The 115,343-nt window shown below is 34.9% G+C and carries 96 protein-coding genes and 2 tRNA genes (1 of these 98 running past the window's edge); 54 read left to right on the top strand and 44 right to left on the bottom strand.

Translation table 11 applies throughout. The annotated features are described in order from the left end of the window. From RTX21_RS07390 to RTX21_RS07345, 10 genes are all read right to left on the bottom strand, one after another. Nucleotides 1-445 carry the 5' portion of a GLPGLI family protein gene (locus tag RTX21_RS07390; RefSeq protein WP_312766504.1) on the bottom strand. The gene continues 344 nt to the left of window position 1, outside the view, so the window shows 445 of its 789 coding nt (coding positions 1-445); the start codon lies at nucleotides 443-445; the stop codon falls past the left edge of the window. Between the two features lie 281 nt (nucleotides 446-726). Continuing rightward, complete coding sequence (locus tag RTX21_RS07385; protein WP_312766503.1) at nucleotides 727-1,347, bottom strand: hypothetical protein; 621 nt, start codon at nucleotides 1,345-1,347, stop codon at nucleotides 727-729. 113 nt (nucleotides 1,348-1,460) lie between these two features. After that, on the bottom strand, nucleotides 1,461-2,678 hold the full coding sequence (locus tag RTX21_RS07380) for a hypothetical protein (protein WP_312766502.1): 1,218 nt from the start codon (nucleotides 2,676-2,678) through the stop codon (nucleotides 1,461-1,463). Beyond that, entirely contained in the window at nucleotides 2,662-5,220 is a 2,559-nt protein-coding gene (locus RTX21_RS07375) for a DUF2339 domain-containing protein (protein ID WP_312766501.1), read from the bottom strand. The genes RTX21_RS07380 and RTX21_RS07375 overlap by 17 nt, the downstream gene beginning before the upstream one ends. A gap of 140 nt (nucleotides 5,221-5,360) precedes the next feature. Then, the gene (locus RTX21_RS07370) at nucleotides 5,361-7,691 is read right to left on the bottom strand and encodes a VPS10 domain-containing protein (RefSeq protein ID WP_312766499.1); all 2,331 of its coding nucleotides are present in this window, start codon (nucleotides 7,689-7,691) and stop codon (nucleotides 5,361-5,363) included. Nucleotides 7,692-7,799: 108 nt separating this feature from the next. Next, nucleotides 7,800-9,428 (bottom strand): LuxR C-terminal-related transcriptional regulator, encoded by a 1,629-nt coding sequence (locus RTX21_RS07365; protein WP_312766497.1) that lies wholly within the window; start codon nucleotides 9,426-9,428, stop codon nucleotides 7,800-7,802. Between the two features lie 165 nt (nucleotides 9,429-9,593). Continuing rightward, nucleotides 9,594-11,078, bottom strand: a complete 1,485-nt coding sequence (locus RTX21_RS07360; RefSeq protein ID WP_312766495.1) for a T9SS type A sorting domain-containing protein — start codon at nucleotides 11,076-11,078, stop codon at nucleotides 9,594-9,596. Nucleotides 11,079-11,265: 187 nt separating this feature from the next. After that, the gene (locus RTX21_RS07355) at nucleotides 11,266-11,580 is read right to left on the bottom strand and encodes a nuclear transport factor 2 family protein (RefSeq protein ID WP_312766492.1); all 315 of its coding nucleotides are present in this window, start codon (nucleotides 11,578-11,580) and stop codon (nucleotides 11,266-11,268) included. 55 nt (nucleotides 11,581-11,635) lie between these two features. Further along, a complete protein-coding gene (locus tag RTX21_RS07350; RefSeq protein ID WP_312766489.1) occupies nucleotides 11,636-11,953 on the bottom strand; it encodes a nuclear transport factor 2 family protein in 318 nt (105 codons plus the stop codon). Between the two features lie 22 nt (nucleotides 11,954-11,975). Next, nucleotides 11,976-12,770, bottom strand: coding sequence for an SDR family oxidoreductase (locus RTX21_RS07345; RefSeq protein WP_312766486.1), 795 nt, complete (start codon nucleotides 12,768-12,770; stop codon nucleotides 11,976-11,978). A 127-nt stretch (nucleotides 12,771-12,897) separates the two neighbouring features. On the opposite strand from RTX21_RS07345, the gene RTX21_RS07340 reads away from it, so the two are divergent. Next, nucleotides 12,898-13,260, top strand: a complete 363-nt coding sequence (locus RTX21_RS07340; RefSeq protein WP_312766483.1) for a helix-turn-helix domain-containing protein — start codon at nucleotides 12,898-12,900, stop codon at nucleotides 13,258-13,260. Nucleotides 13,261-13,420: 160 nt separating this feature from the next. Here the strand turns inward: RTX21_RS07340 and namA are convergent, their stop codons facing one another. The 5 genes from namA to RTX21_RS07315 all read right to left on the bottom strand — a co-directional run bounded on the left by namA (nucleotide 13,421) and on the right by RTX21_RS07315 (nucleotide 18,391). Next, entirely contained in the window at nucleotides 13,421-14,482 is a 1,062-nt protein-coding gene (gene namA / locus RTX21_RS07335) for an NADPH dehydrogenase NamA (RefSeq protein WP_312766481.1), read from the bottom strand. 90 nt (nucleotides 14,483-14,572) lie between these two features. Beyond that, complete coding sequence (locus RTX21_RS07330) at nucleotides 14,573-15,019, bottom strand: hypothetical protein (RefSeq protein WP_312766479.1); 447 nt, start codon at nucleotides 15,017-15,019, stop codon at nucleotides 14,573-14,575. A 226-nt stretch (nucleotides 15,020-15,245) separates the two neighbouring features. Next, nucleotides 15,246-15,701, bottom strand: a complete 456-nt coding sequence (locus tag RTX21_RS07325; RefSeq protein WP_312766477.1) for a DUF1569 domain-containing protein — start codon at nucleotides 15,699-15,701, stop codon at nucleotides 15,246-15,248. Between the two features lie 3 nt (nucleotides 15,702-15,704). Next, nucleotides 15,705-16,826 carry a tetratricopeptide repeat protein gene (locus RTX21_RS07320; protein ID WP_312766476.1) on the bottom strand — a complete coding sequence of 374 codons (1,122 nt, stop codon included), beginning with the start codon at nucleotides 16,824-16,826 and terminating at the stop codon, nucleotides 15,705-15,707. Beyond that, nucleotides 16,823-18,391, bottom strand: a complete 1,569-nt coding sequence (locus RTX21_RS07315) for a helix-turn-helix domain-containing protein (protein ID WP_312766474.1) — start codon at nucleotides 18,389-18,391, stop codon at nucleotides 16,823-16,825. The genes RTX21_RS07320 and RTX21_RS07315 overlap by 4 nt, the downstream gene beginning before the upstream one ends. A gap of 250 nt (nucleotides 18,392-18,641) precedes the next feature. Between RTX21_RS07315 and RTX21_RS07310 the strand changes: the two genes are divergently transcribed. Beyond that, a complete protein-coding gene (locus RTX21_RS07310; RefSeq protein WP_312766473.1) occupies nucleotides 18,642-20,639 on the top strand; it encodes a GEVED domain-containing protein in 1,998 nt (665 codons plus the stop codon). A 90-nt stretch (nucleotides 20,640-20,729) separates the two neighbouring features. On the opposite strand, the gene RTX21_RS07305 is transcribed toward RTX21_RS07310, so the two are convergent. Further along, complete coding sequence (locus tag RTX21_RS07305) at nucleotides 20,730-21,455, bottom strand: polysaccharide deacetylase (protein ID WP_312766471.1); 726 nt, start codon at nucleotides 21,453-21,455, stop codon at nucleotides 20,730-20,732. 86 nt (nucleotides 21,456-21,541) lie between these two features. After that, a complete protein-coding gene (locus RTX21_RS07300; RefSeq protein WP_312766469.1) occupies nucleotides 21,542-22,507 on the bottom strand; it encodes an NAD-dependent epimerase/dehydratase family protein in 966 nt (321 codons plus the stop codon). An 87-nt stretch (nucleotides 22,508-22,594) separates the two neighbouring features. Between RTX21_RS07300 and RTX21_RS07295 the strand changes: the two genes are divergently transcribed. After that, nucleotides 22,595-23,425 carry a sulfurtransferase gene (locus tag RTX21_RS07295; protein WP_312766467.1) on the top strand — a complete coding sequence of 277 codons (831 nt, stop codon included), beginning with the start codon at nucleotides 22,595-22,597 and terminating at the stop codon, nucleotides 23,423-23,425. 94 nt (nucleotides 23,426-23,519) lie between these two features. On the opposite strand, the gene RTX21_RS07290 is transcribed toward RTX21_RS07295, so the two are convergent. Beyond that, a complete protein-coding gene (locus RTX21_RS07290; RefSeq protein ID WP_312767011.1) occupies nucleotides 23,520-26,714 on the bottom strand; it encodes a hypothetical protein in 3,195 nt (1,064 codons plus the stop codon). A gap of 206 nt (nucleotides 26,715-26,920) precedes the next feature. On the opposite strand from RTX21_RS07290, the gene RTX21_RS07285 reads away from it, so the two are divergent. The 3 genes from RTX21_RS07285 (at nucleotide 26,921) to RTX21_RS07275 (ending at nucleotide 29,778) form a co-directional block, all read left to right on the top strand. Further along, the gene (locus RTX21_RS07285) at nucleotides 26,921-27,712 is read left to right on the top strand and encodes a T9SS type A sorting domain-containing protein (RefSeq protein WP_312766465.1); all 792 of its coding nucleotides are present in this window, start codon (nucleotides 26,921-26,923) and stop codon (nucleotides 27,710-27,712) included. Nucleotides 27,713-27,904: 192 nt separating this feature from the next. Next, entirely contained in the window at nucleotides 27,905-28,681 is a 777-nt protein-coding gene (locus RTX21_RS07280) for a T9SS type A sorting domain-containing protein (RefSeq protein ID WP_312766463.1), read from the top strand. 305 nt (nucleotides 28,682-28,986) lie between these two features. After that, nucleotides 28,987-29,778 (top strand): T9SS type A sorting domain-containing protein, encoded by a 792-nt coding sequence (locus RTX21_RS07275; protein ID WP_312766462.1) that lies wholly within the window; start codon nucleotides 28,987-28,989, stop codon nucleotides 29,776-29,778. Nucleotides 29,779-30,160: 382 nt separating this feature from the next. On the opposite strand, the gene RTX21_RS07270 is transcribed toward RTX21_RS07275, so the two are convergent. Both RTX21_RS07270 and RTX21_RS07265 read right to left on the bottom strand, forming a co-directional pair. Continuing rightward, complete coding sequence (locus RTX21_RS07270) at nucleotides 30,161-30,763, bottom strand: response regulator transcription factor (protein WP_312766460.1); 603 nt, start codon at nucleotides 30,761-30,763, stop codon at nucleotides 30,161-30,163. Next, nucleotides 30,760-32,574 carry an ATP-binding protein gene (locus RTX21_RS07265; protein ID WP_312766457.1) on the bottom strand — a complete coding sequence of 605 codons (1,815 nt, stop codon included), beginning with the start codon at nucleotides 32,572-32,574 and terminating at the stop codon, nucleotides 30,760-30,762. The genes RTX21_RS07270 and RTX21_RS07265 overlap by 4 nt, the downstream gene beginning before the upstream one ends. 90 nt (nucleotides 32,575-32,664) lie before the next feature. Here RTX21_RS07265 and RTX21_RS07260 point away from each other — a divergent pair, with 90 nt between their 5' ends. From RTX21_RS07260 to RTX21_RS07250, 3 genes are read left to right on the top strand one after another with little or no spacing between them, the layout of a single operon-like run. After that, nucleotides 32,665-33,237, top strand: a complete 573-nt coding sequence (locus RTX21_RS07260; RefSeq protein ID WP_312766455.1) for a T9SS type A sorting domain-containing protein — start codon at nucleotides 32,665-32,667, stop codon at nucleotides 33,235-33,237. A 20-nt stretch (nucleotides 33,238-33,257) separates the two neighbouring features. Then, nucleotides 33,258-33,995, top strand: a complete 738-nt coding sequence (locus RTX21_RS07255; protein WP_312766453.1) for a hypothetical protein — start codon at nucleotides 33,258-33,260, stop codon at nucleotides 33,993-33,995. Nucleotides 33,996-33,999: 4 nt separating this feature from the next. Next, nucleotides 34,000-35,841, top strand: a complete 1,842-nt coding sequence (locus tag RTX21_RS07250; protein ID WP_312766449.1) for a S8 family serine peptidase — start codon at nucleotides 34,000-34,002, stop codon at nucleotides 35,839-35,841. A 54-nt stretch (nucleotides 35,842-35,895) separates the two neighbouring features. Here RTX21_RS07250 and RTX21_RS07245 read toward each other — a convergent pair whose 3' ends face one another. The 3 genes from RTX21_RS07245 to RTX21_RS07235 form a co-directional block, all read right to left on the bottom strand. Then, nucleotides 35,896-38,625 carry an aminopeptidase gene (locus tag RTX21_RS07245; RefSeq protein WP_312766447.1) on the bottom strand — a complete coding sequence of 910 codons (2,730 nt, stop codon included), beginning with the start codon at nucleotides 38,623-38,625 and terminating at the stop codon, nucleotides 35,896-35,898. Between the two features lie 301 nt (nucleotides 38,626-38,926). Next, nucleotides 38,927-40,285, bottom strand: coding sequence for an orotidine-5'-phosphate decarboxylase (pyrF, locus tag RTX21_RS07240; RefSeq protein ID WP_312766444.1), 1,359 nt, complete (start codon nucleotides 40,283-40,285; stop codon nucleotides 38,927-38,929). 154 nt (nucleotides 40,286-40,439) lie between these two features. Beyond that, on the bottom strand, nucleotides 40,440-40,994 hold the full coding sequence (locus RTX21_RS07235) for a DNA-3-methyladenine glycosylase I (protein ID WP_312766442.1): 555 nt from the start codon (nucleotides 40,992-40,994) through the stop codon (nucleotides 40,440-40,442). 431 nt (nucleotides 40,995-41,425) lie between these two features. Here RTX21_RS07235 and RTX21_RS07230 point away from each other — a divergent pair, with 431 nt between their 5' ends. Both RTX21_RS07230 and RTX21_RS07225 read left to right on the top strand, forming a co-directional pair. Continuing rightward, complete coding sequence (locus RTX21_RS07230) at nucleotides 41,426-42,961, top strand: serine hydrolase (protein ID WP_312766441.1); 1,536 nt, start codon at nucleotides 41,426-41,428, stop codon at nucleotides 42,959-42,961. A gap of 23 nt (nucleotides 42,962-42,984) precedes the next feature. Then, nucleotides 42,985-43,557, top strand: a complete 573-nt coding sequence (locus RTX21_RS07225; protein WP_312766440.1) for a hypothetical protein — start codon at nucleotides 42,985-42,987, stop codon at nucleotides 43,555-43,557. Between the two features lie 123 nt (nucleotides 43,558-43,680). On the opposite strand, the gene RTX21_RS07220 is transcribed toward RTX21_RS07225, so the two are convergent. Together RTX21_RS07220 and RTX21_RS07215 are read right to left on the bottom strand one after the other, a co-directional pair. After that, nucleotides 43,681-44,952 (bottom strand): pyridoxal phosphate-dependent aminotransferase family protein, encoded by a 1,272-nt coding sequence (locus RTX21_RS07220; RefSeq protein ID WP_312766438.1) that lies wholly within the window; start codon nucleotides 44,950-44,952, stop codon nucleotides 43,681-43,683. A 76-nt stretch (nucleotides 44,953-45,028) separates the two neighbouring features. Beyond that, entirely contained in the window at nucleotides 45,029-46,066 is a 1,038-nt protein-coding gene (locus tag RTX21_RS07215) for a cysteine synthase family protein (protein ID WP_312766437.1), read from the bottom strand. 216 nt (nucleotides 46,067-46,282) lie between these two features. On the opposite strand from RTX21_RS07215, the gene RTX21_RS07210 reads away from it, so the two are divergent. Both RTX21_RS07210 and RTX21_RS07205 read left to right on the top strand, forming a co-directional pair. Further along, entirely contained in the window at nucleotides 46,283-49,768 is a 3,486-nt protein-coding gene (locus RTX21_RS07210) for a protein O-mannosyl-transferase family (protein ID WP_312766436.1), read from the top strand. Between the two features lie 100 nt (nucleotides 49,769-49,868). Then, nucleotides 49,869-50,396 carry a DUF1697 domain-containing protein gene (locus RTX21_RS07205; RefSeq protein WP_312766435.1) on the top strand — a complete coding sequence of 176 codons (528 nt, stop codon included), beginning with the start codon at nucleotides 49,869-49,871 and terminating at the stop codon, nucleotides 50,394-50,396. 88 nt (nucleotides 50,397-50,484) lie between these two features. On the opposite strand, the gene RTX21_RS07200 is transcribed toward RTX21_RS07205, so the two are convergent. Next, nucleotides 50,485-50,847, bottom strand: coding sequence for a hypothetical protein (locus RTX21_RS07200; RefSeq protein ID WP_312766434.1), 363 nt, complete (start codon nucleotides 50,845-50,847; stop codon nucleotides 50,485-50,487). Nucleotides 50,848-51,308: 461 nt separating this feature from the next. On the opposite strand from RTX21_RS07200, the gene kdsA reads away from it, so the two are divergent. The 3 genes from kdsA (at nucleotide 51,309) to RTX21_RS07185 (ending at nucleotide 55,040) form a co-directional block, all read left to right on the top strand. Next, complete coding sequence (gene kdsA, locus RTX21_RS07195) at nucleotides 51,309-52,118, top strand: 3-deoxy-8-phosphooctulonate synthase (RefSeq protein WP_312766432.1); 810 nt, start codon at nucleotides 51,309-51,311, stop codon at nucleotides 52,116-52,118. Nucleotides 52,119-52,593: 475 nt separating this feature from the next. Further along, nucleotides 52,594-54,777 carry a TonB-dependent receptor plug domain-containing protein gene (locus RTX21_RS07190; RefSeq protein ID WP_312767010.1) on the top strand — a complete coding sequence of 728 codons (2,184 nt, stop codon included), beginning with the start codon at nucleotides 52,594-52,596 and terminating at the stop codon, nucleotides 54,775-54,777. 5 nt (nucleotides 54,778-54,782) lie between these two features. After that, nucleotides 54,783-55,040: a hypothetical protein gene (locus RTX21_RS07185; RefSeq protein WP_312766429.1), complete on the top strand. Its 258-nt coding sequence runs from the start codon at nucleotides 54,783-54,785 to the stop codon at nucleotides 55,038-55,040. A 54-nt stretch (nucleotides 55,041-55,094) separates the two neighbouring features. Here RTX21_RS07185 and RTX21_RS07180 read toward each other — a convergent pair whose 3' ends face one another. The 3 genes from RTX21_RS07180 to RTX21_RS07170 all read right to left on the bottom strand — a co-directional run bounded on the left by RTX21_RS07180 (nucleotide 55,095) and on the right by RTX21_RS07170 (nucleotide 57,584). Beyond that, nucleotides 55,095-55,811 carry a C40 family peptidase gene (locus RTX21_RS07180; protein ID WP_312766426.1) on the bottom strand — a complete coding sequence of 239 codons (717 nt, stop codon included), beginning with the start codon at nucleotides 55,809-55,811 and terminating at the stop codon, nucleotides 55,095-55,097. Between the two features lie 30 nt (nucleotides 55,812-55,841). Next, a complete protein-coding gene (locus RTX21_RS07175) occupies nucleotides 55,842-56,489 on the bottom strand; it encodes an O-methyltransferase (RefSeq protein ID WP_312766423.1) in 648 nt (215 codons plus the stop codon). Nucleotides 56,490-56,747: 258 nt separating this feature from the next. After that, nucleotides 56,748-57,584 carry an OmpA family protein gene (locus RTX21_RS07170; protein WP_072996221.1) on the bottom strand — a complete coding sequence of 279 codons (837 nt, stop codon included), beginning with the start codon at nucleotides 57,582-57,584 and terminating at the stop codon, nucleotides 56,748-56,750. 159 nt (nucleotides 57,585-57,743) lie between these two features. On the opposite strand from RTX21_RS07170, the gene tilS reads away from it, so the two are divergent. From tilS to RTX21_RS07135, 7 genes are all read left to right on the top strand, one after another. Continuing rightward, nucleotides 57,744-59,000 carry a tRNA lysidine(34) synthetase TilS gene (gene tilS, locus RTX21_RS07165; RefSeq protein WP_312766420.1) on the top strand — a complete coding sequence of 419 codons (1,257 nt, stop codon included), beginning with the start codon at nucleotides 57,744-57,746 and terminating at the stop codon, nucleotides 58,998-59,000. 107 nt (nucleotides 59,001-59,107) lie between these two features. Then, nucleotides 59,108-61,174 carry a cytochrome c biogenesis protein CcdA gene (locus RTX21_RS07160; RefSeq protein WP_312766418.1) on the top strand — a complete coding sequence of 689 codons (2,067 nt, stop codon included), beginning with the start codon at nucleotides 59,108-59,110 and terminating at the stop codon, nucleotides 61,172-61,174. A 40-nt stretch (nucleotides 61,175-61,214) separates the two neighbouring features. Then, a complete protein-coding gene (locus RTX21_RS07155) occupies nucleotides 61,215-61,358 on the top strand; it encodes a hypothetical protein (RefSeq protein WP_312766416.1) in 144 nt (47 codons plus the stop codon). Between the two features lie 126 nt (nucleotides 61,359-61,484). After that, on the top strand, nucleotides 61,485-62,003 hold the full coding sequence (locus RTX21_RS07150; protein ID WP_312766414.1) for a biopolymer transporter ExbD: 519 nt from the start codon (nucleotides 61,485-61,487) through the stop codon (nucleotides 62,001-62,003). Between the two features lie 151 nt (nucleotides 62,004-62,154). Continuing rightward, the gene (locus RTX21_RS07145; RefSeq protein WP_312766411.1) at nucleotides 62,155-62,652 is read left to right on the top strand and encodes a hypothetical protein; all 498 of its coding nucleotides are present in this window, start codon (nucleotides 62,155-62,157) and stop codon (nucleotides 62,650-62,652) included. A gap of 3 nt (nucleotides 62,653-62,655) precedes the next feature. After that, nucleotides 62,656-63,438 carry an alpha/beta fold hydrolase gene (locus tag RTX21_RS07140; RefSeq protein WP_312766409.1) on the top strand — a complete coding sequence of 261 codons (783 nt, stop codon included), beginning with the start codon at nucleotides 62,656-62,658 and terminating at the stop codon, nucleotides 63,436-63,438. After that, entirely contained in the window at nucleotides 63,438-63,803 is a 366-nt protein-coding gene (locus RTX21_RS07135) for a DUF1304 domain-containing protein (RefSeq protein WP_312766406.1), read from the top strand. The genes RTX21_RS07140 and RTX21_RS07135 overlap by 1 nt, the downstream gene beginning before the upstream one ends. A 281-nt stretch (nucleotides 63,804-64,084) precedes the next feature. Here the strand turns inward: RTX21_RS07135 and RTX21_RS07130 are convergent, their stop codons facing one another. Both RTX21_RS07130 and RTX21_RS07125 read right to left on the bottom strand, forming a co-directional pair. After that, nucleotides 64,085-65,089: a bifunctional oligoribonuclease/PAP phosphatase NrnA gene (locus RTX21_RS07130; RefSeq protein ID WP_312766403.1), complete on the bottom strand. Its 1,005-nt coding sequence runs from the start codon at nucleotides 65,087-65,089 to the stop codon at nucleotides 64,085-64,087. An 88-nt stretch (nucleotides 65,090-65,177) separates the two neighbouring features. Further along, on the bottom strand, nucleotides 65,178-66,248 hold the full coding sequence (locus tag RTX21_RS07125) for a T9SS type A sorting domain-containing protein (protein ID WP_312766401.1): 1,071 nt from the start codon (nucleotides 66,246-66,248) through the stop codon (nucleotides 65,178-65,180). 180 nt (nucleotides 66,249-66,428) lie between these two features. Here RTX21_RS07125 and era point away from each other — a divergent pair, with 180 nt between their 5' ends. Both era and RTX21_RS07115 read left to right on the top strand, forming a co-directional pair. Then, complete coding sequence (era, locus tag RTX21_RS07120) at nucleotides 66,429-67,304, top strand: GTPase Era (RefSeq protein WP_312766399.1); 876 nt, start codon at nucleotides 66,429-66,431, stop codon at nucleotides 67,302-67,304. Nucleotides 67,305-67,375: 71 nt separating this feature from the next. Then, nucleotides 67,376-67,801, top strand: coding sequence for a DoxX family protein (locus RTX21_RS07115; RefSeq protein ID WP_312766397.1), 426 nt, complete (start codon nucleotides 67,376-67,378; stop codon nucleotides 67,799-67,801). Here the strand turns inward: RTX21_RS07115 and RTX21_RS07110 are convergent. After that, complete coding sequence (locus RTX21_RS07110; protein WP_312766395.1) at nucleotides 67,798-67,986, bottom strand: hypothetical protein; 189 nt, start codon at nucleotides 67,984-67,986, stop codon at nucleotides 67,798-67,800. The two genes, RTX21_RS07115 and RTX21_RS07110, sit on opposite strands and share 4 nt — an antisense overlap. 255 nt (nucleotides 67,987-68,241) lie before the next feature. Here RTX21_RS07110 and RTX21_RS07105 point away from each other — a divergent pair, with 255 nt between their 5' ends. From RTX21_RS07105 to RTX21_RS07035, 15 genes are all read left to right on the top strand, one after another. Then, on the top strand, nucleotides 68,242-69,783 hold the full coding sequence (locus RTX21_RS07105) for an aldehyde dehydrogenase family protein (protein ID WP_312766392.1): 1,542 nt from the start codon (nucleotides 68,242-68,244) through the stop codon (nucleotides 69,781-69,783). 144 nt (nucleotides 69,784-69,927) lie between these two features. After that, nucleotides 69,928-71,250, top strand: coding sequence for an L-lysine 6-transaminase (gene lat, locus RTX21_RS07100; RefSeq protein ID WP_312766390.1), 1,323 nt, complete (start codon nucleotides 69,928-69,930; stop codon nucleotides 71,248-71,250). A gap of 66 nt (nucleotides 71,251-71,316) precedes the next feature. After that, nucleotides 71,317-71,544 (top strand): DUF2007 domain-containing protein, encoded by a 228-nt coding sequence (locus RTX21_RS07095; RefSeq protein WP_027385066.1) that lies wholly within the window; start codon nucleotides 71,317-71,319, stop codon nucleotides 71,542-71,544. 120 nt (nucleotides 71,545-71,664) lie between these two features. Next, nucleotides 71,665-71,738 (top strand) — tRNA-Ala (locus RTX21_RS07090). Between the two features lie 218 nt (nucleotides 71,739-71,956). After that, nucleotides 71,957-73,453, top strand: a complete 1,497-nt coding sequence (locus RTX21_RS07085) for a hypothetical protein (RefSeq protein ID WP_312766386.1) — start codon at nucleotides 71,957-71,959, stop codon at nucleotides 73,451-73,453. Between the two features lie 356 nt (nucleotides 73,454-73,809). Next, complete coding sequence (locus RTX21_RS07080; RefSeq protein ID WP_312766385.1) at nucleotides 73,810-75,135, top strand: hypothetical protein; 1,326 nt, start codon at nucleotides 73,810-73,812, stop codon at nucleotides 75,133-75,135. 706 nt (nucleotides 75,136-75,841) lie between these two features. Continuing rightward, a complete protein-coding gene (locus RTX21_RS07075; RefSeq protein ID WP_312766384.1) occupies nucleotides 75,842-77,782 on the top strand; it encodes a hypothetical protein in 1,941 nt (646 codons plus the stop codon). A gap of 273 nt (nucleotides 77,783-78,055) precedes the next feature. Next, a complete protein-coding gene (locus tag RTX21_RS07070; RefSeq protein WP_312766383.1) occupies nucleotides 78,056-78,733 on the top strand; it encodes a response regulator transcription factor in 678 nt (225 codons plus the stop codon). A 12-nt stretch (nucleotides 78,734-78,745) separates the two neighbouring features. Next, nucleotides 78,746-80,029: a HAMP domain-containing sensor histidine kinase gene (locus RTX21_RS07065; RefSeq protein WP_312766381.1), complete on the top strand. Its 1,284-nt coding sequence runs from the start codon at nucleotides 78,746-78,748 to the stop codon at nucleotides 80,027-80,029. A 221-nt stretch (nucleotides 80,030-80,250) separates the two neighbouring features. After that, complete coding sequence (locus RTX21_RS07060) at nucleotides 80,251-80,790, top strand: C40 family peptidase (RefSeq protein WP_312766379.1); 540 nt, start codon at nucleotides 80,251-80,253, stop codon at nucleotides 80,788-80,790. Nucleotides 80,791-81,019: 229 nt separating this feature from the next. Then, complete coding sequence (locus RTX21_RS07055; protein WP_312766377.1) at nucleotides 81,020-81,832, top strand: 2,3,4,5-tetrahydropyridine-2,6-dicarboxylate N-succinyltransferase; 813 nt, start codon at nucleotides 81,020-81,022, stop codon at nucleotides 81,830-81,832. Between the two features lie 67 nt (nucleotides 81,833-81,899). Then, nucleotides 81,900-83,069 (top strand): glycosyltransferase family 87 protein, encoded by a 1,170-nt coding sequence (locus RTX21_RS07050; RefSeq protein WP_312766375.1) that lies wholly within the window; start codon nucleotides 81,900-81,902, stop codon nucleotides 83,067-83,069. 10 nt (nucleotides 83,070-83,079) lie between these two features. Next, nucleotides 83,080-84,009 (top strand): glycosyltransferase family 2 protein, encoded by a 930-nt coding sequence (locus RTX21_RS07045; protein ID WP_312766374.1) that lies wholly within the window; start codon nucleotides 83,080-83,082, stop codon nucleotides 84,007-84,009. A gap of 1 nt (nucleotide 84,010) precedes the next feature. Further along, a complete protein-coding gene (locus tag RTX21_RS07040; protein WP_312766373.1) occupies nucleotides 84,011-84,799 on the top strand; it encodes a polysaccharide deacetylase family protein in 789 nt (262 codons plus the stop codon). Beyond that, nucleotides 84,799-85,893 (top strand): glycosyltransferase family 1 protein, encoded by a 1,095-nt coding sequence (locus RTX21_RS07035; protein WP_312766371.1) that lies wholly within the window; start codon nucleotides 84,799-84,801, stop codon nucleotides 85,891-85,893. Before RTX21_RS07040 ends, RTX21_RS07035 begins: the two co-directional genes overlap by 1 nt. Before the next feature lie 63 nt (nucleotides 85,894-85,956). Here RTX21_RS07035 and RTX21_RS07030 read toward each other — a convergent pair whose 3' ends face one another. Then, nucleotides 85,957-86,610, bottom strand: a complete 654-nt coding sequence (locus tag RTX21_RS07030) for a YggS family pyridoxal phosphate-dependent enzyme (RefSeq protein WP_312766369.1) — start codon at nucleotides 86,608-86,610, stop codon at nucleotides 85,957-85,959. 125 nt (nucleotides 86,611-86,735) lie between these two features. On the opposite strand from RTX21_RS07030, the gene lpdA reads away from it, so the two are divergent. The 5 genes from lpdA to RTX21_RS07005 all read left to right on the top strand — a co-directional run bounded on the left by lpdA (nucleotide 86,736) and on the right by RTX21_RS07005 (nucleotide 91,905). Then, on the top strand, nucleotides 86,736-88,139 hold the full coding sequence (gene lpdA / locus RTX21_RS07025; RefSeq protein ID WP_312766368.1) for a dihydrolipoyl dehydrogenase: 1,404 nt from the start codon (nucleotides 86,736-86,738) through the stop codon (nucleotides 88,137-88,139). 176 nt (nucleotides 88,140-88,315) lie between these two features. After that, on the top strand, nucleotides 88,316-89,248 hold the full coding sequence (locus RTX21_RS07020; RefSeq protein WP_312766366.1) for a DUF4476 domain-containing protein: 933 nt from the start codon (nucleotides 88,316-88,318) through the stop codon (nucleotides 89,246-89,248). A 106-nt stretch (nucleotides 89,249-89,354) separates the two neighbouring features. Then, entirely contained in the window at nucleotides 89,355-90,401 is a 1,047-nt protein-coding gene (gene aroB / locus RTX21_RS07015) for a 3-dehydroquinate synthase (RefSeq protein ID WP_312766363.1), read from the top strand. 146 nt (nucleotides 90,402-90,547) lie between these two features. After that, nucleotides 90,548-91,222, top strand: coding sequence for a porin family protein (locus RTX21_RS07010; protein WP_312766360.1), 675 nt, complete (start codon nucleotides 90,548-90,550; stop codon nucleotides 91,220-91,222). Nucleotides 91,223-91,314: 92 nt separating this feature from the next. Beyond that, entirely contained in the window at nucleotides 91,315-91,905 is a 591-nt protein-coding gene (locus tag RTX21_RS07005; RefSeq protein WP_312766358.1) for a porin family protein, read from the top strand. A gap of 73 nt (nucleotides 91,906-91,978) precedes the next feature. Here RTX21_RS07005 and RTX21_RS07000 read toward each other — a convergent pair whose 3' ends face one another. The 3 genes from RTX21_RS07000 to RTX21_RS06990 all read right to left on the bottom strand — a co-directional run bounded on the left by RTX21_RS07000 (nucleotide 91,979) and on the right by RTX21_RS06990 (nucleotide 100,621). Then, nucleotides 91,979-94,204 carry a reprolysin-like metallopeptidase gene (locus RTX21_RS07000; protein ID WP_312766357.1) on the bottom strand — a complete coding sequence of 742 codons (2,226 nt, stop codon included), beginning with the start codon at nucleotides 94,202-94,204 and terminating at the stop codon, nucleotides 91,979-91,981. A gap of 21 nt (nucleotides 94,205-94,225) precedes the next feature. Then, nucleotides 94,226-94,606 (bottom strand): hypothetical protein, encoded by a 381-nt coding sequence (locus tag RTX21_RS06995; protein ID WP_312766356.1) that lies wholly within the window; start codon nucleotides 94,604-94,606, stop codon nucleotides 94,226-94,228. Nucleotides 94,607-94,780: 174 nt separating this feature from the next. Then, nucleotides 94,781-100,621 carry an MG2 domain-containing protein gene (locus RTX21_RS06990; protein WP_312766354.1) on the bottom strand — a complete coding sequence of 1,947 codons (5,841 nt, stop codon included), beginning with the start codon at nucleotides 100,619-100,621 and terminating at the stop codon, nucleotides 94,781-94,783. Nucleotides 100,622-100,911: 290 nt separating this feature from the next. Here RTX21_RS06990 and RTX21_RS06985 point away from each other — a divergent pair, with 290 nt between their 5' ends. The 6 genes from RTX21_RS06985 to RTX21_RS06960 all read left to right on the top strand — a co-directional run bounded on the left by RTX21_RS06985 (nucleotide 100,912) and on the right by RTX21_RS06960 (nucleotide 107,006). Beyond that, nucleotides 100,912-101,682: a hypothetical protein gene (locus tag RTX21_RS06985; RefSeq protein ID WP_312766352.1), complete on the top strand. Its 771-nt coding sequence runs from the start codon at nucleotides 100,912-100,914 to the stop codon at nucleotides 101,680-101,682. Nucleotides 101,683-101,691: 9 nt separating this feature from the next. Further along, nucleotides 101,692-103,491 (top strand): hypothetical protein, encoded by a 1,800-nt coding sequence (locus tag RTX21_RS06980; RefSeq protein WP_312766350.1) that lies wholly within the window; start codon nucleotides 101,692-101,694, stop codon nucleotides 103,489-103,491. Nucleotides 103,492-103,534: 43 nt separating this feature from the next. After that, entirely contained in the window at nucleotides 103,535-103,777 is a 243-nt protein-coding gene (locus RTX21_RS06975) for a hypothetical protein (protein ID WP_312766349.1), read from the top strand. Next, the gene (locus tag RTX21_RS06970; protein WP_312766348.1) at nucleotides 103,765-104,073 is read left to right on the top strand and encodes a type II toxin-antitoxin system RelE/ParE family toxin; all 309 of its coding nucleotides are present in this window, start codon (nucleotides 103,765-103,767) and stop codon (nucleotides 104,071-104,073) included. The genes RTX21_RS06975 and RTX21_RS06970 overlap by 13 nt, the downstream gene beginning before the upstream one ends. Continuing rightward, a complete protein-coding gene (recF, locus tag RTX21_RS06965) occupies nucleotides 104,070-105,152 on the top strand; it encodes a DNA replication/repair protein RecF (RefSeq protein ID WP_312766347.1) in 1,083 nt (360 codons plus the stop codon). The genes RTX21_RS06970 and recF overlap by 4 nt, the downstream gene beginning before the upstream one ends. 126 nt (nucleotides 105,153-105,278) lie before the next feature. After that, entirely contained in the window at nucleotides 105,279-107,006 is a 1,728-nt protein-coding gene (locus RTX21_RS06960) for a T9SS type A sorting domain-containing protein (protein ID WP_312766346.1), read from the top strand. Between the two features lie 256 nt (nucleotides 107,007-107,262). Here the strand turns inward: RTX21_RS06960 and RTX21_RS06955 are convergent, their stop codons facing one another. Beyond that, nucleotides 107,263-107,742: a cytidine deaminase gene (locus tag RTX21_RS06955; RefSeq protein ID WP_312766344.1), complete on the bottom strand. Its 480-nt coding sequence runs from the start codon at nucleotides 107,740-107,742 to the stop codon at nucleotides 107,263-107,265. Between the two features lie 78 nt (nucleotides 107,743-107,820). Here RTX21_RS06955 and RTX21_RS06950 point away from each other — a divergent pair, with 78 nt between their 5' ends. Then, nucleotides 107,821-108,348 (top strand): hypothetical protein, encoded by a 528-nt coding sequence (locus RTX21_RS06950; protein WP_312766342.1) that lies wholly within the window; start codon nucleotides 107,821-107,823, stop codon nucleotides 108,346-108,348. Here the strand turns inward: RTX21_RS06950 and arfB are convergent. Beyond that, complete coding sequence (arfB, locus tag RTX21_RS06945) at nucleotides 108,338-108,730, bottom strand: alternative ribosome rescue aminoacyl-tRNA hydrolase ArfB (RefSeq protein WP_312766339.1); 393 nt, start codon at nucleotides 108,728-108,730, stop codon at nucleotides 108,338-108,340. The two genes, RTX21_RS06950 and arfB, sit on opposite strands and share 11 nt — an antisense overlap. Before the next feature lies 1 nt (nucleotide 108,731). Beyond that, entirely contained in the window at nucleotides 108,732-109,760 is a 1,029-nt protein-coding gene (locus tag RTX21_RS06940) for a long-chain fatty acid--CoA ligase (RefSeq protein WP_312766336.1), read from the bottom strand. Nucleotides 109,761-109,859: 99 nt separating this feature from the next. Here RTX21_RS06940 and RTX21_RS06935 point away from each other — a divergent pair. Next, nucleotides 109,860-109,930, top strand: a tRNA-Gln gene (locus RTX21_RS06935). 679 nt (nucleotides 109,931-110,609) lie between these two features. Here RTX21_RS06935 and RTX21_RS06930 read toward each other — a convergent pair. The 5 genes from RTX21_RS06930 to RTX21_RS06910 all read right to left on the bottom strand — a co-directional run bounded on the left by RTX21_RS06930 (nucleotide 110,610) and on the right by RTX21_RS06910 (nucleotide 115,094). Continuing rightward, nucleotides 110,610-111,158 carry a hypothetical protein gene (locus RTX21_RS06930; protein WP_312766334.1) on the bottom strand — a complete coding sequence of 183 codons (549 nt, stop codon included), beginning with the start codon at nucleotides 111,156-111,158 and terminating at the stop codon, nucleotides 110,610-110,612. A 225-nt stretch (nucleotides 111,159-111,383) separates the two neighbouring features. Next, on the bottom strand, nucleotides 111,384-112,124 hold the full coding sequence (locus RTX21_RS06925; protein WP_312766333.1) for a hypothetical protein: 741 nt from the start codon (nucleotides 112,122-112,124) through the stop codon (nucleotides 111,384-111,386). 343 nt (nucleotides 112,125-112,467) lie between these two features. Beyond that, nucleotides 112,468-113,856 carry a hypothetical protein gene (locus RTX21_RS06920; protein WP_312766331.1) on the bottom strand — a complete coding sequence of 463 codons (1,389 nt, stop codon included), beginning with the start codon at nucleotides 113,854-113,856 and terminating at the stop codon, nucleotides 112,468-112,470. A gap of 226 nt (nucleotides 113,857-114,082) precedes the next feature. Beyond that, nucleotides 114,083-114,481 carry a lipocalin family protein gene (locus RTX21_RS06915; protein WP_312766330.1) on the bottom strand — a complete coding sequence of 133 codons (399 nt, stop codon included), beginning with the start codon at nucleotides 114,479-114,481 and terminating at the stop codon, nucleotides 114,083-114,085. Between the two features lie 208 nt (nucleotides 114,482-114,689). After that, nucleotides 114,690-115,094 (bottom strand): surface-adhesin E family protein, encoded by a 405-nt coding sequence (locus RTX21_RS06910; RefSeq protein ID WP_312766329.1) that lies wholly within the window; start codon nucleotides 115,092-115,094, stop codon nucleotides 114,690-114,692. A gap of 48 nt (nucleotides 115,095-115,142) precedes the next feature. Between RTX21_RS06910 and RTX21_RS06905 the strand changes: the two genes are divergently transcribed. Continuing rightward, a complete protein-coding gene (locus tag RTX21_RS06905; protein ID WP_312766327.1) occupies nucleotides 115,143-115,289 on the top strand; it encodes a hypothetical protein in 147 nt (48 codons plus the stop codon). The last annotated feature ends 54 nt before the right edge of the window (nucleotides 115,290-115,343 follow it).

Below are 115,343 nucleotides of genomic sequence, written 5' to 3'. Positions count from 1 at the left end.
AAGGTAATTCTGTTGTAAACCAGGCAATCCAGTTTCTTCCTCCATACATAGTTTCTGCTTTTTGAGATTTATATTTTCCAATCATTTTTTGTTCGGGAGTTATTTTCCAATCTAATATTTCCTCAATTGGAAGAAGATAATCTTTTCCCAAATAAGTTATTACTTTTTCAATTCTTTTTTGAGCGAGATTCTTTTTGACATAGAATTGGTTTTCAACACCCATTTTAAATATTTCCTTTCCATTATTCAACTTTAATGAATCTGCTTCTTTTTCTACTGAATCTCTAAAAATTGAAACATTATTTTTTAAATCCAAAATCATATTCTCGGAATTAACATCATCTGGATTTTCTAAATTCAGTTTGTATTTTGTTTCGTAAATGAAACTAATTTTTTGTGAGGAGCAAAAGGTAGAGATTCCAAGAAAAAATATAATAAATTTCATTTGTGAAGGGTGTTTAAACTTTCTGATAATAACAACATAAACGAAGTTTTAATATTTATATTTTTAAAAAAATGATACAAAACCTACTGATGCGAGCATCTTGCACGTAATCATTTCTTAAAAAATGAGATACGCCCGAGAAAAGATTGATAAAACGCTGGAAGCTTTTAGGATTTTCAGTATTAAAGAAAACGTTTCCAATTTGGAAGGTTTTTTTGTTTAGCTAAATTTTCCATTTTGCTATTCATTAGGCATTTGAAAGCTTGACGATAAAAAATTTATTATGAATGTTGCCAACAATATCCTCCACCTTTAACTCTTCTTTTACAATACCCACCAGTTTTGTTTGCGTGTCCACAAAGTCCAGACGACGATTGGTAGGATTGTGAACTTCCACTTTTGAGCTGTTTTGATTTTTTTCGTTTAGTGACTTTATAAGTTGCTTTAGATTCGGTAGAATATCTTTTTTTCTTCTTTGCTTTTATGGTTGTTGGTTCAGTAATTTTCTTATTATTAGTTTGCATTGCAGCAATTGGCAAAATTCTACTCTTTTCACCAATTTTATTTGAACTTGGTAATTCTACAGAATCATTTGAACTTTGAATAGAATCACTTATCGATTGATTGTTTGTGGTATTACTATTTGCAATTTTATCAAAATCTATAAAGAAAAAAGGGGCAAAAAAACCTATGAATGGTAATGAATATTTAATAACTCTGCTAAATTTGAAATTTAATTTATGTTCGATTAAATTTCGTGTTGCAGGCATTATTAGCAAAGCTGAAATCGTAGAAATGAATGCACCAATTGCTGATTTGTCTCCAATTATTAGATAGCCTAAACTCATAAAAAGTAAATAGACTCCTAATAGATACTGGAAAATTTGTTTAATTATTGTCATTAGTTTAAAATTTCGGTTAGCACAAAGCTAAAGAAGTTTTTGACATTTAGATTTTAAATGACAAACAAAGACACATATTATATTTAAGCGTATAAATTTTGCATTTTAATTTATTAATTCTCCTTATTCATATCCTTAATCATCCCAACAGCAAAATAACCAATAATCGCCACGGCAAGAATAATGCAAATCCACATAAATAAAGGTGTTTGCCAAAAAGATTTAGCTGTTTCCTTAGATTGTGACTGCTCTATTTTTTCTAAATTCGAAATGGTGGCGACAGGATAATTTTGATTAACATCAATTCCGGAATTGATTAAATCGTATTGTGGCGCAGGCCAAGTAGAATCAATTTTCAAGGTGTAATTTTCATTTGATTTCAAATCGGTTAGAATACTTACTGGCGATTGGAAAAGATTGATTTTGTTAATTCCCAAAGCTTGATTGTCTTGATTATCAATTTCAATGATGAATTCTTTTGCGAAAAAACTTTGAACATCAAATCTGTTTTTACTTTTTGAGTTGAGTTGAAATGCAGAAATATTTTCAATATAATTTTTAGTCAATTTTTTATAAACTCTAGATTTATTAATCAAAATCCTCGCATCACGCAGAAAATAACTCGGCGAAGAAATCTCGAAACCGATGCCGTCAATGACTTGTGGATTTGGAAAAGTAATCGTGATTTTAGTTTGTTTTGATTTCTTATCCGTGTCAATCTTCTGAGTGAAATTCTGTAATTCAATTTTCGATTGATTGACAGAATGATTTTCTTCCAGACTGGCTCCAAGAATATTGATTGGCAAAGAGTTTTTATCAATGAAATCAATTTTAAGGAACTTATAATTATTCAAGGGAAAAGCAAAATCACGTTCCACAAAGTTTTCGCCGGCGTCATTCAATCCGATTACTTTTTGGTTAATGACCAATCCAAACCATTCTTTTTGGTCATTGCTTCCGTTGATATTGTACTTTTTATCAACATCCGTATTCGCGATTTTCAACGTCAAATGGTCAATGTTCAATGCGTTTTCATTGGAGATAATGATGGAAGTAGCAACATTCGGAACGGCAGTTTTTGAAATGATGTTAAAATTTTTTGAGCTGGAATTACTGGATTTCCCTTCATAAAATACATAAGGAGCTTCATTATTTTTAGAATCGAAAATCCTCACAAAATCCAGATTATTCTGAGACGCAGAACGAACTTCAGGATTGATTAAAATCTGATGCAAACCATTTTCTACCACTTTATTGATTTTCCCCTGATAATTTTGAGCCAAGGAAAATCCGTATATCATTGAAAATATAAGACTAATTAATTTCTTCATCGTTTGGGTTTTTAGTTTCTGTCTGGTCTTCAGGATTTTCAATTTTATCCGAAGGGAATTTGGTTTCATCTACGACCAGTCTTTTAATCTTTTGATAAACGAATGAAATAATCAAAATCAAGACACCTAACAAGATGAAAGCGATGATTTTTCCTGTTTCCGAAACATTTTTGATATCGTAAACAAATAACTTAATAATCGTGATTCCGAGCAAAGCTAGTGCGATAATACGCAATGGCTGGTTTTGTTTTTTGATACCGATAATCAGAAAAACAAAAGATAAAACGCCCCAAAGAATCGGATAACCGATTTTGATGATTTGAAGTTTTATTGCTTCGAATTTGTCATCGATAAAAATTTCTTTTTCGTAGCTGTAACCTGTTTTATTAAAAGGATATTTGGCTAATTCGGCTGATGAAATAATGTCATTGTTGAACATCAATCCGTGAATCATCACTTCATTACTCAAAACGTAAACGATGCAAAATGCGAAAATCCATAATGCTGATTTATGATTCAAAAGCTTGGAGAAAAAACTTTCGTTTCTGAATTTAATCAAAACATATCCGAAATAAGCTAGACAGATCAGTAAAATGTAATGAATAAAATAAGCCGATTTTGAAGCCAAATTGAGAACGTAATTTTCCGTCATTTCGTTGTAAGTCAATTTGTAGAAATAGGCGATGTAAATGATGATATTAACGGAAGCCAAAACAATAGTGAAAGTGTTCCAACCTTTGTCTTTTAACTTCAAAACAAAATAGATTAATCCGGCGCTGAACAGGAAATGATACAAAACCGAATAAGACAATGCCGAATAATAATTGGCTATGTAATCTCCAGCTTGATAACTTATTTCAAACATTCCTGTGAAATATCCGACCAAAATGCCGACGCCTAAAATAATATTTCTGTAAGAAGAAGGATGGAATTCGAAGCCGAAAATATCGGTGCTTTCTTTCTCTTTTTTCAATAATATATAAGTGAAAATCAACGAAGCGAGTGAGACAATTCCTGTGATGAACATTCGGTTAAGGAAAGGTTTCAGTTCCATCAGGTTTCCGGAATAATATTTTTCCCAATCCATAATCAAACTTCCCAACATCAAAATCTGAACGATTATTGCTCCTAATTTGAAGGTTGCGATTTTCGATTTTTGAGACAGCCAGAACAATAAAACCGCTTCTCCTGCCCAGAATAAAGTGATGTAATTGCCTTGGAACTGAATCGGAATAGCTAAGGTCACAAAGGTTAAAGTCAATCCTAATAAAAGATAAATTGCATTTTTGTCCAGCCCGAATTTTCTGTATAAAAATATCGCATAAATTAAGTTGTACAAAGCCATAACAACGGTAAATAAACCTTTGAATTCCGGTTTCCAGTTTTCGATAATACTGATTCCCATTCCGAAATAGAAGAACGTATTAGCGACCATTATAAAATATTCCAACTTCGTAAAAGAGCCCTTATTTCTCAGATTATTAATAACCGTTGCCACACTGAAAATAATGTAAAATATAGTAGCAAAAAACAATGCACCACGATATGGTAAGTTGTTGTCGTAGAAGCCTTTTCCGAACCAAGCAGAATACAGCAGACAACTGAAAATGAAAGCCAGTAAAGTAACGAGATTCCATTTTTTGAAGTAGGCAATCAAGAGCATTCCAATATTCAGAATCGCAATGTAAATGAACAGAACTTTATAGTTTCCTTCGCCAGTGCTGACCATAAAAGGAACGGCAAAACCGCCAATCAAGGACAAAATTGCCAATTCTTTTCGGTCATAAGAAACAGAAACGAACACGCTGAAAATGGTAATCACTACCATAATGATGAACGCCACAGTCTGACTGAACAGGTGATAATCGTGGAAGGCAATTCCAATCGTGAGATAAAAAATACTGATCGCGCCAGCCACAAAAACGGAACTGAAAGCCGCATAATTTTTCCTCAATCGATGCGCAACGCCCATTACCAAAGCACCAGCCAAAATGCCGATTCCGACACGTGCTGGTTCATTGATCCAATCTTTATCAATCGCATATTTCACAAAGAAACTGATGCCGAGAACCAAAATCAGAATCCCGATTTTATTGATGAGGTTTTCGCCGATAAATTTCTCGATGTCAGGATTGTTTTCTCTAAAGTTTTCCAGCCAAGATTTTTTAGGTGGAATAAATTCTCTTACAGAATTTTCTGCTGAGAAAGCGACTTTTTGTTCCACTTTTGGAAGTTCATCTTCAACTGGCGGAATTGTATTTTCAATAATTTCCGGTTGTTTTTCCTCGATGATTTCTTCTTCGATTATTGGAGGAACTTCAACAGGAATTGGTTTTATTTCTTCCAGTTTTATTTCTTCCTTGATAATTGGAATTTCAGGTTCTTCCTGTTTTAAAGGTTGAATGTTGATTCCCGATTTCAATGCATCGATTTTGTCCTGAAGTTGTCTGATTGATTCCTGCGTCGAATTGAAATTGGAAGTTGATTTGTTGTGAATGATAATTACAAAAACCAAAATGAGCAATAGTAAGAATATCTCCATAAAAAGTGTTTTCTGTTAACAAATATAACGAAATAGAGTTTGGTTCTAGTAGAAAAGGAAATATGAGACCAATCTTTGATTTAAAAACAAAAAAAGACTTAACAAATTTTGCTAAGTCTCTTTTTTGATATGAAGAAATTTTATTTTCTGATGATTTTCTTCGAAACTTGTTTTCCGTTGATTAATGTTGCATTCAGGATGTAAACACCTTTTGGAAGATTCGATAGATCAATTGTTTTGGAAGTTGATTTTAATAAAATTTTTCCTGCGAAATCTACAATCACTGCTTCTTTGACTTTATCATTGGAAATATTAATGTAATCCGAAGTTGGATTTGGATAAATGATTAAATCTGCCTTTGATAAAGAATTATTATTTATTCCCAAAGTTTCCAGACTGATCTGATATTTTATCAATCCCAAATCTGACGTGCTGAAGTAGATATCTGCTTTCTCATCATCCAGAAAATCAATTGCAGATGATTCTGAGAAAAGATAGCCCAGCTTTTCAGGAGAAACTTCATTCCAGGTTTGTCCGGAATTAGTTGAATAAATGATTCTCACTTGCGAAGGTGGGTAAACAGAACCTTCGCCACTTCCGTTCATGAAATTAGAAGTCGCTACGATAACACCGTTTTTATGGGGTGAAAATTCGGCTCTGTTGATAACATCGCCACTATAGATGTGAGTCCACTTCACACCAGCATCATTGGAAATGAAAATACCTTGTGTGGTAGACAAAAGCAATTGGTCTTTGTTGAAAGGATTTTTGTTAATGTCATAAATGAAATCGGCATTGCTTTCCAGTATTTCCAATCCGCTTTCCGATGGTGTCCAGTTTTGTCCGCCGTCTGTTGTTCTGTAAACATTGTTATTCTGGGAAAGAATCACATTATTCTCATTAGTTTCATCAATGCTGATTCCGAAAACTGGTCCGAATGATGGCAGCATCACTTCTGCACTTGTGATTCCGCTCATATTGGTGAAATCAAATTTCCTTACAGACTCGTCGAAGGAAACCCAGGAATGATTGGTGTTCGATTTGGATGTGGCAACTCTCATAATATTCAATCCATAATCACTGTAACCTGAAGAATAATTGACACCATGATTGGTGCTTACAGCAAAGGTAGAACCCATAAAATTGCTTGAGGTGACATAAACTCTTCCTGCAACCAACGGGTCGGCATAGAGACCGGTGCTTCTGAAATTTGGGAAGAAATTGATAGCCATAAGTCCAATTCCTGTTTCTTGTCCGGTTTGGAAATCCTGATGGACGAAGCCTCTTCTCAATCCATAATACAAATGCTTTTCCGAATTTTTATGAAATGTGACTCTGTCGGTGTTGTTCGCAAACGGATTTTTGAATCTCGACAATGTAATTCCGCCATCCAAAGAATGGAAGGGGTAATAATTGGAACTGATGATCACTTCATTGCTGTTCGAAGGATTATAGGTTGCATTCAGTCCGTAATAATATTTATTTTCCAGATCATTGTTCGGATAAACATAATTTGTCCATGTGTTTCCGCCATCTTTTGAGATCACTATCTCATTTTCTTCGAGAACCATCACTTCGTTCGGATTTTTAGGATTGATGATGATCTTTTGGATGCTGTTTGTGGACAGCTCTGTCCAGTTAATTGGAACAATACTCCAGTTATCGCCGCCGTCTGTTGAGCGGTAAAGATTTTCGGTTTGCGTTTCCGTAAGATAAAATGTTCCTAAAAACATCTTTTGTGAATTTGCCGGGTCAAAAGTTATTGCGGAATAATTCTGTCCTGCAATTTTTTCTGTCCAACTATTTCCGGAATTGTTTGAAACATATAATCCACCGTTTTTTTCGCCGGGAGAAAATCCTCTTGCTAAAAATAGTTTGTTAGGATTATTGGGATGAATCGCAACATTATTGATGTGAACACCGTCATTCGCAGAACTTGTGTAAACTTTTTGCCAGCTGTCTCCGCCATTTTTACTGTAGAAGACATCTGTTACAAGACCAAAATTATACATATAGGTCGTGTGTAAAAGAATGTTTTCGTAATCACTTCCTGTAACAGAGTAGGACATTATCAGGTTGCCGGACATATTTCCGTTCGGAGAATCTATTCTTTTGATCACGTTTCCATTGGCTGGGTCTATGATAATTACCTGATTGTGAACCGTTCCTTCCGCAGTCACGATAAAACTTAAATATTTCTGGTCTGCGGTCCATCGTAGATCCTTGATCGTTCCAAAACTGAGGTCTAGCGGAAAAGAATACAAAACTTCCCAGTTTTTTCCGTTGTCAGAACTTTTTACAATGTGGTTGGTCACCGTGTTGGCATATAAAACATCGGACTGGATCGGGTCGTAGGTCACATCAAATACTTGTCCATAATCTGGCGAAGTTAAAAATGACAACTGAGCCGCCAACTTTGTAGAAAGACTGGAGCAGATTGCCAATAAAAATAAAGTCAATATTTTCTTCATATTCAAAAATTTTATTGATGTAAAATTGATGATAAATCAAAAAAAATGTATCAATAATGGCGTGACATTGCGTGACATCATTCCAGTTTCTGCGTGACATAGTTTTGTCTATATTGCTGAAATATAGTCGTATAAGTTTATTCTGTCGGGAAGATTGAGTTTTTTGCTGATTCTTTCCTTTCTTTTTCTACAGGATTCCGGACTGATGTTGAGAATCGAGGCAATTTCTTTATGACTCAGATTCATATAAACATAACAGATGAATCTGATCTCTGAAGAACTCAGGTCCGGATGTCTTTCTTTCAAAGTGGTGATGAAATTCTGATTGACACCTTCAAAATGTTTGAAAAAACTATCCCATTGATTATTGCTCTTAAGCTGAATTTTCAAATCCTTGATAGAACTCACGAACTTGGAATTGTTGGAAATCTCGGGTTGGTTGACGATTGCTTCAATGATTTCTTCCACCACATCATTTCTGCTGGAGATGGTCAAAGCTTGTGAGGTCAACTGTCGGTTTTGCTGCTCAATTTCGTTTTTAAGACGTTCTTTTTCCAGCAAAGACAATGTTTCCTGTTCCTTCAACTGTTGAGTCAGGATCAGATTGTCGCTTTGTTTTTTCTCAAATTCCAGCTGCGTGATCTTTTTCTGCTGTTTGTATTTTATCGAGTTATTATAAAGAAAAAGCAAAACCAACAAAATGATGATAACGGCAGAAGCGATAATGATGTAGAAGATCTTTCTCTCATCTTTCAAACGTTGATGGCTTTCTTTGAGCTCGAATTGATAATTCTGCATTTCGAACTTGATTTTTCCATTGTTAAATAGAGCAGAATTATTAATTCTCGAAATCGAATCATTCGCAATAATCACAGAATCTTTGTACTTCAGAGACTCATCATAATTTTTACTTTCTGCATTGATCTTTGAAAGATAATTGTAAACTTCTTCTCGATTGTTAATATTTGGAGAGAGCTTTCTTGCCTGTAAAGCCAAAGATTTTGCCTGAGTAAAGTCTCCTTTTTTCTCATTGATTTGAGCTTTTATCAAGAGAATAAATATCAGGTTCTCATTTTCGTCAGGTGACTGAAGCTGTGGAATTAAACTATCAATAATAGTTTCGGATTCGTCATATTTTTTCTTGAGATAAAGATTTTCCGCCAGCGCCATTTTGTACATGATGTTGACTTTCGGATTGTCTTTGGTCAGCGTTTCAGCTTCCTTAATATATTGATAAGCCTCATTGACTTTATTCAATTTATTCAAAACCAAACCGAGATTCACGGCATAAGCGCCGGCTTTGTCGTTCCGGTTGTTTTCTTTTGCGGTTTGATAAGCTTTCAGGAAATATTCGTAGGCCTTTTTGTTGTTTTTTTCCTGAAAATAAAGGATTGCAATATTATTGACAACCGTCATCACGTGCTTTTTGTCGGGCATATTGGTAGCGATATCATAAGCTTCGAGATAATATTTCAAAGCCTCGCCAAAGTCCGTCATCAGGTAATAATTAAGCCCGATATTGTTCGTTGCGCGGAAGTTGGATTTGTCCCATTTCTTTTGCTCGGAAACAGATTTTACCCGAATCAACATTTCAAGAGACTTCGTATGTTCTTTTCGGAACATCTTCTGAATGGCCGAATCGATGATGACTTCACATTCTTTTTCCGACTGTCCTGAAATTGTTGAAGGCAGAATAAAAAGTACAAATATTGGGATTATTTTCAGAAATAATTTCATCTTCTCATTAAATCGATAACGAAATATAGATATAATTAATCGTAAAAGCAAAAAGATGAGATTGTGAACGATAATTCAAAGTCTTCGACTCCGCTCAGACCGACACTTTTAGAATAGAATTTCCTTTTAAGAGTTGTCACACTGAGCGGAGTCGAAGACTTTGAATTATTGTTTGATCAATTTCTGAACCGATGAACTTCCATTCAAAAATTTTATTTTCAGAACATAGATTCCTTTTGGAAGAGTTGAAACATTGATTTTTAATTCTTTGGTCTCCGAAATTCTTTTTCCGGATTGGTCCAGGATTTCAACCGAGTTAATTTCTTTCTTGCTCGTGATATTGATGAGATCTTTGGCAGGATTTGGATAGATCTTTACATTGTTTTTAGAAAGATTACTTTCGTTCGTTGCAAGGTTTGTTGAAGTGAAAATATAGGCTGAACCCGCATCATTAAGTTCATTTTCTTCATTGTCATCAAAATTGTCTCTTGCAGAACCAATGATGATTTCGTTATCACTCATTGCAAGACTCCAACCATAAAAATCTTCTGTAACATCATTTTCAGGTTTCAGTTCCTGGTCAAATTCCCATTGGTTCTGGCTATTCTTTTTATAAAGCAAAGCTTTTCCTGGGTCTTGTCCATAAAGATGCGGAGCGCTGATGAGAAGCTTGTCACTTTTCAACTCACACATCCAGGCGAAATAAGTATGTTCAGATGATTCATAGCTAGGAATTTTTTGAGTTTCTTCCCAGTTTCCATTATCATTCAGTTTGAAAATATAAGCCATAGAAGGATTTCCTGTATCAACTTCCGTATAAGCGCCGACAACTAGTTCATTACCAGAAATACTCACCGAATTTCCAAAATACGAATTCTCAAAATTATCTGACGATGTTAAGCTCTGATGAAAAATCCATTCACCTGAATTATTCTTTTTATAAATGTAGATTTTTCCTGCGCTGTTGTTAACACCACTTGCACCAATCACAAGAAAATCTCCATAAAGACTCACACCAATCCCGAAGTTTCCAAAATCCACACTTTCCGGTGAAGTGATTTTTTGTTTTTCTATCCAGTCATTACCGCTTTTTTCGTAAATATAAACAGCACCATTCCAACTGCTGAATCCCGGAGCACCCGCAACAATCGTATTTCCGTCAACAGCAATAGAAGTTGGATTGACAGCCAGCAATGCATCGTTGTCATAATCAGAAGCGATTAGTTTTTTTGTGAAATTCCATTGGTTGTTAGAATCCAAATCATAAATATACAAAGCGCCGGCTCGGATGGTGTTATCGATATCGGCTCTTCCCGCAGAAATTAACAGAAAATCGGTTCCGAACTTTATGCTTCCTCCAAATTCTGCCATCTCAACACCATCTGGAGCTGTTATTTTTTGATTGAAATTCCAATTGCTTCCACTTTTCCGATGGATGTAAACGGCGCCTTTTGCAACTTCTTCTCTGGAAGCACCAATTGCCAAAAATTGATTGTTGATCGCAACAGATGTTCCGAATTCTGCTCTGCTTTCTCTGGTGGAAGCTGTGATTTTTTTGGATTGATATTGACCGAAAATCAATGTCAAGCTGAAAACAGAAAGTGATAAAATTCCTCTGTTTAAAATTCTCGAGAATAGATATTTTTCCATATATACTTTTTTTTGTTGAGTGAATTTATGGATTAGAAACCCGAAAGCTTTAATTTAATGCGTGACATTATGTGACAGCAATTGTCAATTTCTGTGAAAACAAAAAAAACTTTCCGAAATGGAAAGTTCTGAAATAGAATAGCATAAGGAGACGTCAAGACTAATGCAATTAATTTACATGTTGATCCTAAACAATTTTCAAAGCCTGAATCAATCCATCTTCAAACTCATAATGATACTTCAGAATAATAGGGCTTCCCGGAAAATTCCCCGAAACTTCAGTGGTCAAAGTCTGTTCTGTTTCAGAATATTCCATAGGTTTCATTGTAGCACGGTAATCTTGGTTGGCTTTGTCTATCCATTGTTCAATTTCTTTTCTGCCTATATGTGTTTTGCCCTCGTCAAAAACTACTGCTGTTTCTGTAAAACATTGAGCATATGCTACGCTGTCAAAATCGTTTTGTGTTTTTATTAATTCTTCGACGACTTTTGGTAAGTTCATAATTTTTAATTTTAAAGATTATAAAATATTTGGTAAACTGTTCCGGACAGATATTCTATTCAGTTACTTTTAGATTCCGAATTTTTCCGTCAGTTATTATAAAATGAAATTTTAAAACAATAGGACTTTGCGGAAATGTCCCTGTTACTTTCGCCGACAATATATCTTCTTTTTTGTCATAATCTATTGGCTCCAGCGTATCTTGATGTTGTTTGTTGGAATTGTCAATCCACTGTTCGATTTCTTTTTTGCCTGTATGCGTTTTTCCCTCGTCAAAAACTACAGCTGTTTCTGAAAAACATTCTGCAAAGGCAAAACTGTCAAAACTGTTTTTTGTTTTTACGAATTCCTTAATTACACTTGGTAAGTTCATAATTTTAAATTTTTAAAGGTTATTAAACTGTTGGCACAGTACCACCATCGATGACGAAATTGGTTCCTGTTAAATAATTAGCTCTCGGTGAAACTAGAAATCCTACTAATTCTGCTACTTCTTCGGATTCGGCAGGTCGTCCAAACGGAATTCCGCCTAATGCGTCAATCACACCTTGTTGCGCTTCTTCTACGGTACTATTGGCGTTTCTTGCGATTTCGCCTAACCAGGCTTTTGATGCTGTTGTGTTAATCCAGCCCGGCGAAACAGTAAGGACACGAACGCCTTTTGGTGTCACTTCGTTGGATAAGCTTTTACTGTAATTGATTAATCCGGCTTTTGCTGCTGCGTATGGCAAAGTGGAATCATACAAAGGCAATTTACCCTGGATAGAAGCAATGTGGATGATCACGCCAGAGTTTCTCTCAATCATTTGCGGTAGAAATCCTCTGTCCAATCTCACAGGAGCGAGCAAATTCGCTTGCAAGGTTGATTCCCAATCATCATCACTTAATGCCACGAAACCTCCGGCTGGCGTCACGGATGAACCTAGGTTATTGATCAAAATGTCCAGCCTTCCATAAGTCGATAGCACTTCGCTGATTACTTTTTTTGAATCTTCTGCTTTGCTCAAATCTGAAGGAATGAAATGCAGGTTGCTGTTTTCTTTTTCTGGTGCGTTTCGTGCGGTAATAATAACGGTTGCTCCTGCTTGTAAAAGTCTTTCTGCTATGGCTCTTCCAGCGCCTTTTGTACCTCCGGTTACCAAAGCGATTTTTCCAGATAGCTCATTGTTGAAATTAAATTGTTGTTCCATTTTGATTAAATTTTATAGGACAAAATTGGGGCATAAAAACAGTTGGTACAAGTACGGAAATACGATTCAGATAGGGATTAATTTTTCCCCTATTGTACAAATCGGAACATAGGTTTAGTTTTGCAATATGTATGAGAGAAAAATAATTCCGAATCTTAATTGCGGCTTGGATTTGATTGGCGAAGTTCTCTATGGGAAATGGAAAATACGTTTGTTATGGTTTATCCATCAAGGCCATCAGCGCCCAAGTGAATTGCAAAGGAAAATACCGGACGCGTCACGTCGGGTACTGAACATCCAGCTAAAAGAGTTAGAAGACCACGACCTCGTTAGCAAAGTTATTTATCCGGTGGTGCCACCAAAAGTAGAATACAGCCTGACCGAATTTGGAAAAACACTAATTCCTGTGATTTCAGCGATTGGAGAATGGGGAGATGCGAATGAAAAGCATCTAAGAGAAGTTATCTTGAAGAGGTTGAATATTGATTAGAAACAAAAAACTTTCCGAAGAGGAAAGTTTTTATTCAAAATTATGTTAAAAGTCAGTTCAAAAAAATTGGAGACGGGTTTTCTTATTCTCTACCTTAGTATCTCCAAAATGATAAACCCAAATTCATTTAAAGACCGTTCTTTTCTGCGAGGGCGGTTTTTTATTTCGTTGGCTTTGCTCTCAAATATTGATGCGGATAGAAACAATCATCGCCACTTTCCCAGGAAGATTGAACAGCGAAATACGGATTTCTCAAGATTTCTCTAGCCAGGAAAATCAAATCGCCTTGTCCGTTTTGTAAAATTTCTTCCGCTTGTTCTGCTGACGTGATAAGACCAACAGCTCCGGTTTTGACATTCGAATTCTTTTTCACGTCTTCTGCTAACGGAACTTGATAGCCCGGTCTTAAAGGAATTGTTACGCCATTAATATTTCCGCCGCTGGAAACATCAATCAAATCTACATTTTTAGCTTTTAAAGCTTTTGATAGTTCAACACTGTCGGAGATTTCCCAACCGTTTTCTGCATATTCAGTTCCGGAGATTCTTACGAAAAGCGCTTGGTTTTCTGTAATTTCAGAATTAATTGCATCCACAATTTCCATTAAGAATCTTGCTCGGTTTTCTGGATTTCCTCCATATTCGTCGGTTCTTGTATTGGAAAGAGGTGATAAAAACTGATGAATCAAATAACCGTGCGCACCGTGAATTTCCAAAACATCAAATCCAGCATCTACGGCTCTTTTCGCAGCTTTTCTGAAATCCTCTACCAAAGTTTTGATTTCGTCAACAGTTAATTCGTGCGGAATTCTTTCGGAATGATGAAAAGGAATCGGGCTTGGTGCAATGGTTTCCCAGCCTTCTTCCAAGCTCATTTGTCGATTGGTTTCAGCAGAAACAGAACCTTTTCGCCCAGCGTGAGCCAACTGAATTCCGATTTTGCTTTCCGAATTCTGATGAACAAAATCAACGATTTTTTTCAGAGCCAAAGCTTGCTCGTCATTCCAGATTCCAAGACATTTGTCCGAGATTCTTCCGCAAGGTTCAACGCCGGTTGCTTCTACTACGATAAGACCAGCACCACCTTGAGCACGGCTCCCGTAATGAACAAAATGGAAGTCATTCGCAACGCCTTCTTCTGCAGAATACATACACATTGGCGACATTACGATTCGGTTTTTCAGTTCTACATTTCTGAATGTTATAGGTGTGAAAAGTTTCATTTTTAGAATTTATTATTTTAAATGGCTTCGAGAGCCTCAGCCTGACAACGTTTGTTAATTAGCTGAGCTTGTCGAAGTTTTTTTTAATTTTTAATTATTGAAATAGAAAGGGAATGTCAATGTGTTTCCGTAGTTGGTCCACGTTCCTTCGAATTTCAATTGGTTTTTGTCTGATGATTCTTTGAGTGTTAATTCTCCGGAGAAAATTCCGTTGTGTTTTCCGTTTCCTTTTTCCGATAGTTTCAAATCGTAAATTTTGGATTGGTCTTTGGAGTTTTTAGTTTTTTCTGCGTCAAAAGTTATAGTTCCTTCAAAGTAGGCTTTTGTTCCTTCTACATCCGAGAAACCAAAAACTTTGTAAGTGTCTTTTTCCTGATTTTCTGTAGAAACAGTTTCGAAAAGAACTTTCAGATTGGCTGAATTATCAATTTTTCCTGTGAAAAATTCGCTGTTGTTTTTGATTTCTTTTTCAACATCCTGCGCATTGAAAATTGTAAATCCGAAAATAAAAACTAAAAGAAAAATTATTTTTTTCATAACCATAATTTTAAAACATTGAATCACTCGCAGCCCGACCTGAGTGGAGCTCATTTTTTGCGGACTACTCAAGTTCTTAATAACTGAAAACTTCTGGCAAAAAATAGCGGGAACGGAGGGCGGAAATAGCTGCCCAAATAAAAAATATTTAGTTTCTCGCAGATTGTTTTGATTAAGCAGATAGAAATGAATCAGCAAAATTTGCTCAATCAGCGAGAGAAATTAATTAAACTCCAAATTGTGTCAAATGATGGTCAAGATGTTTGGACATCATATTGTTCCATTCTGTAGCTGTAAGTTTCCCGAAGTTGAAACTTTCTTTGCCTTCAAAAGCATCTGCGCCCAATTGCTGGGTTTTCTGGATGAAACCGATAATTCTTTTTCTCTCTTCTTCGAATATTTTGTTATCTGTAATCACAAACATTGCCGAAGTTGGAGAGTTGTGTTTATAAGGTGTTTCGCTCACGACCATTTTTTTTACAAATTGTTTTAGAATCCATTTGGTAATAACACTTGGCTTTTTATGCTTTTCAGTTTCGTAGATGAGTTCGTAAGTTACGTTGCAGTGAGCCAACATTTTGTCCACGGACATCACGCCCCATTTTGGGAAAGAGTCTTCCGTGAGTGCGTTGATTCTCTTGATGAAATGGCTTGTGTCAGCTTGGTCGAATATATTCTTCATAGTTTAGGTCGTGATTTTATTAATTTGATTGAGCTTTTCTAATAATAATTGGTTGCGCTTTTTGTGCTTGATAAATTTAAGAAGAAACCAAATAAATAGGATTGAAGAAATTACGATAATAATGGCGCTTATGATTCTCAACCTGTTCTTTTGTTCCTCGATTTTTTTGTTGTTTTCCTGATTCAGGACATCGATGCTTTTGTTGAGAGAAGCGAGCTCGCTTTGTTCTCTGGCAAATTTGGTCTCGATGTACAGTTTGTTGTACACTTCATAATTGTTCCAATCTTGAAGAGCGAGATAATTGTCCGAAAAACCTTTGTAAATCCCTTCACTCAAGACCAAATCGCCGACTTTTTTGGACAGATTGACCGATTTTTTCAAAAGCTCTATCGCTTCCTGATGTTTGCCTAAAACTGTAAAATTCTCCGATAGACCTTTATATGCAAAAGCTTCCAAACTCTCTGCGTGAACAGACTTGGCAACCTCAGCGGATTGTTTGAAATATTTTTCTGCCTCATTGTATCTTTTCAAATAGAAATAACAATAACCAATATTGTAAAGGAAAACGCTAGAGTTGGCGATGGCATTATCATAATTTCCAACTTTTTTTACATACTCTAGACCAATGAGTAGTTTTTCCAATGCCAACTCATTGTTGTCCTGAGATTTATAAACCAAACCTCTTAAGGCAGAATTGAGACCAAGATAATAAGTTTTGAATTTCCCATCTGGAAGTTGACTGCAAATTTGATAAGATTCGTCCAGAATTTCCAACGTCTTGCTATTGAGTCCCATCTGCTGATATTGTATGGATGTTGCATTTAGGATTTTTACTTTTTGTTCTGGGTTGGTCACATTTTTACTCAGTTCTTTCATCTTCAGAACCCAATCCAGAGATTTGTCAAAATCCCTTTTTGAGATGTAAGAATGTGATATCAGTTTGTAAAGTTTGATGAGATTGTCCGGATTTTTCTCATTTTTCAGCATTTCCTGAGCTATTTTCTGAGAGTTATCAGGATTTTGATAAATGTCCGAAAGTGCTTTTTTGTACAATTGCTCATTGTACTGGGATTTGAAAATTCCGGTAAACGAGAAAATAATTAATATGAAAATGGAGCGTTTCATTTTTTATTCTGAGTCAATTGCTGGATATAACTGTTTGGCGAAATGCCGGTTACGGATTTGAAAACTGTTGTGAATGCGCTGTGAGAAGAGAAACCTGCTTTCTCGGCCAAATAACTTACTTTATAATTAAGATAAGCAGAATCGGTTTTCAAAAGATAAGCTATGTAATTGATTCTTAGTTCGTTGATGTAATTATTATAATTTTTTTCTTTGTATCGGTTGATGACATCAGATAGATATTTCGTATTAGTGTCCAGTTGTCCGGCGAGCATTGCCAGTGACATATCGCGGTTCAGAAACTTTTCTAACTTTTCAAATTCTTCCAAACGTGCCAGAATATCCATTTCTTTTTCTTTGGAAATGAGCGGTGTTTTTTTAGAAATATCAGACTCTACTTTTTCAGATTTTGGTTCGATAACCGTTTTGTTTTCATCAATTTTCTTAATGAAATCCTGCTGTTTTGAGTAAAAATCGATTTGCTTCTGAATGGATTTTGCTTTCCTCTTTTCAGAAATACTGATAATAATAATCATCAAAATTCCAATGAAACAAACAATCGAAATCATCAGAATGTTGTTAACAAAATTGCTGTCAGCGTTTTCTATTCGTTTGGCTTCGTACTGTTCATTCAGCTTTACCAGATTTCGGATAGCATCTTTTTTATTTTTGTCTAATTTATCGGTTTGCTCCTTATATATAGAGTAATATTTCTGATACAAATTTTCGTTTTTCAGCGCCAGATAATTTTTGGACAAATCATCATAAATTCTGTATCTCAAAGCATCGTAAGGTTTGTTTTGAATTAATTCTAAAGCTTGATTCAGGTTTTCGGTTGATTTGACGTAATCTTTTTTCAGGAAATTAATTCTACCAAAATTATCAAGATTGAAAGCTCTTAGAAATACATATTGAGGCGTTTTCTCCAGCTTTTTCTGAATTTCATTAACAAATTTTTCAGCTTTATCAATTTGATTTTGAGAAATATAAATAAAAGTTTGGTAAATCTGATTTTCTATCGAGATGATAAAATCTTCATCTGTGCTTTTCAACTGAGAATTACTTTGATTCAGATTTTCTTCCGCTTCTTTCCATTTTTTCTGAACCATTAGGTTAGAGGCATTCAGTTGATAAATATAAGCAGACAGATTTTCCGGGTAATGCTGGGATTTGATTTTAGAAGCTTTGTCAACAAGATTCTGCGAGATTCTGATGGACTGTTGGTAAAGTCTAAGGGATTGATATTGTTGAGCCAACGCAAAATCCGAATAGAACGAGTTGTTTTCATTTCTATTTTTATTAAGGTTATCGATGGACTGGTCGATGGATTTTGCATAATCACCTTTGAAATTATAAGCTCTCGACAGGATGATTTGAACACGTTGTTTGATGAGTTCTGGCTCTTTATTGACATCAATATTCTGAAGAATCTGGAAAGCATTATCAGGATTTTCGTAAAGACTTTGATAAGCTTTGTCAAGAAGTTTTAATGTTTCTGGGTTGCTTTGTGCCGAAGTCAAAACGACGCCGGAAACAACCATCAACCACAAAAAAAATACCCTGAACATACTACAAAAATAGTTTTTTTATTTGTGAATTGTATGATTTTTAATAATTCTTTAGTGAAAAATACATTGTTATTGTTGTTTTGTTAAATATTTGAAAATCAGCTGTTTTTAGAATTAATACTTTAAAAATTCACGAATTCAAAAAGGTAAACTTTAGGAATTGATGGTAATAATACATAACATTGTAAACAAGTTTTGAAACAAGGAGTCAATAACTACTGAAGAAAAATTACTATCAATATTTATTATTATGAAAAAAGTTTACTTGCTTTTACTAGGCGTAATTACAATGTCTGGATTTAATGCCCAGCAAATAGAACTGAAAGTTCTGGACGGAATGGGGTCACGTCTTTATGACATCAATGACAATGGAATGGGAATCCACTCCGGAGCATATTTCGATTTTGCTACCGGCACTACAACACCCACAGAAGGCGGAGAAGCTACAAACAGAATCAATAATGCTGGTGATGTTGCCGGATTGATGGCTTATACAAGTTCTGAAGGTGAGGATTTGGGACAGGCTGCTTACAGAAAAAACGGAACCTGGACAGCAATTGGTTATTTTCCTGGAGATGTTCCAAGTAATAGCTGGTTTAGCAGCGCTAATGCAATTTCTGGAAATAGCAAATATGTAACAGGGCAAATATCCACAAGTGTTGAAAATAGTTATGCTTATATCTATGATACAGAAGCGGGAACGATTAAAAAACTGGACGGCGATGGCTCTTTTGAATACAGTAGAGGAGAAGGCATCAACAGTTCCGGGATTGTTTCCGGTTTTGTAAACAAATACTCTATCAACGGCAGCACCTATTGGATTCCAGCTTATTTTACGCCCGATGGTGTTGTGCATTATATCGGAGATTTAGGCTATGGAGAAGCTTCTGATATCAATGATGCAGGACAAATAGTGGGAAGTAAGGATTATAAGCCTTTCATCTATGATATCAATTCTGGTGTTTACAAAGCGTTCAATGTGCCTGCAGGTTATGATTCTGCAACATTTACATCCATCTCAGAAAACGGCATTGCTGTTGGATATGCTGGACAGGCAGGTAACAGAGAAGTGATTATCTATCACCCTTCTTTGAGTTCTAACCCTGTTTTCCTAAAAGATATTTTGACAAGCCAGAATGTTACTGTTTCAACTTTCGACGGAAAATTGGGAACTGCAATGGGGATTTCTGCAAACGGAAATTACATCGCTGGATTTGATAATTCTATTCCGCCATTTTTCGCAGCGGGTTGGGCAATCAACTTAAATAATCTTTTATTAAGCGGCAACGACTGTTCCATCACTTGTCCAGAAAATATAGAAACAACAATAGCAAATGCATCTCAGACCTCAGCCATTGTGAATTATACATTGCCTGTTACTTGTGGTTCATCCTCCTCTACAGGCCTGCAAACCGTTTTGGTTTCCGGTTACGAATCTGGCTCTCAATTCCCAATTGGTATTACCAATGTTGTTCATAATTTGGTAGATGCTGATGGAAAGATTGTTTACGTATGTTCTTTCCAAGTAACAGTCAATGATGTTTATTGTTCTACATCGCCACAATATGGGGTGGATGCGATCACCAAAGTTCAGTTTGCAGGAATCGACAATACATCAGACCCTTATTCTAGCCAGGCTAACGAGTATTATCTGGACAAAGTTGGAGAAGTTTACCAAGGAAATCAGTATCCGATTGCTATAGAAGCTAATACCAATACTGGTTACGACTACGCAACAGTTTTTATAGACTGGAACCAAAACGGGATCTTCACCGACGCAGGAGAAATCTACGAAGTGGGGGCAATGACTTCTGACGGAATGGATGGTGCTCAGATTACAGGCAACATCACAGTTCCAGCTACTGCAACTGTAGGCAAAGTAAGAATGAGGGTGTTGCTGAATTGGGATGCATCAATGACTACACCTTGTGACAATTCGATTTATCAATACGGTCAGACAGAAGATTATACATTGGATGTGAAAGAATCGCTGGGTGTGAATGACATCAATTCAAAATCGATCAGCTATTATCCAAACCCGGTAAAAGATATCCTGAATCTTGTAAGCGATAAAAATGTGACCAACGTTTCGGTTTACAGCATCGAAGGAAAATTAGTGAAAAACTTCGCAAGTCTTGATGAGTCAAAAGTCCAGTTGGATCTATCAACATTGACTACAGGAACTTACGTTGTGAAAGCGACAACCAAGGAAGGTAAAACGACAACGTTCAAAGTGATCAAGAAATAAATCTTCTTCATCAATATGACAAAACCCGCATCATTTGGTGCGGGTTTTATTTATATTATATTTATAATGCTTTATGGATATCATAATCTGCTAGAACAAATAATCCTTCATTCTTGAAACAGCTATCTCATTCTCATCGATGAACTGAAATAGCTGCTCGAGACGGTCTTCGAATTTTCTGCCGATGTTGATTCTTTTGTAAAAAGGAATCTCAATTGGTAGATTTTCGGCTTCATACAATTGCCAAATGTTTGCATAGATCATTACGTACTCATTGTTCTTCAAACTCTCCAAAAGCATACTTTCATAATACTTCATCGGAGTCACTTGAAGGATATAATCATTGAACGGAAGTTGAGAATAAGGCGACTGACTCTCCGGAACAATGGTCAGATCATTTTCGATATGGATCTCTGTTTTTGCGGTCAACTTTCGCCATAGGAAATTGATTCTCGATTCCTCGATATTGGAGATGTAATTGAAGTCCAATTTCTTAATTTCTGAATAAGAGATCTGATGGTATTTTTGTCTCAAACCTCTGATTGGTTTTTGTAAAAAATCTTCCAAATTTTGCTTCACTTTTTCTATCGTTTGCAGGTCAGAATTGTTGTTGTAAAATGCAATTTCGTGACCAGCAAATGAGATGCTTTTTATTGATTTTTTTAATTCCTCTACTAGAGAAATGTCAACAAAAAATGTCGCTTGAAATTCGTGAAGTTCCAATAAGAGCAGAGTAGAGTTAACTTTATCTTCAATAGAAGTTATCAATTCAGGTTTTGAAATGTTTTTAGTTTTCAAACTCTGGTTTTCTGACATTGCTATGTTGAAAGTTAATAATATCACTTAAATTATGGTTGGGATTAATTTTTTAATAATTAAAAATCAAACTGATAGTTTAAATTTTACTCTTTATTAAGTTTTTTCTTAAGATTATTTATCATATCTATCGACATCGATGAAATATCAAATTTGTAATCCAATCCCCAATCCTGTTTCGCAGCAGAATCATCTATACTTGCAGGCCAAGAATCTGCAATTTCCTGTCGGAAATCCGGCTCATACTTTATCTCGAAATCCGGCATCGTTTTTTGTATTTCGGTAGCCAGTTCTTTTGGAGTAAAACTCATGCCTCCAAGATTGTAAGAATAACGAATTTTCACTTGTTCTTTTGGTGCTGTCATCAGCTTGATCGTAGCATCAATTGCATCATCCATATATAACATTGGCATGGCTGTATTTTCACTTATGAAACTTGTGTATTTTCCATTTTCTACAGCCTCATAAAATATCTCTACAGCATAATCTGTAGTCCCTCCTCCAGCTGGAGCTTTCCATGAGATCAGACCGGGATAGCGGATACTTCTGATATCAACACCATATTTTTCGAAGTAATATTCGCACCATTTTTCACCCGCCATTTTGGAAATACCATAAACGGTTGTCGGATTAAGAACAACTTCCTGTCCTACATTTTCTTTAGGAATTCCTTTTCCGAAAACGGCAATAGAACTTGGCCAAAATATTTTTTTGATAATCCCTTCTTTGGCTAATTCGCAAAGATGAATCAACGGGTCGAGGTTAAGTTTCCAGGCGAAAAGAGGCTGCTTCTCAGAAGTTCCAGAAAGGAGTGATGCCAAATGATAGACTGTGGTGATGTTATGTTCTTTGATAACTTCTGTAACAGCTTGAAAATTAGTTACATCAAGTCTTTCGTAATATCCTGCTTCTGTAATGCCTTCTTTCCACTTATCCAGTCCGGAAGCAATTACGTTTTCCTTACCATATATTTCTGATAATTTGGCGGTTAGCTCCGTTCCGATTTGCCCAAGCGCGCCTGTGATTAAGATTTTTTCTGTAGTATTCTTCATTTTTACTTTTCTTGATTCGCAAATCTAATTAAATTTGGGATTGAGAATCAAAAAGAATTCCAATAAATTTTTTAAAAATATCATAATATGAAAAATCGATCGCCGATAATCGAAGTTGCTGAACTTCTTACATTATCCGGAAATCCGAATCTCAAGATCTTTGATGTCAGAACAGGCTCAGATGCAAAAGCAGAATATCAGAAAAAGCATCTCAAGAATGCCATTTTTGTAGATTTGAATTCTGACCTGGCAGAAATTGATGATCCAAAAAACGGAGGTCGCCATCCGCTTCCAAAGTTTGATAATTTTGTCAAAATACTTGGAAAGTTAGGAATTGAAAAAGATTCTCACGTTATTATCTATGATGATAAGAACGGAGCTAATGCAGCTGCAAGATTTTGGTGGATGTTGAAGGCGGTTGGTCATAACAATGTTCAGGTTCTGAATGGCGGTTTGCAATTTGCCGAAAATCAAAATTATCCTTTGAGTTCAGATGATAATTCTTATCCGGAAACAATATATGTTTCCGATTCCACAGATTGGCAATTGCCACAAATTTGGATTGATGATGTGAAAAAAGCAACTCAAGACCCTAATTCTGTGATTATAGATGTGCGAGAATCGCAACGTTATGATGGTATAACAGAACCGATTGATTTGATTGCAGGACATATTCCGAATGCTAAGAATTTTCCTTTTTCTGATAATCTGGACGGAAATGGTTTGTTCAAATCTTCTGAAACGCTCAGAAATCTCTATTCCGGATTATTTAATCAATATGACAAAAGCAAAATCACATTCCATTGCGGAAGTGGTGTGACGGCTTGTCATTCTCTTTTGGCTTTGGATTACGCAGGTTTTGATATTCCTAATCTGTATGTAGGAAGCTGGAGCGAGTGGAGCAGGAATGAGTTGTAGAGTTCGAGAGTTTAAGGGAAGAGTTTTTAGAGTCTGTGGAATAATGGCTATAAAACTCTCAGGCACCAAAACCCTCGAACTTAAGCTTTCCGACTCAAAAGCTTGCACGGATCTGCATACTTCCGATATGGATTGTTCTGTCACCGGAATTTCGACCTTCATAATTCACATTCAGTTGAACAAATGAATTGATCGCTTGTTGGATGTATAAAGTCCAGACTTGATTTTTTCCGGCTTTAAGACCTTCTAGCATTTGATTTCCGACGATGCTGAAACTGCTTCCTGTAAAATCATTGTTAATAAAGGAAAAGTTGGCTCTGATGGATGTTTTGGATTTTTCCCATTGTAGAGTTCCCGAGATTTCGTAGGTTTTCAAAAGTTCTTCTCCGTCAGTTCTTTTTTTCTGACGCAAAGCTCCGAACAATTCTGTTTGTAAAGTTTCTGTCAATTTATAAGTTGCTTTTGGCTTGGTTTCCCAATTTTGAAGAAGATAGTTTCTGGTATTGTAAACCTGTGAGCTGTTGGTCACATTTTGTAATGTATTTTCCCAATCTGCGCGGAAAGTTTTTGAGAAAGAATAACCGACATTGAGAAAATGAGATCTTTGTCCATGTGCCTCATTGCTGAAATTCGCATTCACGAGATTATCATTGTCCGTATATCGATAACTTCCGTTCCAGCCAGACTTTTCATTAGAATTAACTAAAGCCGAAGCTAAAATATTTTGAGTTCTCAGCAATTGATCACTTTGTTTTTCGAAAGGATTCCAGACCAAAACCTTGCTGCCTTTTGTATAGGAGTTCTGTGAAAGCAATGACAAATTGAAATTCCATCTTTTGAGGAATTCATTTTTTGAGCTAATTATAACAGCCGGATTTACAAACAAAGCAACTTGCAGTTTATTTTTGTTTGATGCGAGATAATTCACGCTATTAGTATAAACTCTGATGTATTGCGCCAGATCCGCATATTCTGCAACTTCGAACTCATCTAGTTGCTGCACACCGTCATTATTATAATCCGTCCATTTGTAAACACCTTGTCCGTCTGTCACTTTGATGTATTGGAATTCACGTTGTGCTTCCTGGCCATTTCCTAACTCATAGAATAACTGAAGATGCATTCCATTTTTAAACAATTGCTGATTGTACAGAATATTTCCAACTACAAAATCCTGATTTTGATTATTAGTTAAAGTCTGACTCTCGTAAAAGAACTTTCTATAATGAACCAAAGTCGATAATTGGGTTTTCTCTGTTTTTATGATTTGACTTTCTGTCATCAATCCCAAAATATTGTTCATCTTCTGAAGACGATTATCCTGCACCGAATCATTACTTCTCAAATAAATCTTTGTCAATAATTTGGTTCTGGCAGAATCAGCGATTTTTTTCTGAATGAAAACCTCTTTCCAGCTAAAACTTGTCAGATCCAAAGTCTGGGTTGCGTTGTATTTTTTCTCGTTATGTTCCATAGAACCGCCCAACATCCAGCTTCCTTTTTTACCTGCTAATTCGGTGGAAACAGCACCTCGGATGAAAGTGGTATTAAGATCTGTAGATTTGGTGTCCAGATAAGAAACTGCTGCAAGATTGTTGAATTTTCCGATTTTCCAAATGGCATCGACATCATTTTTGATTCCTTTATAAGTATCAGTTTCCTCAAGATAATTCAGTTTATAATTGATTTTTGAAGTTTTGTTAAAGTCATTCAGAAAAGAAAAAATGAATCTGTTCTGAGTGATTTGACTGAACTCATTAGTTAGGTTAAAGTCTCTCCAAAAATCAACATTGTTGATCCTGTCTAGAATATGAAAATTCTTTTGGATAACCTGATATTCCACCATTGGAGTTCCGGTCCATGTATTTTTTCTAAACGTTTTATTGGCATAGATTCTTGCCGCATAACCAATGTTCTGTTTGTTGTCCTTTGACGAAAAAAGATTGAGGTCATAATTGCTCATTGAAACATCTGTCCCGATGACACCTTCATTAAGTGCATATTCAACATTGGCAGAATAGACTTGTGATTTTTCCGGTGCGGGCAATTTTCTAACCGCCATATAATCTCCTAAACCAGTTCCCATATATTGGAAAACCCGACCATTATTTGTAGATTGCTGTAATTGGTAATCGCCTTTTCCACTTCCGAAATAGGTAAACGAAACTTGATAAAGGACCTGACTCTGGTCGGTTGAAAATTCGTAATAGAAAGAATCCCCCGAGAATATTTTTTTGTAAAGGATCTTATTCACATCATATTCCGTCTCTACTCCGGATGGTGAAAACATGGCGTCAGAATTGTTACCAGCATTGACGAGTGTTTGTTTGTCTTCATCACTTAAATTAAGAGACAATGGTGCGTTTTTATTGTCGTTTTCCATGAACCAACTGAATCCGGCTTTCAGTTTCTCTCTTTGATGTTTAATATTTCCGGTGATCAGAAATCTTGTGTAATTTCGGTTGGTATAATTATAAGATACATTGATGAAGTTCTGTTTATAAATTGGACGGAAACTTGTGAATGTGATTTCACCCGTGTTATAATTGATTGTATAATCCTGATTTTCTCCACGCTTCATCAGTATTCCATCAATGTAAACCTGTTCCGAACCGGAAATAATAGTGATGAACAGTTCCCCGTTTTTTCCTGTCAATCGATAAGGTCCTTGATTGCCCTCAACTCCTTGAAAACGCATCCGGAAAAATTCACTTCGGGCAACACCCCCGGAAACATCTACGGAAGTTTTATTACCATTTTTCTCCCAATTGGTCAAAAACTGCAATCCCATGCTCCGTCTTTGATAGCGTCCGAAATAAGTAGTCTCGTCATTGAGGTCGAGATGTCCCGCTCTAATGATGCTGTGATTTTTGATATTGAGCTGAAGATAGATTTTATCAAATTCCTGTAAAGTCTGTGTATAACCGTCAGCCTGAACAGGAAGATTATGATCCGAAATTGAAGCCAAAATAGATACATCTTCACTGAGCTTTCCGGAGATCTGCATATCCATGGAACTTTGCACAGATGAACCTTGATTATTACCAAAAGTGATACCTCTGATAATAGAACCTTTGGAATTGAGCTCTCCGAGGATCCTTTTTCTGTCATTTTTTACCAAAACTTCTTCATCATAGATCACGCGATTTTGTTTTTTGATGAAGTCAAGGGTGTCTTTGGTGAAAAAATCCTGATTGATCTTAGAGATCATCACGCTATCTTTTTTAAGGGAATCCTGCGGGATATTTGGGTTTTTCCAACTGAAAATCTGTGCATTAACCGAGGCCATTGCAGAAAAAGTACAGATTAATAGAAGAAATTTGTATATCTTAGACACCCTTTTCTTGTAAAGTGTAAATGTAGTAATAATAGGTTTTGAACCGAATTAACAATTATTTAAAACGGAAAAGGAAGCTTTAAAATTATAGTTGATATTAAAATTTTATATTTGCCATCCCATAAGGGACAAGAAAGAAACATTTTAAACTTTATATTATGACAAAATTTTATTCTTTATTAGCAGCGGTTGCTTTAACTGTAAGTGGCAATCTTGTTGCACAAACAGCTACTGTAACTATTGATGTTGCAAGCATCGGGGGTACAGCTGTTCTGGGAACAAGTAATTATAATAGCGGAGCTGAAAGAACTTGGACTACCAACACTATTAATTTTGGTGGAAAAGCAATCACAGCCAATGCTATTAACAATCCAACTACAGGTACTGCCGCAGGTACAAATATCCAAACTCAAGGAAATAATGGTGTTATCTATAACACTACGGCTTTGCCAGGGAAAATACTTAGCGTAACTATTAATTCTGTAGGTACAGCCAGAGAATCTTCTCTTTATGGTGGAGCAGATCGTTTAGTAAATACTACAGCAGCTAATTATGATGTGACCGGGGGAACACAAATAGGCGCTGCTTCTACTACTGGATGGACAACTACGGATCTGTCAGGAACTGATTACAAATTCTTTGCTATCAAAAGAGGAGCTAGTGCAGGGTATATTACATCAATTGTGATCGTGTATGAAAACCCTACCATGGCAGTAGTAGATGCTACAAAAGGAAAAGCGAACTTGGTGAAAAACACAATCGTATCCAACGAATTGATCTTTGGAGCTTCTGCAAAAGTATCAGTATATAACATTGCAGGTCAAGTTGTAAAAACGGCTGAAGTTTCTGAAAACTCCAAATTGGATGTTTCTGCTTTGGTAAAAGGAACTTATGTAGTTACTGGTCTTGTAAACGGACAAACTGTTTCTCAGAAGATCATCAAGAAATAATTTTAATTATCCTTAATTAACAAAAAACGCTACCAATTTTGGTAGCGTTTTTTGTTAAGTGAACATTAAGCCAGATGAATTGAAAATCAATTATCTGTTGCTTTTTTTTAATTTACAATTAATCATTTATAAATCTGAAATATAACGAGTTATGATAGCTTTGTCGCAAACAAAATCTTTAATAAAACAATTATGAAAAAGATCTATTCTTTATTTGCAGTGGTGGCTTTAGCTACAACAGCAACGGCACAAATTTATTCTACAGGATTCGAATCTAGCGAAGGATTTACATCTAGTACGGTTTACAACAACACAACTTTACTGGTAAGTGGGCCTAGTGGGAAACAATGGAGTACATTTTTTGGAACACCATCTACGACTTCTGCCTTAACAGGAAACCAGTCTATGCAAATGAGATGGTATACCACTTCGTCTGCAAGTAAAGGTTATACCATGACCAATTTTGCAACAAGTGGTGTTGGTTCTGTGACATTTAATGCTTCCAATACTGCGGGAATCAACGTCATCGTATCATACTCTACAAACGGAACAACTTGGCTTGGTCCACAAACTTTTACATTAACAACTACCAGTACATCTTATACCTATAATGTTCCAGCTGCTGCGACAGGTGCTCTTAGATTCAAATTCGAGTTAACCTATACGACTGCACCATCAGCCACTTCCAGACTTTATATTGATGATGTTAAATTCAATGCGCCTACGATGGTCGTGGTAGATGCTGCAAAAGGAAAAGTTAACTTGGTGAAGAATACAATCGTATCCAATGAGTTGATCTTTGGTGCTTCTGCAAAAGTATCTGTTTATAACACTGCTGGTCAGGTTGTAAAAACGGCTGAAGTTTCTGAAAACTCCAGATTAGATGTTTCTGCTTTGCCGAAAGGGGCTTATGTGGTAACAGGTCTTGTAAACGGGCAGGTTGTATCTCAAAAAGTGATAAAGAAGTAATTGATTATTATTTTTTTGAGATGATATATGCCGGTGTTTTTACATCGGCTTTTTTATGATTTAAAACAGACTTAACATAAGGTCTTATTTATATGTTTATCTTTGTGGCAATAAAAAGGGAGGTTTTCGATATATAAAAATATGCTAATGATCAGGGACTATTAATTGCCTTAAATTGATTAAATCTAAATCTATTATTGCATAAATGTTAAAAAATAAATAAAATTTTGCGGAATACATTTTTTTGTTAACTTAGCATCCCTTTATGATTTAAGAAAATAAAACAATTTTTAAACTTTAATAAAATGAAAAAAATCTTTACAATTTTAAGTATTGCAGCTGTATCTTTAGTATCAGCTCAAGAATTAGTAACCAATCCAGGTTTTGAATCTTGGGACCCAGCAACGGACACTACTCCTGCTAAACCGACAGGATGGAGTTTTGTAAGTGCAACAGGTGTGGAACAATCAACTACAGCACACACTGGATCAAGTTCATTGAAACACATTGCACCTGCTACAGGAAATGGAAGTACAAATATTGATATTCCTGCTGAGGCTAATACACAGTATAGCCTTGGGTACTGGGTATTAGATAACGATGCAAATGCAAGAGGAAGACATTGGGTGCAAGCTAGAACCGCAGGAAGTGCAGCAAATATTACTTGGAACAATACAACTTTTCAACCTTCTACATATAGTGCGGACAATCCAGCATGGGTTTTTGTAACAGCAACCTCTACAACACCTGCAACAACTGCAGTTTTAAGATTCGATTTCAGAACTTATGGAACTGGAGCAGGTGGAGGATCTATCTATTATGATGATGTTACTTTGGTAAAAGGAGTTTTAGCTGTTGCAGATATTAAAGACTTTGATAAGCAAGTTCAGTTCAACACTGTTGTGAAAGATCAGATCACTTTCAAATTACCAGTTAAATCAACTGTAAATATCTATTCTGTAGAAGGAAAACTGATTTCTTCTAACAGAGTTGAGAACGGTGGTTCTGTAAACACTCAATCTTTATTGAAAGGGGCTTACATCGTAACTGTTGACAATGGTGCTAACAAAATCAGCAGAAAAGTTGTTAAAAACTAATTACAGTTTTTTCTAAAAATAGAAGGCTTCCAAATTTTGGAAGCCTTTTTTTGTTTGTCATTGTGTAGGACGCATAATATTGTGATCTTGAAAGGATTCCTATGGTTTAGATTGACTTCGTCGAACCACTTCGTTAGGTTTCCTTCGAAATGACAAAGCAGGTATTGGAAATGAATGCCGTGTTATCTTCTCCAAGCATACAGCTTGTTATGCTGTAAGCATCTCTGCAAAATGTATTTGGGTTTTTGTGGGCTTTTTGTTATATGGTATTAGAACTTGGGACTTGCCTTAGACAAGCTCAGGATAAACTTTGCCTCAGCCTGACAATCTTTGGTAAAGAGTTTAATGTCAGTATTATCATCCTGAGGTTCTCGAAGGATCTTTAATACTCGATCATCCCAAGCTTGATAGCGATGGCTATCAGTTGTGCTGTGCTTGTGACATTCAGTTTGAAGAAGATATTTTTGCGATGGGTCTCTACGGTATTCACGCTGATGAAAAGCATCTGAGAGATCTCTGTATTAGAATACCCCTTACTGATAGCGACCACTATTTCTTTTTCGCGGGGACTCAGGATATTCTTTTTGAACTGGATGTCCTGAAAATCTATTGCCGGGGAATAATAATATTTCTGATTTTTAAAATAAAGATCTTGGACCACATGGATCAGCTTTTCTTTGGGTGTGGTTTTCAGAAGATAAGCATCTATATTATGCTTGGTTCCCATATTCTGAAAGCTGCTCATCACGATGATCTTGATATGGGGCGATTTTTCCTTGACCTGATGAATCAGCTCCAGTCCACTTATCTCCGGCATAGAGATGTCGGTGATCAGGATGTCTATCGTTTGTTTTTGGATATGGTGCAAAGCATCTTTCGCATTATCTACCGCAAAAACAATATTGAGGTCGGCCTGGGCAGACAAGATCGAGCGGATTCCATCTAAGAATAATTGATGGTCATCTACTATGCCTATATGTATCATATTTTGAAAGTTATGGTTATGGTGCTACCACTATTGATGGTGGAATCGATTTCCATATTGGCATCAAAGTTTCCTAATCTTTCCCTGATATTTTTAAGTCCTATACCGTCAGCATTATTTTCAAGAAAACCTTTTCCATTGTCTTCTATCATCAGGCAGATAAAGTTGTCGTTCTGCGTGACATTGACCTGTACCCTGTCTGCATGGGCGTGCTTTCTGATGTTGGCAAATAGTTCCTGAACGATTCTGTAGAGCTGCATCTTCAATCCTTCATGGATATTGCCTAGTGCATCTTCCGGAAAGAACAGGATATCTGTCTGTATCCTGTTTTCCATATTTTGTTTTGCCAGATATTGCATCAATTGGTAGAAGGTTTTTTCTACCAAAAAGTTGCTGCTGAGATTATGCGAGATCTCTCTTACCTCCCCATGCAAGCCAATGATGTGGTCCTGGATAGAAGATATATTATGGTTTTGTAAAATATCATTTTCCTTGCCCAGCAAAATGTTGATCCATGCCAGACTGCCCGCGATACCATCATGCAGCTCTTTGGCCAGCCGGTTGCGCTCTTTGTTTTGTCCTTCCAGAATGTCTTTGGTCCGGTTGAGTTCTTGCTCGGCCTTCAATTTATTTTTATAGAAGAAAAAGCCAAGGACCAAGAATAATATAATGGTTCCAAAAATAAAATATACTCTTGTCCTTCTTACTTTCTGGAGCTCATTTTCTTTGTTCAGCAATTGGATCTGGCTGTTCTTTTTCTCAACCTCATATCTTGCCAGCATATGGTTGTAGTTCTTTTCTTTTTCGATGGTGAAAAGGCTGTCTTTCAGTTTATAAAATTGACTTTGATAGTCATAAGATTTCTGAAAATTGCCATCTTTCTCATAGTTCCATATGAGATTCTTCATAAGGTCTAGCTTCTGGTTGATGGGTATTTTTTGTTTATCATACATATCCCTGGCTATTTCATAGTAATTTATAGCCTCTTTATAATTCTTCTGATTAGTGTAATATGCGCCATAATTGAAATAGATATGGAAAAGCAAGCTTTTGTTATCCAATTTCCCTAATAATTCTTCAGCTTTTTTCAGGTATAATAATGCTCTTGCATCTTTTGCCCCCAGAAAATTACTGCTCTGGTTAAATCTTATGTTGAATTGCTCTTGTCTGTCCTTGGTAAGTTTTGCAAGATAAAATGCTTTTTCGTAATACCCATGGGCCTTCTTATGGTCTCTATTTTTAATGGCATTGGCCATCAGCATATAGGAGGTTAATAATCTAGCGGTATCCTTTGCAAGAATAGAATATTTGGCTGTGAGCTGATAATTTTTAATACCGGAAATAGTGTCGCCCTTTGCTGTGAAAAGGTTTCCGAGATTAAGATGCAAAATACCATAATATTTGTTGTTTGGGCTTTTTTTAAGATAATACAATGCTTTTTGAAATTCTAGAAATGCTTTATCATATTCATTTCCCTCTAAAAATATAGCCCCATTCAGATTATAAATACGAAAAAGCGTTTCTGTGTTCTGTGTATTTTTTGCCAGAATAAATGCTTTGTCGTTATACGTTCTGGATTTTAGGTTATCATCGACATTATAATAGTAAAGTGCATAAAAAAATAAGCATTTGGAACCATAGTAATCATTTCCAATTTTGTTGTTTAGATCTTCAGCTTGTTTACAATAGTAATAAGCCGAGTCGGCATTCTTATAAATAAAAGAATTGAATTTATCAAAAAGACGGTCTATTTTTTCAATTTTCTGCTGTGTGAAAGCAGTAGCATGGCAGAATACAATCAAGAAAAGCAAAAATGTTTTTTTTATTGGAAAAATCACGGTACTGGGGGATAAATATTCTGGATAGACTCTATTATTTTTGTTAAAGTTAAGGAAATCTTTATGAGAAAAAGCATTCTTGTTATTATCTTATCAGCACTCTCATCAATAAGTGCACAGACATTTTGCAATTACACAGAAACTCACGCTTCATCCAATGGTTATATCTGTAATGAGGACATTCTTATTTTCACCAGTTCTGTTGATACGACTATCAAAGGAAGTATATCTGCAAATAAAAAAATCACTGTAATTCCTGCATCATTATATGGTATTACAATTCTGCCCGCAGATCCTTGTACCAATTGTACAGAACCAACGAATGGAAGTACAATAGGCACAAACAAAGGAGGAGGTAAGGGAAACAAACAATATCCTATTGTAGAGCCTTCTCAATGGACTGATAATATTATTATAGAAAAAAATCCTGTAGAAATTTTACTCAGATTGTCTTTGAAAGACGGTTTAATAAAAACGATAATAATCTTTGATACGAGTGGAAAAACAATTATAACTAAGAATAATGACGAGAAAAAAGCAGAAATAGATATTAGCAAACTTGCTAAAGGCATCTATGGGGTAAAAACTATCACAACAACTAACCAAATCTATACAAAACAATTCATCAAAAAATAACAATTAAAATTTTTAAAACTATGAAAAAGACAATTATTCTAATGGGAATCCTTTGTGGATTAAGCATGAACGCACAATGGTCTCTTACAGGTAATGCTGGTACAACACCAGGAACTAATTTTATCGGAACAACTGACAATAGGGATCTGGTTTTTAAAACTAATGGGACTGAAAAAATGAAAGTCGATATTAGTGGTAATATTGATTTTACAGGTTCTGTATCATCAACTTATCCTTGGTTATTTCCTTCTCCGGCTAAATATAAGTTTTATGGACCCGCAACATTTAGTTTAATGGAAAATAGTGCGGACTTTTTAATATATAGCAATCCTAATGATTCAAAACTTTTAAGAGTTGATGGCGAAAAAGGACTGGTTTTTTTACAAGAAGATTTAGGAGCTGTAATAATAGGTACTAAGAATGATTTATACTCGTGTACTACTTGTTTTGGATATAAACTTTTTGTAAAAGGTGGCATCAAAACAGAAAAAGTAAAAGTAGAAATAGCTGCAGAAAATAACTGGGCAGATTATGTTTTTAAAAAGGACTACAAACTGATGCCATTAAAAGATATAGAAAGCTATATCAGAACAAACGGACATCTTCCGGAAGTGCCCTCTACAGAAGAAGCTATCCAAAACGGGATAGAGCTGAAAGAAATGAACATCCTGCTTCTTAAAAAAGTGGAAGAGCTGACATTGCACTTAATAGAGCAGGATAAGAGATTAAAAGAATTAGAAGCTAATAATAAAAAATAGAACTATGAGAACAAAAATTTTTATTTTTGGTTTATCATTGTTTTGCATTTTTGTCTTCTCTCAAAGTGTCAAATATACTTATTACGTAGAATTTACAAATTCTAATAACAAGCCGGCAATTACAAAAATTGGTAAAACCACGAAGAGTATAGCTTATAATGATAATCAATACGAAGTTATACAATACGAAGAAGCTTTTTCAAATTTTACGACAGAATCTCTTAGAAATACATCGTTAATAGAGTTTAAAACTTTAAATGATTTCAATAATTTTGTATTTAATAATAGAAATAATATTGTCAAGTATGAAAAGATAGAAACTATTGATAACCCAATATTATTAGAAAAATCCTATAATAAGTTTAAAAAAGGTAATAAAAAGAACTTAAGTTTCAAAAAATTTTCATATACCCCGAATGACTATTATTTATTTCCTGCAGATTCAGCACATTCTTATCTTGATTTAATAAATGCAAAAGAAGCATGGGATTATTCTAAAGGAGATAATGTTATTGTGGGTGTGGCAGATACAGGATTTCGTCTTACACATCAAGAGTTCAGTGGGAAAATGTCTGGTTTACCAGGACAAACTGTTACAAACACTGATGATCATGGAAATGTGGTTGCAGGCTTAGCAGGAGCTAAAACAGATAATAATTTTGGAAATTCATCAATAGGATTTAATAATCAGCTTTTAGTAACAACTAACTGGAGTTGGAATAGTCTTAAGCAATTATCTGATAACGGAGCACGTGCTATCAATATGAGCTGGTTAAATTCTTGCAGCTTTATCCAGACAGACCAGAATGCTATTAATGAAATATATGCCAATGGGACTGTATTGGTAGCCGCTGCTGGAAATTCATCTTGTGGTAGCAGTTATGCAAAAGTATTTCCTGCATCATATGACAATGTTATAGCGGTAAGCGGAGTAGGACATTATAGAGAAATAGGAGGTCCTATCACTACCAATGTAAAAGATGTACACTATGGCAATTATGCAATTCTGGAAAATAGACTTCAGAATAATGAGGATGTGGATATTGTAGCACCGGCGTTTGATATGGATGGTCTGCCTTATTCAGGATGTGATACTTGTCTTTATAAAGCCTGGGTTGGTACATCATTGGCTTCTCCTTTGGTTGCAGGTGCTGTTTCATTATTGTTTTCGTCTAATGGTTGTCTATCACCTTTAGAAATAGAAACCATTTTAAAACTAACTTCTGCAAACATAGATCAACTAGCTCCTAACCAAATATTTGCTGGATTACTTGGAGCAGGACGATTAGATGCTGGTAAAGCCAATAAAATGGCTTGGCAGATGAATCCTGCAAATGGAGGAGAAATTTTAATTGAGAATAAAAATTTTACTCGCTGGAATTTTGAACTACTTAATTCTGCTGAATATATAAAAATCCATAATGAAAGCTTTACAGGAACTTCTAATGTTAATTTTAAAGCGAAGAAAGGAATAACATTAGCAACCAATACATTACTACAGCCTGGAACAGGAAAGAATCATTATCTCTATGTGGAAAATATAGATACGTGCTCTGATTTTAATAAATCCAATAATTTGGAAAACAAGGCTGAAAGGAAAGTAACTAATATTCAGTTACCCAAATCAAATATTAAACTTTATCCTAACCCTTCCAAAGATTACATCAATATTCAGACGGAAGGAGAGATTCATAGAATAGATATCTATGATCTATCTGGAAAAATATTAAAAACTAGTTATTCTAATAGTAAAGTTAATATTGAAAATTTACCAAAAGGCAATTATTTAGTGAAGATACAACTTGTGAATGAGAATGCTGAAACTATCAAGTTTACTAAAAATTAATAACACATTTTCAATATAATTCTGAGCCACCGATTTTTTCGGTGGTTTTTGTTTTCAGTAAACCCCTCTTCTGAGGTTATTGATCAATGCACCCAGATTCAGAACCAATGTATATCGGATTCTGTAACCATAATTTTTGAATCCCGGTTCGAAACCTAAACTTGAGGCTACGGGAAAATAAACCTCAAGAAAATCAGGAACTACCTTCACTTTCACGCCAGAATCCCAAATGAATTGCGTTGCCCTGTTTTTGTTTTTATAAACCCCGGCATCAGCATAGAGATTGAACCATTTCCAAAGATGAGAATCTACATTCAAACTTGTGACGAATTGATTGACAGAGGTGTTGAACATAGATTTGAAACCACCTTCTGCTAAAATGAACTGTTGGGAAAGAATCCCTGAAGTGGCACTTTGTCCCAATAATCCATAGGAAAATGAGTAGTTGGAAACCCTTGATAATCCATAATTGAACAACGTATTCTTGGTGTCGTTCTTAATAAAATATCCGGCGAACCAACGGAAACTGATTTTCTTGTCTTTTGAAAATTCCCAGCGGTAAAAAGCTTCTGCAGAGATCTTCTGAAAATCTTCCATCCATTGCAGATTGGTCGAGATGTATTTTTCATGGATCAGCCGGTTGTCGGAATAAGAATAGCCAAGATTCCAAAGGTTATATTTGGAATAGAGATTATTCTCGATCATCAGTGGCGTTAATTCCCTGTCATAATAATTATAAGAGAAGTAAAGGCTTCTTCCAATTGCGCTTCTGGGATCTTTGTTGAAATTAATAGAGGTTCCTGCACCAAATTTCTTATAGGCCAGATTGGTATTATAGTGAAAATAAGAACCGGAAACAGCAAAATTCCAGCTTCTGAAAAAACTGTTTGGAGGTAAAATAGAATAGCCAATTGCACCCGAACCCGTCAGCTTCCCTGTCCCGGTGCTGTAATAAGGGGTGAATGAATAATCAAATTTCTGGTCAAAAATCCCCTGATTCTTGAAGTTAAGACCAAGCAAAACTTTGTCATAAGCATTGAAGGTCAATCTTGGTGTCAGGAAGATCTCATCATATTCTGGGTTTTGGACATCCTTTACCAGTTTGAATCTTATTTTTTTGGTGTTGGAAAACAAACCTTTTGTGTAAAGGTAATTATCTCGGAAATTAGCTTCTGGGAAGGCATAATCATCATTCAAAACAATTTTATTTACATTCTCTTTTGGAATGGTAAGTGTATCGTTTATTTGGGAATTCCCCTCTTTCCAGTAGATTTTCTTCTCATCGTTTTTATCTTCCGATTCAATTTTCAAAGGGATTTTGGAAGCATTTTTATCTTTGATATGAACAAGATAATTTTGTTTTTGCTCTTCTATATATTTTAGATTAAAATTGATCCGATGCTTTTTGGCCATCATTTGACCCAGAAAAGCTGATTTTCCATGGGTAAATTTTTCAAGGTCATCAAGAAAATCCTTACCGGTCGTTTTGGTCCCGTAAGCGGAAGACAAATAGGCCTTCAAGAAAAAATCGAAGGAATCCGTTCCTTGATATTCAGAAATATAATTCAGGAGGCTTCCCATTTCGAACTGACTGATTGCAGTCGTATTGAAGTTGCTCAACTTATAAAAAGGAGTGTTGATTTGCTGATCGAGATTCTGGGTCGAAATATAATGATAGGCCAAGCCATAACGTTCGGAAAGTTTCAGTTTTGAAGCGTAAAATATCTTCAAAGGCTTGATTCCGAAGAGATTTGCGTTATCAGGAAGATTCCCGAGAAGTCTATGATTAGGGTAGAAGTCTTTCAGATATTGGATTTCAAGATAAGATTTGAGGCCGTTTTTCAGCCAATGTTCTTGAGTTTTATTGGTGATGAAGTGTTCATCCATTATTTTCTTTGAAATCGCACTGAAGTAATCTAGATCTGTTTTTTCATAATCTGTAAACAGCTGATATTTGAATTTCCAGAATTTGACATCATCGATTCCAATGAATTCTTCCTTATTCAGGAATTTTTGAGTAATGAACAGCTTGTCCGGCAGATTTCCAACTCTTGCTTTGACGAATTTAAGATGTGTTGGCAATAGAAAAGCCAGGGTTTGTCTCTGGTATTCGGTGATCTGATAACCAAGCTGAACGTTGATCTTTTGTCCCTCAATATCCAATTGATATTCAGGATAAATTTCCTTCGATAACTGGAATTCTGGGTCGTTTACCGATTTACCTTCAAACTCAGATTCTGACTTTTGAGTAAGATTTGAATAGGATTTCCAATTCTGTGGTATCTGAAAGTTAACTTTCCAAAAAGAGCCTGCATTGGCTGTTTCTTCCGTATCTCTATAGAAAGCATTGCTTTGATTTTCGTTTTCATAAGTATCGGGAACCAGAAAAAAATATTTTAACACAATGCGGTTGACATCAATTCCGTAGCCTGTAAAACGTGCATCAGGAAGCTGGATCTGATATTTCAAATTAAATCTGATACTTTTTCCGGTCTCTAGAGGTTCAGAAAGTGGAATGAAAATATTTTCCTGATTTTTATTGAGAATTTCTGAAGATGTATTTCCATAAGAATATTGGAGACTTTCCAACTTACCCAGTTGACTGTCTTTGGCAAAATACAGGTCTTTTTTTCGGTCTTCAACTTTTCTTTTGAGAAGCGGGGATTTGCGTTTTTGATAGGCAGAAACCCAATTCAGAAGTTTGATCCGATTGATGGATCTCTGATGCGGATTATGATAGATCAAGGTCTGTTCTACAGAGATCGATTTTTGGTCTTCATTCAATTTTACATTCAACAAAATGCTGTCTTGCTGAGACTTTGCCCAGAAAAAAGAAAGAAAAAAGACCAAACATAAAAGAAATCGCTTCATCAAAAAATATCAGTAACTAAAACTACTACTTTTTTCTGATGAATTGTGATAGAGAGTTGTTAAAGTTTTTACTCCTTACCTCGAGACTCCCGAATATCACGCACAATTGTCAGTCTAAAGTTCTCAGACTGAGTTTTGATTAACTAAAACAAAACCCTTTCAAATGGTTCAAAACTCTGAAAGGATTTCCAAAATACTTTATACTTTGTACAATTTACAATGTACTTTGATAAGCTTTCCAGCCTTCGTTTTTGTACCGCAGAGCTTCTTGTTCAGGTTCGTCGGCTTTGTAAATTCCGCGTCCGACGATGATGAAATCTGTGCCGTAATTTTTGATCACGTGTTCCGGAGAATTGTATTGTTGTCCTTTGTCATCACCGCTTGTTCCCAAATTCACACCTGGCGTGAACAATAAAAGCTGGTCAGAAACCTCATTCTGAGCGACACAACCAATAATGCTTGGGTGGTTTTCTATTACTTTTAAAGCTTCTTCACGATAATGAGAATCGGTCAAAGTTCCTTCGGAAGACATTCCTAAAATTGCTACAACACCAACATTTATAAAACAATCTAAGCTTTTGCTTCCTCCTATCACGTGGGAAGTGACCAAATCTGCCCAGTTCGAAATTTTATAAGTGCCGTACGAAAACTGCAATTCCTGAGTGTTTCCGATGTCCGCAAATTTTCTGTCTTCCATCAAAAGGAAATTATGTTTCGTTGCCAAATCTTTCAGAGGAAGAATGGTTTCATCAGCATCAAAATCGTTCAGAATATCGATGTGTGTTTTCAAAGCGACAATGTGTGGCCCAACAATATCAGCAAAATCTAATAATTCTTTTGTCGTGATAAAGTCTGCCGAAGCAATCAGGTTTGACCTTTTTTCAATTGCGATTTCAAGGATTTTTTTGGAGAAAGAATGTTCAGCAACTTCCAATTTTTGCTCGTAAGACAGACGTTTTTTCTCTTCAAAAACAACCTGATTTCCGTTGACAAAATCTTGAATTCTTGCAACCTCTTCATCATCGATGTAATTCACTTCTCTCAGGATTTCCACAACATCAGAAATATTGAAAAGCGAATGAATTTTGTAACCTTTGGCTTCTAGTTTTTCTTTTCCGCCTTGCTGTCTGTCCAAAACGACTACGATGTCGGATACTTTGATACCTTCATTCTCCACTTCTTCAATGGTCTCTACCAAAGACTTTCCGGATGTGATGACATCTTCTACTAAAAGGCAGTTTTGACCTTTTTCAAAGATTCCTTCAATCAGCTTTTTGGTTCCGTACGCTTTTGCTTCTTTTCTTTTGATGATCAATGGAAGATAACTTTCCAGAGACATAGCCGTTGCCATTGGAAGCGCTGCATAAGGAACGCCACAGATGATATCAAAATTATCCAAAGGAAGCATCTCCAAAAGATAATTGGCTAGTTTTTTTAGGATTTTTGGGTCAGAAGCGAGCGGACGCAAATCTACGTAGAACGGACTTTCTATCCCGCTTTTCAGTGTAAATCGCCCAAATTTGATTATCCCGAGTCTGTAACACTCGAGGAAGAATTCTTTTTTACTTTCCATTGACTTTCTTTAGATTTCTACAAATTTAAGGCTAATTTTTTAGACTGAGAAAGTAAGAAATCATAAAGTCTTCGACTCCGCTCAGACTGACAATGTTTTAGTATTATGATTAGTGTTAGAGATGTCACACTGAGCGGAGTCGAAGTGTTTAATATTAATCAATTTCCTTCCACTTTGGATTTGTGGCTGCGATTTTTTCATTGATTTTACAGCTATCAGAGTGTGCTCCTTTCAGAAAACCGATGCTCATCAGAAACTCGCCGACAATTTCTCCACCTGTGAATCTGAAAGTTTTCTTGAAGAGTTTTACCCACTCTTCCTTTGTTTTCGGATGGTGGTGTTCCAGCCATTTTTCGAATGAACCAAATTCCTTTTTGAGCTCCAAAATGGTTTTTGCGTTTTCTATGGCTGCATTCACTTTTAATTTATTCCGGATAATTCCAGGGTCTGATAATAATCTTTCGCGGTCTTTTTCTGTGTAAGCGGCAATTTTTTCGATACTGAAATTACTGTAGGCTTTTAGAAAAGAATCTTCCTTTTTCAGAATCGTTTCCCAACTCAAACCGGCTTGGTTGATTTCCATTATGAGTCTTCCAAACAATTCATCATCGTTGTGGATTGGGAAACCGTAGTGGTTATCGTGGTATTTTTTGTGCAATGCTTTTCGGTCTTCGGGTTGCATTGTTTCTATGGCCTGGCAATATGACATCTTATGTTTTTATAATTGAATGTAAAGATAATTTTATTTTGTCAGTTATTTAAAATTTTGGTAGAAGGTCTTAGGTAGTAGGTTAAAGATTTTAGAAAGGAGTGATGTAGACAATCAGAAGAGCAAAGTAGATAATCAGAAGAGTAAAGTAGACAATCAGAAGAGTAAAGTAGACAATCAGAAGAGTAAAGTAAACAAAAGGAAGAGCGAAGTAGGTAAAAGGAAGAGTGAAGTAGACAAACGGACGAACGAAGTAGACAAAAATAATAGCAAAATAGATAAAAGGAAGAGTATAGTAGATAGTCAATGGCTTTGAGTAGATAATTAAAATTCATTAATGCTATTTGGTTTGAAATATTGTTTAATAAGCTGTGAATATGATTAAGGATTAGAATTAACAATTTCTTATCTTCGTACAAAGCTTTTTTAAAATGACAAAACAAATTTCTTTTCTCTTTCTTATTTGCTCTTTTTTCTATGTCAACGCTCAGATCGAGGAGAAAAAACTCGACGAACTTATTCAAAATTCGCTTAAAACCTTTGATGTCCCGGGAATGTCTGTCGGTATTGTGAAAGACGGAAAGCTTATTTATGCGAAAGGTTTCGGTGTTCGTTCACTTAAAAATAACCAGCCGATGGACGATAATACATTGGTTGGAATTGCTTCTAACAGTAAGGGTTTTACTTGTACGGCTCTGGCGATTTTGGCTGATGAAGGCAAAATCAACTGGGACGATAAAGTGACAAAATACATCCCTGAATTCCAAATGGCAGATGCTTACGTTTCTCAAAATGTAACCATCAAAGATTTGGTGACACATAGAGCTGGATTAGGATTGGGTCAAGGTGATTTGATGTTTTTTCCTGAAGGTGGGAGTTTGACTGTTAATGATATTGTTCATAATGTGAGATTCCTTAAACCGGAAAATCCGTTTCGTACAACTTTGGATTATAACAACATCATGTTCATTGTGGCAGGAGAGGTAATCCATAGGGTTTCCGGTTTGCAATGGGCAGATTTTATCGAGCAGAGAATTATGAAGCCTGTTGGGATGACAGCGAGTTTTGGTTCTTACAATCGTGCAAAAAATTCGCAGAATATCATTGATGCTCACGCTCCGGTTGATGGAAAAGCAATTGCAGTTCCTCACGATTGGAACGAGACGGCGAATGCGGCAGGCGGAATTATGAGTAATATTCAGGATATGACAACTTTGGCTAACTTCCTTCTGAATGGATTTGTGACCAAAGATGGGAAACGTCTGGTTTCTGAAAAAAATGCCCACGAATTATGGAGTCTTCAAATTCCGGATAAAGTTGGATTGACTTCGCCTTACGATACGCATTTTTATGGTTATGGATTAGGCTGGTTTTTGAGTGATGTGAAAGGACATCTGCAGGTTCAGCATTCGGGAGGTTTGATAGGAACGGTGACGCATTTTACATTGATTCCGGATATGAAATTAGGAATTGTAGTTTTGACTAACCAACAATCAGGTGCGGCATTTTCTACGATTACAAATTCAGTTAAAGATGCTTATCTGAAAGTTGAAAACCGTGATTGGTTGAAGCTTTATGGTGACAGAAATAAGAAAAATGAGGAAACTTTCACAAAACAGAAGAAAGAAGTTTACGACAAAGCTTCGAAGTTCAAATCAGATTTGAAAGATGACCAGTTTATCGGCTGGTACAAAGATGATTGGTTCGGGATTGTTGAGGTTTCCAAACTAGGCAAAGGTTATAGAATTATTTCTAAATCTTCTCCAAGGCTGAAAGGCGATTTGATTCCATATTCAGCTAATTCTTTTGTTGCTAAATGGGATGACAGAAGTTATGATGCGGATGCGTTTTTTACTTTAAATTTTGATGAAAATGGAAAAGCAGTTTCTGCGAAAATGAAACCGATCTCTGATGTGACGGATTTTAGTTTTGACTTTGAGGATTTGGATTTGAAGAAGATTAATTAGGGTTCATCTTTAATCACATTAGGATGGCAAAAAAATTTCCAATACAATTTGTTTCAGTTTTAATTTTACTTCTACTAATAAATACATCTTATTATTGGGAGGGCGAATTTGGGATTTTTACATTCATAATATTTGTTATCCTTTTTGTTTCCTTTTTTATTTTATCAATAGAATTAATAAGACAATTATATATTTCTACTAAAAATAAATTTACTGAAAAGTCAAGAAATTATTTGATTGGATTTATGATTTTGTGTTTGACATTAATTATCATAAAACCAACAGGAATTATAAATTTCGATAAACTTGAAGGCGAAAATTTGTTTTTTGCCCAAGCAGAAGGAGTTGCAAATTGTACTTCAACATTGAAGGTGAAAAAAGATAGTAACAAGTTTAGTTATGAAAGTATTTGTTTTGGAATTGAGAAAACAAAAGGGACTTATGAAATAATTGATAGAATTATATATTTCGACAATTACGACAAAAGAAAGTTCAATTTCATCTATGGGAAAATCGATGTAAATAAAGGCTTCATAGCTTTATATCGAAGTAAGAATGATTCTAATCCTTACCAGATTCCAATCATAGAGAAATAAGCACATAGAATTTTCAAATATAGAATTGTCAAAGGAATTGAAATTGTCTGAAAGATTAAATTAAAAAAACCGTCTAAACAATTTTGTTTAGACGGTTTTATATTTGATAGGAATTAAACTCAATTAAATTTCTTTAAATTGTAGGTTTTGTTCCTCGACTTGTTTGTCTGCTAAGTTTTTGTAATAACCAGTTTCTAACTTTTTGTAAATCGCTTCAAAAGCTTCCAAAGTTTCATTAATTTCTGAATCTGTGTGAGAAGCTGTTGGAATTAATCTTAATAAAATCATTCCTTTTGGAATTACAGGATAGGAAACTACGGATGTGAAAATCAAGTAGTTTTCTCTCAAATCTTTCGCCAGCATCATTGCTTCCATTGGGCCTCCTTGGATGAAAACCGGTGTTACACAAGTATTTGTATCTCCAAGATTGTATCCTATATTCTTAAGTCCGCCTTGTAATTTATTAACGTTTTCCCAAAGTTTAGCTTTGATTTCTGGTCTTGTTCTTAATAATTCTAATCTCTTCAAACCTCCGATTACCATTGGCATTGTCAAAGATTTAGCAAAAATTTGAGACCTTAGATTGAATTTCAAATAACGAATGATTTCTTTATTTCCTGCAAGGAAAGCTCCGAAACCAGCCATAGATTTTGCGAAAGTCGAGAAGTAAACATCAATCTTGTCTTGACATCCTTGCTCTTCGCCAGCTCCAGCTCCGGTTGCTCCAAGTGTTCCGAATCCGTGCGCATCATCTACCAAAATTCTAAAACCATATTTTTCTTTAAGGGCACAGATTTCTTTCAATTTACCTTGTTGTCCTCTCATTCCAAAAACACCTTCGGTAATCACCAAGATTCCGCCTCCGGTTTCTTCAGTTACTTTTTGAGCTCTCTGTAAGTTTTTTTCAAGACTTGCAATATCGTTGTGTCTGTATGTAAAACGTTTTCCTGCGTGCAGTCTAACACCATCTACGATACAAGCGTGAGAATCTACATCGTAAACAATCACGTCATTTCTTGAAATCAAAGCATCGATTGTAGAAACCATTCCTTGGTAACCGAAATTCAATAAATAAGCAGATTCTTTTTGAACAAATTCTGCCAATTCTCTTTCCAGTTGAAGGTGTTGGTCAGTTTCTCCGGACATTGCTCTCGCACCCATTGGATAAAACATACCGTATTCTGCAGCGGCTTTTGCATCGGCTTCCAAAACATCTGGATGGTTGCAAAGTCCTAAATAATCATTTGCGCTCCAGAAAATCACGTCTTTTCCTTGGAACTTCATTCTCGGGCCAATTGGTCCTTCTAATCTTGGGAAAATATAATAGCCTTCTGCGTAATCTGCAAATTGTCCTAGTGGACCCGGATTTTGTTTTATTCTTTCAAAAATGTCCATTTTTTCTAACTGATATTTTTTATTGATTGAAAAAACCTTTTGTATTACAAAAGGTTATGAATTTTGTGATTAAATTTTATTTGATGATTTCTGTTTTGAACACTTCATCATAATTGTGAAAACAATTGTTGATAAAGCCTTGTTCTTCCATCCATTTGTCGCTGTAAACTTTGGTAATATAGCGAGAACCGTGGTCTGGATAAATTAATACAACCAAATCATCTTCTTTGAACTCGTGAGAATTCGCATATTGAATCAAAGCCTGAGTTACTGCTCCAGTTGTGTAACCGCCCATAATCGCTTCTTTCAAAGCAATCTCGCGGGTTCTGTAAGCAGACATTTCGTCATTAACTCTTACATATTCATCAATCGTGTCAAATAAAAGTGCGCCTGGAATCAAATTTTTTCCAAGACCTTCAATTTGATAAGGATGAATTTCTGTTTTATTGATTTTTCCTGTCTCGTGGTAAGTTTTCAGAATAGAGCCATCTGCATCTACACCTATTATTTTGATGTCAGGATTTTGTTCTTTAAGATATTTGGCAGAGCCGGAAAGCGTCCCTCCAGTCCCTGTGCAGGCAAAAAGGTGCGTGATTTTTCCTTCTGTCTGTTTCCATATTTCAGGACCTGTTGTCTGGTAATGTGCATCAATATTCAATTCGTTGAAATATTGATTGATGTAAACCGAGTTAGGTGTTTCTGCAGCAATTCTCTTCGCAACTTCATAATAAGACCTGGGGTCTTCTGCAGGAACAGACGCAGGACAAACATAAACAGTTGCCCCCAATGCTTTCAAATAAGCAATTTTTTCAGCTTTTGTTTTATCGCTCACCGCAAGAATACATTTGTAACCTTTTACGATACAAACCATTGCAATAGAAAAACCTGTATTTCCAGAAGTGGTTTCTACGATTACAGAATCTGATTTTAGGATTCCCTGTCTTTCGGCATTTTCTATAATATGAAGAGCGATTCTGTCTTTTGTAGAATGCCCCGGATTATAAGATTCCAACTTAGCGTATACTGTCGCAGGAATGTCCTTGGTAACTTGATTTAACTTGACTAACGGTGAGTTGCCAATCAAACCAAGAATATTATCGTATACATTCGTCATTTTATATCATTTTTCTCTCAAAAACTGTCTGCAAAAATAAAAAAAAAATTGCAATGTTTTTACTTTTGTGGAGCGAATCTGATTTTAATCAAGATATTTATTAAAAAACCAATTGTTTTTCTGAGGTTTTCAAAAAATAAAGTAAAATTTAATTTTTGTTAAAAACTCAGATAACTGAATCAAAAACGTTAAATTCGCCGATATTTCATTTTCCGTATGAAGAATTGGACTTTTAAACGATGGAACACTATTCTTGGATGGGTAGTTTTTGTAATTGCATTTATCACTTATTTATCAACCATAGAACCCAATTTTAGTTTCTGGGACTGTGGAGAATATATTTCTTCAGCAGTTAAATTAGAGGTTACTCACGCTCCAGGAGCCGCACTTTTCCAATTGGTTGGAGCAGTTGTTGCGCTTTTTGCTTTTGGTGACGGCCAACATTATTCTTTGGTGATTAATGCGATGTCAGCATTGTTCAGTGCATTTACAATTCTATTTTTATTCTGGACCATTACACATCTTGTAAGAAGATTACTCAATAAAGAATTTGAAAATATAACAGTTGCAGAAGAGATTGCAACATTATTTGCTGGTGGAGTTGGCGCTTTATGTTTTACATTTTCCGATACATTTTGGTTCTCTGCTGTTGAAGGCGAGGTTTATGCGATGGCGAGTATGTTTATTGCATTGATTGTCTGGCTGATTACCAAATGGGAGAATGAATATCTCGAAAAAGACAACGAACGATGGATCATACTTTTGTTTTTCGTCATCGGTTTGTCTGTAGGTGTACATATGATGTGTATGTTGGCTTTGCCTGCGGTTTGTCTGATCTATTACACCAGAAATTATAAGTTCTCCTGGAAATCTTTCCTTTGGGCAAATGGAATTACATTGATAATCCTAGTAATTGTCTTCAAAATTATTTTCCCTGTGATAATGACTTTATTCGGGAAATCTGAAATATTCTTTGTTAACGGACTTGGTTTACCTTTCCACTCAGGGACGGTTTTTGCGTTTGTTATTTTATCTGTTCTTTGTTATTTATTCATTACTTATACAAGAAAAACGAGGAAATCTTTATATCAGACGATTGCATTATCGGTTGTATATATGATGATTGGATTCTCTTGTTGGCTGGTTATCCCAATCCGGGCAATTGCTAATCCACCAATGAACCTTAATGACCCGGACAATGCCTTGGGAATGTTGGATTACTACAACCGTGAGCAATATGGTGACTGGCCGACTTTGTATGGGCAAAATTATACTGCTTATCTTGACCCGAACGGCATTGAGAAAAATGAAGACGGCAGCTATAAAACCGAAAAAACAGGTGATACTTACGAGAAAGATGCTACAACTGGACAATATCGTAAGGTAGGAGAGAAGTTCAATTATGTTTTCAGCAAAGAGCACGTTGGTTTCTTGCCAAGGATGTTCAGTGAGGATAAATCGGTGATGCCAAATTATATTTCGATGTATGGTGCGCCAGATTTCACTTTTAATTATGGTAATGAGCAAATCTCCGAAAGTCCGGAAGCTAAACAATTCTTTGATGAACTTCGTCAAAAATATGAGAACGGAACAATTAAAATGGATGATTATCTGAAAGCTAAACAATTCGGAATCATCAATGTTCAGAAGCCTACATTGGCCCAAAACTTAGACTATTTTATCACGTTCCAGAATTATTATTATTTCGGAAGATATCTCCTTTGGAATTTTGCAGGTCGTCAGAACGATGTGGAAGGTCATATGGAAAATACCAATGGAAACTTCATCACAGGTATTCCTTTCATCGATAATAATATTTGGGGAGACCAGAGCGAGATGCCGGCTAAATTCCAGAATGAGAGTACGGTTAAGTTCTTTATGTTACCGTTAATATTAGGATTGTTAGGATTCTTCTTCCAACTGAACAGAGATTTCGGAAGATTCTATGCGATATTATCTTTATTTATTTTAACAAGTGTCGGGATTGTATTTTATACAGGAATGAAACCATTCGAACCTCGTGAAAGAGATTATGCGATGGTCGGCTCTTTTTATGCGTTTGCGATTTGGATTGGATTAGGGGTTGCATCAATCTATTGGTTGCTTCAGAAAAAAGTAAAAAGCAAATTAGCGCAGATTATCGTAGGTGTCGTTCTATTGGGAATTCCTTTTATGATGGGCTTCCAAAATTATAATGTTCACGACAGAAGCGGACGTTACACAGCTTACGATTACGCTTATTCAAGTTTAAAATCTTTGCCTAAAGACGGAATAATGTTCGTTTATGGCGATAATGATACTTATCCGGTTTGGGCAATTCAGGAAACTGAGGAATTCCGTCCGGATGTAAAAGTGGTGAACTTTACGTTGTTATCTACGCCTTGGAATATTGACCAGGTTAAGAGAAGAACTTACAACTCTATGCCTGTTCCGTCAACTTTGACTCACGAAGATTACCGTGAAGGTTCCAACGACCAGGTTTATATGATGACGAAAGATGATTGGTCTAATATTTTTGCGAATCTGAAAGACCAAGGTGCACCAGATACAGAATTTGCAGCCTTCAGAAAATATCTGACTCAGGATTCGATTACGATGAAGGAAGCAGTTAACTTCCTGAAGATGAAATCGCCCGAAAAAGACGAAATTGTGAAAATGATTTTCGGAGAAGAGCGTTATCAGAAATTCAACTTCCTTCCGGTTTCCAAGTTTGTACTTCCAGTTAATGTGAATAATGCTGTTAAATCAGGAATCATCACGCCTGCCGAAGCGCAAAAAGCAGAAAAGCAAATCGTCATCGATTACAAAGGTTCCAGTATGTTCAAGAATAATATGATGATGTTGGACATCCTGGCGAACTTCGACTGGAAACGTCCGATCAACTTCTCAAGCGGTGGAATTTACGACGGAAGTAATTTATTCTTCTTATCGAATTATCTTAAGTTTGACGGATTCAGCTACAGATTGGTACCAATCAAAACAGAAGAATCTCCGGATGGAGAGTTAGGAATGGTAAATGCAGACGAGCTTTATAATGTGGTTAAAAATTACAGATGGGGTAATTTCAAAGATCTGAAAGTTCATTTTGATGAGACCTGTACACAGAACATTATCGGTTATCGCTCATCTGCAAGCCGTGCTGCCGAAGCTTTGGCTCTGAAAGGCGATAAGCAAAAAGCCGTCGAAGTTTTGGATTTGGTAAGCAGAGAAATCCCTGTTTCCAAATATAATGACCCAAGGTCTTTGAGTTCCATTGTTTATGCTTATATCGTTGCAGGACAAGAGCAAAAAGGATTGAAACTGGCCGAAGAGCTTAAGAAAGGAATCTTCGAAGAATATGATTATTACACCAGATTATCTCCCAAGTTCCAGGTTTATGCAGCAAGACAGATGAAAACCAAACCAATGGAATATTCACTTGTTGTGGGCGCAGTTTCCGAAGCTTATAACAAAATCGGACAGAAAGAAAAAGGCTACCAATATCTAGTTAATTCCCTGAATGTCATTGATAAAAGATTCAATACATTCATCAAAGATTTGCAGGAGATGGGCAAAGAAAAGGCCTTCAAAAAAGCAGATGATGTACAGAAAGTTACATCGTTCTACTCTTATCTTTTCGATATTATGAAAGATTATGATACGACTTACGAAGCCGAAAAGATGGACAACATCACCAAACAGCTGATGAAAGTCACACAATAAATCAATTAAACGTCTCGATATTTCGGGACGTTTTTATTTTCTAATTTTAGTAAGACCTTTTAGGAGCATCTAAAATTTATCATTTAAAATTTAAAATTCTATGAAATACTGTGCTTTCCTCCGTGGCGTGAATGTTAAAGGAACCAATATGAAAATGGCAGATGTCTGCAAAGTCTTTTCAGACGCAGGCGTCCAAAATGTATCTTCGGTTTTGGCAAGTGGAAATATTCTGTTTGAATCTGATAAAAATTCTGCTGAATTGAAGAAGACTTTGGAAAAAGCAATGTCAGAACATTTCAATTACGAAGCTTTTCTTTTCATCAAAAATGATAATGAGATTAATGAAATTTTAAAGAATGACCCATTTCCGCCAATAGAAAATTTCCACAATTATATTTTTCTAGGTTCAGAAAAAGTAGAAGAAATATTGTTGGAAGAATTTGAGAAATCAGGCAAAGCAAAAGGTGAGAAAGGTAAAATCATCAATAATATATTTTATTGGCAAGTTCCGAAAGGTCAGACTTTAGATTCTAATTTCGGGAAAGTTCTTGGCAAGAAAAGCTTGAAAGATAAAATGACAAGCAGGAACAGTAATACATTTGAGAAGATTATCAAAAAGTTTTCATAACACACAATTTGTCATTCCGCAGGAATCTCGACAGTTAAGTTTAGATTCCTGCGGAATGACAAAATAATGTTTAAGAATTGATATAATCTTATTTCCGGATTCCCAAAGCATTCTTGTAAATCTCAATTTCCTTCTCCAGATCCGCAATTTTTGCCTTCTTTTCTTCTAATTCCTTGGTTATTTTAGCATTCTCATTCATGGGAAAACCTTCTGGATAATGGTTGGCAATTTCCAGTAAGAAATCGTGTTTCAATTCGATTCCAATGTCCCATAAAATCCCGAATTGCAGAGAGGAACGAGTCAAATATACGCCAACGCCCGTTGAACTTAGTCCCAAACGGCGGGACAATTCTGCCGAAGAAATATTTTTCGCAACCATAACTTTTCGAACCAACGCACCGATATGCGGGTGAGGATGCTCTTTCTTTTCCTGATACTTTCTGATGCTCATCTTTTGTGTTTTATGATTACAAATATATCTTTTAAATCTAAATTCTGATTTTAAAACATTAATTTTTAGCCTTTAAGACTGGAAATGTAATGTTAAAACATGAATTTCTTACGTTAAAGGATGGGAATATATTCTTAAAGTATCTATGAAGAGACTTAAAGTTTAATTATCGAACGTTAAAGGTTAGAATTCAAGCCTTAAAGACTGGATTAGTATATTTTAAATTTGTTATTATAGCTTTTATGCATATTAGTCAAAGCTTAATCGTTATAAATGAATTATTTATATTGATGTTTTGATGTTAAATAGAAATGGAAGATAATATTTCATAGATATTTGAAATCGCGCTCATCAATTCGTAAAGAGAAAGTTTTCTCTTAAATCCGTATATTTGTCTAAGATTTAGACCAACTAAGAAAAGTCTAAAATCTATACTTTAACATCTAATTTCTTATAAAAAAATGATACAATATTTAGATAATATTCATCACAAAGATTCCAAGAATTTTTTCCTGATTGCGGGACCTTGTGCTATCGAAGATGAAACTATGGCTTTGCAGATTGCAGAACAAATTGTGAAGCTTTCCGACAAATACAATATTCCTTATATTTTCAAAGGGTCTTTCAGAAAAGCGAACAGAAGCAGAGTAGATTCTTTCACAGGAATCGGCGACGAGAAAGCTTTGAAGATCCTTAGAAAAGTAGGAGAGACATTCAACGTTCCTACGACAACCGATATTCACGAGAATGGTCATGCAGCTTTGGCAGCAGAATATGTAGATGTGTTGCAAATTCCGGCTTTCTTGGTTAGACAAACAGATTTGTTGATTGCAGCAGCAGAAACTGGAAAAGCTGTGACGCTTAAGAAAGGACAATTTCTTTCTCCTGAAGCAATGAAATTTGCTGTTCAGAAAGTCAAAGATTCTGGTAACGACAAAACAGCGATTATCGAAAGAGGAAATACTTTTGGTTACAGCGATTTGGTAGTAGATTTCCGTGGAATTCCGACTATGAGAGCATATTCTCCGGTGATTTTGGACGTAACGCACTCTCTTCAACAGCCGAATCAAAATTCCGGTGTTACAGGTGGAAGACCAGAATTGATTGAAACGATTGCAAAAGCAGGAATCGCAGTGGGTGCAGACGGATTATTCATCGAAACTCATCCTGACCCTTCTGTAGCGAAATCTGATGGTGCGAATATGCTGAAATTAGATTTGCTTGATGACTTGCTTGGGAAACTGACAAGAATCAGAGAAGCGATATTATAAAATTAAAAGTCCGATTGATTCGGACTTTTTTATGTTTGTATTGAGAATATTTAGAATTTTGACTTAATATTTCTTAATTCAACAGCAAATATTCTGAAACAAATCGATTTTCTGCATAACAATTACAAATATTCTTTCGTTCTTTAGATTAATTGTTATTTTTGCTAATCCAAGGATATTTCAAAATATAAAATCGATAATAAAAACTACAACATTGAAAAATTATATTCTCTTAATTCTTTTCTTTTTGCCGGTTTTGGCATTTTCTCAAATCAATTTAAAAGTTCTCGATGAAGACGGAAAATCTGTTTCCGACGCAGAGGTTACTTATAATGACCAGACTTATCAGACGGATAAAAATGGTTTTGTAAGAATCCCGCTTTCTGATTCTGAAAAAGAACTGAAGGTGCAAAAAGAAAACTTTAAAGGTTTTTCTAAAGTCATCAAAACATCACCAAAATCTCAAACTGTCAATATTCTTTTTTTACCTGTAGTCAATGCTACGGAGATTCAGGAAGTTGTTTTCCAGAAAAAAGGAGTCCGTAAAACCAATGACCTTACTTCGGTTGAGATCTCTGTGAAAGAGGCGAGAGAAGTTGTATCTTTAGGAGGTGGAGTAGAAGGGCTTTTGAAAAGTTTACCTTCCGTCAATTCCAATTCCGAGTTGTCTTCCCAAATTATGGTAAGAGGTGGAAATTATGATGAAAACTTAATTTATATCAATGATGTTGAGCTTTATCGCCCGTTTTTGATTCGTAACTCTTTGCAAGAAGGGATGAGTATCATCAATCCTGATATGGTGGGAATGATCAATTTTTCTGCGGGTGGATTTGAACCTAGATATGGTGATAAGATGTCTTCTGCGCTTAACATCTATTACAGACAACCTGAGAAATTCGAACTTTCCGGAGAAGCGAGCTTAATTGGTGGACGTTTGACCACTGGTTTTGCATCAAAAGATAAAAAATTCACAGGTTTGGTTTCTGGACGATATAGAAATACCAATTTGGTTCTTAATACTTTGAATGAGGATACAGATTTCAATCCGAGATATATGGATCTTCAAACTTATCTCAATTATCAGTTCAATGAAAAATGGTCATTATCTTTCTTAGGTTACTATGCAAAGAATGATTATCAGATGGTACCGAAACAGAAAGAAGTAGATTTTGGAAGTGTTCTACAACCTTTGAAATTGACGGTTTTCTACAACGGGCAAGAAGATGATCAGTACAAGAATATGATGGGAACGGTAAGCGTTAACTTCAAGCCTAGTAAAAAATGGCAACTCACGCTCGATAATTTTGCTTATCAAAACAGAGAAAGAGAATATTATTCTTTGGCTTCTGGTTATATTCTGGAAGCTTTTGACGAGGAAGGTAATCCTGTCGCCGGTTATGATGCTGGTGGCCAGATCGATCATGCCAGAAACGATTTATTAGTTAGAGTGGCAGGTTCACAATTCAGAACCAAATTTTCTCCAGACGTGAATACGGATATCGAAATTGGTGTGAAATACGAAAGAGAAACCATCAAAGATTTTACCAATGAATGGCAGTTCGTAGATTCTATCGGATACAGTAATCCTAGAGATTTTGTTTTGCCAGGGCAATTGGATGCTTCTGACCTTAACCTTAAATATTATATCGCAGGACAAAATAATATTAATCCAACAAGGATTTCTGCTTATGCACAATTCTCTAAGAAATTTATGTGGGGTACTAACAAGATTTCTGTAAATGGTGGAGCCAGAGTTCAGAACTGGAGTTTCACCAAAGAGACATTGTTTTCCCCAAGAGCACAATTTGCTATCAAGCCAGATTGGGATATGGATATGTTGTTCAGAGTTTCGGGAGGTGTTTACTACCAGGCGCCTTTTTATAAAGAGATAAAGGACTTAAAAGGCGCTTTCAATCCTGATATCAAAGCTCAAAAATCCTATCAGATCATCATTGCCAACGATTACGAGTTCAAGATCGGAAATCAGGACAGAAAACCTTTCAAACTGACAACAGAGGCTTACTATAAGAAAATGGAAAATTTGATTCCTTATTATCTTGATAATGTAAGAGTGAGATATTCTGGAGCTAACAATGCAGAAGGTTATGCTTATGGTTTGGATGCTAGATTGTTCGGACAGTTTGTTCCTGGGGTGGATTCTTGGGTGTCTGCAAGTTATGCCAGAGTTTATGAAAATATAAACGGAATGGGCTATATCCCGAGACCAACGGATCAGCGTTTTCGTTTCGCGATGTTCTATCAGGATTATATGCCGAAGTTTCCAAGTATGAGGGTTAATCTGACATTGACCTACGCTAGCGGATTGCCGTCAGGAACGCCAGTTTTATTTGATGCTGCAGGTTTGCCAGATTATTTGGCTGCTTACCGTTATCAGAGAACGTTGCCAGCATATAAACGTGTTGATATTGGTTTGACCAAGGTTTTTATTGATCAGAAGGATAATAAGGCAACGGGTAATTTCTGGGGTAAATTCAAAGAATTGACTTTGGGTGTACAGATCTTCAATGCGTTTAATATCAATAACACGATTGCGAACCAATGGATCAGTGATGTGAATTCTTCTCCATCAGTATATTATCCGGTTCCGGTTAGATTGACAGGAAGATTTTTCAATGTCACAGTTAATTTCAAACTATAATCGATATGAAGTCGAAAGGCACTAAAGATCCAGCGGAATTAACTGATGAAGAAATATTGAAAAACGTAAAATTGACAAAATCAGTTTTGATTTCTTTTTCTGTTATTTTCGTTTTGCTTCTTGCGACTTGTTTGTATATTACAGTTACAAAAGGATTCAGTGTATTTTCGGTTTTACCCCTGACATTTTTTCCAATTCTTGTAACCAATATCATTACACATAGCAAAATGACTGATGAGGTTAAAAAGAGAAATTTGATTTAGAATATTATTTTGATTCAATATAGAAAAAGCTTCCGGGTCGGAAGCTTTTTTATTTTAGAAATAAGATCTGATGAATCTTAATTTATGTGTGTGCTTATTCTGATCTTTATTGAAAATTCCTGAACTATCCAGGCTGTCAATTCTCACTTTTCCGTGAGCATGAATAATCTTCTGATCGGCCAATATAATCCCAACGTGAATGATCCTTCCTTCTGAATTTTCAAAAAATGCCAAATCGCCAGGTTTTGCTTCTTCTATAAAAGTTAAAACTTCTCCAAGCTCAGCTTGTTGATAAGTGTCTCTCGGGATTTTGATTCCGTGGATTTTATAAATGATCTGTGTCAATCCACTGCAATCGATTCCGAAAAAGCTTTTTCCGCCCCATAAGTATGGAACATTCAAAAATTCTTTTGCGCAGTTCACAATGCTTTCACTAAGGTCAGCACCACGAGTTGGGGAAATAGGATCAAAAGTTACTTCTGAACCAATAGAAACCAAAGTTCTTCCATTTTCCAACATAGCGGATTGAAAAGGCTCTTTCACAAGATTGACCTTTCTGGAAGCTAAAAATTCGTCTGAAACAGGAGAGATCTGTTTCGTGTCCATCCAAGCTTCGTAGTTGTCGTAGTGGGTTTTTATTTTGGTCCAATTGTCTTTAACCTCAAGAATGTCTGCGGATTCTCCGTAAAGGAGTTGGGATACGATTTCGCTTTTATCAGAACTTTCAGCTCTCATTGGAGCGATGGAAACATTGCAAATTCCTTTTGTCATTTCAATCAATTATGAATTTAAAAATACGAATTATTTCTTTCTAATCAAGTGTAATCCGTCTCGCAAAGGTAAGATTAGATTTTCGAAATCCGGATCTTCTGCGATGATTTTATTCACGAGTTTGATCTGTTCCGTTTGTTTGTCTTTCGGATTGTTTTCAAGGACTTTTCCATACCAAAGAACATTATCAATAAGAATGATACTTCCTGAACGTAGATTGGGTTTAATCAATTTCAAATATTCCAGATAGCTTTCCTTATCAGCGTCAATGAAAATCAAATCCCAGATTTTATCCAGTTTCTTGATTTCTTCTTTGGCATCTCCGATTATGAATTCGATTTGATCTTTATGATCACTTTCTGCAAAGTATTTTTTTGGAATGTATGCCAAGTCTTCATTCTTGTCAATTGTATAGATTTTTCCGTCTTTTGACAGTCCTTCTGCCATACTCAAAGCCGCATAACCTGTGAAAGTTCCGATTTCCAAAACATTTTTTGGCTGAATGATATGTGACAGAATACTAAGCAAACGACCTTGCAAATATCCGGAGATCATATGCGGTTGAGTTGTTTTCTGATACGTTTCTTTTCTTAATTTTTTGAGAATGGTAGGTTCTTCGGAAGCAGTTTCTTCCAAGTATCTGTCCATTTCTTTGTCTAATTCTTCGAAATAACTCATTGGGAGGAGTTTTTTATTTGAGATTCAAAGGTACTAAATGTTTAAGTTATGACCGATGTTGTATTGATGTCTAATCTGCGGCCCGGCTTGAGTGGAAATCCTTTTTTTTGCTTTTGGAAAGGTTTTGGCAAAAAAGATTGGGTACGGAAGACGGATAAAGCTGCCCAAATTATGAGATAAAAAAACCTCGCCATTTCTGACAAGGTTTAATTTTCTAAATTCTGAATGAATAATCAATTATCATTCATCTTTTATTATTTATTTCTTAACTGGAGCAATGTCCATCAACTTCATAAATTCATCCAGCTTAGGCATAATGATGATTTCCGTTCTACGGTTTTCGCCACGTCCGGAAACTGAAGCGTTGGTCGTTTTAGGATTATATTCTCCTCTACCACCAGCAGTGATTCTGTTAGGATTCACGCCAAACTGATTTTGTAGAACTTTCGCAACTGCTGTTGCTCTAAGTGCGGAAAGGTCCCAGTTATCTCTTGGAGCGTTGGCGCTACTAAGTGGCGTGTTATCTGTATTACCTTCAATCAAAACGCTGTAAGTGTCATAATCGTTTATAACTTTGGCAACCTTCGCTAAAACGTCTGCTGCAGCTGGCTGGATGTCATATTTTCCAACTTGGTAAAGCATCTTGTCTGACAATGAAATCAATACCACACCTTTCAGAACTTTCACATCTACATCTTGGTCTGCAACGTTATCAAGAGAACGTTTCAGCTTGTTAGATAAAGCCAAATTCAAACTGTCGTTCTTGCTTTTTCCAGAAATCAATTGCTTGATGTAAGCATTGGAAGCGTTGATTTCTCCAACCAATTTATCAATGTTAGCAGAACCTTTTCCTGCGTTAGATAAACAAGCGTCCAAACTGGATTTAAGAGCGTTGTTTTGTCCCACAAGTAAGTCGTTTTGACCTTTCAAAGAAGAATTTTCTCCTTTTAAATCTTGGATTTGGCGCATTCTTTCACCCGCATCTTCAATACATTGTTTGTAATTCAGATTAAGGGCATCGAATTGTTTTTTGCTGACACAAGAAGCCAGGGAAAGTCCCACAGCGGTAATTGTCAAAATTTTAAATAATCTCATAGTAAATATTTATTTGTTTTATTGTTTTTATTGAGCGGTTATTGGTTTTTAAATCGTTTCAAAAGTAAGAATTAATAACTGTATATTTGTGCTTATAACTTAATGTTTCGTTATAAAATTGTGTTAAGTCTCTTAAAATTTCAAAACCTATTAGAGCAAATGCTCAACCAACCACAACAAAAAACATACCTTTTGGCTGTAAGTGGAGGAGTAGACTCGATGGTTTTAGCTGATTTATTTCAGCTTTCGGGATTTAATTTTCATATTGCTCACATCAACTATCATCTTCGTAATGAGGATTCTAACCTCGACCAAAAGCTGGTTTCCGACTTTTGCGACAAATATCAGATTCCTTTTCATTTGTATGACGTTTCGGAAGTTGATAAGAAACCTGAAAATTCAATTCAGAATTGGGCGAGAGAATTGAGATATCGGTTTTTCAGAGAAATTCAGCAAAAACATAATCTTGAATTTTTAGTGACTGCGCATCATCTGAATGACCAGTTGGAAACGTTTATCATTAATCTTTCCAAAGCGTCAGGAATCCGAGGTTTGAGTGGAATTCCACAAAATGAAAAAGGAATTATTCGACCACTTCTGGATTTTTCTAAGGATGAAATTTATGAATTTGCAAAAGAGAATCAAATTGATTTTCGGGAAGATAAATCCAATAAGAAAACAGATTATCTAAGGAATAAAATTCGACACAATGTTGTTCCTGAATTAGAAAAAATCAATTCAGATTTTCTAACTAATTTCTCAAAAAGCATCAATTACATTAATCAAGCTAAAGATTTTATTACTGAATCTGTGAATGAAAAAATTGAAGTTCTCAAAATCAGTTCCAACGACAATCAAATCATTATTGATAAACAAAAATTCTCACAAGAATCTGAATTGATGCGATACGAGATTTTGAAAAGATTTGATTTCAATGATGAAAACGAAATGCAGAAAGTTCTCACAGCGCAAACTGGAAGCTCATTTTTCAATTCTGAATTTCAATTGGTAATTAATCGAAATGAATTAATTTTTGAGAAGAAGTTAGAAGTTAGAAATGAGAATTTAAAAGAAATTGCACTTGAAATTGATGATAACGAAATCATTATTCCTCAAAATATTAAAAGTGAGATTCAGAAATTAGGAAATTGTTTTTGGAAAATCGATAAACAAAAAGTTCAATTACCTCTAAAATTGAGAAGAAAACAAGAAGGCGATTTGTTTTTTCCTATTGGAATGATTGGTAAAAAGAAAATTTCGAAGTTTTTTAAGGATGAAAAATTGTCTATTTTAGCCAAGCAAAAAATCTGGCTTCTTTGTGATACTGATGACCGAATTTTAGGTGTGCTGCCTTTTCGTCAGGACGGAAGATTTTCATCAGACAATTCAGAAATAGAATTAATATTAAAAGTATAATTATTAAACCATAATATTTGTCATTCCGTAGGAATCTCAGCAACGTTTAGATTCCTACGGAATGACAAAGACTCTAAATTATTATTGTGGTTAAAACTAAAATAAAAATGAAAAATTTCAAACTAGTGTTATCCACACTTTTTCTATTTATAATAACCATTTTAAATGCACAAATAAAAAATCCGGTTAAGTTCAGATTCGATGTTGATCCTGTTGGAAAAGAAGAATATGAAGCTGTTTTAACTGGTACAATTGAAGATAAGTGGCACATTTATTCTCAGGATTTGCCACCAGATTCCGGAATTCCGACTGAATTTAAGATCACTTCAAAAGAAGGAATTCAGTTGCTTGGGAAAGTTCAGGAAATCGGTAAAAAGCACGATGAGTTTTCGGAAGCTTTTGGCGCTCAGATTGTTTATTATTCCAATAAAGTGGTTTTCAAGCAGAAATTCAAGCCAAAAGATGCAACAAAACCGGCGACGATTACCGCTGAAATAATGTATCAGACTTGTAATGACCGAGTTTGTCTTGCTCCGAATACTCTGGAATTTGAAAAACAAATCGAAGGAAGTAATACAGTTGCTTCTGACGAAAAAGTTGATAAGACAAAAGATACCGTTTATGAAGTTGCTCCAGCAGGACAAGTTGGAACGGTTCTGAAACCGACCAATATTGCAACGCCAACTGTGGCGAAACAAGATGGTTTGAAAATCAATTCTTTAGATTTCAAAAATCCTTTGACGAATTGTGGAACGGCTCAGCAAAAACCGGCTAACGATAATTGGCTTGTTCTAGGATTAGGATTCTTAGGTGGACTGATTGCATTGCTTACACCATGCGTTTTTCCAATGATTCCGTTAACGGTCTCGTTCTTCACAAAAGGGAACAAAGACAAAGCAAAAGGGAAGCGAGATGCGTTTATTTACGGGTTTTTCATCCTTTTGATTTTCGTTTTATTGAGTATTCCATTCCATATTATTGATGGGATTTCGGGGAATATTTTCAATCAGATTTCAACGAACATTTGGCTGAATTTATTTTTCTTCGCCATATTTTTATTCTTTGCACTGAGCTTCTTCGGGTATTACGAAATCACATTGCCCAGCTCCATCGCCAACAAATCTTCCAAAGCTGAAGAGGCTGGCGGATTGATTGGAATCTTTTTTATGGCATTGACTTTAGTCATCGTTTCGTTCTCTTGTACAGGTCCCATTTTAGGAAGTTTATTAGGTGGCGTTGTGGCTGGAGCAACCAATGTTCCAACATTATTGACATTTGCTTTAGGTGGTTTCGGATTGGCATGGGCATTGGTTTTCGGATTATTGGCGTTATTTCCGCAAGCTTTGCAAAGCCTTCCAAAATCAGGCGGTTGGATGAACACCGTGAAAGTGGTTCTTGGTTTTATTGAATTGGCTTTGGCTCTCAAATTCTTATCTAAAGCCGACTTGGTTTCCAAAACTTTCTTGCTGAAAAGAGAATTGTTCATTGTACTTTGGATTATCATTGCGATTGGATTGGTAGTTTATTTATTCGGTAAAATCAGATTTCCGCACGATGATAAAAAACCAAAAATCAGTTTGGGAAGAAGAATCTTGGGCGTATTTGGAATTGTATTTGTGGCGTATTTGATTCAAGGATTGATTCCATCAGAAAAGCCAAAATTGCAGATGCTGAGCGGGATTTTACCTCCGTTAAACGTGAGCTATTTCCATAAAGAAGAAGACGGAATTCTAGGTTTGAAGCCTTATCACAATTATTTCGAAGCGATTGAGGTTGCGAAAAAAGAAAACAAACCAGTTTTGATTGATTTCACAGGTTACGGTTGCGAAAACTGTCGAAAAATGGAAGAGTTTGTCTGGAGTCAGGACGACATTTTACCGATTCTTCAAAACGATGTGATAATTGCTTCTGTTTATGTGGATGATAAGGAAGAATTACCGGAAAATGAACAAATCAAAATCGATATGGGTGATGGACAAAAAAAGAAAATAAAAACCATTGGCGATAAATGGAGTTTGTTCCAGCAGGTTAATTTTAACAATAATTCTCAGCCTCATTATGTTTTGGTAACGCCAGACCAAAATGTGATTAATTCGCCAGTTTCAGGATATATGCCGAAAGAGGATTTCAAAAAGTTCCTTAAATGTGGGATTGATTATTTTAAAAATAAATAATGCTTTTCAAGGAAGCTTACTTAAATCAGCGATTTCACAAATGCAGATTGTCCGCAATTCTGTGAAGGAAAATCAATTGTCAAGTTCAGACGTTGTCACAGATAAAGATTACGAAATCTATTTGACAGATAATGGAAAAGAAATCAAATTCCAGATGACTTTTGATAATTGGCAAGATTTATAATTCTGTAAATAGTATTTATTTAATAAAATTAAAAATTAGGTACATAATTTGTATTCAAAACTCCATAATGATGACAAATCATTATGGGTTTTTATTTTATATTACTAACTACAAAAACTTAAAGCTATGGCAGAAGTACAAATTAAAGAGCAATCTAACGGAAAGAAAACTCAGAATAAAAAACCAATCAGAGTAGATATGACGCCAATGGTGGATTTGGGATTTTTATTGATCACATTTTTTATGTTCACGACCAATTTCTCAAAACCGAATGTAATGGATATAGGATTACCTGCCCACAATCCCGGAGAACCAACGCAAATTGATTACAGAAATCAACTGACATTTATTCTCGGTAAAGAAGGTAAGGTTTTCTATTATCAGGCTGATAAAAAGGATTTGAATGATAATAGTCTGAAAGAAGTGTCTTTTGATAAATTTCAGGTAGCAAAAACTATTGAAGCTGCAAAAGCCAATGCGCCGAAAAAAGAAAACTTCACAGTTATTATTAAACCAACTGATGATTCGCAATACAAAACAATGGTAGATATGTTGGATGAATTGGCGATAACCAAATCCGAACGCTATGGCATTGCGGAAATAAATGATAAAGAAAAAGAACTGTACGAAAAGAGAGTGCAGTAACCAGCCCAAGCTTCGTAGGAGCGAAATGTTTGTGGAAATTCACATCAAAATAATCAGAGCTCCGTAGGAGCGACACTTATAACCTTTCTGAATCAATTTTAGAAAGGTTTTTTCATTTAATTTATTTATTTTCGTGAGGAAAATTAAAACTATGAGAAAACTAATTCCAGTTATTATTCTTTTATCAATCGTTTCCTGCAAAAAATCGGAAAAAACTGTAACTCCAAGAATCGATAGTGTTAAAATCATTGATTCAATCAATACAGTTAGAACAAAAATCAACGACAGTATTCTCAGTAGTCGGGCTTTCAAAGATTTGTCAGGAACGCATTCTTTGACGCACGACCAAGTGAACGGTTCGGGAAAAATTATTTTTACAAAAATCGGGCAAGATGAATATAATGTATCAGGTGAAAATAAGTCGGGAAGTAATTTTGTGGAAATCGAAGGCAACGTCAGAATGACCTCTCCAAAAAACCTTAAATTCGACGGAACCATTACTCAAAGTATTTCCGATTATGACAATGGAAAACTGGATGTAAGAAAGGGTAAGAAAAATTTCTCTACAAAAGATGGCGGAAAAACTTTCAAACTTTACGAATCCGTCAATAATGCAGGATTTGGAGATAAAATAATTATTAAAATGTAAGTTATGCTCAACTACGAAATCGAAAGAACAGGAACTGAAAACCTCGTTTTGCTACATGGCTTTATGGAAAATCTGTCGATTTGGGATGATATGATTCCGTTTCTGTCAGAAAAATTCCGATTGATAAAAATCGATTTGCCTGGATTTGGAAAATCAGGAATTGTTGCAGAAATTCAAACTTCCGAGATAATGGCGGATGAAGTCAAAAAAGTAATAGACGAATTAGGTTTGACACAATTTCATTTGTTGGGACACTCTATGGGAGGCTATATTTCTTTAGCTTTTGCTGAGAAATATCCTGAGTTTTTGAAATCGGTTACATTATTTTTCTCAACTTATTTTGCCGATGACGAAGCGAAGAAAGAAACCAGGAGAAAAGGCTTGAGAATCATCAAAGAAAATCTTCGCGCTTTCGTAAACGCAGGTGTTCCGAATCTCTTCAATCCCAACGAGCATGATATTCTGGAATCCAAAATCAAATTAGCCAAAGAAATCGCCTACACGTCGTCTGTTGAAGGTGTTTTATCCTCACAAAAAGGGATGATAGAGCGTTCTGATAAAAAATCGGTTTTAGAAAACTTCGAAGGTAAAGTTTTGATTTTGTCTGGCAAACATGATTCGGCGGTCAATGCTGAAAAAACCATCAAAAATCTGCCTGACAGAACCAATATCAAATCCTATATTTTGGATTGCGGACACAACGGACATTGGGAAAAACCGGAGATTTGTGCCTCGATCATCAATACAGGATTATTGCATCATTTACCAAAAAAACTTACTTTCTAATGGAAATCATTTCAAAAATTTTAGTTGCTCTTGTCGCTTTAGAACATATTTATATCCTTTATATGGAAATGTTCGCTTGGGAAACTCTCGGCAAAAAAACATTCAAAGGTTCATTGCCGGATGAGATGTTCAAACCCACCAAAAAACTTGCTGCCAACCAAGGGCTATACAACGGATTCTTATCTGCAGGACTTATTTGGAGTTTCTTTATTTGTGATGAGACTTGGTCAAAAAATGTTGCAATCTTCTTTCTTGGCTGTATAATTGTTGCGGGTATTTACGGCGCATTGTCAGCTTCGAAGAAAATATTTTTCGTTCAGGCATTGCCAGCGATTATTGCTTTGATTTTTGTCTTGTTAAGGTAGTTTTTTAGGAGCTGATCCCGCTGTCCACTGTATCTTTTTTGTCTTAGAAGTTACGTCATCAACATAAAATTTTCAGATAAGACAAAAAAGGATGCCGTTCCCATCGGGGCTAGGAATTTTGTATGACAAAGAAATTTCCTCATTAAAAAAGAAACATTGTCATTCCGGAGGAAACCTAACGAAGTGGTTAGACGAAGTCAATCTCAACAGTTAAGATTATTTCAGAAATCATAGATTCGACGGAGTCAATGACAGTGTTTGTATAATAATATAAGGAATAATTAAAAATCTTCCGCTTCAATTTTTTCTTTGAAATCCTCAATAGTATCCTCAATAGATTTGAAATACTTCCCGCCGGAAGCATTGATATGTCCGCCACCGTTGAAATATTTTCTGGCAAACTGATTGGTATCCACAGAATCTTTGGAACGGAAAGAGATCTTGATAAAATCCTCATATAGGTCTTCCATAAAGAAAACCGCCATTTTAGTTCCAAGAACGCTCAGTCCATAATTCACAAAACCTTCTGTATCGCCTTTGTCAAAGCCGTATTCTTTCAGTTCAGAACGTTTTAGCCAAAGAATAGCAACTTTCCCTTCTTTGGTCAATTCAATTCTGCTCAGAACTAATGAAAGCAAATGTAGTCGGGAAATGGTGTTCGTATCCCAAGTATTGGATGTGATAACTGCCGGGTCGGCACCTTTTTCTATAAGTTCAGCTACAATTCTATGAGTTGTCGCACTAGTAGAACGGAACCTGAAACCGCCAGTATCAGTCATTATTCCTGTATAAAGGCATTGCGCAATATCAAGATTCACAAGGTTTTCATCATTATTTGCCTGGATGAAATGATAGACCATTTGGCAAGTCGCTGGAACCGTTGTGTCAGAATAAACATAATCAAATTTTTCAGGCATCTGGTGATGATCAATCAGGACTTTTTTGGCTCTTGCTTTGGTCACCCAATCTCCAAGAATTCCTATTCTTGAAGGTGAATTGAAATCCAGACAAAAAATAACATCCGCATTGTAGATTGCTTCGCCGGCTAACTTTCTTTTGTATTCTCCTATGATGATTTGCTTTGCGTCAGGCATCCATTTTAGAAATTTTGGAAAATCATTTGGTGTAATGACAGTTGCGTTGATTCCTTTTGATTTCAAGTAATGTTTTAGACCAAGAGAGGAACCAATTGCGTCTCCGTCAGGATTATGATGCGTTACAATAACGATATTGTTTTCCGGGACGAGAAGATGATTGATCTCTAAGATTTCTTTGTCTGTAAACATAAATGATTTTTGAAAAATGAATTTTCAAAGGTAAAACTTTAAAACAAAAAAATCGGACCAATTTTGAGCCGATTTTTATTTATTAAAATTATTTTTTGATAATCTTTTGAACAGATTGCCCATCAACTTTCAGAAAATAGATTCCTGAGGGTAGATTCTTAATGTTGATTTCTGTTTTTGAAACTTTATTAGAAATCGTTTTTATCAATTTCCCAGAACTGTCAATTAATTCAATATTAGAATTTGTTTTCAGGTTTTCAACTATAATATAATCTGTAGCTGGATTTGGATAGACTTTAATATTTAATTTTGATATTTCTGATACTCTTAGCATCCTTCTAGTATAAGTAGCAATATCTCCATTGTATTTTGTGATTGTAAGTACTTCTCCATCCGAGGAGACATCATAAGAATATGGATAATTGTAGCCTCCTGCTTCAAAAAAATTACCTAAATATAGTCCGTCGAATTGATTGACTTGAAAATCATCGCTCGCAGCCAAAGTGATACCTAGACTCAATACAGTGAATTTGTTGTCAGAATAGAAGCCTATACTTCCTTGACCTGTGTTAAAATAACTTGTATTCAAAAAGCCTATTGCATCTATGGCTGTATTTCCTCCTCCATACTGTGATGGTTTGTTATAATGGATATTATTGATATCTAAAGAGGATATTGTCCATATTTGTGAAGTCAGGTTACTTGATGGAGAATGGAAACTATAAATGATCTGATCTCCATCAATATTCATCAAGGTTAGTTTATAACCGATTGGTATTTGTTCTATTTCATAAGTTATTTTATTAGGAACGGCAGGAATCTCATATTTCGTAAAAAATAAAGCATAGTTACTATCAAAATTAGCAATGCTGCCAGAGCATCCATTTGAATTTGTTTTTGCAGATGTTATGACAAAATCGTCAGAATTAATATTATAGGTAGCATCACCATAATTTACTGAACATAATTTACTATAATAAGAGAAAGAAGTTGCATTATGAAAGTTGATAAAATATCCGGAAGAATCTGCAGGTGCATCAATAGCATTGTTGTTGACAATAATCTTTTCTACTTTCCAATTCCGGTTAAATAAAACTGGATTTTGAGAAAGTCCAAATAGCCACAAAAAGCTAAATAATAATGTGTAAAGTTTTTTCATGAACGTAAGTTTTTATTTGAGTATGAAAATACAAAAATAATTAAATAGAGTTCTTAAAACATTGATATATTTAAAGTTACAAATTATAAAATCTTCCCTTTAAATTTCCGTAACTTTGCAATCTGTTAAAAGCTTAATCTTATTATCTTTTAATTTTTTAATCATTTTAATTTAAAATCAATGCACAAAGCAGGATTCGTAAATATCGTCGGAAAGCCAAATGCCGGAAAATCTACACTTCTAAACCAATTGATGGGAGAGAAGCTGGCGATTGTTACTCAAAAAGCACAAACCACACGTCACCGTATTTTCGGGATTTATAATGAAGAAGATTTACAAATTGTTTTCTCTGATACGCCTGGTGTGCTCGACCCAAAATATGGTTTGCAAGAAAAAATGATGGATTTTGTGAAGGATTCTTTACAGGATGCCGATGTTTTCTTGTTTATTGTCGATGTTACCGATAAAGCAGAACCATCCGAATTTCTGATCGATAAACTGAACAAGATTCCTGTTCCTGTCTTACTTTTACTAAATAAGATAGACCAGACGAACCAGCAAGATCTTGAAAAAATAGCGACCGATTGGCACGAGAGAATTCCGAAGGCCGAGATTTTGCCTATTTCTGCACTTAATTCTTTTAATCTGGATATCATCCTTCCAAAACTGAAATCTATGTTGCCTGAAAGTCCTGCATATTATGACAAAGATATGTACACGGACAAGCCGGAACGTTTCTTTGTAAATGAGGCAATCCGTGAGAAAATCCTTCTTAACTACGAAAAAGAAATCCCATATTCGGTAGAAGTGGTGACAGAAATTTTCAAAGAAAAAGAAGGTGCTATAGTTATAGATTCTATTATTTATGTAGAAAGAGATACGCAAAAAGGAATTATCATCGGTCACAAAGGCGAAGCAATTAAAAAAGTAGGAACGGAGGCAAGACTAGATTTGGAAAAATTCTTTGGAAAAAAAATCCATCTTAATCTGTTTGTGAAAGTCAAAAAAGACTGGAGAAAAAATGACAGAGACCTGAAAAATTTTGGTTACCGATAAAATTCTTTTAAATCCTTTTCTGTAAAGGATTTTTTTGTAGTTTTGATTGACGTATTTTTTAAAAACACAGGATGAAAAATATAAACTCTACAAAACCTAATTCCAACCTGACAGATATAATGATATTGGTAATCCGGGTTTCAGTAGGTCTATCAATGCTGACGCACGGAATTCCGAAATTAGAGACACTAGTGACAAGTAATCATATCGAGTTCATGAGTTTCCTTGGGATGGGCCCTATCTTTTCTATGGTTCTGGCAGTTTTTGCAGAATTTTTATGTTCATTGTTTATGATCTTTGGTCTTTTTACAAGAATGGCTTGTGTTCCTCTGATGATAACAATGTTGGTGGCCTGTTTTGTAGCACACGGAGCAGACACCTTTAAAGAACAGGAACTGAGTGTTTTGTATTTCTTTCTTTATTTTGTGATTCTAATACTAGGTCCGGGCAAGTTTTCGATAGATCATTTTTTGACAAAAAAAGAAGAGGTTTATTAATCAAACCATTGGGTAACATAATCCCTGATTATGACCCAAAAATTTTTCCCGAGAAAATAGATTAATGTAGAAGTGATAATTCCTTTTACAGTAAAAAAAATAATTCCACCGATTCCAAATTTTTTCAGCAGACTTTTCCACTTCGGCAATTTCTTTTCTTCGGTTGTCTGTAGTTGGTCTTCCATTTTTATTTTTTTCAAAAATATGAAAACTTCTACAATTTAGACTCATTCAAAATTATAAAAAATCCTTAATTAATAGATGTTTAATTGTCTGATGTTAAATTAAATTTATTGATAAGTTCCTTTTTTTTAAATTAATTATCTTTTTATTAATTCATAGCAATATGGATTTCTAATTGTTTACTAACGATTGTTAGTTTTTGATTTTGCTGGTCAAAATATATTTTTATCTTTAGAGACTTCAAAAAAAACAAATTTATGTCCTCGATTTCGATATTAGAAAACCTAAAAAGATTAGGTATCTCAACAGAAAATAATGGTACTTCTACCGGATTAGAATTCTTCTCATCTGGTCAAAATATAGAAAGTTTTTCTCCCGTTGACGGAAACAAGATTGCTTCTGTCAAAACTTCAGATGCTGGTGATTACGAAAAAGTGTTAGCGAAAGCACAAGAAGCTTACAAAGAATTCAGACAAGTTCCTTCTCCGAAACGTGGCGATTTGGTTCGTCAATTTGGAAATAAACTGAGAGAATATAAAGATGATCTAGGTAAATTGGTTTCTTATGAAATGGGAAAATCTTTACAGGAAGGTCTTGGTGAGGTTCAGGAAATGATTGATATCTGCGACTTTGCAGTTGGCTTATCGCGTCAACTTCACGGTTACACGATGCATTCCGAAAGACCAGGTCATAGAATGTATGAACAGTATCATCCGCTGGGAATTGTCGGTGTGATTTCCGCTTTCAATTTTCCGGTCGCGGTTTGGAGTTGGAACGCCGCTTTAGCCTGGATTTGTGGAAACGTTGTGATTTGGAAACCGTCAGAAAAAACTCCACTTTGCGCTATTGCCTGTCAAAATATTTTTGCTGAGGTTGCAAGGGAAAACGGACTTCCGGAAGGGATTTCCGGACTTGTAATTGCTGACCACGAAATCGGAGATAAGTTAGTAAATGACAAAAGAGTTGCTTTGGTTTCTTTTACAGGTTCTACAAGAGTTGGAAGAATTGTCGGGAAAAATGTAGCAGAACGTTTCGGAAAATCCATTCTGGAATTAGGTGGAAATAATGCTATCATCATCACAGAAAATGCTGACCTTAATATGTCAATCATCGGCGCAGTTTTCGGTGCAGTTGGAACAGCTGGACAAAGATGTACTTCTACAAGAAGATTAATTATCCACGAATCTGTTTATGATGAAGTGAAAAATCGTTTGGTAAAAGCTTACGGACAACTTAAAATCGGAAATCCTTTAGACGAAACCAATCACGTTGGTCCTCTAATCGACAAATCTGCTGTGAAACAATATCAGGATTCTATCGAGAAATGTAAATCCGAAGGCGGAAACTTCATCGTAGAAGGTGGCGTTTTGGAAGGCGATAATTACAATTCGGGTTGTTATGTAAAACCTTGCATCGCTGAGGTTGAAAACAGCTATGAGATTGTTCAGCACGAGACATTTGCACCAATTCTTTATTTGATTAAATACAAAAATCTGGAAGAAGCAATCGCCATCCAGAATGATGTTCCGCAAGGATTGTCATCAGCAATTATGACTCAAAATCTTCGTGAAGCAGAATTGTTCCTTTCAAACGGAGGTTCAGATTGTGGAATCGCGAATGTAAATATCGGAACTTCCGGAGCAGAAATCGGTGGTGCTTTCGGAGGTGAAAAAGAAACCGGCGGCGGACGAGAATCTGGTTCCGATGTCTGGAAATATTATATGAGAAGACAAACCAACACCATCAATTATACAACCAGTTTGCCTTTGGCACAAGGAATTAAATTCGATTTAGATTAAAATAATTAAAATTTTTATGGCAGCTTAATCCGCCTGAAGTTTATCCTGAGCTTGTCGAAGGGATCCCAATCTTTTAAAAAGGATTTCCGCTCAAGTCGGGCTGCAGATTCAACATAAAACCAAAAACCAACATCAATTATTAAAATGAGCACACTTGTACACGAAAATAAAGTAAAAGAAACATTAGGAAAACACATCCTAGCCGACGGTTTCGATTTTGTAATGGATTTTGAAAAGTCCCACGGTTCCTACATTGTAGACCGATTGTCAGGCAAAGAATATCTCGATATGTTCTCTATGTTCGCTTCGGCTTCCGTAGGTTACAATCATCCTTACATTTTAGAAAAAGCAAATTGGCTGGGAAGATTAGCAACTTACAAACCGACGTTAAGCGACGTTTATTTGCAGGAATATGCAGATTTTATGGAGGTTTTTTCCAGAGTGGCGATTCCGAAAGAATTACCTTATTGCTTTTTCGTAGAAGGTGGCGCTTTGGCTGTTGAAAATGCTTTGAAGACCGCTTTTGACTGGAAAACCAGAAAAAACTGGCAAAAGAATATTGATAAGGAAGCTGGGATGGTCATCCATTTCAAACAATCTTTCCACGGAAGAAGCGGTTACACTTTATCATTAACGAATACTTCTGATCCAAGAAAACATCAATATTTCCCAAAATTCGACTGGCCAAGAATGACCAATCCAAAACTGAATTTCCCAATTACAGAAGATAATTTGGAAGAAACGATCAAGCACGAGCAATTGGCTTTGCTTCATATTCAAGAGGCGATTTTGGCAAATCCTGACCAGGTGGCTTGTATCATTATAGAACCGATCCAAGCGGAAGGTGGAGACAATCATTTCCGAAACGAGTTCTTTACCGAATTGAGAAAAATCTGTGACGAAAACGAAATTCTTTTAATCCTTGACGAAGTTCAAACCGGAATTGGAATGACCGGAAAAATGTGGGCTTTCCAACATCTTGATATTATTCCGGATGTTATCACTTTCGGTAAGAAAACTCAGGTTTGCGGGATTCTTGCCAACAAAGAAAAACTGGACGAAGTGGAACATCATGTTTTCAAAGAGAGCTCAAGAATCAATTCTACTTTCGGAGGGAATTTTATTGATATGCTTCGTTTTCAATTAATTTTAGAAATCATTGAAAATGAGAGTCTTGTTGAAAATTCTAAAGTTGTAGGACAGTTTTTATTGGATGGATTAAAGAAATTAGAACAAAAATTCCCAGACCACATTTCTGCAGCCAGAGGAAAAGGATTAATGTGTGCATTTGACCTAAAAGATGGCGAGTCCAGAGAGTGGTTGAGAAGCAAACTCTATGAGGAAGGAATTATTATTTTGACATGTGGTGACCAGTCGCTAAGATTCCGGCCACATCTGAATGTAACAAAAGAAGAAATTCAAATTATTTTAGATAAAATTAATCAGATATTTGATAATTTAATATAAGGAATTTTAGATTTTGATATTTTTTTCATAAATTGCTTTGCTTTAACAAAATCAAAATCAAAAATTATGGATGCAACAACTAGAGTAGCTGTCTACGAAAGTAGCAGCCCTCAGGAGATCCAGCTTATGAAATCTAAGCTGGAAGATGCAGGGATCAAATGTGATGTTGAGAATTCTTATCTTAGTTTTCTATCGACTCCCACTGCAACCAACACTTTTATTAAAGTTGATATCAAGGATGAGAAAAGAGCGTTTGATATCATTGATGAATATTTAAAATCAAATCAAAATTGATTTCATATTTTTAAATTTTACGTTTTACAGAAGTCGGGTCCAAATTTATTTGAGCCCGATTTTTTATATGGATTAAATTTTGTTAGTATTCTCCAAAATCAGTATCATTGCAATACGAAAGGGGAATTAGCTCATCTGGCTAGAGCGTTAGACTGGCAGTCTAAAGGTGACGGGTTCGATCCCCGTATTCTCCACATGACAATTAAACTTCTGACTTTCAGGAGTTTATTTTATTTTATGGCAGGAAATTTGTATTCTGTTCATACAAATAAACGAGTTCATAGAATCCGATTATTGATTAAAGGGGGCACTAGTTGCCCTCTTAATTTTTTTATTCTCTTATAAAAGCATGATAAATACTGATCAAATTGAAAAAATATTTAGTTTTAATTTTGTGAAAAAAGATTATCTGATGAAATGGGTATCGGTTATTGTATTTTTATTTTGTGGTGTAAAAGTATGTGCTCAACAATCATCTCAAAAAAAACTTGACGAATATCTGAAAGTATCAGATCATGCATATATTAATTTCGAAGATTTAAAATCTTTGCAGTATGGTCTGAAAGCAAATGCCTTAGCTAAAAAAATAAATAATTCCCAGGGTATTGCTACATCTTATTATTATATAAGTAAGGCCAGTTCCACATTGGGGATGTATGAAAATGGTTTAAAATATGCTGAAAAAGCATTAAGCGAAAAATTTACTCAGACGAACATCGATCTTAAATTACGATTGCTTGAAATTAAAGCGAACAACAGTCATGACTTAAGGCTATATGATCAATCGCGAAAATTAAGCAGGGAAATAATCAATATTATTAATGGAAGCGATAAAGATTCCGATATTTTATACATTAAACTTCTATCATCATCCTATGGGAATATTGGTTCTACCTACTATTATGAACTAAATTCCCTTGATTCCATGAAAAAATATACAGCAATTGAAATGGCTCTTTTGAAAAAGTTGCCTGAAAAAGATGCTTATGAAAGATTGTCTGTGGCTTATATTTCACAAGGGGATAATTATTTAAAGGCAAAAAAATATGATTCTGCATTTTACTACTACCAGGAATCACGTCGCGTATCAACCCAATATCAGGCAAATTTTCCCCTTTATGATTATTATGCGGCTATGGGTAGATTCTATCTTAGTTCTCAAAAGTTTGAAAAGTCTCTCGAAAATTTTCTTCATGCAGAAAAAGAACTTGTTCAATTTCCCCAAGAAAGCAATGCCCTTATGGATGTATATAAAGAGATTTCAGGACTCTATGGGAAGTTGGGAGATAAGAAAAAGGAAAAAGAATACTTGTTAGAGTATCTGCGGAAGAATGAAGAAATTTCGGAAAAAAATGAAAAAAATATCAATTTTGCTCTAAATCTGATACAGCGGGAAAGGCAGATGCAAACGATTATATTCACTAAGAGATTTCATCAGGTGCTTATAGCGTTTTTCGTTTTGTTGTCAATCTTTATTCTTTATTATTTTTTTGAGAAAAGAAACAAAAAAAGAGCAGATCACCAGACAAAGCAATTGTTGGACGAAAAAGAATCCATTATTCACGAACAAGGGAAGGAGGCACAGATTCTCCAGCAGAAGGTGAATGAGTCTTTTGAGGAGATTGTCCTGCTGGCGAAAAAAAATAATCCTCATTTTTGGACAAGATTTCAGGAAGTGTATCCGGACTTCCGGGAGAAGTTGTTGGAAAAACATCCAAAGTTTAGAGGCTCTGAGCTTACTCTTTGCGCCTATATCTTTCTGGGCTTCTCAAATAAGGAAATTGCAGATTACACTTTTAAATCCGTACGAACGATCGAAAGTAACAGATACAATATTCGTAAGAAATTGGATTTGCCTACCCATCTGGATTTTTCGGTTTGGTTGAGGTCGTTGGTCGAAGGTCAATGATGTTGGAAATTAAATCATTTGCTATAATAAGTCTATACTCAAATTCCCTTCTGGAATTGTTCAATTTGCTTTGAGTTCGTTTCGTTAATTGTGTTAGCTTTAGCCTGGCCACATCTTGGCTTTTACATGTCTCATATTCTAAACAAATTTCCTCTTCTTTAACAAAAACTGTTTATCTGTGGCTATACAGTAATGGTTAAGTAATGCTTTTTTAGTTCAAAGAATCAAATTTTGTTATTATTGAAAAATTAAAAAACATCTATTATTGTTTTTAATAATGGTTGATTTTGAATAATTGTTATAAATAAATTATCATTAGTATAATAAATTTAATATAAAAATAATTACAAATGTTTATGAACAAAACTATTATTACATTATTTGTTTTGATATCGTCCTTGTCTTTTTCACAAGTAGGGATTAATACTGAATCTCCTAAGTCAACGATGGATATTAGTGCAAAAAGAAATTCAGCAGGTGTTATTGAAGATTACTCTCAACATTATGGTTTGCAAGCTCCTAGATTAACGAGAGAAGAACTTACGAATATCAATGTTACCTATGGGACAGGGCAAAATGCAGCAATAATATACATAAGCGACATCTCTGGAGGTAATTCCAATGCTCCAAGAACTAATATTACTTCTGTCGGGTATTATTACTTTGATGGTAGCCTTTGGCAAAAAATGAATGTTAGTTACAGTGCCGAGAATGGTGTGACCATATCAAATAATAATATAAAATTAGGTGGAAGTTTGACGGAACCTACTACCATATCGGGAGTTACTAGTACAAACAAACTTAGCGTTACGGCAACGGGACTGGATGCCATTAATTTGGATAACAATACTTTGAGTGTTGACGCAACAAATGATAGAATTGGAATCGGGAAAAATAATCCTACTGAAAAGTTAGATGTTGCGGGTAATATTTCTGTCGGTAATAATTCCGGTGGAACTGCCTCTTCTGTAAAATTTTATGAAAATGTTTCAAACGGAACCAATTCAATATCTCTACAGGCACCTGCGGATCTTACTTCGAATAGAACTTTGACTTTACCATCCAACGCGCCTACTAACGGTTATGTTCTTACGACTAATGCGGCAGGAGTTACCCAATGGGGTGCAGTGAATCCAGCTTCCGTTACCTTAGCATCGATCTCATTGAATAGTGCAGCAAATGGAACCACTCTTATTGAAAATGGGGCAACTCCTGGAGGTGTTGTTAACCAACGGTTTTTTCAAAAGTTTGATACAACTGTAACGGATCCAAATGGAAGGTTTGATGTGAGTTCCGGAACATATACAGTGGGACAGACCGGTATTTACTTAATTACCTCTTATATAATGCCAAATGCAGCACCAGCTAGAAATACATCCAATTTCTTCTACCCTGTGAACCTCGAAATTAGAAAAAATGCCAATGGAACTCCATCGGGAGGAGTTAATATTATGGATAATGCTACTATCAGATGGGCTACCCCTGGACAATCTACTTTACGTTATTCTGTACTTGTGACAGGAATGGTTTCTTTAAATGCAGGAGACACGCTCAATACGGTAGTGTATCTTGATGCAACAAATGCAGGGTCGGGAGCTACATCTGGATATTCTTATCCGGCAACTTTTACATATGCAACTGTTTCAGATTATAAAGCGCTGTTTAGCGTTACAGCATTATAATTTATAATACAATTATGATATTTTAATTTGAAATTTCGACGTTTTTTTATATGCTCATCGTCTGCCACGCTCAAATAATAAATGTTAAAAGTATTAATTAGCACAAGACAACAACTGATAGCTATTTGTCATGTTATTGTTTTGTGCTAATAGGATTTCAAATGTGTTTAAATACACACCTTCTTCAATAAAGTTCAGATATTTATTTTTTGTAATTGTATATGGAAGAGGATTCTGTCAATAAAAATCTTGGCAAGAAGTTGATGAGGTGTCCCAAAATATCTCATTTTCGGTTTGGTTTAGATAAATTATCAAATTTTTGTTAAATCCTTTTTCTGATTTGTCATTCACAGTAGATATTGTCTTATCATCTCTTATGATTAAGATTCTTCTTAACAATATTTTCTATGAGAATTTCTACGCAAGGTGTACTGTATGTCAGTCTGTCTCCTGTCTTGCATGCATGATGATTATAGGCTAAGAATTTCTGAGTTTAATATAAGTTGTGTTTTCACGGTTATATATTTTTGATTTTCAATATATTATAAATATTAAGTAATGATTGAGTAGTACTTTTTTTTCATTAAAATTAATATTTTGGTTGTTTTGCAAGCCAAAATATCATTCTAATTGGTGAGTTGAATTATTAAAATAGAATGGTTCAGCTTGTATTAAAAAAACAATAATAAATTAAAAAAAACACACGATGAAAAAAATTATTATGACACTATGTGTTTTAGTATCCACTTTGTCATTTTCGCAAGTAGGTATTAATACAAATCAACCTAAGGCGACATTGGATGTTCTATCATCACCATCTGATTTGACTAAAACAGATGGATTTATCGCCCCAAAACTGACTGGAAATGAGTTAAGAGCCAAAGATGGACTGTATTCGAGCCAATTACAAGGGGCAATCGTTTATGCAACCTCGGCGGCAAACCCTGCTAGCACTAAAACAGAAAATGTTACTCAGGAAGGATATTATTATTTTGATGGAAACAAATGGGTCAGATTCTCTTCCGAGTCGAGTAATAACGGAAATGATATCAACATTTATAAAGATGATGGAAACCTGACGAGTAATAGGAATGCCAATCTGAATGGCTTCAATTTAGCTTTCACAGGAAACGGAAATCTTGGAATAGGAACCACTGTTGTTCCAGCAGAAAAATTAGAAGTTAATGGAGGGGATGCTCGTTTTAGACAAAGGGTTTTCATTGGCGGAAATACCGTTAAGAATGCTGCATTGGGCGTATTGAATACAAATGCGTCAGATCTCATATTACGTCTTACTAATACGAGCAATATACGACAATTCTCGGTGACGGATGCCGGAAATGTGGGTATAGGGTTGGGAGAAATTGAGCCTTCCCAAAGATTAGATGTCTGGGGCTCGGCTCGTCTTAGAATCGTAGAAGATGGAACTGCAGATAACAAAATATTGGTCATTGATAATAATGGTGTTGTAAAGAAAATACCAGGAATTGACAGTAGCGACGTCAATATCTATAAAGATAATGGAACACTTACCTCCAATAGGGTGATCACAATGGATGGTAAAAACCTCTCTTTCCAAGGAAATGGGAATGTGGGGATCGGAACTACTGGTAATCCTTCAGAAAAATTGGAAGTCAATGGAGATTCTGGTATTAGAGGAAAGGTTACCATTGGGCCAGGTACAAAAAATGCAGCTTTGGGTGTTCGTAATACTGATGCATCAGAACCTATAATGCGTCTTACAGATACAAGTAATGTCAGACAATTCTCGGTTGGAGACGATGGAAAAGTAGGAATTGGGCTGGGAACATTGGAAACTTCCGAAAAACTTGACGTGAACGGAAATGTAAGACTCAGAAATGTACCTCTTGAAACAGAAATCGCAACTACAGACCGTGTCATGCTTTTAACTAGTAACGGAACAGGGAAAAAAGTATCCATGTCAACTTTAAGGTCTGAAATTGATACCAACACTAATTTATACACTAGCAATGGAACATTATCAGGAGACAGAACCGTAACATTAGGAGGCAATAATTTGAATTTTGGAGGTGCAGGTGCTGTAGGTATTGGTGTAGCTTCTCCAACCGAAAAGCTGGATGTTTCGGGAACAGTACGCCTAAGGAATATCCCAAATGGTAATACAGAAGGCAGAGTACTGGTGGTAGATGACAATGGGGTTGTCCAAAAGAGTTCGCTACCACCAGCCAGTTCTTTTGTTTTATACGATACCAATAATAATGTAATTGTTCGCAATGCCGATGATGTGGAAAGACCATTGGCTTTTGAAGGTACACCGAACAAAATTTATTCAGATTATATTGAAAAGGTAAATAATACAACGTATGAGGTAAAGAAGACGGGAGTATATACAGCGGAAGTCATCATTCTATATGATGATATTCCTGTGGTCAACAGCAGTGATACAAGATCGGGATGCAGGGCCAAATTGTCAATGGGCGGAAAAAATCTATGGAAAATTGGAGATAGGTGGGCGAATTCTGGAGGGACAACTGAAATTTCCAGAAGCGTGATCTTGAATCCGGGAGCCCGGATATCTGTGGAAACAGGATGTGCAAGAACAGGTAATCAGACTTATAAAACAAATTCCGGATCAACAATTTTTATTACTTATATGCCTTTATGAGTTTCATGTGAATTCTGATGAGATACAATTTTTAAACACACAAATTCTATTATATAACTTTACAGCAAAGGGAATTACCCTTTGCTGTTTTTAAGTTTGTTGTAAGTTCGGAAGAAGATATATTTGATTACCCTCTTAATTTTTTCAAAAATATTATTATTCCCAACGCCAATATTTTGTAAATTACCTTTTTGAAAAGTATTTCACAGTGATTCAAAATTTCTTCTAAATTCAAAATATAAATTAGCCATATTTTATTTAAATAGTTTTTTGATGAAAATCCTGATTATTGAAGACGAAACCGAGTTGGCGAAAAGTATTGCAGAATATCTTTCCGAGGAAAATTACATGTGTGAGTTTGCCTTCACATTTTATGAAGCGATGTATAAGATAGAAACCTTTCAATACGATTGTATCATTCTCGACATTATGCTCCCGGATGGCAATGGTTTGAAAATTCTGGAAGAATTGAAGAGCCAGAACAAGCAAGACGGAGTGATAATTGTTTCTGCAAAAAATGCACTGGACGATAAAATAAAAGGTTTGCAATTGGGCGCAGATGATTATCTTACAAAACCTTTCCACTTGTCCGAATTAATGGCAAGAATATATTCTATCATTCGCAGGAAACAATTTAATAACTCTAATGTTATCAAACAAAATGAACTGCAAATAGACCTTTTGGCAAAAACTGTTTCTGTGAATCAGGAAACAATAGCATTGACAAAAAAAGAATTTGATTTGTTGATTTATTTTATTGGAAATAAAAATAAAGTCATATCAAAAAGTACACTTGCAGAACACCTTTCAGGGGATTTTGCAGATATGCTCGATAATCATGATTTTGTTTATGCGCATGTTAAGAATCTAAAGAAAAAACTGAATGATGCGGGTTGCGGATCTTATTTGAAAACGGTCTATGGAACGGGATATAAATGGGAAAATTCTTAACTTGCAGTTGATTTGAAACCCTTACTTAGTAAAACAACCAAACCATTCATTATTTATGTCCTGATTATTCTGGTCATAAGTGTTCCTATATATTATCTTGTTGTAGATGCTATTTGGAAACACGAGTTGGATGAGCATAACGAAATTGTGGCGGAAAAAACAGCATTCCAAATCAATAGCCTGAAATTATCCGACCAGAAACTGATAGAAGTCATCAGGCTTTGGAACGATATTCAGCCGAGTACCAATATTAAGATTATAGACCAGGATGATAACCTGAAAGACAGCGTTTCAATCACTGAAAAAAAACACAAATTTTTGCATTTTGAAGATATCGACAGATTCAGATGTCTGTCAAAAGTGATTTACCTTAATCAAAAACCTTATCGTTTCAACATAGAGACCAATATTGAAGAAACTCAGGAAACCATTTTTTTCATCTCCGCAACCACGGTCATTCTTTTTATTCTAATTGTTGGTGGATTACTGATTCTTAATAGAAGACTTTCAAAATCAGTGTGGAAACCGTTTCATGGAACTTTGGATGAATTGAGAACCTTCAATCTTAATCATCAGAAAAAAATTGAATTTGAAGAAACAGATGTTACAGAATTTGATGAGCTGAACCGATCATTAGGCAAACTGATAGAACATAATATTTCAGTATATAAAACTCAGAAAGAATTTACTGAAAATGCATCACATGAACTACAGACACCTTTGGCGATTCTAAAAAACAAGCTCGACATTCTTTTACAGAACGAAGATTTGACCGAGAAACAATATCACATTGCCGAAGAAATGAACAAGGCTTTGTCCAGAAGCTCCAGGATCAATAAAAATCTTTTGTTGTTGACAAAAATTGAAAATAATCAATTTGATAATTCCGAAATGTTTTTGGATGAATTGTTGAATCAAAGTATGTATATCCTGCAGGAACATTTTGAGCAGAAAAATATTTCCGTCCACAGCGAAATTTCACCCCAGATAAAAGTCAATGGAAATGTTGGACTGACAGAAGTATTGATTAACAATTTGATTTTAAATGCCATCAGACATACTTCAACCAATGGGTCAATTGGTGTCAGGCTTACCCATTCTATATTTGAAGTTTCTAATTCCGGGACAGAAAAGCTGAACTCGGACATGCTGTTCAAAAGATTTTCAAGATTCTCAAAAGATAATAACGGAAGTGGATTGGGGCTTTCTATTGTAAAAGAAATCTGTAAATCTCAGAATTGGACAATTGATTATAGATTTGAAAACAATGATCACATTTTTTCTGTGAAATTTTAAGTTCAAAATATCTTCCGGATCAGGTCGTATATTTGTAATGTGAAATTTGTGATGTAATTTTTCTATTGATAGATCACCTTGTCAAATTTGAGAGTTAATGGATCTGATCTGGTTTCAAAATTTATTTCAAACTCTTGTTTAATTTAGATAAGTGTCCTATTTTTGTTAGGTAATCGAAAATGAGTGTTATTGAGGAAAAACTATTTTTTAAATTTAATTAAATGAAAAAATCTGTACTACTCATACTTTTCTCAATATTTATGGTGTCTTGTGGAACTTCGAGATCTGCAAAAAAATATACCTACAAAAAACCGACAACCACTTACAAACCTGCAAATCTCAAAAAACTTAATTCAACTTATTCAGGTAGTGTATCCGGAACAAGAGCCTCTGTTCTTGATGATGCGGAGAATTACCTTGGAACACCTTACAAATATGCCGGAAACACAAAAGCAGGCTTTGACTGTTCAGGTTTGGTTTGTAAAGTTTTCGATGAAAATAAACTGCAAATGCCAAGAAGGTCCCAAGATCAGGCAAAGCAAGGCAGGTCGATCAACATTTCCGAGGCAAGACCCGGCGATCTTTTATTTTTTGCTACAGCTGGTGGCTCTGCAGTTACTCACGTTGGAATTGTACATGATATCCTGAATAGTGGGGAAGTCACTTTCATTCACGCATCTACTTCCAAAGGTGTGATTATTTCATCACTCAACGAAGCTTATTGGAATAAAGCATTTCTTTTTGCTAGAAGTGTTCTATAATTTATTATTTTTGTCACAAGATATAATGATGAGGTTCAATAATTTTTTATTGGACTTTTTTGTTGGACAGGTTGCTGATAATATCAATTTTATGGCAGCTTTATCCGCCCTCCGTTCCCGCTTTTTTCTTTTTTGCAAAAAGAAAAAGAGCTCCACTCAGGTCGGGCTGCGTGCAATTCGTTGTTATAGATCAGAATTAGTTAGAATAAAATTTAAATAAAAAATAAAAATGTCTTTACAGGAGAAAATCGAAAAAGCTTGGGATAACCGCGAATTATTAAAGGAAGAAGAATATCAGAATGCTGTAAGAGAAGTAATAGCGAAACTGGATGCAGGAGAACTGAGAACGGCTGAACCAACGCAAAATGGCTGGCAGATCAACGAGTGGGTGAAGAAAGGCGTAGTGATGTATTTCCCGATCCAGACGATGGAAACCATAGAAGTTGGTCCTTTCGAATTCCATGATAAAATTCCTTTAAAGAAAAACTATGCAGAAAAAGGAGTGAGAGTAGTTCCTCATGCGATTGCAAGACACGGAAGTTTTGTAGCGAGTGGTGTGATCATGATGCCTTCTTATGTTAATATCGGAGCTTATGTAGATTCTGGAACCATGGTTGATACTTGGGCAACTGTAGGAAGCTGCGCCCAGATTGGTAAAAATGTTCACTTGAGTGGAGGAGTAGGAATCGGAGGTGTTTTGGAACCATTGCAGGCAGCGCCTGTTATTATCGAAGATGATGCTTTTATTGGTTCAAGATGTATTGTTGTAGAAGGGGTTCGCGTTGGTAAAGAAGCTGTTTTAGGTGCGAATGTTTGTTTGACAATGTCCACAAAAATTATCGACGTTACAGGATCTGAGCCAGTCGAAATGAAAGGTTATGTGCCGGAACGTTCGGTTGTGATTCCCGGAAGTTATACCAAGCAATTTCCAGCAGGAGAATATCAGGTTCCTTGTGCTTTGATAATCGGAAAAAGAAAAGAATCTACAGACAAGAAGACATCCTTGAATGATGCGTTGAGAGAAAATAATGTTGCGGTTTAGGATTTAGAAAAAATAAAAACTGCCTGTCATATTTGATGGGCAGTTATCTAATGCTAATAGCTAATTTGTGAAACAAAAATTTTTAAGATTTGTATCAGATTACAGGATTATTTTTATAATCTATATCATTGTTGCAGCAGTAACAGCTTGCAGCAAATATAAAAGAGGAACAGGCGGTTATAACAACTATTTGATTTTCAAAGGCGTATTTTATAATACTTTACAGGAAAGAAATATATTTTCGCAATATCCCGACCTGTTTTTCGACAGTAATCATTATGGCGTTTTTTTTAGCTTGCTAATTGCGCCTTTTGCAATGATGCCAGATGGCTTTGGAGCTGTGTTTTGGAACATTGCCATCACTTTGGTGTTTCTTTATGCAATTTATAAGTTGCCTTTTTCCAATGCCAAAAAATCCTTTTTCGCCTGGCTTTGTCTTCAGGAATTCATCACAGCCGCCGCTTATTTTCAGTTCAATATTATTTTGACAGGATTATTGATGTTGTCTGCAATCTACATATATGAAAGAAAAGAAACTCAATCTGCATTCGCAATTCTCATCGGCGTTTTTGTAAAAATCTATGGAATTGTAGGACTTTCCGCTTTTTTCTTTGTTAAAAATAAAACTAAGTTCATTATTTCATTGGTTGTTATCTCGGTCTTGTTTTTTGTTCTGCCAATGTTGATTTCCAGTAAAGAATTTGGAATTCAATCCTATTTTGACTGGTACACTTCTTTATCTGGCAAAAATTTGGAAAATCAAGCTTTGGGAACACGTCAGGATTATTCGTTAATGGGAGTTGTAAGAAGAGTTTTAGGCGATGCGAGCATTTCTAATCTCATCTTTTTAGTGCCAGGATTTATTTTGTTTATGTTGCCTTACATCAGAACGAAACAGTTCAAATTTTTGCCATTTCAAATGATGATTCTGTCCTCAACATTATTATTTGTGGTACTTTTCAGCTCAGGCTCAGAAAGTCCGACTTATATTATTGCTATTTCTGGTGTCATGATTTGGTTTTTGATGCAGAAAAATTGGTCGAAAATTGATATTGGATTATTGATTTTTGTGATGATTTTCACTTGTTTTGCATTTTCAGATTTATTTCCAAAATTCATCAAAGAAGAAGTTTTTATCAAATATTCTACAAAAGCGATTCCTTGTATATTGATTTGGTTCAGAGTGATGTATGAATTGCTGACAAAAGATTTTGAGAAAGATTATCAATTAGATTGAAATTAGATTAATGAAAAAGATTTCCATTGTCATTCCTGCCCACAACGAACAGGAAAACGTTGCTTTGATTCATCAAAAAATAAGACAGGTTTTTGATGGATTGAAAAATTATGACTTCGAAATCATTTTTGTTAATGATGGAAGCCGAGACAATACACAGCAAAAGCTGGAAGAACTTTCCCAAAAATACAGAGAAGTAAAATTCATTGAGTTTTCCAGGAACTTCGGTCATCAGCCTGCCGTAAAAGCAGGAATTGATAATGCCGATGGAAATGCTGTGATTTCTATGGATGGCGATTTGCAACATCCACCAGAATTGATTCCGGAACTGATTAAAAAATGGGAAGATGGCAACGATATTGTTTTTACCATCAGAACTTATCCCAAAGAAATTTCTTTTTTCAAAAGGAAAACTTCCGATTTTTTTTATAAACTATTGTCAAGTCTTTCGGATGTTAATTTGACAAAAGGAGGCGGTTCAGATTTCAGGTTAATGGATGCCAATGCTGTAGAAGTGATGCGAAATTTCAACGAGGACGATTTGTTTCTTCGTGGATTAACAAGCTGGATGGGTTTCAAACAGACCGGAATCGAATTTACGGCTTGTGAAAGGCAATCTGGGGAAAGTAGTTATAATTTGAAAAAAATGGTAACTTTTGCTTTCACGGGAATCACCTCTTTCAGCGTCAAACCATTATCCCTTGCGGCTTATCTAGGCTTTTTATTCTCAGGAGTTTCGGTTTTAGGATATGGGATTTATGTCTTGTATTCTTTTATTGAAAAAACAGAAATTTCCGGCTGGGCTTCATTAATTATGACCATCGTTTTTTTTGGCGGCCTGCAGCTGATTATCTTAGGAATTATCGGAATTTATTTGGGCAAAATCTTCAAAGAAGTGAAGCAGAGACCCAATTACATTATTAAAAACAAAAATTTCTGAGATGATTTTATTAAGTTTCGATATCGAAGAATTTGATATGCCTTTGGAATATGATGGCGAGATTCCTTTGGAAGAGCAATTGGCGGTTTCCAGAAAAGGATTGCAGAATATTCTGAAGATTTTAGAAGACAATCAAATCAAAGCGACTTTCTTTTCAACCGTAGTTTTTGCAGAAAATAATCAGGATTTAGTCAATCAATTATTATCCGAAGGTCACGAACTCGCTTCTCACACTTGGTTTCATTCGGAGTTTGAAGAGAAACATTTGTTGGAATCAAAACAAGAATTGGAAAAATTATTTGATACAAAAGTAGTTGGACTCAGGATGCCGAGAATGAGCCCTGTTTCGGAAGATGCGGTTTTTGATGCGGGCTATTTTTATAATTCATCCATCAATCCCACTTATCTACCGGGCAGATATAATAATTTTAAGGTAAGCAGAAAACCATTTTGGCAAAAAAAAGTGTTGCAATTTCCGGCTTCGGTTTCTACAATATTCAGAATTCCATTGTTTTGGTTGAGTTTTCATAACTTTCCACTTTGGATTTATAAATTTCTATCAAAGTTGTCTTTAGATTCAACAGGATTTTTGAACATTTATTTTCATCCTTGGGAATTTGCAGACATTTCGAATCCAAAATATAAGTTGCCCGCATTTACTTTCAAAAATACGGCAGAAGCGATGGAGAATCGTTTCGATGATTTCATTAAATGGGCGAAGAAAAATAACTATCAATTTTCCACAACCAAAGATTTTTTGGAAAACTGGACTCAAAAAAATAACAATTAATGAAGATTGCTTACGACGCCAAACGTATTTTTTCCAGCTGGTCTGGCTTAGGAAATTATTCCCGCGATTTGGTTCGGGTTTTAGCGACGTATTTTCCTGATAATCAATATTTATTATTCAATAAAAAAAAGTCAGAACGTGGCGACGCCATATTAAAATTACCCAATGTGACTTTCGTCCAAACAACAAAGGGCACGCTTTCCCGACAGCTCAAAACCGGAATCGATGCACAAAATAACGATGCCGATATTTTCCACGGTTTGTCCGGCGAATTACCTTTAAGATGGAACTCGAAACCAATTAAAAAAGTCGTTACTATTCACGATTTGATTTTCGAAAGATATCCGAAATACTACACTTGGATTGATAGAAAAATTCATTTTTGGAAGTTCAAAAAAGCAGCTGTTTCTGCCGATAAAATCATTGCCATTTCTGAGCAGACTAAAAAAGATATTATCCATTATCTGAAAATTCCGGAAAGTAAAATCGAAGTGGTTTATCAAGGTTGTCACGCAAGTTTCAAGGAAAAACAATCTGAGGAAATCCTCCATCAAATCAAAGAAAAATTCAATCTTCCTGAGAAATTTATTTTGAATGTCGGAACAATCGAACCCAGAAAAAACCTTTTAAATATTGTTAAAGCTTTGAAGGATTCCAAAATTCCTTTAGTTGTTGTTGGTGCAAAAAAAACGAAATATTTCAGCTTAATCGAGAAAACTGTCAGACTGAGCGGAGTCGAAGTCTTTTTCTTAGAAAAGGTTTCTATGGATGAATTAGCGGGGATTTACAAGCTCGCAGAAATTTTCATTTATCCAAGCTTTTTTGAAGGTTTCGGAATTCCCGTTATCGAAGCATTATTTTCCGAAACCGTTGTCATTACGAGTAATACAAGTTGTTTGCCTGAGGCTGGCGGGCCAGATTCTGTCTACGTCAACCCTGAAAATGTGGATGATATCCGGGCAAAAATAAATTTTCTCTGGGACAACGAATCTGAGAGAAAACGCAGAGCTGAAAAAGGTTTGCAATTCGTTCAGAAATTCAATGATGAGGTGATTGCTGATGAAGTGATGAAGGTTTACAAAAGTTTGTTTTAATGGAAGTTTGATTTATAAAGGCTTCGAGAACCTCAGCCAGACAAGTTGGTAGCCAACCATCAACTAATAATTCCGTTCTCCAAAAATCGCAGAACCAACGCGCACGGAATTGGAACCGCATTCGATGGCTAGAGGAAAGTCGCCACTCATTCCCATTGATAAGGTTTCTAATGGTTTCAGTTCAGACAAATCATCAAAAAGTTTTTTCAGAATAGAAAATTCTTCACGGATTTGAGTTTCATCATCCACAAAACTTGCCATTCCCATCAAACCTTTGATTTCGACGTTGGGATAATTTCCGCTAAGATAATTGTTGAAAATTTCTTTGGCTTCATCTGTTGTCAAACCAAATTTTGTCTCTTCTTTTGCGATTTTTACCTGGAGCAAAACATGGATTTTTCTGTTGTTTTTCAAAGCCTCTTTATCCACTTCTTTCAACAGCTTTTCGCTGTCGATGCTTTCTATCATTGATATAAAACTGACAATGTATTTGACTTTATTGGTTTGAAGATGTCCAATCAAATGCCATTCGATATCATTGGGAAGAACAGGTTGTTTCTCCAATAATTCCTGAACTTTATTCTCTCCAAAAGAACGTTGTCCCAAATCATAGACTTCTTTGATTTTAGCGGAGGGATTGGTTTTGGAAACTGTTACTAATTTTACATTTTCCGGAAGTTGGGAAAGAATATTTTGATAATTTGCTTCTATTGACATTAGAATGAAATTTTGAAAATGATAGACAAAAATAGACATTAATTATGTTAAAAATCAATTCGCAGATGTAGTCTAAAATTCGTAAATTTGGGGAAATTTATGTTGAATAATAATCACAAAAATATATGAGTCAATTTGATGTAACCGTTATCGGTTCTGGTCCTGGCGGATATGTTGCAGCCATCAGAGCTGCGCAATTAGGTTTCAAAACTGCAATTATTGAGAAATATCCTACTTTGGGCGGAACTTGTCTTAACGTGGGTTGTATCCCTTCCAAAGCTTTACTGGACAGTTCCGAGCATTTCGAAAAAGCAAAACACGAGTTTGCAGATTACGGAATCATCATCAACGAGCCGAAGGTAGATTTGGCAAAAATGATTGAACGTAAAAACGGCGTGGTAGAGCAGACAACCAAAGGAATCAACTTCCTGATGGACAAAAACAAAATCACTGTTTTTGAAGGTGTCGGAAGCTTCGAATCTGCAACTCAAATCAAAGTGACAAAAAATGATGGTTCATCAGAAATCATCGATTCAAAATATACAATCATTGCAACTGGTTCTAAACCATCAAGTTTACCTTTCATTACTTTAGATAAAGAAAGAATCATCACTTCTACAGAAGCTTTGAATCTGAAAGAAGTTCCTAAACATTTGGTAGTTATCGGTGGTGGTGTTATCGGTCTTGAACTTGGTTCAGTTTATTTGAGATTGGGTTCTCAGGTAACTGTGGTTGAGTTTATGGACAAAATTATCCCAGGAATGGACGGCGCACTTTCCAAGGAATTGCAAAAAGTGCTTAGAAAACAAGGAATGAAATTCGAGCTTTCTACGGCCGTTTCTGCAGTGGAGAGAAATGGAGATTCTGTAAAGGTAACGGCTAAAAACAAAAAAGGCGAAGAGGTCAACTTTGAAGGCGATTATGTTTTGGTTTCTGTTGGTAGAAGACCTTACACAGACGGACTTGGCTTGGAAAAAGCTGGTGTAGAACTTGACGAAAGAGGTAGAGTGAAAACCAATGACCATTTGCAAACCAACGTTTCTAACATATATGCCATCGGAGACGTAATCAAAGGAGCAATGCTAGCTCACAAAGCGGAAGAAGAAGGAACTTTGGTAGCTGAAATTTTGGCAGGACAAAAACCTCACATCAATTATAACCTGATTCCAGGAGTGGTTTACACTTGGCCGGAAGTTGCAGGTGTTGGTAAAACTGAAGAGCAGCTGAAAGAAGAAGGTGTAGCTTACAAAGTGGGAAGTTTCCCAATGAGAGCTTTGGGCAGAAGCCGTGCAAGTGGTGATACAGACGGATTCGTGAAAATCATCGCTGACGACAAAACTGATGAAGTTCTTGGATTTCATATGATTGGAGCGAGAGCAGCAGATCTGGTTGCAGAAGGCGTTATCGCAATGGAGTTCCGTGCAAGTGCAGAAGACATCGCAAGAAGTTCTCACGCACACCCAACTTATGCAGAAGCTGTGAAAGAAGCTGCTTTGGATGCGACCGGAAAAAGATCCATTCATATGTAGTAAAAATAAGTTTTTACATAAAATATTTAGAAAAGAGAAGTAATATTGCTTCTCTTTTTATTTTTAATTGATTTATATTCAGGGGTTTTAAATTTTCATATGCTGAAATTGTTGTTTTGATTGATAATTGGCATATTTGTAGGATCACACTAGATATTATAAATAAACTATTATATATGAAAAAAATATTTACTACTTGTGCCTTTCTTTTAAGTTTAGCGACTTTTGCTCAGGAAGCAGGAAAAGCAGGCGAGCTATTGAAAAATGAAGCTTCTAAAACTGATATGCAGACTCGCAAACCGGAAACATCCGGAAAAAGGGGAAGCGGAACATTAGATAATTCAAATTACAGAACCAACCCAAATAATATCCCCAACAACAGGCCAAATCCGAATTACGACTGGAATCAAAATTATGGTTACGGTTATGCAGAGATATTTCTGAGGATTCCTGAACGAGGCTTCTATACAGTGGAGGTCGGCGACCAAATGTCAGCTAATTCTTCCGGAAAGTATAGGTTTTTTGATATAATCCCAGGTCTGGTACCCATCTCGGTTTATGGAAACGGATACCTGCTCTATAGGACAAGAGTTAATGTTCGTAACAATTCCAGATTGGTTTTGGATTTCTTTAGCAATCGTGGATTGTATCTTTTGGGGACTTATCAGCTTCAAAACCAAGCTTATAGTAATTATGGCGATATTTGGAATGATATGTGGAATTCTCCATACAATAATGGTAATTCTGGACAATGGGACCCATATTACGGAACAGGCAACCAAGGTGGTTACAATGGGAACAACCAAGGAAATTATAATGGCAACGTGATGAATAGTGCGAGTTTTAATGCCTTTTTACAAGTCGTTAAAAACACCAAATTTGCAGATGATAAAGTTTCCGTCATCAAGCAGCAGCTGAGAAATGCTATGGCAACATCTGAGCAGATAAAATCCCTTCTCGAAGCTTTGACTTATGACAAAGATAGAGTTGAGGTTGCCAAATATTCTTATCCCAGATGTGTGGACCCTGTCAATTATTTTGTGGTTTATCCTGCATTTCAATTTCAGAGTTCAGCTCAGGAATTACGAGATTTTATTTCAAAACAATAAATTAAAGAGAGACAATTGTTTCTCTTTTTTATTTTCTCAAATATCCTTTATCTAATATTTGACATCTAATATCTTTTTTGTTCTTACTTTTGTTAAAATTTTGGTTATGATAAAAGAGCTTGACAAAGATTTCACAAGTCTTAATGAATATATAAGTCAAATCAGTCCGAGTAAAATTTTTATTCTGGTTGATGAAAACACACACAACCATTGTCTGCCAATCTTACTTCCCAATCTGGAAACCGATGCGCCATTCGAAGTTATCGAAATTGAAGCTGGAGAAGAAAATAAAAATATCGGAACAGCAACCCAACTTTGGGAAGTTTTCTCAGAGATGGAGGCCGACAGAAAATCGCTTCTCATCAATCTTGGTGGAGGAGTGGTAACAGACCTTGGAGGTTTTGTGGCTTCTACTTATAAGAGAGGTTTTAGATTCATTAATGTTCCTACAACTCTCTTGTCTATGTGTGACGCATCAATTGGTGGAAAAACAGGGATTGACCATCAGTATCTTAAAAATATTGTTGGAACTTTCGCTTTGCCTGAAGGGATTTTCTTTTATCCAAAATTTCTTGAAACTCTGAAATTTGAAGAATTGAGAAGTGGTTTTGCTGAGATGCTGAAACACGGATTGATTGCAGATTCCAATCATTGGAACGACCTGAGTTCGTTAATTAAGATTACACCAGAAGATATTGCACCATTCATTAATAGAAGTATGGAAATCAAAAATGAGGTTGTAACGAAAGATTTTAAAGAAGAAAATATTCGTAAGATTCTCAACTTCGGACATACGATCGGTCATGCGGTGGAAAGTCTTTTTATGAAAAAAGGAGAATTGATTCCTCACGGTGAAGCAGTTGCTCTTGGAATGATTTGCGAAACACACTTGGCTTTGCTTGCAGGTTTGATAGATGTTGAGGTTTCATCAACGATTATATCGAAAATTCAAAGATTTTTTCCATACATTGACATATCCGAATTTAAGAACGGGGCTATCATAGATTTGATGTTCAATGACAAGAAAAACCAAGATGGAAATATCAATTTCTCATTGATCAATGGAGCAGGTTCTTGCCTTTTTGATCAGAAATTATGTGCAGAACAAATCATTTTAGCCTTGGATTTCTATAAAAATATCAATTCTAATTAATGTTTTTATTTATTGAATAGTATTTTTAATCTACTCATAATTAATTATTTATAATTTTAATTTTAAAAAATAGCTTTCGATTTTATTTTTTTGGCAAAGAATTTGGAAGTATCCTTCCCGTAAAACAAAATTTAAAATTTGAAATTATGAAAAAGTTATTTTTAGGATTAGGTTTGGTAGCAGGAACTTTTGCATTCGCTCAAACAAGTCCATCATTCGGTTTGAAAGCAGGTCTTAACGTATCTTCGATTTCTAAAGACGGTTATGAAGATTCAAAGTCTAAGGCAGGTTTTTACGGAGGTGTTTTCATGAATGCTCCGTTGTCAGAAATGTTTAGCATTCAACCTGAGGTTTTATATAGTCAATTAGGTTCCAAAGTAACACAAGTAAGCAGTGGGACAATATTGGGTACAAATTATACAAATAGAACTTCTGCAAGTTTAAATTTAGATTATATTACGGTTCCTGTGATGTTCCAATTTCATGCAACGCCTAACTTTTATTTAGAAGCTGGGCCAGAATTTGGATTTCTCGTGAGTGCGAAAGCAAAAGACTTTGCTAGCACTACCGTAAGTGGAGGGGAAACTACTACAACTAATGAATCAGGAGATATTAAGGATAACTTTAGTGGATTCAATATGGGAGCAGGTCTAGGTTTAGGTTTTAACTTTACAGAAAATTTTGGTATTAATGCCAGATACGTTGCAGGTTTCACTGATATTAATAAGAAAAGCAATAATGAAGATGGTAACACGACTTTAGAACAGAGCGGTAAAAACAGAAACAATACCTTTCAAGTAGGATTATCTTACAAATTCTAATATTATATAATCATAAATATTATAAAAGACCGAATTAATCGGTCTTTTTTTATTTGATAATTTATATTTTTGTCATTCATAAACAATTATATATGAAGAAAATTTTTGGAGTGTTGGGGCTGACGATTATATCTTTGGCTTATTCTCAATCATTTGGGGTAAAAGGTGGGGCTAATATTTCTACGATCAGTAAGGAAAATAGCTGGGGAGATAAAAATTCTAAAATTGGGTTTTATGTAGGCGCTTATATGAACGCTCCAGTTAATGCATTGCTCAGTATCCAACCGGAGTTGATCTATAACAATATGGGAGTGAAATATGAAAATGGAAAGACTTCTCACACTTTGAGTCTGAATTATGTGTCAATGCCAATTATGTTCCAGTTCGAATTGATTCCTAAATTTTATGTAGAAGGAGGACCCCAGTTTAGTGTTTTGGTGGGTAACAAGAATAAATACGAAAGCGATAGCAAAACTATTATTGAAAAAGATAAGGATGCTTATAATCAGTTAGATCTGAGTGGAGGGATTGGATTAGGATTTAAATTCAATAATATGGCAATTGGTGCGAGATATATTATTGGTTTTACGGATATCAAGAAAAATGGTTCCACAAGCTGGAATAATAGTGATAAGCAACTCAGAAATAGTGGTTTCCAGATAGGACTTCAATATGGATTTTAATTTTTATTAAATCTTGAAAACAAAAAACCAACTTCGAAAAGAAGTTGGTTTTTTTGTTTGATTGCTTTATTGCCTATTTAACAATAAGATTTTTGCTGGTTGTTTCTCCGTTGTTAGAAATTACAATTCTGTATGTTCCTGTCTTCAAGTTAGAGATGTTTACTTGAGTTTTTTCATTTTCCAAAGAACCGTTTGAAACTAGTTTTCCGGAAAGGTCGACAATTTGGTAAGTTGCACCTTTTGCAGCTTTGTTTAGAGAGATATTTACTTCTCCTTTAGCTGGGTTTGGATAGATTGCAAATCCTTTTTCAAATGCAGATTCGTTCACAGCAAGAATTTTGTTAATGTTAAATCTTGTAGCATTAACTGCAAAATAGATATTATTAACCGCTTTTACCATAATTCTTGCATTAGAATTATCTTCATTTGGAAGAGTTACATTGGCTGTTCCTGTGTTTGGAACACTCTCTGCAAGAACTGTAGGGTAAGTCAATCCATTGTCTGACGATAATAGGATCTGAACATTTTGTGTATTTATAGGAGCAGCTGTAGTACCCGCTACGTCCCATGTTACAGCAAGAGAAGAACCTCCATTATAATTAGCAGCGGCAGATTGTGAAGTTACTTTGAAAGGTCCAGTTCCTGTAACAGTAACTATCATATTAGCCCTGGCAGCTTGATTTCCTGTTGCTTTGTTGTCGTTTACAAATAAAGAGAAGTTCAGGTCTCTTTCAACGGTTGGAATGACTTCCCAAGTTGGAGCAAGATTTCCAGCGGCAACTGCAGACATCACAGGGAAGTAACGAGAAGTAGATGCTGTAGGTGTATAAGATCTAAACACTGACCCTGAAGTTTGTGTTGCAGTAGGGGCTGTAGATGTAGTTGAAGTTCTTGTATTAGTTTGCTCCCAAAGATAAGTCAAGGCATCTCCATCCGGATCTGTTGCAGTTCCTGTTAAAACAAAAGCTGTTCCGTAGGGGATAGAGTAATTGGTCAAAGCTTGGATTACCGGAACCTGATTATTATTGGCTGTTTTCACTGCACATCCAGAACCTGTACCTGTAGTGATATTACTATACATTTGATTCACGCTTACTACGTGAAAGTAAGCATCACTGTTACTTTGGATATTTGGTGCGCATATACCGGCATATGCCATGATCGTACTACCACTACCTGGCTCTACAGAAGTAGATGCACTTCTGTTATTATCACAAGAGTTATCAAAAGTATGTTGAGCGCCCCACTGGTGCCCCATTTCGTGGGCAACATAATCAATGTCAAAAGCATCGGTCCTAGGCGCAGAACGACCTGTGACACCACGAGCCTTGCTCGCCGTGCATGGAGATCTTAACTGGGCAACACCTCCGCCCCCAGTACTGAAGATATGTCCAATATCATATGCTGAACTTCCAATTGTTGCATCTATGAACGCCTGATTTTCATCAAGGAGAGCATATCCATCAGTATTAGTAAATCCAGGTCCGTAAGCATCAACATCAATGGATAGTAAAACATCATTATTTGCAATCATGGTCATGGTAAGAGAAATGGTTTTCTCATAGACACCATTTACTCTTGTCATGGTTGTGTTCATTGCAGCTAATACAGTTTCTTTCTTTTGAGCAACTGTTCCTGCACTCAATCCAGCTCTATTGATATGGTATCGGGAATATTCCATCGTTGTTGCTAATGCAAGGCGGTAATTTCTGAATTGCCCGTCCTGTACCAAAGATTGTGGAACTGGTTCTGATGAAAAATCTTCTCCCTCAGGATTTTTATACCCACAAATGAAACCTTCCAAATTAGCGCCTAGATCTTCACGGTTGTAAACCATGTAAGTAGATTTATCCTGTGTGTAAGCATCTAGATAAGCTGTTTTACCTGCATTATAGTACATCACGTTCATGCCATCATAAGGCGATACACTGAAACGGATAGAGTTTCCGGAGTTACCTTTTTCGTATCCAAGATATGATCTTAAGTTAGGATACTTCGCCTGCAAAACAGGATCCATCACGGAAGCTTCTTTGATCACATAATCTACTAATTTTCCATCCGCTGTTGGGAATTTTAAAACTAAAGATTCGTCATTAGAAAAACGCTGAGGTGCTTTTGCCAAGTCAGCTTTTATTTCTTCTACGTTTAGCTGATATAGCTTGTACTTAGAAGGTATAGCAGTTTTATCAAAGACGGGTAATCTGTTGTCCACGTTAGAAACCTGCTTCCAGTAATTCTTCTGCGAGAATAGCATTCCCGAGAACATTACACCTACTGAAAATAGTAATTTTTTGTTCATTTTTAAAATATTTAAGTTATTCTATTTCTTGATTTTTACGTTATCATAATTACTTTTTTTATTAAGCTTAATAATGATTGCGGGGTGTTTTTTATTTTTAAATTCAGGATTGTCGTACTGCTGAATTGTTATTTCCAAACTTTGATTACTTTCTGAAACCTTTGAAATCGTGAAGTCCGATTGTTCAATTTTAGGTTGTAGAACAATATAAGTTTCATTCTCTTCAAAAGTTGGGATAGGATTTTTTCTTGGAGAAGGATTATTGGCGTTGATGACTTTGTAAATACTATTGATTTCGGTTTGCGATTTTAAAATCTTAAATTCAGAATCAATCAGTTTAATATTCACGTGATTTACATCCTCAAATTCTACTTCCTTTACCTTCAAATTACCACTATTCATTTTTGCATTTTGACAAGAAAATAAATGAATCAATAAAGAAAAGTATAAAAGACATCTTGATTTCATACTTTTTTTTGCTAAAATAATAAAAATTATGTAATCTGTTTAATGTTTTAACTAAAATAAGAAAAGGCTTCAAATAACTGAAGCCCTTTTCTGTAATTACATTCTATCTTATTCTGAAATCACAACTTTAGTTCCCTGCGTATGTGCATTCATTTGCGGTGCGTAATAATTTTGAAGCGTTGTAATTCCGTTTGAGAATTTTCCACTTGCATTCGCAACATAATCATACTCGAAAACATATTTTCCTTTCGGCATATATTCGATGTAGAAATTGGTGGAAGCATCTTTTGTGGATTGATAATACCCCAGATTGTTCTTCCACTCATAACCCGAAATCACATCCAAAGGCTCAAATCCAGAAGCTCGCATATCTTTCAGGTGAATGAATTCCATATTTCTGTCCGTATTCAGAATCATTCTCACAGTCACTTTATCTCCAACTTTCAACGGCGAAATTTCATCGATTTTAATTAATTGTTCGCCGTTTTCTGTTTTCACTTTTTTGTACAATTCCTTAGTAATTGAAATATAACTTTCCGAAGATTTGATTTTATCAAGGTCTTCATAATATTGCCAGAACACTCCACCCTGAACAATTCCAGGACTGTCTTTTTTGATGACAACTGTTCCTAAATCTTTGTTCACTTTATCAGAATTAATCGATTGTTTAACATAACCAGTCGCCTGCGTCTGAGGATTTAGTTGTTTTCCAGCCCAGGTGATTTCCGCTTTGTCCGATTCTGCATTTGTCCAGGATTTTCCTGAATTCAAAATCGTGAAAATAACTTCCGCAGTTCCTCTTGAATTGCCCCAAGAATTCACTTCTTTCTGAGTAATCAGCCAGATTTTCATCTCTTCGATGAAATTTTCATCTGTCGGAGTCAGTTTTTGAAATGCCTCCAAAGCTCCTGCATGATTCACTGTTTTGGAAGAATACCAACCCCAGTCATTTAGGTTTTGTTTCCAGTAAACACCTTGAGTTTCCGACGGTGTCGAAGTTTCCTTCAGATAGTTCAGGAATTTTTTAGAAACGTTATTCAATCCGTAATTATTAAATAAAATTGCTAATCGATGCAATCCGAAGAAAGTAAAACCTGTTATTTTTTCTGTTTTAGCCTTTGAAATAACGGCATTTTTCAAGCTAACACCTTTTTGTTTCAAAGGCAATTCTTTTTCCCAGTAATTTCTGGTATCCAGGTAATCCAGCACAAAATTATTTACAACATCTTTCTTGTCAGCCGGCATATATTTATTCACTTCGTTGTCCACAAAAGAAACCAGTTTTTTCACCATTTCTTTTTGTTCGGAACTTTGATAATCAGAAAGATTTCCTTTCAGCCAATCATTGATTCTTCCTAAATTTTTCAAAATATAAAGCGAAGTGTAATAAGAACTTGGATAACCTTGATACCAGCTGAATCCACCGTCAGGATTTTGTAATTTTATTAATTCTGACCAATCATCATTGATGGAATTTCGCATCGTATTGGCATCGAATAATCTTGCTAATTTCTGCATTTGCTCCGTTTCATTTTTCGATTCTAAAACCCAAGGCGTTTCATCCAATAACAATTGTTTCAATTCCTGATTTTTTTCAAGATTCGAAGTCAAAAGTCCTTTGGATTGGTATTCATCAAAAACGGTTTTCAATTTCGGATTAGCTTTGAAAATTTCCGAAGCCAAAACATCTGCAAACCATTTGTTGAACACCACATCAGCAGAATTATTGGTGTCGTCTTTCAAACTTGGCAACGCAAACATAATCTCCCAAATCGGATTGGTGGTCAATTCCAAAGTGTTGGAAACATTGGTTAATGTTTTAGAATTAGAATTTTTAAGATTGTCCAGAGTGAAAGTTTTCGTCTGGCCTTCTTTCACAAAAATCGGAAGCGCATCCGTTACCAGCATTCTGTTCGGAAGAACTGCGATTGCTTTTTGCTCGCCGTCAGAGAAGTTCCCAGCTTTTGCAACAATTTTAATAATAATCGAAGAAACATTATTTGGAACCTTCAATTTCCAGGTGGCGGATGTATTTCCATTTTCTGCCAATGAAAAAGATTGCTCCTTGTTATATCCGGAAACCGCCGTCAATTGGCTGATTCCGAATTGGTCTGTAATATCTGCATTCGTAAAAGCATCCAAAATCTGCAACTGCGCAACGCCGGTTAATATTTGATTGACCAAACTTGAGATTTTCGTCTGCAGATTCAGTTCGTCGCCTTCCCGCAGGAATCTTGGATAATTAGGCGTGATAGAAAATTCTTTCTGCGTCACAACCGTTTTCTCCAAAATCGCAGTTCTGGCATCTTTGGTATGAGCCAGAAACATCAGTTTCCACTGTGTCAAAGCTTCCGGAGACGTGAATTCAAAATTGACGTTTCCGTCTTTATCCGTCAAAAGATTTGGATAGAAAAATGCTGTTTCGTTGAGATTTTGACGAACTGGGATTTTATCTAATTTTTCTTGTTGTTTCTTTTCAGAATAACGTGAAACTACAACCTCTTCGATAGATTTATCTTTAGACATTGTGTCAGATTGAACAGAAGAATTTCCTCTAATCATTATTTTTGCTGCTGGGGCAGCTTCTTGAACAACATTCAGCCCTGCAACTCTGCCATTCAAAACATTATCAATATTATAAAGTCTACCATCAAACCAACTAAACTGAGGCGAATTAATATTATAATTTTTCAAAAATTCGAATCTCTTATTATAATATTGCTGCTCCAAACCATTTCCCAATTCATAAGAACTTTGGTAGGAAGGCGAATAGAATTTCTGCCAACTCCAGGAATTCACAGCAAATTGGTCAAGCGATTTATCATACATATTCGCTAAAACTTCCGCATTGATTTTTTCCTTATCAGCGCCAGAAATTTTTATTGTCCATTTTTCTTTTTGTCCAGGTTGTAATTTGTCTCGGAAAGTAACAGTTTCGATTTTCAAATCATCATTATCAGCAATTTTTAAATCAACAGATTCCGTTTTTACATCATTGAAAGCCACCAATTGGAACTGCAGATTCACTCTCGAGATACTTTCATCTTTCGGAATCACAGTTTCATATTCCAAAATTCCATTTTTGAAAGATTTGGTTTCGGTCACAATTTCGCCCTTCCCATTTTGAATAAAAATATTGACCAAAGCATCAGGAATCGCAGAATAAACAAACACTTTTGCTTTTTCACCTCGCTTGAAATCTTGCGCCGGTTTAATCACTTCCAAGAATGGGTTTTGACTTTGACCCAACGATTTTTTATCCCAAACTTTGAAAAATTGTTCCGTTTTTATCGTGTCTTTTCCTTCGATATTATAAAGTTGAAGCTTGTAAGTTCCGGCATTTAGCTTTCCTAAATCCAATTTGGTTGTCGGTTGCTGGTTGTCGGTTGCTGGATTTTCTGTACGATTAATCAACTGTTTCTCCGACTTCCAATTTTTGATGTCATCATTTTTATCAAATCTATCGTGAGGAAATTTCTGAACAAATTCAATTTTAGAAAGAACAGGCAAATCCTGAATGGTATTTTCAAATTGGCTTCTGAAAATCTGTTTCGGCTCTTCCAGTTTTTCCAATTTTACTTGATAAGGTTTTTTCAGAATTTGGTCATTGTAATTTTTGGTGTCAACGGTAAGTTTTACAGCTTCATCAGTAAACGTATTTCCGATTTCGTTTGCTGTGATGTAATGAGAAACCGACGCGACTTTTATATTCGTATTCGCAGATTGCGTTTCTCCGTTGATGTCCGTCACAGAAGCATTGATGGCATAATTATCAATCTGGATTCCTTCCAGAGTTTCATCTTTTTTCAATTCTACTTTAATGGTAAATTCGCCTTTCTCATTGGTTTTCACATCGCCCAAAATCGAATTTTCATTATCATTCCCACGAGGATACCACCAAAAATATTTCCAACGGATATTCTGTTTTTTGATTTCATAGTTCACTGTTGAATTGCTCAGCGGAATACCGGAAAACATCATTGCTTTCCCTTTCAATTCAATAGTTTGACCGTATTTATACTCGTCTTTAATCGGTTCAAAGGTCACTTCGAATTTTGGACGTTTGTATTCCTCCACTTGAAAATCCGCATAGCCATTAATATGGAAACCAGATTTGTCATCATTATTCACTTCAATATTGAAACTTCCATTTAGCTTGTTTTTTGGAAGCATAAAACTTCCATTCACGGAACCAAATGCATTAGTTGTGAGTTTCAGAGTTTGCAACTCTTCACCATTGGCATCGTGCAAAATAATATTCAGTGGGATTTTCTCAAGCACTTTTACTTTTTGAGTTTCTCCATTGATTCCTGTTGCAATCGCTTTAAAATAAACAATTTGTCCTGGTCTGTAGATTTTTCTGTCAAGGAAAATCTGTGCGGTTTCTTGGTTTTGAGATTTGTTTTGGTTATTGTAATCATCATAACCATAAACATTTATCATCGAATAATTGTTTCCATTTTTGATAAGAAAATTTCTGTAATATTCCTTGTTGTCAGAATTCGGAATTTGGAAATTTCCAGACGCATCTGTCTTGACAGAATGCTTTACGATTTGCTTTCCTCTCACATATTCGGTTATTTCAAGATTTTCATTCGTAAAAACTTTTCCGTTTTCATTATTTACGAGTTTCAGAATATTCGCTTTTGGATTAGAATCATCTTTTTTGGAATAAATGATTTTCGAATCGGAAACGATAAAATGAAAATTTCTTTGAACGGAATTTTCAACCACATATTCAGCTAAATAAATTCCTGATGGAAGTGCTTTTAGCTCCAAAGATGTTTTATGCGTTTTAAAATCCGAAGATTCAGGTAAATTGAATTGGTCTTTTCTTACCAATGTTTTTTTGACTTTTGCAAAGGGTGTTTTGTAAGAATCAAAAACGTAATTCAGAAAACCTGCATTGTCATCAGCTTTGTAAATATTGAGTGAAAAGTTTTTCACATTTTTTCCTTCTGCAACCAAATGAATCGGTTTGTTGCTTTGCGTTTCGTTTTCATAAAACAAATTCAGTTGCGGATTTTTGATTTGATTTTCTTTGTTCTTGATGTTATTCAGAAACTTAGATTTTGGAAACATTTCCTTCGCATCATTTATCCAAGTCAAGGCTAATTTGTAATCTTGCTTTTGTTGAAGAAGCTCAATCATATCATCAATGATTAAGACTTTGTAATCGCCCTTTACAGATTCATCTTCAACTAATTTTTCAAGCTGTTCAAATTTGTCTTTGCAATTATTTAATTCACAATTATAATTGATTTTTTGATGTTTGAAATACAATTGAGCATTCCCAGAAAGCGAACCAATTTCCGAATCAAAAATCGAATTGATTTTGGTTGAATTCACTTTCAATTCGTTCGGTGTGAAAAGATTTTGATTTCTAAGAAAATCGATATAATTGTAATCGTACCAATCAGAAAGTGTCGGGAAGTATTCAAAATTGTCAGATGCATCAAATATTTCACTGTACTTCTGCATTTGGATTTTCTTCAAAGCGGAATTTTCTTTTTCTAAATCTGAGTAATTCTTAGATAAATAATTTTTAAAATCAAGCTTGCTCCAGGTTTCGATTTGCAACAAATCTGCACTGTCTATATTGGTTTTCTGATTGATTTTCCAGGAATTGTTCTGGTAATAATCTTTAATAAATTCCAAAGTCAGGATATGAAATAATTGCTTTTCATCGCCTTTCAATTTGCTTTCGGTTGATAAAAGTTTCGAAAAGAATTTGGAATTCTCATCATTCTTCGTATCGTCATTTGTCTGTTTATTGATGCTGAATTCCGCTTTTAAGGATTTGATAATTTGTATCGCGTTATTATCCTTGAAAGCCTGATTCTGAATGTCCAGAATAATCGGAAGATTGGATTTGTAAGTTCCTTTTTTATAGTTGTCTTCGATTTTTTTCCATTGCTGGTCGTAATAGTTTTGAGCGGAAAAATTCATAGTAGCAAATATTAATAAGAATACTAATAAGGATTTTAGGATTTTCATATGTAGATTGTATTTTTTTTAAAGGTCATATGTTATCGCTGTAACTTCAATGATGTTTTGGTTGTCTAAATTACGGCGATTTCATATGTGACTTTTATTTTTTTAATCAGTGAACCGATTCACTTTATAAAGATGCTTTATTTTATCGTAAGGTTGGAAGGAAAAAATATTTTTTTTTAAAAATTTAAAGCTTTTTAAGATTACATTCATTTAGAACATTTTTTCCGACATTTGTTAAATCAATGCTGTTTCTAAATTTAGCAAAAAAATATCTCATCGACAGTCAGATTTATGTTTCATTAATGGGAACTTTTTTGGCTGCATTTTTTATGCTTGAGCAAAGTATATTCCGTTGGCCAAGTCTGTTACTTATTTTTATTACCTATTTCAGTGGTTATCTCTACACTAAATACCAATATGATAAAAAGATATTCATTAAGATTCTGATTTTCAATTTTATATGTGGAATTATCAGTGTAATTCTGATTCTGGAGAATCATAATGAAATACGACTTTTGAAATGGGCAATTATTGTAATTCTTGGACTGCTTTACAATTCCTTTTTTCTTGAGAAATTCATCAGAAAAATCCCATTACTTAAGATTTTTTACGTGGGATTGACTTGGGCTTTGATTAATTCTTGGTTGATTCTTCCTGAATTTAATTTAGAAATATTTTTCATTACTTGGTTATTCATCTCGGCTTTGGTTTTGCCTTTTGATATTCGGGATATGGAAAGTGATGAGGTGATTACTTTTCCGATTTTGATTGGTGTTCAAAAGACTAAATTTTTAGCCTATTTATTAGTTTTTATCTCAAGTTTGTTGAGTGTTTTTTATCTGGATTTAGTTTTTGCGTTGTGTTTTTTCTTGACTACAATTATCACATTTTTACTAATTTATTTTTCAGAAAATAATAATCGGGAAGCTTATTTTAGTTTTTTGGTTGAAAGCTGTAGTGGACTTCCTTTGTTATATCTTTTGGCTTACAAATTGATATTGCAGTTTTGTTAAAATCTCCGAATGTTCAATAACAAATCTATTCTTTTCATTTTCGTTTTTCTAAGTTTCTTTTCCGTTGCTCAGGCGCAGGAGAAAAAAGATTCTATTTATTATAAAATTGAAGAATTTTCGGACAAAAGAAGATTTACCAAATTCATTCATCGATTTATATTTCGTCGTGAGGCAGATTCGGCTTCGGTTAAATCAAGAACTGAAAAGCAAGTGCAAGAAACTTATGATGGGAAATATATACGAAACATCAGGATTGAGACGATTGACCCTTTCGGATACAACACCAAAGAAAAAAAAGAGAAAGCCAAATGGTACGATTGGTTCACGAATCATCTTCATTCAAACACCAGAATTTCGACAGTTAATAATTATCTGCTCTTCAAAAAAGATGAGGAATACAATGCGCAAAAACTCTATGAATCTGAACGTTTGTTAAGAGAAATGCCTTTTGTGAACAGAGTTAATATTGCGGTTGAAAATAGTTCCAATGATTCTATTGATGTCGTTGTTAAGGTTTTGGACTCTTGGAGTTTGAAGCCTCGTTTTAATTATTCCGGAAGTAAAATTGGCTTAGGTGTTACGGAAGAAAATTTTCTCGGTTTAGGACACGAAGCAGATTTTCTTTATCGAAATGATTCCAAGGAAAAGCAAGATTATATGTACGGAAGTTACACAGCTTATAATCTTTTTGGTTCTTATATCAACGCTCAGGTTTTAGGAGAAAGGGATTTTTGGAAAAATGAACGAATCAATCTAAACGCTAAAAGAGATTTTTTCTCGCCATTGACAAAATGGGCAGGCGGTTTCACATTCGAGTATTTTATGCGAAATGTTTTGCTGCCAATGGAAACCGAAACTAGTTTTCCGGAGGTTCAAATCAAAGTTTACAGTCAGGATTTGTGGGGCGGTTATCAGATTCCGGTTTCTGCAAACAAGGAAGAGAGAGTTTCCAGTAACATTGCGCTGATAGGACGTTTTCAGAATTATCAGTACAAAGACAGTCCTTATATTGACCAGTTTGGCTATTTCCGTTCTTACAGTAGCTTTTTGATGTCTGCTGGATTTATACAGAGAAAATTCTCGGTTCAAAAAAATATTTTCCAATATGATTTGCCTGAGGATATTGCGTATGGGAATTCGTTCAACTTAACAGCCGGAATTTTATCAAGAAGTAATGAAGTAATGCCTTACGCTGGTGTTTCGGGTTCGTATGGCGACTTTACAAAAATTGGATATTTCAGTGTGAAAGCTCAGTTTGGAAGATTCTTCAATGAAGATAGTCAAAACCGCGAGTCTTTTCGTTTTGATGGAACCTATTTTACTAATCTGATGGATTGGAAATTTGCTAAAGTCAGACATTTCTTTTCTCCAACTCTAGCGCTTGGAAATCCTCAGCATAATTATTCTTACAGAGACAGAATCAATCTTTCTGCTGCGGAAGATTTTCCTGTTTATAATGCAGATTACATTGGAACAAAGAAGTTGGTTTTGAGATATCAGCTTCAGCTTTTCGTTAATAAAACTTGGAAGAATTTCCATTTCAGTCCGTATCTAACGACGGCTATCGGTTGGTTGGCGATGCCTGATGACAAATTGCTGAAAACCAATGCTAATACAAAAGTTGGAATTGGAGTTTTAATTAATAATCCTTATTTGGTTTTCAATAGGATTCAGATTTCGTTTACCTATTATCCTAGAGTACCTTTCGATAATAACTCTGTTTTTGATTTTAACAGCAATAGGAATAATGTTTTGCCACTGAATAATTTTGGTACAGATATTCCACATTTTGTGAATTTTGGAAATTGATTTTGTAATCAAGAAGTTTTATCTTTACATAAATTTTTGAGTGATGGAAAATATTGAAACATTAAGAAGCAAATTAGTAGAAAGAATATTTTCTACTAAGAATGTCAATTTTCTACAAGCTATTGAAGATCTTTTTTTATCTGTTCAGCCTGAAGGGGAACCAGATAAGTATATTTTGTCCGAAACCCAAAAAGAAATGATTCTTATTGCTGAAGAAGATATAAAATATGGGAGGACAATTTCTGATGAAGAGTTAAGAAAATTGGATGAAGAATGGATGAAGTAAAAGTGATTTGGACCACACTTGCAAGAACACAGAGAAATGCCATTTTTGAATACTGGAATAATCGAATTAAAAGTAACTCTTATTCAAAAAAGTTAAATCTTATTATTTATCAAAAAATTGATTTATTGAAATCAAATCCTCTTATTGGTACTCAGACAGATTTTGAGTTCTATAGGATTTTACATTTTGAGAATTATGGATTGGTTTATAGAATAGAAGCTAATGTAATATTTATTATTTCTCTATGGGATAATCGTCAAAATCCTAAAAAACTGAAAAATCTTTTAGGATTATGATTATCAACAAACTTTTACTCATCAATTTCAAAAGCCACTCGGAAAGGAGCTTCGAGTTTTCTCCGCAAATCAACTGTTTTGTGGGAAATAATGGAGTGGGGAAGACCAATGTTCTGGATGCGCTTCATTATCTTTCTGTTGGAAAAAGTTTTTTGGGGAATTCTGACCTTAATAATGTGAAATCTGATGAAGATTTTTTTGTTATTGAATCCGAAATCCAGAATGATGAGAAAGAAGATATCATCAAGATCCTTCAACCAAAAGCGTCTAAAAAAGTCATCAAGAAAAATGATAAAAGCTACGACAGATTAGCTGACCACATTGGATATCTGCCGAGTGTGATGATTTCGCCTTACGATTCCAATTTGATTTCCGATTCTGGAGAAAGTCGCAGGAAGTTTCTGGATGCAATGATTTCTCAGACCGATTCTTCTTATCTTTTTGATTTGATTCAGTATCAGAAAACCATCCAGCAGAGAAATGCTTTGTTAAAATATTTTGCGAAGAACAGAACGTTTGACAAAGATTCTTTAGAGATTTATGATGATCCGATTTCAAATTTCGGAACAAGGATTTTCGAGAAGAGAAAAGAATTTGTTGAAAAACTGAATCCAATTGTTCAACATTTTTATGAAATCATTTCTGGCGGAAAAGAACTCGTAAATGTTATTTATGAATCTCATCTTTTGAATGACGATTTTCACAATCTCTTATCTCAAACTATCGATAAAGACAGAGCTTTGACCTATACTTCCAAAGGAACACACAAAGATGATCTGTTATTCGAAATGAATGGCAATTCAATCAAAAAAATAGGTTCACAAGGTCAGCAGAAATCATTTTTAATTTCATTAAAATTGGCTCAAATCAACCGAATTAAAGAACTTACAGGAAAATCTCCAATCCTTCTTCTGGACGATATTTTTGATAAGCTGGATGACACAAGAGTTTCGCAGTTGATAGAATTGGTCAACAAAGAAAGTTTTGGTCAGATTTTCATTACAGACACGCACAAAGAACGAACTGAAAACCTTGTGCGACGAATTAATGAGGAAAGTAGAATCTTTGAAATTTCATAATCTTGGTTTTCTGAACCCAAATTAAATTTCTTTAAAACAAGACAAATATCATATTCCAAAATAGTTTTTGGTAAGACTAAGTCAATATTTTTACAGAGTAATTTTTAATTATTCTAAATAAATATTATGAAAAAGTTTTACATTTCTGTTTTCGTCTTGTCGGCTATGATTAGTCAAGCACAAAGTTTTGAAGAGGTTAGCCAACCAGCTTTCCAGAATTATTTCTATTCTGCTGCTGCTGTTGCAGATTTTGACAACGACGGATTTCAGGATATTTTCTTCACGGGAGCCATAGATTCTGATGACGATACTAATGTTGATTTGACCTCCAACAGTCTTTATAAAAATACAGCTGGAAATTTCTCTTCCATTCAGGAGTTTGGAGACAATTCGGTTCATTTGAGTGCGGTCAAATTTATTGATTTTGATAATGACGGACTTTTGGACGTTATCACAACAGGATTGAGTTATAATGATATTGTGAATTATCAGCAATATCGATGGAAAAATACAGGCTCCGGTTTCACTTTGATGGATAATGCAGCCGGAAAAATCTACGGAGGATTAGATGTTTTCGATTTCAATCACGATGGTAAGCAGGATTATGCAGTCAACGGAACGCAGTATGTTGAAGGCGTCGGTTTTACACACGAATTGGATTTATATCTTAATAATTCAAATGGTTTCCAGAAAAGTACAGCTTGGGCGGCAGGAACACAAAACGGAAGTTTCAAAGTGATTGATGTTAATAATGATAATGAACTGGATTTAATCATCAATGGATATAATGCCGGTTATGAAGGAACTTTCTCTGTTTATATTAACGACAATGGAAATTTAGTTCAGAAGTCTGAACTTCCAGCAGTGAGCGACAGCAAAATGTCTTTTGCGGATTTCAATGGTGATGGTTTTCAGGATTTTGTCGTAGCAGCTCAGGATGGAAACTATGATGCGTATTTTGCGGTTTTCATTAACGATGGTCAAGGGAATTTTACAGAAAATAAAATCGAAGGCGAAGGATTGTCTGGTGGTGGAGTAGAAGTCGGTGATTTCAATAATGATGGATATTATGATTTTGTTGTCATTGGAGATAATGATTATGAATCCTATTCTAAAATTTTTCTTTACAATCCTCAACTTCAGAAATTTGAGAAAGATGAAAATGCGAACCTTTACAATTTGGGAAGCCAAGGAACTTTAGCTGTATTTGATTATGATAACGATGGGAATCTTGATATTCTAGCCAATGGTTTTGATTGGGCTGATGAAGATTTGTTGCCTTACACCAAATTATTCAAAAATAAAACAACAGTCACGAATCAAAAACCAAATGCACCAACCATTTTAATTGCAACAGATAGTGACGGTAAAATCAAGTTCACTTGGTCTGGAGCAACGGATGATAAAACACCGGAAAACTCTCTTCAATATGAATTATCTGTAGGTTCAGAAACCGGAAAAGCTGACATCGCAAAATATATTGTAACGACAAAAAGCTGGTATTTGGACAAAACTAATTTACCTTCCAAAATATTCTGGAGTGTAAAATCTGTTGATGCTGCGAAGAAGTATTCGGATAAATCTCAGGAAAGAGAATTAGCAGTTTTAGGTGTTGCAGATGTTAAAAATACAACTGTTTCCTTCTATCCAAATCCCGTAAAAGATGTGTTGACTGTAAAATCAACAAGTAAAATAAAAACGCATAAAGTGTACAACCTTTCAGGTCAAATCGTGAATGCGACCTTGACATCAGATTCTACGATAGATTTCTCTCGTTTGGAAAAAGGTGTTTACATTGTAGAAATCCAGTTGGAAAATGACAAAAAAACCACTCAGAAAGTGATTAAAAACTAATAACCAAATTTCATATCCATATCTACATTTTAAAAGAAAAGCCCATTCAGGATTCTGAATGGGTTTTTCGATTTTTATATTGTTGAAAAGAAATACAAAGCCTCAACATAGCCCTGATGGGAACGGCATCCTTTTTTGTTATTGCGATTGTTGGAAAGTCAACAGACTGATTCACTTTGTTCGCAATGACAAAAAAGATATAGTGGACAGCAGGTTGGGATGTTCTACCGAAGCCAGAAACTTGTTGCTCCTAAAATTATAAAAAACTACCGTCAAATGAGAATGGTAATAAGTCTCTGATAGATTTTGTTTTGATGATTTCTCCGTTTGGTGCTGCAAAATAGATTTCGATTTGTTCTTTTTGCTTAGCTTCGTATTCCAAAATGGATTGTCTGCAGCCACCGCAAGGTGGAATTGGAACGGAACTCAAAGCATCTTCTGGTCCGCCAATCACAAATATTTTTTTGATTTTTACATCAGGATAATTCGCCGAAGTCCAAAAAATTGTCGTTCTCTCAGCACACAAACCGGAAGGATATGCGGCGTTTTCTTGGTTACTTCCTGTGATTATTTCGCCGTTTTCCAGAAGAAGCGCACAACCAACAAAAAAACGGGAGTAAGGCGCATAAGCTTGTTCTCGGATGGTTTTAGCTTTATCAAAAAGTGTTTTTTCTATATCGTTGAGTTCATCGTAACTCGGGATAACTTCAAAGTTGATTTTTATCTCTTTTTCCATTTTTTAAAATGAGGGAGGTAAAAATACATTTTTTGTGGAAATAAATTAACATTAATTGAAAAAAAACATCTAAGAGATATGTTACGACCATTTTTAGCACTTATTTTTCTGTTTATCATTGGATTGACACACGCTCAGGACAAGATTTTTTGGAATGAAAACAGGAAGTTGGTTTGGGAAGATTTCCAATCCAAAACGCCACCGAATACTTCCAGAGCCGCCGCGACAACCTTTTGCGGAATCTCTTATTTGTTGAACAGTCCAACCAAAAAATTCACTTCCAAAGAAGTTAAGATCGAATCCTTTTTTGTGCCTTCAAAATCCTGGGCGCATAATGACCACAAAACGGATTTGGTTCTGATGCACGAGCAAAGTCATTTTGATATTGCCGAATTATTTACACGAAGGTTCAGAAAATTGATTAGCGACAAAACAATGGATGCAAAGGTGCTTCAAAAGTATTATACTAATATCTATGATAATTACAAGGATTATCAGCAGGATTATGAAACTGTGACCAATCATGGCAGAATCCGTGATAAACAATTGGAATATACTGAGGAAATCAATCAGGAAATAGAAAAATTGTCAGACTTTAAAATCTAAATTTTCGGTTTTCCTTCTTCTCAGACAATTTCTTTTTGTTGTCGATGCGTTTCTGGATTTGACCTTTCGAAGGCTTTGTAGCAACGCGTTTTTTTGGAACAAAGAGTGATTTTTCAACCAGTTCCAACATTTTATCGGTCACAATTTTTTTATTCTGAAGTTGCGTTCTACTTTCTGATGAAGTCATTTGCAGCAAACCGTCAGAATTAATTCTGTTTTTCAATTTTTCCGAGATTCGAAGTTTTTCATCAAAAGAAAAAAACTGACTTTCCATTACGTTCCACATTGCTGTTACGGCGGTTTCTACCTTGTTCACATTTTGTCCGCCTGCTCCAGAAGAGCGGGATGTTTTATAACTGATTTCGGTAGAAAAATCTTTCATTTTAGTTATTAATCAATTTTTTTAATTCATGACGATTAACTTTTCCGTTTGGCGTTCTTGGTATTTGTTCCACAAAAATAATCTCTTTTGGCTTATGAAATGACTTTTCGAATTTTAGATTATCAATTTTAGATTTTAAATGTTCAAAATTTTCTCCCTCAATGATTAAAACTAATTTCTGACCTAATTTTTCATTCTCGATTCCAAGAAATACAACTTCATTCGGAATTTCTTTCTTAACGATTTTTTCTAATTCTTCAGGGAAAATCTTCGCACCTCCGGAATTAATTATATTATCAATCCTTCCCAAAAACCTGAATTGCTTTTTATCATTAATTTCTACCAAATCATTGGTCTGCAAAACTTCTGAATTCAGTTTTGGAGCAACTATTTTCAAACAACCTCTTTCATCTAAAGAAATTTCAACGCCATCAAAAACCGTAAACCAATCTTCCTGATTGGGGGAAACCTGTTTTAAAGCGATATGAGAAAGGGTTTCGCTCATTCCGTAAGTCTCGAATATTTTGGTTTGAGAGTTTGAGGATTTAAGGGTTTGAGAGATTTTACTTTTTAAAGTTTCTGAAACTGATGCACCGCCAATAATTAGATTTTTTATTAAATGAATTTTCTCCAAAGAATTTTCAACTTGTAAAGGTATCATTGCGCAAAAATCAATTTCTTCATTGGTATTTTCTAAAGGATTAAGTGAAATTGGAGCAATTTTCAGTTTTAATTTTCTCGAAATACTTCTTACAACCATCATTTTTCCCGAGATATATTCAATAGGAAGACAAAGTAGAGCTGAATTTCCTTCTTTTAAATCCAAAAAATCACAAGTCATCTCCGCCGAGTTCAACATTTTTGATTTTTCTATATCAAAAATTTTCGGAATTCCGGTTGAACCAGAACTCTGAATTTTCACCGTTTTCGACTCCGAAAACCATTCTTTTATGAAGTCTAAAACTTTGGTTTCAAATTCGTTAGATGAAGTCAAGTTGATGGGTAATGCTTTGGAAACGTCGATTGTCATTAGGTTGAGCGAAAAATTATTTTATAAAATTATGCATTTTTTTTCTAAATAGTTTGGAAGTTAAAAAAAAAGCCCTAAATTTGCACCACAATAAACGACAGACCCATGGTGTAACGGTAGCACTTCGGTTTTTGGTACCGCCTGTCGGGGTTCGAATCCCTGTGGGTCTACATTGTAAAATTAGCAATCAATTGAAATTCAGTTGGTTGCTTTTATTTTTTATTGCTTTTTAATTCATAGGTCAAGGTTCAGGTCAAGGATAACATAAAAATGGCATTTATATGTAATTAAATCGAAAGGCTGTTTAAGTCAATATTTCTGGTGTAAATATTTGTTTTTTTAATAATTTAATTGTTAAAAAACATAGGAAAATCCTATAGCTTGAAAAAAACACCTCATACATACCATAATCCCTCGCTTTTACTAATAATTTTTTTCAAAATATTTTTTGCTTGATGCCACCCCTACCTTTTATAAATTGATTTTCCTTTTCAAGAAGGGAGGGGTAATTTCTATATAGACCCTTCTCTCTAAAATTTTGTAAATTTTAATTAACCCTTTTTGTAAATTATTTTACTTCTTGCCGGATATTGTTAGATTATATGATGGATTAAGCAATAAAAAGTAGCCTACATACCTATGCATAATTAAGATTTTAGACATTATCTTTTTTGTTTAAGGTAATGATATTACAGAGGATATAAAATTGATAAATGAGGGATATACTGTAGTTTATTTTACGAAATAAAAATTAATGGATTGGAAAAATAGTTATGTGTAGAAAAAATAAACTTTTTACATCCAGAGTAGTCTCACATTTTATCAATACGATGCTAATTACTGTTTATTTTACATAGATTTTGAATAAAAAAATACTCCTAATCCAGAAAATGCTGTTGTTAGAAAAATAATACTCAACGTATAGAGAATAACGCTAATAAGTTCTAAAACATTTATTCTATCTTTCTGTTCTATTGGTTTTTTACTATTAGAATCATATGTAGTAAAACGAATGTCACCAGTACTTGATTCATTAACTTCTATTCTGCCATATCCATTTTCCCCTCTAACTGTATAATAAGTATCTCCAATATAAATGCTTTTAAGTGTCAAAAAGGATGACAGCGTAATAAAAGAAAGTATTGCAAAAACTACAGATAAATTACGTGCTTTTGATAGTATAGACAATTTATCCTCAAATAAAAACACAAAAGGGATTGTCAATAATGCAAAAGTGGTGGGAAGCCCGATATAATATTCACTAAGTGCAGAGTCTTTAATTTGTCTCGTGTTTAAAAAGTAAATTATTGTAGGTAAAATAACTGTAAAAGAAGCAAGCAGTCCCCAAAATGACTTTAAGAAAGTCGCAAATTTATGAAAATTAAAAGCTCCTGTCATTTTTTTATAGTTTTTTGGTTATATAGCAACTTAGCAATTAGCAGAAAAAAATGACTAAGTCAATAGAAATAAGAACTTTAATTCAAGTTCGACCAAACTGAGCCGATATTTTTCCATGAACTAAATTACGAAAAAACTGTGAATGGAAAAATTGGCGCAAATGTGATATTTTCGTCTTAGAGTTTAGTCTGCTTTTTGCCAATATAATGTTAGCTACAAATACAATTAAACTTTTAAAATTTTTCTTCCAGCTCTAATTAATTCATCGTAAGAATCTAAAACCTCTTTTTTGTCTTTGTTCAGAATTTGCACAGCATTTAAATATTTTTCTGGATGATTATCTCTCCATTCTTTTGGAACGCCTTGAAAATCTTTATTGTTTTCTGGAAAAGTATTTACACTTAAATCGTTAGTGAATATTTGAATTTTTTGTATTAATTTTCTTTTTAACTCTTCCAAGTCACTATTTAAAAATTCAAAATTCGGGTTTTCACTAAGCATTTCGTCAAAATCGAAAAATGTATAAGCTTTTTCTTTTTGAAAGCCATTGTTAAAACTTTGCTCTCGTAACCAATTAATATCTTTTTCAGCAGGAAGAAATTCAGTTCTAATTTTATTAAATAACTGGATGTCTAATTTTTTACTTTCTTCATCATATCCGTAATTTGAAGCATAAGTTAAACTTAGTATATCGACTCCATCAAAAGAACCAATTTCTTCAGTTTTATTTCTTTTTCTCTTCTTAATAGAAATATAAATTAGAAGAATTATAATAAAAAAAACTAATGTGATTTGCCATAATTCAAACTTGCTATTCCAAAAATTGCTTAAAGTTTTATAAAAAGATTCTTTCTTGATTACTGATTGAAGATAATTGTAAATGAGGGTAAGAATACTTAAAATCAACGCCGCTATTATTTTGCTCCAAACAGGGTCTTTCCAAATTTTTTTTAACTTTTCTTTCATTCACTTTCCAACTTGATTTTTTGATATAATTGTAACTAACGCCAAATATCCAAAATAAGATTCAATCATCAAAATATTTTTCAATTTCGCAAATATGTAAAATATGAATTTAAAAACACTAATATTTTTACTTCTACTACGACATTGAATTAAGCGAAAATAAAAGGTATGCACAATTAAGATATTAGCATTTTAATGCAATAGCAAATACAAAATTGATAAATTTGAGATATACTGATTGGGGTGTATTTTATGAAATAGTATTAGTCGAATGGAAAAATAGCAGAGACTAAAAGTGGGTGAATTTTCAATTCAAAGTTTAATCCTGATTTTGCAATGTCTTTTATTTTATATTTTTATAAGTATCTACAAAAGAGGAAGGCATTAAATTATCGAATAAAAGATAAATTAAAAATGAATCTCCGATTGTAACCTTTTGGTTGTTTACTGTAATTTCAATAGCTCTATTTTCAAAAATAAACGGTTTGTATTTTCTTTCCGTATCGAGAATTTTATGAGTTTCTTTTTTGCTCAACCATTTTGCGTTAATTCCTTTAGAATTAAACAGCTCTATCAATCTATCCAAATTTATAGCAAGATAAATTTTTAATCTTCCAAACATAATATCAAAAATATTTTCTACACCAAAGGGTTTAAAAAACATTGGGTCTTTTAAGGGCATTCCAATTAAGCTAATATAATCAACTATTATTTTTTTATTATAAATATGATTGACGATTTCTTTAAATAAGTATGGCGAAATTGCTCTTTTATTCTCTTGATAAATACCAATATATATTATTTCCTCAATTTCTCCATAAGCTGAATTATTTTTTTTAGATTCTTCAATGAGATTCATTAAATACTCAAAATAGTATTTTCTTTGGTGTGTGGACTCTAAAATTTTTATTTTTTCGTTAGAAAAGGGGTCTATTCCTTCTTCATTTTTGAGAAAATTAGAAACTTTAATTCCTTTTTCCATTTGTTTTAAAGTTCTTTCTGCTTGATCGAAAAATTTATTATTTTTATCGCTGTAATCAACTTTAGCTACATCAAAATTATCTTTATCGATATAATCAAAAAACTCAAAAATTTTCTTTTGAACTGTACCTTCTTTGCACTCAACTATTGCAATAGTATTTTCTTTTATTAATAAAATATCTCCAATATCAATAAATGAAGTCAAATCAGTAATTAATGCAAAGCATCCATTGTCTTCATTATGAAAATGTTCAACTGCTTTTATAACAGATTGTAAATTAGTATTTAGTAAATCTGGTCTGTTGGTATCCCCAGAAAAGAATCGCCTTGCTTTATAATAATCTCCTTTAAATATTTGCCAAGCTATAAAATCTGCAAAATGGCGCAAAATTTTGATTTTATATTCAGTAATCCTTAACTCAGAATTTAATTTCTGAACTAAATCTTTATTTTTGTTTTGTCTTGTTTCTTTTATTTTTTGTTTAATTTCCTTAAGCACTAATAAAAGGGGTAAAATTTCTTGAATAATTAAATTTTGTCCAAGTCTGAAACCTTTATGGACTTGAATAAGAAACTCAATTTTATCTTGTTCAGTAATATTTTCTAGATTTCTAAAATCTAGAGGTTTATTTTTAATTCCGTATTCGGCAATGAAATGAAAAATTTCTCTAACCTTTATTTCAAATTTTTCCAATCGAATAGTATTTAAGCTTTCCACTAATACCAAATATCCAAAATTAATTTCAACCATCAAACAGTTTTATTTCTATTGGATGTAATACTTAAAATATACTAGGATACGTACTCATGCAGGGGTGATATTTTAGATATTATCTTTTTTGTTTAATAGCAATATATCATATAGATATAAAAATAGATAAATTGTAGACTGTGCATTGGTGTCCTTAAAAATGTTTTTATAAAAAATAAAAGAGCATATCAAAATATGCTCTTACAAGATTCAATTTAACAAATCATTACTTCTTATAAGTTTCAGTTATTTTATTTCCTCCATCAGTAAACTCCCATTTCAAAGAAGATGAGGTTAATTCTGTAATAGTAAAATAAGAAGTTCCTGTACCTGCTTCATCCCATTTTATAGTAAGCTTGTTTTCATTTTTAGTCCATTTTCCAGATTCAACAATGTCTTGACCGTTGTTTCCAAAATGTTTGTAAGTGAAATTAACTTTTCCTGTTGACGTAAATTCTATTGGACTACTATCAGGTGTTCCTGTAACTGAATTTGAAACACCTGTCCAAGTTCCAATTATTGAACCGTTTTGCGCTGTTTCTTCATTGTCATTATCATGATTACACGAAATAAATGTTGCGAAAGACAAGATAAGAATAACTAAAAATACAAATGTTTTTTTCATGGTTTTAAGTTTTAAATGTTTGTTGATTTTGTTTAATTATTTTGGGTTGAAATTATGATAATCGAATCCTTGAAAAATATTGGTACATGTACCCATGCAGGGTTAAGATTGTAGACATTATCTTTTTATTTTGATAGGTAAGTATTAAACAAAGAATAAAATCGTATTTTTTAGAATCAAATTTTTCTCCCAATCATTAAGTTTTGATTTATGGTCTATTACAAACATAATCATATATAGCTTCTCCCATAGAATCTGGAATAATCTCTGATGTTTGAGGTATGTTGTCAGAATCTATAACAACCCCTTCAAAATTATAATCAGTTCGAGATATAGTAGTAATTTGTTTTTCAGAACAGTTTAATTTTAAATGCCTTAAAGTGCTATTACTATTTTTTGTAATCCAAACTCCCTTTTTATTTTTATATTTTTTAGGTTCTTCAATTATTTTAACCCAAAAATCGTAATCATCAGACGATGCGTATTTTGGTTTAGTAATATTTTTCAGATACCACTTACTACCATTAGAAGAACTACTAATAAATTCCCATTCTGTTTGAGAATAAAAACAAGCTGAAATAATACAACAAAAAGAAGTAAATAAGATTTTCATAGTTGAATGATTTTTAATCACTCAGCCCCAAAGTGAAGTGCTATTAAAATGAAAAAACGTGGGACTAAACTTAATTTGCAAACAGAGGTTCTGACAAAACCCATTACCACAAACAAGATAGCCCACGCAAGCGTGAGCATCAACTGTTTATTCTGTGGTAATGATGAAACTGTCAGATTTCTGTTTACAGAATAAAAGTGAACTTGCAACTATTTTTGAGACAAAATTTATATACTCTTTATGCTACAT

The sequence above is a fragment of the Epilithonimonas sp. genome, assembly GCF_032054305.1.
In the GTDB taxonomy this organism is placed as follows: Bacteria; Bacteroidota; Bacteroidia; order Flavobacteriales; family Weeksellaceae; genus Epilithonimonas.
The sequence above is the reverse complement of the archived record's forward strand: the minus strand, read 5'-3'. Positions and strand labels throughout refer to the sequence as shown.

Bases quoted from the DNA above. Each gene is read 5' to 3' on its own strand.
- RTX21_RS07385 (WP_312766503.1), bottom strand. From the start codon at position 1,347: ATGACAATAATTAAACAAATTTTCCAGTATCTATTAGGAGTCTATTTA.
- RTX21_RS07380 (WP_312766502.1), bottom strand. From the start codon at position 2,678: ATGAAGAAATTAATTAGTCTTATATTTTCAATGATATACGGATTTTCC.
- RTX21_RS07375 (WP_312766501.1), bottom strand. From the start codon at position 5,220: ATGGAGATATTCTTACTATTGCTCATTTTGGTTTTTGTAATTATCATT.
- RTX21_RS07370 (WP_312766499.1), bottom strand. From the start codon at position 7,691: ATGAAGAAAATATTGACTTTATTTTTATTGGCAATCTGCTCCAGTCTT.
- RTX21_RS07365 (WP_312766497.1), bottom strand. From the start codon at position 9,428: ATGAAATTATTTCTGAAAATAATCCCAATATTTGTACTTTTTATTCTG.
- RTX21_RS07360 (WP_312766495.1), bottom strand. From the start codon at position 11,078: ATGGAAAAATATCTATTCTCGAGAATTTTAAACAGAGGAATTTTATCA.
- RTX21_RS07355 (WP_312766492.1), bottom strand. From the start codon at position 11,580: ATGAACTTACCAAAAGTCGTCGAAGAATTAATAAAAACACAAAACGAT.
- RTX21_RS07350 (WP_312766489.1), bottom strand. From the start codon at position 11,953: ATGAACTTACCAAGTGTAATTAAGGAATTCGTAAAAACAAAAAACAGT.
- RTX21_RS07345 (WP_312766486.1), bottom strand. From the start codon at position 12,770: ATGGAACAACAATTTAATTTCAACAATGAGCTATCTGGAAAAATCGCT.
- RTX21_RS07340 (WP_312766483.1), top strand. From the start codon at position 12,898: ATGTATGAGAGAAAAATAATTCCGAATCTTAATTGCGGCTTGGATTTG.
- namA (WP_312766481.1), bottom strand. From the start codon at position 14,482: ATGAAACTTTTCACACCTATAACATTCAGAAATGTAGAACTGAAAAAC.
- RTX21_RS07330 (WP_312766479.1), bottom strand. From the start codon at position 15,019: ATGAAAAAAATAATTTTTCTTTTAGTTTTTATTTTCGGATTTACAATT.
- RTX21_RS07325 (WP_312766477.1), bottom strand. From the start codon at position 15,701: ATGAAGAATATATTCGACCAAGCTGACACAAGCCATTTCATCAAGAGA.
- RTX21_RS07320 (WP_312766476.1), bottom strand. From the start codon at position 16,826: ATGAAACGCTCCATTTTCATATTAATTATTTTCTCGTTTACCGGAATT.
- RTX21_RS07315 (WP_312766474.1), bottom strand. From the start codon at position 18,391: ATGTTCAGGGTATTTTTTTTGTGGTTGATGGTTGTTTCCGGCGTCGTT.
- RTX21_RS07310 (WP_312766473.1), top strand. From the start codon at position 18,642: ATGAAAAAAGTTTACTTGCTTTTACTAGGCGTAATTACAATGTCTGGA.
- RTX21_RS07305 (WP_312766471.1), bottom strand. From the start codon at position 21,455: ATGTCAGAAAACCAGAGTTTGAAAACTAAAAACATTTCAAAACCTGAA.
- RTX21_RS07300 (WP_312766469.1), bottom strand. From the start codon at position 22,507: ATGAAGAATACTACAGAAAAAATCTTAATCACAGGCGCGCTTGGGCAA.
- RTX21_RS07295 (WP_312766467.1), top strand. From the start codon at position 22,595: ATGAAAAATCGATCGCCGATAATCGAAGTTGCTGAACTTCTTACATTA.
- RTX21_RS07290 (WP_312767011.1), bottom strand. From the start codon at position 26,714: ATGGCCTCGGTTAATGCACAGATTTTCAGTTGGAAAAACCCAAATATC.
- RTX21_RS07285 (WP_312766465.1), top strand. From the start codon at position 26,921: ATGACAAAATTTTATTCTTTATTAGCAGCGGTTGCTTTAACTGTAAGT.
- RTX21_RS07280 (WP_312766463.1), top strand. From the start codon at position 27,905: ATGAAAAAGATCTATTCTTTATTTGCAGTGGTGGCTTTAGCTACAACA.
- RTX21_RS07275 (WP_312766462.1), top strand. From the start codon at position 28,987: ATGAAAAAAATCTTTACAATTTTAAGTATTGCAGCTGTATCTTTAGTA.
- RTX21_RS07270 (WP_312766460.1), bottom strand. From the start codon at position 30,763: ATGATACATATAGGCATAGTAGATGACCATCAATTATTCTTAGATGGA.
- RTX21_RS07260 (WP_312766455.1), top strand. From the start codon at position 32,665: ATGAGAAAAAGCATTCTTGTTATTATCTTATCAGCACTCTCATCAATA.
- RTX21_RS07255 (WP_312766453.1), top strand. From the start codon at position 33,258: ATGAAAAAGACAATTATTCTAATGGGAATCCTTTGTGGATTAAGCATG.
- RTX21_RS07250 (WP_312766449.1), top strand. From the start codon at position 34,000: ATGAGAACAAAAATTTTTATTTTTGGTTTATCATTGTTTTGCATTTTT.
- pyrF (WP_312766444.1), bottom strand. From the start codon at position 40,285: ATGGAAAGTAAAAAAGAATTCTTCCTCGAGTGTTACAGACTCGGGATA.
- RTX21_RS07235 (WP_312766442.1), bottom strand. From the start codon at position 40,994: ATGTCATATTGCCAGGCCATAGAAACAATGCAACCCGAAGACCGAAAA.
- RTX21_RS07230 (WP_312766441.1), top strand. From the start codon at position 41,426: ATGACAAAACAAATTTCTTTTCTCTTTCTTATTTGCTCTTTTTTCTAT.
- RTX21_RS07225 (WP_312766440.1), top strand. From the start codon at position 42,985: ATGGCAAAAAAATTTCCAATACAATTTGTTTCAGTTTTAATTTTACTT.
- RTX21_RS07220 (WP_312766438.1), bottom strand. From the start codon at position 44,952: ATGGACATTTTTGAAAGAATAAAACAAAATCCGGGTCCACTAGGACAA.
- RTX21_RS07215 (WP_312766437.1), bottom strand. From the start codon at position 46,066: ATGACGAATGTATACGATAATATTCTTGGTTTGATTGGCAACTCACCG.
- RTX21_RS07210 (WP_312766436.1), top strand. From the start codon at position 46,283: ATGAAGAATTGGACTTTTAAACGATGGAACACTATTCTTGGATGGGTA.
- RTX21_RS07205 (WP_312766435.1), top strand. From the start codon at position 49,869: ATGAAATACTGTGCTTTCCTCCGTGGCGTGAATGTTAAAGGAACCAAT.
- RTX21_RS07200 (WP_312766434.1), bottom strand. From the start codon at position 50,847: ATGAGCATCAGAAAGTATCAGGAAAAGAAAGAGCATCCTCACCCGCAT.
- kdsA (WP_312766432.1), top strand. From the start codon at position 51,309: ATGATACAATATTTAGATAATATTCATCACAAAGATTCCAAGAATTTT.
- RTX21_RS07185 (WP_312766429.1), top strand. From the start codon at position 54,783: ATGAAGTCGAAAGGCACTAAAGATCCAGCGGAATTAACTGATGAAGAA.
- RTX21_RS07180 (WP_312766426.1), bottom strand. From the start codon at position 55,811: ATGACAAAAGGAATTTGCAATGTTTCCATCGCTCCAATGAGAGCTGAA.
- RTX21_RS07175 (WP_312766423.1), bottom strand. From the start codon at position 56,489: ATGAGTTATTTCGAAGAATTAGACAAAGAAATGGACAGATACTTGGAA.
- RTX21_RS07170 (WP_072996221.1), bottom strand. From the start codon at position 57,584: ATGAGATTATTTAAAATTTTGACAATTACCGCTGTGGGACTTTCCCTG.
- tilS (WP_312766420.1), top strand. From the start codon at position 57,744: ATGCTCAACCAACCACAACAAAAAACATACCTTTTGGCTGTAAGTGGA.
- RTX21_RS07160 (WP_312766418.1), top strand. From the start codon at position 59,108: ATGAAAAATTTCAAACTAGTGTTATCCACACTTTTTCTATTTATAATA.
- RTX21_RS07155 (WP_312766416.1), top strand. From the start codon at position 61,215: ATGCAGATTGTCCGCAATTCTGTGAAGGAAAATCAATTGTCAAGTTCA.
- RTX21_RS07150 (WP_312766414.1), top strand. From the start codon at position 61,485: ATGGCAGAAGTACAAATTAAAGAGCAATCTAACGGAAAGAAAACTCAG.
- RTX21_RS07145 (WP_312766411.1), top strand. From the start codon at position 62,155: ATGAGAAAACTAATTCCAGTTATTATTCTTTTATCAATCGTTTCCTGC.
- RTX21_RS07140 (WP_312766409.1), top strand. From the start codon at position 62,656: ATGCTCAACTACGAAATCGAAAGAACAGGAACTGAAAACCTCGTTTTG.
- RTX21_RS07135 (WP_312766406.1), top strand. From the start codon at position 63,438: ATGGAAATCATTTCAAAAATTTTAGTTGCTCTTGTCGCTTTAGAACAT.
- RTX21_RS07130 (WP_312766403.1), bottom strand. From the start codon at position 65,089: ATGTTTACAGACAAAGAAATCTTAGAGATCAATCATCTTCTCGTCCCG.
- RTX21_RS07125 (WP_312766401.1), bottom strand. From the start codon at position 66,248: ATGAAAAAACTTTACACATTATTATTTAGCTTTTTGTGGCTATTTGGA.
- era (WP_312766399.1), top strand. From the start codon at position 66,429: ATGCACAAAGCAGGATTCGTAAATATCGTCGGAAAGCCAAATGCCGGA.
- RTX21_RS07115 (WP_312766397.1), top strand. From the start codon at position 67,376: ATGAAAAATATAAACTCTACAAAACCTAATTCCAACCTGACAGATATA.
- RTX21_RS07110 (WP_312766395.1), bottom strand. From the start codon at position 67,986: ATGGAAGACCAACTACAGACAACCGAAGAAAAGAAATTGCCGAAGTGG.
- RTX21_RS07105 (WP_312766392.1), top strand. From the start codon at position 68,242: ATGTCCTCGATTTCGATATTAGAAAACCTAAAAAGATTAGGTATCTCA.
- lat (WP_312766390.1), top strand. From the start codon at position 69,928: ATGAGCACACTTGTACACGAAAATAAAGTAAAAGAAACATTAGGAAAA.
- RTX21_RS07095 (WP_027385066.1), top strand. From the start codon at position 71,317: ATGGATGCAACAACTAGAGTAGCTGTCTACGAAAGTAGCAGCCCTCAG.
- RTX21_RS07085 (WP_312766386.1), top strand. From the start codon at position 71,957: ATGAAATGGGTATCGGTTATTGTATTTTTATTTTGTGGTGTAAAAGTA.
- RTX21_RS07080 (WP_312766385.1), top strand. From the start codon at position 73,810: ATGAACAAAACTATTATTACATTATTTGTTTTGATATCGTCCTTGTCT.
- RTX21_RS07075 (WP_312766384.1), top strand. From the start codon at position 75,842: ATGAAAAAAATTATTATGACACTATGTGTTTTAGTATCCACTTTGTCA.
- RTX21_RS07070 (WP_312766383.1), top strand. From the start codon at position 78,056: ATGAAAATCCTGATTATTGAAGACGAAACCGAGTTGGCGAAAAGTATT.
- RTX21_RS07060 (WP_312766379.1), top strand. From the start codon at position 80,251: ATGAAAAAATCTGTACTACTCATACTTTTCTCAATATTTATGGTGTCT.
- RTX21_RS07055 (WP_312766377.1), top strand. From the start codon at position 81,020: ATGTCTTTACAGGAGAAAATCGAAAAAGCTTGGGATAACCGCGAATTA.
- RTX21_RS07045 (WP_312766374.1), top strand. From the start codon at position 83,080: ATGAAAAAGATTTCCATTGTCATTCCTGCCCACAACGAACAGGAAAAC.
- RTX21_RS07040 (WP_312766373.1), top strand. From the start codon at position 84,011: ATGATTTTATTAAGTTTCGATATCGAAGAATTTGATATGCCTTTGGAA.
- RTX21_RS07035 (WP_312766371.1), top strand. From the start codon at position 84,799: ATGAAGATTGCTTACGACGCCAAACGTATTTTTTCCAGCTGGTCTGGC.
- RTX21_RS07030 (WP_312766369.1), bottom strand. From the start codon at position 86,610: ATGTCAATAGAAGCAAATTATCAAAATATTCTTTCCCAACTTCCGGAA.
- lpdA (WP_312766368.1), top strand. From the start codon at position 86,736: ATGAGTCAATTTGATGTAACCGTTATCGGTTCTGGTCCTGGCGGATAT.
- RTX21_RS07020 (WP_312766366.1), top strand. From the start codon at position 88,316: ATGAAAAAAATATTTACTACTTGTGCCTTTCTTTTAAGTTTAGCGACT.
- aroB (WP_312766363.1), top strand. From the start codon at position 89,355: ATGATAAAAGAGCTTGACAAAGATTTCACAAGTCTTAATGAATATATA.
- RTX21_RS07010 (WP_312766360.1), top strand. From the start codon at position 90,548: ATGAAAAAGTTATTTTTAGGATTAGGTTTGGTAGCAGGAACTTTTGCA.
- RTX21_RS07005 (WP_312766358.1), top strand. From the start codon at position 91,315: ATGAAGAAAATTTTTGGAGTGTTGGGGCTGACGATTATATCTTTGGCT.
- RTX21_RS07000 (WP_312766357.1), bottom strand. From the start codon at position 94,204: ATGAACAAAAAATTACTATTTTCAGTAGGTGTAATGTTCTCGGGAATG.
- RTX21_RS06995 (WP_312766356.1), bottom strand. From the start codon at position 94,606: ATGAATAGTGGTAATTTGAAGGTAAAGGAAGTAGAATTTGAGGATGTA.
- RTX21_RS06990 (WP_312766354.1), bottom strand. From the start codon at position 100,621: ATGAATTTTTCCGCTCAAAACTATTACGACCAGCAATGGAAAAAAATC.
- RTX21_RS06985 (WP_312766352.1), top strand. From the start codon at position 100,912: ATGCTGTTTCTAAATTTAGCAAAAAAATATCTCATCGACAGTCAGATT.
- RTX21_RS06980 (WP_312766350.1), top strand. From the start codon at position 101,692: ATGTTCAATAACAAATCTATTCTTTTCATTTTCGTTTTTCTAAGTTTC.
- RTX21_RS06975 (WP_312766349.1), top strand. From the start codon at position 103,535: ATGGAAAATATTGAAACATTAAGAAGCAAATTAGTAGAAAGAATATTT.
- RTX21_RS06970 (WP_312766348.1), top strand. From the start codon at position 103,765: ATGGATGAAGTAAAAGTGATTTGGACCACACTTGCAAGAACACAGAGA.
- recF (WP_312766347.1), top strand. From the start codon at position 104,070: ATGATTATCAACAAACTTTTACTCATCAATTTCAAAAGCCACTCGGAA.
- RTX21_RS06960 (WP_312766346.1), top strand. From the start codon at position 105,279: ATGAAAAAGTTTTACATTTCTGTTTTCGTCTTGTCGGCTATGATTAGT.
- RTX21_RS06955 (WP_312766344.1), bottom strand. From the start codon at position 107,742: ATGGAAAAAGAGATAAAAATCAACTTTGAAGTTATCCCGAGTTACGAT.
- RTX21_RS06950 (WP_312766342.1), top strand. From the start codon at position 107,821: ATGTTACGACCATTTTTAGCACTTATTTTTCTGTTTATCATTGGATTG.
- arfB (WP_312766339.1), bottom strand. From the start codon at position 108,730: ATGAAAGATTTTTCTACCGAAATCAGTTATAAAACATCCCGCTCTTCT.
- RTX21_RS06940 (WP_312766336.1), bottom strand. From the start codon at position 109,760: ATGACAATCGACGTTTCCAAAGCATTACCCATCAACTTGACTTCATCT.
- RTX21_RS06930 (WP_312766334.1), bottom strand. From the start codon at position 111,158: ATGACAGGAGCTTTTAATTTTCATAAATTTGCGACTTTCTTAAAGTCA.
- RTX21_RS06925 (WP_312766333.1), bottom strand. From the start codon at position 112,124: ATGAAAGAAAAGTTAAAAAAAATTTGGAAAGACCCTGTTTGGAGCAAA.
- RTX21_RS06920 (WP_312766331.1), bottom strand. From the start codon at position 113,856: ATGGTTGAAATTAATTTTGGATATTTGGTATTAGTGGAAAGCTTAAAT.
- RTX21_RS06915 (WP_312766330.1), bottom strand. From the start codon at position 114,481: ATGAAAAAAACATTTGTATTTTTAGTTATTCTTATCTTGTCTTTCGCA.
- RTX21_RS06910 (WP_312766329.1), bottom strand. From the start codon at position 115,094: ATGAAAATCTTATTTACTTCTTTTTGTTGTATTATTTCAGCTTGTTTT.
- RTX21_RS06905 (WP_312766327.1), top strand. From the start codon at position 115,143: ATGAAAAAACGTGGGACTAAACTTAATTTGCAAACAGAGGTTCTGACA.